The sequence below is a fragment of the Sorangium sp. So ce295 genome (genome assembly GCF_051527405.1).
Classification (GTDB): domain Bacteria; phylum Myxococcota_A; class Polyangia; order Polyangiales; family Polyangiaceae; genus Sorangium; species Sorangium cellulosum_B.
Genome location: NZ_CP150324.1, coordinates 6,301,371 through 6,416,713, shown reverse-complemented (window position 1 = coordinate 6,416,713; position 115,343 = coordinate 6,301,371). Strand labels below are relative to the sequence as shown.

87 protein-coding genes (2 of these 87 cut by a window edge) are annotated in these 115,343 nt (G+C 72.1%); 36 read left to right on the top strand and 51 right to left on the bottom strand.

The window, feature by feature from the left end:
• The 4 genes from WMF11_RS24200 to WMF11_RS24185 all read left to right on the top strand — a co-directional run.
• Nucleotides 1-202, top strand: the final stretch of a protein-coding gene (locus WMF11_RS24200) for a 2,3-dihydro-2,3-dihydroxybenzoate dehydrogenase (protein WP_437979073.1). The gene continues 578 nt to the left of window position 1, outside the view; the window shows 202 of its 780 coding nt (coding positions 579-780); the start codon falls outside the window, past its left edge; it ends in the stop codon at nt 200-202.
• 28 nt (nt 203-230) lie between these two features.
• Nucleotides 231-1,385 carry a 3-deoxy-7-phosphoheptulonate synthase gene (locus tag WMF11_RS24195; RefSeq protein WP_437979072.1) on the top strand — a complete coding sequence of 385 codons (1,155 nt, stop codon included), beginning with the start codon at nt 231-233 and terminating at the stop codon, nt 1,383-1,385.
• Complete coding sequence (locus WMF11_RS24190; RefSeq protein WP_437979071.1) at nt 1,382-2,794, top strand: chorismate-binding protein; 1,413 nt, start codon at nt 1,382-1,384, stop codon at nt 2,792-2,794. The genes WMF11_RS24195 and WMF11_RS24190 overlap by 4 nt, the downstream gene beginning before the upstream one ends.
• A gap of 136 nt (nt 2,795-2,930) precedes the next feature.
• Nucleotides 2,931-4,193, top strand: coding sequence for an MFS transporter (locus WMF11_RS24185; protein WP_437979070.1), 1,263 nt, complete (start codon nt 2,931-2,933; stop codon nt 4,191-4,193).
• Nucleotides 4,194-4,240: 47 nt separating this feature from the next.
• Here the strand turns inward: WMF11_RS24185 and thrS are convergent, their stop codons facing one another.
• A complete protein-coding gene (gene thrS / locus WMF11_RS24180) occupies nt 4,241-6,505 on the bottom strand; it encodes a threonine--tRNA ligase (RefSeq protein WP_437979069.1) in 2,265 nt (754 codons plus the stop codon).
• 340 nt (nt 6,506-6,845) lie between these two features.
• Nucleotides 6,846-7,937 (bottom strand): glucokinase, encoded by a 1,092-nt coding sequence (locus WMF11_RS24175; RefSeq protein WP_437979068.1) that lies wholly within the window; start codon nt 7,935-7,937, stop codon nt 6,846-6,848.
• Nucleotides 7,938-8,436: 499 nt separating this feature from the next.
• On the opposite strand from WMF11_RS24175, the gene WMF11_RS24170 reads away from it, so the two are divergent.
• Genes WMF11_RS24170 through WMF11_RS24160 form a run of 3 tightly spaced genes read left to right on the top strand, consistent with a single transcriptional unit; the run spans nt 8,437 to nt 12,976 of the window.
• Nucleotides 8,437-10,164, top strand: coding sequence for a mechanosensitive ion channel domain-containing protein (locus WMF11_RS24170; RefSeq protein ID WP_437979067.1), 1,728 nt, complete (start codon nt 8,437-8,439; stop codon nt 10,162-10,164).
• Nucleotides 10,161-11,498: a cation:proton antiporter gene (locus tag WMF11_RS24165; protein ID WP_437979066.1), complete on the top strand. Its 1,338-nt coding sequence runs from the start codon at nt 10,161-10,163 to the stop codon at nt 11,496-11,498. The genes WMF11_RS24170 and WMF11_RS24165 overlap by 4 nt, the downstream gene beginning before the upstream one ends.
• Nucleotides 11,495-12,976: a cation:proton antiporter gene (locus WMF11_RS24160; protein ID WP_437979065.1), complete on the top strand. Its 1,482-nt coding sequence runs from the start codon at nt 11,495-11,497 to the stop codon at nt 12,974-12,976. The genes WMF11_RS24165 and WMF11_RS24160 overlap by 4 nt, the downstream gene beginning before the upstream one ends.
• A 12-nt stretch (nt 12,977-12,988) precedes the next feature.
• Here WMF11_RS24160 and WMF11_RS24155 read toward each other — a convergent pair whose 3' ends face one another.
• From WMF11_RS24155 to WMF11_RS24125, 7 genes are all read right to left on the bottom strand, one after another.
• Nucleotides 12,989-13,651: a hypothetical protein gene (locus WMF11_RS24155; RefSeq protein WP_437979064.1), complete on the bottom strand. Its 663-nt coding sequence runs from the start codon at nt 13,649-13,651 to the stop codon at nt 12,989-12,991.
• A 207-nt stretch (nt 13,652-13,858) separates the two neighbouring features.
• Nucleotides 13,859-15,127: an endolytic transglycosylase MltG gene (gene mltG / locus WMF11_RS24150; RefSeq protein WP_437979063.1), complete on the bottom strand. Its 1,269-nt coding sequence runs from the start codon at nt 15,125-15,127 to the stop codon at nt 13,859-13,861.
• A 106-nt stretch (nt 15,128-15,233) separates the two neighbouring features.
• Nucleotides 15,234-16,811, bottom strand: coding sequence for a vWA domain-containing protein (locus WMF11_RS24145; protein ID WP_437979062.1), 1,578 nt, complete (start codon nt 16,809-16,811; stop codon nt 15,234-15,236).
• A gap of 45 nt (nt 16,812-16,856) precedes the next feature.
• Complete coding sequence (locus WMF11_RS24140) at nt 16,857-19,310, bottom strand: NAD(P)-binding domain-containing protein (RefSeq protein WP_437979061.1); 2,454 nt, start codon at nt 19,308-19,310, stop codon at nt 16,857-16,859.
• On the bottom strand, nt 19,294-21,027 hold the full coding sequence (locus tag WMF11_RS24135; RefSeq protein WP_437979060.1) for a DVUA0089 family protein: 1,734 nt from the start codon (nt 21,025-21,027) through the stop codon (nt 19,294-19,296). Before WMF11_RS24135 ends, WMF11_RS24140 begins: the two co-directional genes overlap by 17 nt.
• Nucleotides 21,009-24,086, bottom strand: coding sequence for a VWA domain-containing protein (locus tag WMF11_RS24130; RefSeq protein WP_437979059.1), 3,078 nt, complete (start codon nt 24,084-24,086; stop codon nt 21,009-21,011). The genes WMF11_RS24135 and WMF11_RS24130 overlap by 19 nt, the downstream gene beginning before the upstream one ends.
• A gap of 293 nt (nt 24,087-24,379) precedes the next feature.
• The gene (locus tag WMF11_RS24125; RefSeq protein ID WP_437979058.1) at nt 24,380-26,737 is read right to left on the bottom strand and encodes a cyclic nucleotide-binding domain-containing protein; all 2,358 of its coding nucleotides are present in this window, start codon (nt 26,735-26,737) and stop codon (nt 24,380-24,382) included.
• A gap of 497 nt (nt 26,738-27,234) precedes the next feature.
• On the opposite strand from WMF11_RS24125, the gene WMF11_RS24120 reads away from it, so the two are divergent.
• The gene (locus tag WMF11_RS24120; protein WP_437555042.1) at nt 27,235-28,035 is read left to right on the top strand and encodes a hypothetical protein; all 801 of its coding nucleotides are present in this window, start codon (nt 27,235-27,237) and stop codon (nt 28,033-28,035) included.
• Between the two features lie 204 nt (nt 28,036-28,239).
• On the opposite strand, the gene WMF11_RS24115 is transcribed toward WMF11_RS24120, so the two are convergent.
• Entirely contained in the window at nt 28,240-31,455 is a 3,216-nt protein-coding gene (locus WMF11_RS24115) for a serine/threonine protein kinase (RefSeq protein WP_437979057.1), read from the bottom strand.
• Nucleotides 31,452-32,750 (bottom strand): serine/threonine protein kinase, encoded by a 1,299-nt coding sequence (locus WMF11_RS24110; RefSeq protein ID WP_437979056.1) that lies wholly within the window; start codon nt 32,748-32,750, stop codon nt 31,452-31,454. The genes WMF11_RS24115 and WMF11_RS24110 overlap by 4 nt, the downstream gene beginning before the upstream one ends.
• Before the next feature lie 228 nt (nt 32,751-32,978).
• Here WMF11_RS24110 and WMF11_RS24105 point away from each other — a divergent pair, with 228 nt between their 5' ends.
• From WMF11_RS24105 to WMF11_RS24085, 5 genes are all read left to right on the top strand, one after another.
• Nucleotides 32,979-33,572, top strand: a complete 594-nt coding sequence (locus WMF11_RS24105) for a hypothetical protein (protein ID WP_437979055.1) — start codon at nt 32,979-32,981, stop codon at nt 33,570-33,572.
• A 71-nt stretch (nt 33,573-33,643) separates the two neighbouring features.
• Nucleotides 33,644-33,877 (top strand): hypothetical protein, encoded by a 234-nt coding sequence (locus WMF11_RS24100; RefSeq protein WP_012236968.1) that lies wholly within the window; start codon nt 33,644-33,646, stop codon nt 33,875-33,877.
• 277 nt (nt 33,878-34,154) lie between these two features.
• A complete protein-coding gene (locus WMF11_RS24095; RefSeq protein ID WP_437555037.1) occupies nt 34,155-34,349 on the top strand; it encodes a hypothetical protein in 195 nt (64 codons plus the stop codon).
• Between the two features lie 275 nt (nt 34,350-34,624).
• A complete protein-coding gene (locus tag WMF11_RS24090) occupies nt 34,625-35,320 on the top strand; it encodes a DUF2914 domain-containing protein (protein ID WP_437979054.1) in 696 nt (231 codons plus the stop codon).
• An 18-nt stretch (nt 35,321-35,338) separates the two neighbouring features.
• A complete protein-coding gene (locus tag WMF11_RS24085) occupies nt 35,339-36,127 on the top strand; it encodes a hypothetical protein (protein WP_437979337.1) in 789 nt (262 codons plus the stop codon).
• A 55-nt stretch (nt 36,128-36,182) separates the two neighbouring features.
• Here WMF11_RS24085 and WMF11_RS24080 read toward each other — a convergent pair whose 3' ends face one another.
• From WMF11_RS24080 to WMF11_RS24055, 6 genes are all read right to left on the bottom strand, one after another.
• Entirely contained in the window at nt 36,183-37,226 is a 1,044-nt protein-coding gene (locus WMF11_RS24080; RefSeq protein ID WP_437979053.1) for a hypothetical protein, read from the bottom strand.
• Complete coding sequence (locus WMF11_RS24075) at nt 37,226-38,257, bottom strand: hypothetical protein (protein ID WP_437979052.1); 1,032 nt, start codon at nt 38,255-38,257, stop codon at nt 37,226-37,228. The genes WMF11_RS24080 and WMF11_RS24075 overlap by 1 nt, the downstream gene beginning before the upstream one ends.
• The gene (locus tag WMF11_RS24070) at nt 38,254-39,681 is read right to left on the bottom strand and encodes a serine/threonine-protein kinase (protein WP_437979051.1); all 1,428 of its coding nucleotides are present in this window, start codon (nt 39,679-39,681) and stop codon (nt 38,254-38,256) included. The genes WMF11_RS24075 and WMF11_RS24070 overlap by 4 nt, the downstream gene beginning before the upstream one ends.
• Nucleotides 39,682-39,905: 224 nt before the next feature.
• Nucleotides 39,906-40,763: a 1-acyl-sn-glycerol-3-phosphate acyltransferase gene (locus WMF11_RS24065; RefSeq protein WP_437910754.1), complete on the bottom strand. Its 858-nt coding sequence runs from the start codon at nt 40,761-40,763 to the stop codon at nt 39,906-39,908.
• Between the two features lie 197 nt (nt 40,764-40,960).
• Nucleotides 40,961-41,809, bottom strand: a complete 849-nt coding sequence (locus WMF11_RS24060) for a formylglycine-generating enzyme family protein (protein WP_437910753.1) — start codon at nt 41,807-41,809, stop codon at nt 40,961-40,963.
• Nucleotides 41,810-42,181: 372 nt separating this feature from the next.
• Nucleotides 42,182-43,570, bottom strand: a complete 1,389-nt coding sequence (locus tag WMF11_RS24055) for a hypothetical protein (RefSeq protein ID WP_437910752.1) — start codon at nt 43,568-43,570, stop codon at nt 42,182-42,184.
• Nucleotides 43,571-43,700: 130 nt separating this feature from the next.
• Between WMF11_RS24055 and WMF11_RS24050 the strand changes: the two genes are divergently transcribed.
• Entirely contained in the window at nt 43,701-44,552 is an 852-nt protein-coding gene (locus WMF11_RS24050; protein ID WP_437910751.1) for an MBL fold metallo-hydrolase, read from the top strand.
• A 39-nt stretch (nt 44,553-44,591) separates the two neighbouring features.
• On the opposite strand, the gene WMF11_RS24045 is transcribed toward WMF11_RS24050, so the two are convergent.
• Complete coding sequence (locus WMF11_RS24045) at nt 44,592-45,329, bottom strand: DUF192 domain-containing protein (protein WP_437979050.1); 738 nt, start codon at nt 45,327-45,329, stop codon at nt 44,592-44,594.
• Nucleotides 45,330-45,395: 66 nt separating this feature from the next.
• On the opposite strand from WMF11_RS24045, the gene WMF11_RS24040 reads away from it, so the two are divergent.
• On the top strand, nt 45,396-46,193 hold the full coding sequence (locus WMF11_RS24040; RefSeq protein ID WP_437910749.1) for a peptidylprolyl isomerase: 798 nt from the start codon (nt 45,396-45,398) through the stop codon (nt 46,191-46,193).
• Nucleotides 46,194-46,269: 76 nt separating this feature from the next.
• Here WMF11_RS24040 and WMF11_RS24035 read toward each other — a convergent pair whose 3' ends face one another.
• Nucleotides 46,270-47,250 carry a lamin tail domain-containing protein gene (locus tag WMF11_RS24035; RefSeq protein WP_437910748.1) on the bottom strand — a complete coding sequence of 327 codons (981 nt, stop codon included), beginning with the start codon at nt 47,248-47,250 and terminating at the stop codon, nt 46,270-46,272.
• A 235-nt stretch (nt 47,251-47,485) separates the two neighbouring features.
• On the opposite strand from WMF11_RS24035, the gene WMF11_RS24030 reads away from it, so the two are divergent.
• On the top strand, nt 47,486-47,947 hold the full coding sequence (locus WMF11_RS24030) for a hypothetical protein (RefSeq protein WP_437555026.1): 462 nt from the start codon (nt 47,486-47,488) through the stop codon (nt 47,945-47,947).
• On the top strand, nt 47,938-49,605 hold the full coding sequence (locus WMF11_RS24025) for a putative metal-binding motif-containing protein (protein WP_437979049.1): 1,668 nt from the start codon (nt 47,938-47,940) through the stop codon (nt 49,603-49,605). The genes WMF11_RS24030 and WMF11_RS24025 overlap by 10 nt, the downstream gene beginning before the upstream one ends.
• Before the next feature lie 38 nt (nt 49,606-49,643).
• Here WMF11_RS24025 and WMF11_RS24020 read toward each other — a convergent pair whose 3' ends face one another.
• The 8 genes from WMF11_RS24020 to truD all read right to left on the bottom strand — a co-directional run bounded on the left by WMF11_RS24020 (nt 49,644) and on the right by truD (nt 57,329).
• A complete protein-coding gene (locus WMF11_RS24020) occupies nt 49,644-50,630 on the bottom strand; it encodes a hydroxymethylglutaryl-CoA lyase (protein WP_437555024.1) in 987 nt (328 codons plus the stop codon).
• Between the two features lie 32 nt (nt 50,631-50,662).
• Nucleotides 50,663-52,102 (bottom strand): amidophosphoribosyltransferase, encoded by a 1,440-nt coding sequence (gene purF, locus WMF11_RS24015; RefSeq protein WP_437910746.1) that lies wholly within the window; start codon nt 52,100-52,102, stop codon nt 50,663-50,665.
• 257 nt (nt 52,103-52,359) lie between these two features.
• Entirely contained in the window at nt 52,360-53,040 is a 681-nt protein-coding gene (locus WMF11_RS24010; RefSeq protein ID WP_437555022.1) for a hypothetical protein, read from the bottom strand.
• Between the two features lie 116 nt (nt 53,041-53,156).
• The gene (locus tag WMF11_RS24005; protein ID WP_012236950.1) at nt 53,157-53,630 is read right to left on the bottom strand and encodes a cyclic nucleotide-binding domain-containing protein; all 474 of its coding nucleotides are present in this window, start codon (nt 53,628-53,630) and stop codon (nt 53,157-53,159) included.
• Nucleotides 53,631-53,698: 68 nt separating this feature from the next.
• The gene (locus tag WMF11_RS24000) at nt 53,699-54,718 is read right to left on the bottom strand and encodes an energy transducer TonB (protein ID WP_437979048.1); all 1,020 of its coding nucleotides are present in this window, start codon (nt 54,716-54,718) and stop codon (nt 53,699-53,701) included.
• A 19-nt stretch (nt 54,719-54,737) separates the two neighbouring features.
• The gene (locus tag WMF11_RS23995) at nt 54,738-55,241 is read right to left on the bottom strand and encodes an ExbD/TolR family protein (protein ID WP_437555020.1); all 504 of its coding nucleotides are present in this window, start codon (nt 55,239-55,241) and stop codon (nt 54,738-54,740) included.
• Nucleotides 55,241-56,008, bottom strand: coding sequence for a MotA/TolQ/ExbB proton channel family protein (locus WMF11_RS23990; RefSeq protein ID WP_437979047.1), 768 nt, complete (start codon nt 56,006-56,008; stop codon nt 55,241-55,243). The genes WMF11_RS23995 and WMF11_RS23990 overlap by 1 nt, the downstream gene beginning before the upstream one ends.
• Before the next feature lie 58 nt (nt 56,009-56,066).
• Nucleotides 56,067-57,329 (bottom strand): tRNA pseudouridine(13) synthase TruD, encoded by a 1,263-nt coding sequence (gene truD / locus WMF11_RS23985; protein WP_437910744.1) that lies wholly within the window; start codon nt 57,327-57,329, stop codon nt 56,067-56,069.
• 148 nt (nt 57,330-57,477) lie between these two features.
• Here truD and WMF11_RS23980 point away from each other — a divergent pair, with 148 nt between their 5' ends.
• A complete protein-coding gene (locus WMF11_RS23980) occupies nt 57,478-58,269 on the top strand; it encodes a formylglycine-generating enzyme family protein (RefSeq protein ID WP_437555018.1) in 792 nt (263 codons plus the stop codon).
• A 31-nt stretch (nt 58,270-58,300) separates the two neighbouring features.
• Here the strand turns inward: WMF11_RS23980 and WMF11_RS23975 are convergent, their stop codons facing one another.
• Nucleotides 58,301-58,627: a hypothetical protein gene (locus tag WMF11_RS23975; RefSeq protein ID WP_437555017.1), complete on the bottom strand. Its 327-nt coding sequence runs from the start codon at nt 58,625-58,627 to the stop codon at nt 58,301-58,303.
• A gap of 49 nt (nt 58,628-58,676) precedes the next feature.
• Nucleotides 58,677-60,236 (bottom strand): HAD-IG family 5'-nucleotidase, encoded by a 1,560-nt coding sequence (locus tag WMF11_RS23970; RefSeq protein WP_437555016.1) that lies wholly within the window; start codon nt 60,234-60,236, stop codon nt 58,677-58,679.
• A gap of 378 nt (nt 60,237-60,614) precedes the next feature.
• Here WMF11_RS23970 and WMF11_RS23965 point away from each other — a divergent pair, with 378 nt between their 5' ends.
• Both WMF11_RS23965 and WMF11_RS23960 read left to right on the top strand, forming a co-directional pair.
• Nucleotides 60,615-61,613 (top strand): ferritin-like domain-containing protein, encoded by a 999-nt coding sequence (locus WMF11_RS23965; protein ID WP_437555015.1) that lies wholly within the window; start codon nt 60,615-60,617, stop codon nt 61,611-61,613.
• 203 nt (nt 61,614-61,816) lie between these two features.
• Nucleotides 61,817-63,673 (top strand): response regulator, encoded by a 1,857-nt coding sequence (locus WMF11_RS23960; protein ID WP_437979046.1) that lies wholly within the window; start codon nt 61,817-61,819, stop codon nt 63,671-63,673.
• Between the two features lie 17 nt (nt 63,674-63,690).
• On the opposite strand, the gene WMF11_RS23955 is transcribed toward WMF11_RS23960, so the two are convergent.
• Together WMF11_RS23955 and WMF11_RS23950 are read right to left on the bottom strand one after the other, a co-directional pair.
• Nucleotides 63,691-64,551, bottom strand: a complete 861-nt coding sequence (locus WMF11_RS23955) for an SDR family NAD(P)-dependent oxidoreductase (protein ID WP_437910740.1) — start codon at nt 64,549-64,551, stop codon at nt 63,691-63,693.
• 299 nt (nt 64,552-64,850) lie between these two features.
• Nucleotides 64,851-65,165, bottom strand: coding sequence for an Mpo1-like protein (locus WMF11_RS23950; RefSeq protein ID WP_437555011.1), 315 nt, complete (start codon nt 65,163-65,165; stop codon nt 64,851-64,853).
• Between the two features lie 105 nt (nt 65,166-65,270).
• Here WMF11_RS23950 and WMF11_RS23945 point away from each other — a divergent pair, with 105 nt between their 5' ends.
• Nucleotides 65,271-67,283 (top strand): sigma 54-interacting transcriptional regulator, encoded by a 2,013-nt coding sequence (locus tag WMF11_RS23945; RefSeq protein ID WP_437979045.1) that lies wholly within the window; start codon nt 65,271-65,273, stop codon nt 67,281-67,283.
• A 75-nt stretch (nt 67,284-67,358) separates the two neighbouring features.
• On the opposite strand, the gene WMF11_RS23940 is transcribed toward WMF11_RS23945, so the two are convergent.
• Nucleotides 67,359-68,900 (bottom strand): Glu/Leu/Phe/Val family dehydrogenase, encoded by a 1,542-nt coding sequence (locus WMF11_RS23940; protein ID WP_437910738.1) that lies wholly within the window; start codon nt 68,898-68,900, stop codon nt 67,359-67,361.
• 212 nt (nt 68,901-69,112) lie between these two features.
• Complete coding sequence (locus WMF11_RS23935; protein WP_437979044.1) at nt 69,113-69,982, bottom strand: hypothetical protein; 870 nt, start codon at nt 69,980-69,982, stop codon at nt 69,113-69,115.
• Between the two features lie 1,202 nt (nt 69,983-71,184).
• On the opposite strand from WMF11_RS23935, the gene WMF11_RS23930 reads away from it, so the two are divergent.
• The 7 genes from WMF11_RS23930 (at nt 71,185) to WMF11_RS23900 (ending at nt 81,696) form a co-directional block, all read left to right on the top strand.
• Nucleotides 71,185-73,623: a right-handed parallel beta-helix repeat-containing protein gene (locus tag WMF11_RS23930; RefSeq protein ID WP_437979043.1), complete on the top strand. Its 2,439-nt coding sequence runs from the start codon at nt 71,185-71,187 to the stop codon at nt 73,621-73,623.
• Nucleotides 73,624-74,387: 764 nt separating this feature from the next.
• The gene (locus WMF11_RS23925) at nt 74,388-76,109 is read left to right on the top strand and encodes an ABC transporter substrate-binding protein (protein ID WP_437555006.1); all 1,722 of its coding nucleotides are present in this window, start codon (nt 74,388-74,390) and stop codon (nt 76,107-76,109) included.
• A gap of 48 nt (nt 76,110-76,157) precedes the next feature.
• Nucleotides 76,158-77,135 carry an ABC transporter permease gene (locus WMF11_RS23920; RefSeq protein ID WP_437555005.1) on the top strand — a complete coding sequence of 326 codons (978 nt, stop codon included), beginning with the start codon at nt 76,158-76,160 and terminating at the stop codon, nt 77,133-77,135.
• A gap of 21 nt (nt 77,136-77,156) precedes the next feature.
• Complete coding sequence (locus WMF11_RS23915; RefSeq protein ID WP_437555004.1) at nt 77,157-78,113, top strand: ABC transporter permease; 957 nt, start codon at nt 77,157-77,159, stop codon at nt 78,111-78,113.
• Nucleotides 78,103-79,062, top strand: coding sequence for an ABC transporter ATP-binding protein (locus tag WMF11_RS23910; protein ID WP_437910735.1), 960 nt, complete (start codon nt 78,103-78,105; stop codon nt 79,060-79,062). Before WMF11_RS23915 ends, WMF11_RS23910 begins: the two co-directional genes overlap by 11 nt.
• Before the next feature lie 2 nt (nt 79,063-79,064).
• Nucleotides 79,065-80,123: an ABC transporter ATP-binding protein gene (locus tag WMF11_RS23905; protein ID WP_437910734.1), complete on the top strand. Its 1,059-nt coding sequence runs from the start codon at nt 79,065-79,067 to the stop codon at nt 80,121-80,123.
• A 181-nt stretch (nt 80,124-80,304) separates the two neighbouring features.
• A complete protein-coding gene (locus WMF11_RS23900) occupies nt 80,305-81,696 on the top strand; it encodes a GH1 family beta-glucosidase (RefSeq protein ID WP_437555001.1) in 1,392 nt (463 codons plus the stop codon).
• 84 nt (nt 81,697-81,780) lie between these two features.
• Here the strand turns inward: WMF11_RS23900 and WMF11_RS23895 are convergent, their stop codons facing one another.
• Nucleotides 81,781-82,965: a GspE/PulE family protein gene (locus tag WMF11_RS23895; RefSeq protein WP_437979042.1), complete on the bottom strand. Its 1,185-nt coding sequence runs from the start codon at nt 82,963-82,965 to the stop codon at nt 81,781-81,783.
• Nucleotides 82,962-84,035, bottom strand: coding sequence for a CAP domain-containing protein (locus tag WMF11_RS23890; protein WP_437979041.1), 1,074 nt, complete (start codon nt 84,033-84,035; stop codon nt 82,962-82,964). Before WMF11_RS23890 ends, WMF11_RS23895 begins: the two co-directional genes overlap by 4 nt.
• A 146-nt stretch (nt 84,036-84,181) precedes the next feature.
• Between WMF11_RS23890 and WMF11_RS23885 the strand changes: the two genes are divergently transcribed.
• From WMF11_RS23885 to WMF11_RS23865, 5 genes are all read left to right on the top strand, one after another.
• Complete coding sequence (locus tag WMF11_RS23885) at nt 84,182-85,165, top strand: DMT family transporter (RefSeq protein ID WP_437910731.1); 984 nt, start codon at nt 84,182-84,184, stop codon at nt 85,163-85,165.
• Nucleotides 85,166-85,216: 51 nt separating this feature from the next.
• Entirely contained in the window at nt 85,217-86,230 is a 1,014-nt protein-coding gene (locus WMF11_RS23880) for a zinc-dependent alcohol dehydrogenase family protein (protein ID WP_437554997.1), read from the top strand.
• 164 nt (nt 86,231-86,394) lie between these two features.
• Entirely contained in the window at nt 86,395-87,501 is a 1,107-nt protein-coding gene (gene nagZ / locus WMF11_RS23875; protein WP_437910730.1) for a beta-N-acetylhexosaminidase, read from the top strand.
• Nucleotides 87,498-88,781, top strand: coding sequence for an imidazolonepropionase (hutI, locus tag WMF11_RS23870; protein ID WP_437979040.1), 1,284 nt, complete (start codon nt 87,498-87,500; stop codon nt 88,779-88,781). The genes nagZ and hutI overlap by 4 nt, the downstream gene beginning before the upstream one ends.
• 55 nt (nt 88,782-88,836) lie before the next feature.
• Nucleotides 88,837-91,206: a Tex family protein gene (locus WMF11_RS23865; RefSeq protein ID WP_437554994.1), complete on the top strand. Its 2,370-nt coding sequence runs from the start codon at nt 88,837-88,839 to the stop codon at nt 91,204-91,206.
• Between the two features lie 38 nt (nt 91,207-91,244).
• Here WMF11_RS23865 and WMF11_RS23860 read toward each other — a convergent pair whose 3' ends face one another.
• Nucleotides 91,245-92,120 carry an alpha/beta fold hydrolase gene (locus WMF11_RS23860; RefSeq protein WP_437979039.1) on the bottom strand — a complete coding sequence of 292 codons (876 nt, stop codon included), beginning with the start codon at nt 92,118-92,120 and terminating at the stop codon, nt 91,245-91,247.
• Between the two features lie 817 nt (nt 92,121-92,937).
• On the opposite strand from WMF11_RS23860, the gene WMF11_RS23855 reads away from it, so the two are divergent.
• Complete coding sequence (locus tag WMF11_RS23855; protein ID WP_437554992.1) at nt 92,938-94,008, top strand: formin; 1,071 nt, start codon at nt 92,938-92,940, stop codon at nt 94,006-94,008.
• A gap of 396 nt (nt 94,009-94,404) precedes the next feature.
• Here WMF11_RS23855 and WMF11_RS23850 read toward each other — a convergent pair whose 3' ends face one another.
• The 7 genes from WMF11_RS23850 to gatC all read right to left on the bottom strand — a co-directional run bounded on the left by WMF11_RS23850 (nt 94,405) and on the right by gatC (nt 102,128).
• Nucleotides 94,405-95,697 (bottom strand): hemolysin family protein, encoded by a 1,293-nt coding sequence (locus tag WMF11_RS23850; protein ID WP_437979038.1) that lies wholly within the window; start codon nt 95,695-95,697, stop codon nt 94,405-94,407.
• Between the two features lie 215 nt (nt 95,698-95,912).
• Entirely contained in the window at nt 95,913-97,085 is a 1,173-nt protein-coding gene (locus tag WMF11_RS23845; protein ID WP_437979037.1) for a tRNA pseudouridine synthase B, read from the bottom strand.
• 29 nt (nt 97,086-97,114) lie between these two features.
• A complete protein-coding gene (locus tag WMF11_RS23840) occupies nt 97,115-98,380 on the bottom strand; it encodes a lysophospholipid acyltransferase family protein (protein WP_437979036.1) in 1,266 nt (421 codons plus the stop codon).
• 20 nt (nt 98,381-98,400) lie between these two features.
• Nucleotides 98,401-99,573, bottom strand: coding sequence for an NAD-dependent epimerase/dehydratase family protein (locus WMF11_RS23835; protein WP_437979035.1), 1,173 nt, complete (start codon nt 99,571-99,573; stop codon nt 98,401-98,403).
• Between the two features lie 77 nt (nt 99,574-99,650).
• Entirely contained in the window at nt 99,651-100,247 is a 597-nt protein-coding gene (locus WMF11_RS23830; protein ID WP_437979034.1) for a GNAT family N-acetyltransferase, read from the bottom strand.
• 16 nt (nt 100,248-100,263) lie between these two features.
• Nucleotides 100,264-101,811 carry an Asp-tRNA(Asn)/Glu-tRNA(Gln) amidotransferase subunit GatA gene (gatA, locus tag WMF11_RS23825; protein ID WP_437554986.1) on the bottom strand — a complete coding sequence of 516 codons (1,548 nt, stop codon included), beginning with the start codon at nt 101,809-101,811 and terminating at the stop codon, nt 100,264-100,266.
• 5 nt (nt 101,812-101,816) lie between these two features.
• Nucleotides 101,817-102,128 (bottom strand): Asp-tRNA(Asn)/Glu-tRNA(Gln) amidotransferase subunit GatC, encoded by a 312-nt coding sequence (gene gatC, locus WMF11_RS23820; protein ID WP_012236913.1) that lies wholly within the window; start codon nt 102,126-102,128, stop codon nt 101,817-101,819.
• 160 nt (nt 102,129-102,288) lie between these two features.
• Between gatC and WMF11_RS23815 the strand changes: the two genes are divergently transcribed.
• Both WMF11_RS23815 and WMF11_RS23810 read left to right on the top strand, forming a co-directional pair.
• Nucleotides 102,289-105,114, top strand: a complete 2,826-nt coding sequence (locus tag WMF11_RS23815; protein WP_437979033.1) for a hypothetical protein — start codon at nt 102,289-102,291, stop codon at nt 105,112-105,114.
• A gap of 329 nt (nt 105,115-105,443) precedes the next feature.
• Complete coding sequence (locus tag WMF11_RS23810) at nt 105,444-107,816, top strand: PEGA domain-containing protein (RefSeq protein WP_437979032.1); 2,373 nt, start codon at nt 105,444-105,446, stop codon at nt 107,814-107,816.
• Between the two features lie 197 nt (nt 107,817-108,013).
• Here the strand turns inward: WMF11_RS23810 and WMF11_RS23805 are convergent, their stop codons facing one another.
• From WMF11_RS23805 to rimO, 8 genes are all read right to left on the bottom strand, one after another.
• A complete protein-coding gene (locus tag WMF11_RS23805) occupies nt 108,014-109,003 on the bottom strand; it encodes a hypothetical protein (protein ID WP_437979031.1) in 990 nt (329 codons plus the stop codon).
• A complete protein-coding gene (locus WMF11_RS23800) occupies nt 109,000-109,497 on the bottom strand; it encodes a hypothetical protein (RefSeq protein WP_272093088.1) in 498 nt (165 codons plus the stop codon). Before WMF11_RS23800 ends, WMF11_RS23805 begins: the two co-directional genes overlap by 4 nt.
• A 59-nt stretch (nt 109,498-109,556) precedes the next feature.
• Nucleotides 109,557-110,168, bottom strand: coding sequence for a type IV pilin protein (locus tag WMF11_RS23795; protein ID WP_437979030.1), 612 nt, complete (start codon nt 110,166-110,168; stop codon nt 109,557-109,559).
• A 79-nt stretch (nt 110,169-110,247) separates the two neighbouring features.
• Entirely contained in the window at nt 110,248-110,856 is a 609-nt protein-coding gene (locus WMF11_RS23790; RefSeq protein WP_437979029.1) for a pilin, read from the bottom strand.
• 156 nt (nt 110,857-111,012) lie between these two features.
• Nucleotides 111,013-111,672, bottom strand: coding sequence for a type IV pilin protein (locus WMF11_RS23785; RefSeq protein WP_437979028.1), 660 nt, complete (start codon nt 111,670-111,672; stop codon nt 111,013-111,015).
• A gap of 85 nt (nt 111,673-111,757) precedes the next feature.
• Nucleotides 111,758-113,239 (bottom strand): sigma-54-dependent transcriptional regulator, encoded by a 1,482-nt coding sequence (locus tag WMF11_RS23780; RefSeq protein WP_437555478.1) that lies wholly within the window; start codon nt 113,237-113,239, stop codon nt 111,758-111,760.
• Nucleotides 113,240-113,381: 142 nt separating this feature from the next.
• Complete coding sequence (locus tag WMF11_RS23775) at nt 113,382-113,774, bottom strand: hypothetical protein (RefSeq protein WP_437979336.1); 393 nt, start codon at nt 113,772-113,774, stop codon at nt 113,382-113,384.
• Between the two features lie 109 nt (nt 113,775-113,883).
• Nucleotides 113,884-115,343, bottom strand: partial view of a 30S ribosomal protein S12 methylthiotransferase RimO gene (rimO, locus tag WMF11_RS23770; RefSeq protein WP_437910714.1) — the 3' portion only. The gene runs 7 nt beyond the window's last position; 1,460 of the gene's 1,467 nt are visible here — the last part of the coding sequence; the start codon falls outside the window, past its right edge; the stop codon is at nt 113,884-113,886.

The following is a 115,343-nucleotide window of genomic DNA, read 5'->3' as shown; positions in this document are numbered from 1 at the left end:
CCGCGCGCTCACCGGGGACTCCGCGGAGTCGCACCGAAGGCTCATCGAGGGCGATCCGGGCCGCTATCGCGTCGGCATCCCGCTGGGCCGCGTCGCCGAGCCAGACGACATCGCGCGAGGGGTCGCGTTTCTCCTCTCGGACGAGGCGCGCCACATCACGATGCACGATCTCGTCGTGGACGGCGGCGCCACCCTTGGTTGAGAACACCGTAGAGAGGGCACAAGTGGAAATGAACAATCTTCAGCGCCACGAGCAACAGTATTGGCGACCGCAGGGTTGGCGAACCATGGAACAGCGCTGCGTGCCGCCCTACGCCGGTCAGGAGGTCGCCGCGGTGACAGGGCGGCTCTCGGAGCTCCCGGGCCTCGTGGACGCCGAGGAGGTGCGCCGCCTCAAGGCAGAGCTCGGGGCCGTGGCCGAAGGACGAGCGTTCGTCCTGCAGATGGGCGACACCGACGAGCGGTTCAGGGAGTCGAGCCCGCGTCACGTCCGCGCGCGCATGGCGACGCTCGGCTCGATGAGCAACTACGTCGGCTTCATGCTCGACAAGCCGGTGATCTCCGTCGCGCTCGCGGCGGGGAGCTACGCGCAAACGCCGCTCCGCGCGACGGAGGTCGTCGATGGCGTGACAATCACGAGCTACTACGGGGAGATGGTGAACGATCCGTCGCCACACCCGTGGGGCCGGACGCCCGACGCGAGGCGGATGCTCTGGGCCTACGAGGCCGCGCAGGCGACGCTGGCGACGATGCGCCAGTGCGGGCTCCGGGTCTTCACCTCGCATCAGGTGGCCAATCTGCTCTTCGAGGAGGCCCTCGTGCGGAGGTGCTCGTCGACGGGCAGCTATCACGCCGCGAGCGCGCACCTCCTATGGCTCGCGGCCGAGCACCTCGGCGCCGGGAGCGCTTATCTTGAGTTCCTTCGCGGCGTGGACAATCCGATCGGCGTCCGCGTCGGGCCGGAGCTCTCCGCGTCGGAGCTGCTCTCCATCTACATGGCCCTCAACCCGAGGAAGGAGGCGGGGAAGATCGTCGTGATGACCAGCCTCGGGAGCCAGCTCGGACCCTTGCGGGAGTACGTCCATGCGTTTCAGGGCGCTCACGCCCCCGTCGTCTGGATGTCGGCGCCGGTGCACGCGGGCTCGATGGCGCAGCCGCTCGACGCGGCGATGGCGGAGGTGGGCGCGGAGGTCGAGAGGACCGCATCCGCGCACCTGACCGAAGGGAGCCGGCTCGGGGGGCTGCACATCGAGTCCTCGCGCAGGGCCCTCGCAGAAGGGGAGGTTGACGAGCGCGACCCCGCGCCCGCCGAGCGCGGGCGGCTATTCGAGAAGACGCTCCAGGTTTGCAGCAAGGTCGCCCACGTCTGCGCGAGGACCCAATGAAGACGACCCGTGTCATCACGTTCGACAACCCGCACCCGGAGGTGACGGTCGACGTCTACGCGTCCGCGGTGGCGCAAGCGCTGGAGGCGCGCTATCCGGCCTTCGCCGACGAGTTCCTCGGGCTCTTCAGCCACACGTCCGAGGAGGGGACCACGTCGATCGTAGCCGTCGGGAGCGAGCTCTCGATCGAATGCCACAACGCAGGCGATGCCCTCGAGCTGCGGCTGGTGAACGGAGAGGCGGTCGAACGCGAGTGCTCGTGCAAGCTCGACCCTGAGGCCGATTTCCACGAGCAGCTGTTCAGGGCCGTCGCGGCGTTCGTCGACGAGATCAGGCCTTTCCTTGCGCGCCACCACGGGCTGCCGCCGTCGACCCTCTTGCTCGGCGGATGGCGGTGCGGCATCGATCCCAAGAGGCCCGGCGAGGCGCTCGTCTTCACGATCCCGCGCGTCGCGTGCCGGCTGGCCGCGCGCGAGTGCAGCTTCACGCACTTCGAGAGCGGCGATCTGCGCGACGTCGGGGCGCGGCTCGTGACCTTCCCTTACGAGTTCAGCCTGTCCGCCAACCCGCGCGTGACGAAGCGCCAGCTGATCCCCGAGTGCCGCGAGTACGTCGACGCCCTCGTCGGCCTGATCCGCGAGCTCTCGGGTGAAGCCGAGGACAAGGTCGTCATCGGGCGTGAGGTTCGTCTCACGCTCCAGACGAAGATCTCGCCGATCCTGCTGCTCCGGTTGACCGCCCCCGCGCGAGGCAAGAAGTATGAATACGTCTTCCGCTGGCGAGGCGGGGACTCGTGGGTCGGTGTATCGCCGGAGACGCTCCTCATAAAGCAGGGCGCCGACATCGTCGTCGAGCCTCTGGCAGGCACGCGAAAGGGCTCCGACGCGAGGGAGAAGAGCAGCCGGTACCGCGAGGAGCTCCTCCGCGACGCGAAGGAGACGGAGGAGCACGAGACGGCCGCCAGGATGTTCCATGAGAACCTGAGCGCGGTTTGCGTGCCCGGGTCGATCCAGCGCGTCGAGTCTCGCAACGTCATCGATCTCGGCTACGTCCAGCACCTCAAGAGCACCATCACCGGGACGGTCAAGCCGGGCATGAACGTGTTCGGCACCCTCTCCGCGGTATATCCCCCGGCGACGATCTGGGGTAAGCCCATCGCGTTGAGCGGGCAGCGCATTCGCGCTTACGAGAAGATTGATCGCGGCTTCTATACGGGAGCCTTCGGTTACTTCACCTTGGACGATAGTGCAAAATTCGCGCTCGCGATCCGCACAGCGAAGATGAGCGGCAACGATATTCACGTATACGCTGGCAGTGGGATCGTGAAGGGGAGCGATCCGTACCGGGAATGGCTCGAGACGTCTCTCAAGATGAGCCCGTTCCTCGCGAGCGAGTTTCTCGTCGGCTGATGCCGGTGACTCCGGTGTGAAAAGAAGGAAAGCAGGTTTTTTTTTGATGAGCGCATCGTCTCGTACTCTCACAACCGTCGGTCTGGCACTCGGGCTATTCCTTGCCGCCCTCGAGTCGACCGTCGTGGCTACCGCGATGCCGACCGTCATCGGCGAGCTGGGCGGCCATGCCTTGTACGCACTTCCGTTCGCCGTCTACATGCTGTCGATGACCGTGACGAGCCCCCTGTGGGGACGGGCCTCGGACCGGCTCGGACGGCGTAGGCTCTACCTGTTCGGGGTGTTCCTCTTCCTCGCCGGCTCCGCGCTCTCCGGCGCGGCGGGCTCGATGCTGACGCTCATCGCGGGGCGCGCGGTGCAAGGCCTCGGCGCGGGGGCGCTCGGCACGTTGACCTTCGCCATCGTCGGTGAGCTCTATCCGCTGAAGGAGCGCTCGCGGATCCAGGGCATGTTGAGCGGTGTCTGGGGCTTGTCAGGGCTCATCGGCCCTCTCGTGGGGGGCTTGCTCGTCGATCATGCGAGCTGGCGGTGGGTCTTCTACCTCAACATGCCCTTCGGCCTGATCGGCGCGGCCTTCGTGGGGCGATTCCTCGAAGAGTCGCCGATCGCCGAGAAGGCGGTCCCCATCGATCTCGCGGGGGCCGCTCTGTTCACCGCGGGCAGCGGCGCGCTCGTATGGGGCCTCGAGGCGCGCAGCTGGCCTTTCCTGGTCGCCAGCGTCGTCGTGCTCGCCTGGGCGCTGCGCATCGAGAGCCGGCACCCCGCGCCGCTGCTGCCGTTGCGCCTCTTGCAGGCGCGACTCCCGCGGGTCGCCGTGATCGGCAATTTCCTGGCCGGCGCAGCCTTCTTTGGAACGGTGTCTTATCTCCCGCTCTATGCTCAAGGCGTTGCTCGCACAGGGGCGACCGCGGCCGGTCTGCTGCTCACCCCGATGGTGCTCGGGTGGACCCTTGCGTCGATGAGCCTCGGCACGGTCCTGCCGCGGCTCGGCGTACCGCGGCTCGCGCGGCTCGGCGCCGTGCTCCTCGTCGCGGCGTTCGCCGGGTTTGTCGCGCTCACCGGAGCGCCCCTCCCCCTGATCGGCGCGTGCGGCTTCGTCGCCGGGACAGGGATGGGCGCCATCATCTTGAGTCTGCTCGTGGGCGCTCAGGAGTGCACGCCCCGGCAGGAGCTCGGCGCGCTCACGGCGGTCCTCATGTTCGCGCGCAGCCTCGGCGGTGGCCTCGGCGTCACGCTCATGGGCGCGCTCATCGGCGACACGGAGGGCGTCGATCCCACGGATCTCGCGCGAGGTCTCCGCTTCGCCTTCGTCCTCGGGCTGGCGTTCGTGGCGCTCGGCCTGGCGTTCGTTGCGCAGCTCCGAGCGGCGGATCTCAAGCGGGCAGCTGAGCCCGCCTGACGCCGGGGGCCCTGGAGAAGGGCCCCACCCGGCGCCGCGGGGGAACGTCACGTCACGACGGGGATCGCGCACTGCTCGCGCAAGAACTCGGCGAGCGCCTCGGTCTTCATGAAGCCGCGGTCGCTCCCGTCACGCAGCCGGACGGTGGCGCCCTTCGCCTCCACCTCCTTGTCGCCGATGACGAGCATATGCGGGATCTTCTCGACCTGCGCTTCGCGGATCTTCGCGCCGAGCTTCTCCGAGCTCCGGACGAAGCTCGCCCGGATGCCGTGAGCGCGCAGCGCCTGGGTGACCTGCTCGGCGTGGTCGTTGTGTTTGTCCGACACCGTGACGACGCGCGCCTGCTCCGGCGAGAGCCACGCCGGCAGGGCGCCCGCGTGGTGCTCCAGGAGCACGCCGATGAACCGCTCGATCGAGCCGAGGAGCGCCCGGTGGAGCATGATCGGCTGCTCGAGCTCTCCCTTGGCGTTCACGAACCCGAGCGTGAAGCGCTCGGGGTTGTTGAAGTCGTACTGGAGCGTCGAGCACTGCCACCTACGCTCGAGCGCGTCGACCAGCTTGATATCGATCTTCGGCCCGTAGAACGCTCCGCCGCCCGGGTCCACCGTGTACTCGAGGTCGAGGGCCTTGAGGGCCCCCGCGAGGGTGCTTTCGGCCTTGGCCCAGTCATCGAGGCCGCCGACGTACTTCTCCGGCCGCGTCGAGAGGTTGATGTCGAACTGCTCGAACCCGAACGTGCGGAGCATCTTCAGGATGAAGCGAAGCACGCGGTGGATCTCCTGCTCGACCTGGTCCGCGCGGCAGAACAGGTGCGCGTCGTCCTGGGTGAACCCGCGCACGCGCATCAGGCCGTGCATGACGCCCGCGGCCTCGTACCGGTACACGGTCCCGAGCTCCGCGAGGCGCATCGGGAACTCGCGGTAGCTCCGCGTCCGGCTCTTGACCATGAGGATGTGAAACGGGCAATTCATCGGCTTGCAGCAGTAGTCGTGGCCGTCCACCGACATGGGGGAGAACATCCCCTCCCGGTAGAAGTCCCAGTGGCCCGAGGTCTTCCACAGGTCCGCCTTGGCGATGTGCGGCGAGTAGACGATGTCGTAGCCCTCCTCGAGGTGCATCTTGCGCCACTGGTCCTCGATGATGGTGCGCAGGAGCCCGCCCTTCGGGAGCCACATGACGAGGCCGGCCCCGATCTCCTCGACGAAGTGCGGCTCGAAGTGCACCTCGACGTCGGCGTCCTTCCGGGCGCTCACCGCGGCCCTGAAGGCGCTCTTCGACTCCTGCGCCGCCGCGCCGCGGAGCCGGACGTGCAGGCGCGGGCGCGCCTCGTCGCCGCCGCAGCCGCCGCCCGCCGCCGCCTTCGGCGCCTCGCCGAACTTCACCGTTCGCCGGAGGGTCCGCCCGGGGAACGCCGAGGCCGCGGCGCCGAGGGCGTGCTCCACGAGCGCGCGGTCGAGGGGCGCCTCCGCGTCCACGCCGACGTAGAGGTCGATCTCGTCCTTCTCGGAGTAAGCGTGGGAGTCGTAGCGCTCGGAGACGAGGTAGAGCTCGAGATCCCGCCCGAGCGTCCTGTGGTCGCGCTTCTTCGCCTCTTCCAGGCGGCGCACGTACTTGTCGAGGTCGTCCTTGTTGGGGAACGCCACGCCGCGCACGCGCTGGAGCGACTGCTTCGTGGCGTCGGCGCGCCAGTAGGCCGCCGAGGACGAGGTGATCTTGAACCCCTTGATGAACCCCGCGTGGGGCAGGTGCGGGCCGCGGCAGATATCCATGAACTCGCCGCAGCGATAGATCGATATGCTGTCCTCGGGGATCCAGGAGAGGATCTCCTCCTTGTATTCGTTCTTCTGCCCGAAACTCTCGAAATAGCTCAGCGCGTTCTTCTTGAGGACGGAATGCAGCTCGAACTTGACCTTCTGCTCGATGAGCTTCTTCACCTCGGCCTCGATCATCTCGAGGTCGGAAGGGGTGAAGGTCCGACCGGCAACGTCGAAGTCGTAATAGAACTCGTCACCATGGCTCTTCGGGCCCATCGTGACCTTGGCGCCCGGGAACAGCCGGAGCACGGCCGTCGCCATGAGGTGCTCGGCGGAGTGGTTGATCGTGTCCCTGCCCTCGGCCGTGTCCGGCTTCAGCAACTCCAGCTTCGCGCCGTCCCGGAGGGGCACGCGGAGGTCCTGGACCACCCCGTCGACGCGCGCGACGACGACGGCCTCGGCGAGCCTCGGCGAGATGGCCCGGGCGGCGTCGAACGCCGTGCCGCCATCCTCGAGCGCGAGGACCTTCCCATCAGGTAGAACGACCGAAGTTGCCATGACGTGACCTTCTTTTCTCTTTCCCCCGACTGTACGAGCGTCAGGTGTGTCGGTCTTAAAGCACCGTGCCACCAGCGTGTCAACGCCGCGAGGCCGCGCGCGGCCGCTCGATTCGAACGTGAGGGGGAGCGTGCGGCCGCGCGCGAGGAGCTCGTCCGCTCCTGCTCGGATCCTGCTCGGATCGTGCCCGGCGCGAGGCGGCGCCGCGCGATATGGCCTCTCGGCACCCCGGGGCGAACTCGCGCTCATCCGCCTCGGACCGACAGCGCTGCTCGATTCGGAGGCATGGAGTTGCGCGCGCGACTCCATGCCTCCGTCGTGGGCACGAGGACACGGGGCGTCAGGGCCTCCGGGCCGCCGCGCGGGCCCGGGGCTGCTCCGCGGCGGCGAGCTCTCTGGCGACGGCGAGCGCGCCCCGCACGCCGACCAGGGGATCGGTGACCACCGCGACGGGCACCTCCTCGAGGAGCGGCCTGAGGCGCCCCTTCTTCACGAAGGACTTCATGAACAGCTCGCGCCGCTGGGGGACGAGGTTCCTCGCGATGTTCCCGAGGACGAAGACCCCGCCGAGCGCGAGCTCGCGCAGGGCGAGGTTGCCGGCCTCGGCGCCGTAGATCTCGACGAACAGGTCGACCGCGCGCGCGGCGGGCCGGAACGCGCGGGCGAGCCCGAGCTCGGCGATCGCCGCGTTGCGGTCGCCCTCGGCGAGGCGGCGCTCGATCGCGCGCGGCACGCGGGCGGCGCGGGCGAAGAAGTCGAAGAGGGCGCCGAGCCCGTCGCCCGAGAGGACCCGCTCGTAGCTCACGTGGTCCGGGTGGCGCTCGGCGAGGAACTGCCACAGCTCGACCTCGACCGCGGAGCGCGGGGCAAAGTCGGCGTGCCCTCCCTCGGTCGGGAGCGTGACGTGGCGGGCGCCATTCCAGAGGAGCCGGGCCTCGCCGAGCCCCGTGCCGGCGGCGATGACGGCCACGTTGTTCCCCTTCGGCCGCGGCCTGCGCTCCGTGAGCGGCTCGATGGACGCGCGGGCGACGTGCAGGCAGCCCGTGGCGCCGACGACGAGGTCGTTGACCAGGAGCACGCGCGCGATCTTGAGCCGGCGCGACAGCTCGCGCTCCGCGAGGCGCCAGGGCAGGTTCGTGACGGTGGCGACCTGGTCCTTGACGGGGCCCGCGACGCCGAGCACGGCGACGGCGGGGTGAGGGGCGTCGCTGCGCACGAGGAACGGGAGGGCGATCTCCTCGAAGCTCGCGTGGTCGCGGCTGCGGAAGACGGCCTCGGAGAGGGGGCGGCCGCCGGAGCCACCGTAGAGCGCGAGCCGGGTGTTGGTGCCTCCGATGTCGCCGACGAGCAGCGACGGGGCGACCGATCTGTTGGTCCTTGCCACGCGGGCGCCCTGCCAGCGCCGTGCCTCGGCGGCAAGGCGATCGATCATCGAGCGAGCCCGGGGATCGAGGATTCCGGGCGAACTCGAGCGCGCGTGATCGCCTGGAGGCGACGGCGCCTGGCTCGCGGGCTGCCTGCCGAGGCCGTTTCATGTCCTGCGCCGCTTGACCGGCGGCCTGCCTCCGGCCGAGAGTGCCTGCGTGCAGCGGCTGTTCCCCGCGCTCCTGGTCGCGCTTGCCGGCCTCATTGCTCCCGCCGGCGCTGCGTTCGCCGGGCCGGTGCAGGCCGCGTCTGCGCCCTCGCAGGCCGCGCCCGCCCTCTCGCAGGCTGCGCGTGCCCCCTCGCAGGCCGCGCCCGCCCCCTCGCAGGCTGCGCGTGCCCCCTCGCAGGCCGCGCCCGCCCCCTCGCAGACCGCGTCCGCGCCCTCGCGGGCCGCATCTGCGCCCTTGCAGGCTGTGCCCGCGCCCTCGCAGGCCACGCCCGCCTCCTCGCAGGCTGCGCGTGCCCCCTCGCAGGCTGCGCCCTCTCCCTCGCAGCTCGCGCCCCCGTTGGCCTCGTTCGAGCCCACGCAGCTCGCGCCCCCGCCGGATTCTTCGGTCCAGCCGCCGCTCGTGCAGGTCTTGCCACCGCCCGCGGAGGCCCCGTCGGCGTCCGCGCAGGTCGTGCTGGCGCCCGCTCCGGTCGCTCGGCCTCCCGCGCCGCCGCCTGCGCCGGTCGCGCCGACGTCCGCGCCGGTGGCGCCGCCGGCCCCGGCCGTTGACCAGGGCGAGCCGGTGGCTCCCGACCCCCAGCCTTCACCTCCCGTGGTCGAGCAGCCCGAGGCGCGCGTCGAGCTGCTCGGCAGGACGGTCTTCGCCCTCCGCGTGCACCGGGGCAGCCTCTCTCCCCCGGAGCGCGCCCGTGAGGCGGCGCGCGTGCTGGAGCGCGCCGCCCAGGAGAAGGCGGTCCCCGAGGTCCGCGTCGACGAGCAGGACGGCGTGGCGGTCGTCTACGTCGGCGACCGCCCGCTCGTCCACCTCGGCCCCGAGGACGCGGCGGCGGCGGGCCACACAACGGTCGCGGGCCACGCCGCCGCGGTCGCCGGCACGGTGCGCGACGTCCTCGCCAAGGAGCAGAGCCGGAGCCGCCTCGCGACGAGCGTCTTCTCGTTCTCGCTGCTCGTCTTCTCCGGGCTGATCGCGCTGCTCCTGCTCCGCAAGGTCGGCGAGCTCGTCGAGCGAGGGCGCGCCTGGGTCGCCGAGCACCCGGAGCGGCTCCCGGCGCTGCACGTCCGCGGCATCGAGATGCTCCGGCCCGCCGCGTCGCAGGGCGCGCTCTCGGTCGCGCTCGGCGCCGCCGGCGTCCTCGTCCGGCTGGGCATCGCCTACATCTGGATCCTCTTCGCCCTCTCCCTGTTCGCCTCCACGCGCGGCACCAGCGAGAAGCTCACCGGCTTCGTGCTCGCGCCCATGTCGGAGCTCATGGGGCGCATCGCGCGGAGCGTCCCGGTGCTCGTGCTCGCGATCCTCGCGACGCTCGCGGTCATCGTCCTCATCCGCTTCGTGGGGCTGTTCTTCGGGAGCGTGAGCCGGGGTGAGACGTCGCTGGGGTGGCTCCCGTCCGATCTCGCGGTCGCCACCGGCGTCCTTGTCCGCTTCGGCATCCTCGTGGCCGCGCTGCTCCTCGCGGCCCCGCTCATCACCGGCACCGACGAGGGCGCGTTCACGCGGATCGGCTTCGTCGTGCTCGCGGCGGCCGGGCTCGCCAGCACGCCGCTCATCGCGTCGGCGGCCGTCGGCCTCTCGGTCATCTACGGGCGGCGCCTGCGCGTCGGCGACATCGCCGACGTGGGCGGCCGCGCCGGGCGGGTCCGCGAGCTGACGCTGTTCGAGGCGCGCCTCGAGGACGAGGACGGCTGCGTCGTGCGCGTGCCGCACCTGCTCAGCCTGTTCCACCCGACGCGCATCCGCGGCCGCCCTCCGGTCGTGTCCGTCGAGATCAGCGTCGACCCCGCCGCCGATCTCGATCGGGTGCGCGAGCTGCTCCTGAAGACGGGCTCGGGCCTCGGCAGCCGCGCCCGCGCCGCGCTCGTCGCGATCGACGAGGGGGGCGCTCATTTCCGGGCCACGATGGCCTGCGACGGCGACGACGTGCGCAGCCGCTGGCTCACCGCGGTCGCGCAGGCCCTCGTCGCCGCGGACATTCCGCTCGGGCGCGCGCCGGCGTCCTCCGGCGGCGCGCGGCGCGCCGCGCCCGCGCCCGCACCCGCGCCGGCCGACCGGAGCGCCGCCTCGTGAACGCCGTCTGGCTCCTGATGGGGCTCCTCGTGCTGTCGTACCTCGGCAGCTCGCTCGTCAGCGGCCGCGTGCTCCGGGGCATCGGCCTCCCTTCCGGCGCCGAGTACGTCGTGCTCGGCTTCGTGCTCGGGCCCTCGGCGCTCGGGCTGCTCGAGCCCTCGTCGCTCGCCGCGTTCGAGCCCGTGGCGGGCGTCGCGCTCGGCTGGCTCGCGCTGGTCGTCGGCCTCGACTTCGGCTTCGTCGGCAGCCGCCGCGTGCGGCCGTCCCGGATGGCGCTCTGCGTGCTCATGAGCCTCCTGACCGGCGGCGCGGTGGCCGCCGCCGTCTGGTTCGCGGCGGCCCACGGCGCTCCCTCGCTCGATCGCGGCGACCGCGCGCTGCTCGCGGCGGGCGTGGGCGCCGTCTCCGCCGAGACGACGCGGCACGCCGTGCTGTGGGTCACGCAGCGCTACAGCGCGAGCGGCAAGCTCTCGGACCTCATCGCCGACATCGCCGACTGCGACGATCTCGGCCCGCTGCTCATGATGGGCGGCGCGTTCGCGCTCGTCCCGCAGGCGACGGCCCAGTGGCCGATCCCGTTCTGGGGGTGGACGGTCGTGACGGCGCTCATCGGCGTGGTGCTCGGGCTCATCGCGGTCGTGCTCCTCGGGAGCGATTTCCGCCTGATCCAGAGCTGGGGCGTGCTGCTCGGGGCCTCGCTGCTGACGATGGGCACGAGCGCCCGGGTCGGCCTGTCGCCGCTGTTCGCGGCGTTCGCGATGGGCGTGACGATCGCCGCCTTGTCGCGGCACCGCGACGAGATCGTCGCCATGGTCGCGCCGACCGAGCGGCCGGTCATCCTGCCGTCGCTCCTGCTCGCGGGCGCGCACGTGAACCCGAAGGCGGCGCCGTTCCTGCCCTGGATCGTGGCGATCGCGCTCGGGGCGAGGCTCGTGGGCAAGCTCGCGACCGGGCTCGTCTTCCGCGTCGTGTCGCCCGACGCGCGCGAGACGTCGCCGTGGCTCGGCCTCGGGCTGCTCTCGTCCGGCGCGGTGGCGATGAGCGTCGGCCTCGCCTTCGCGCTGCGCTTTCCGGGCCCGGTCGGGCACACCGTCCTCTTCGCCGCGACGGCCGCGGCCGTGTTCGGCGAGCTCGTCGGGCCGCAGGCGCTTCGCGCCACGCTCCGCAAGGCCGGTGAGCTCGCCGCGCCCGAGCGGGAGTCTCTCTACTTCGGCCGCGGCCTGGCCCGCGCCGGGCGCGGCGCCGCGCCGGGCGACGGAGGCGAGAGGGGCGGCCCGCCGTCGCCCGCGGCGCAGCGCGGGGGAGGGGTGAGGAACGAAGAGGTGTCACCGTGAGCGCCGCAGCACTCCCTGACGTCGAGCCCGCCTCGCCCGCCTCGCCCGCCTCGCCCGCCGGCCCGGCCGCGCCGGCCGATCCGGGCGCGCCCGCCGAGCAGCAGGGCGCGCCCTCCGCGCGGCACCACGGGTCGGCCCCGAAGGGGCCGCTGAACCACCTCACGCACGCCGTCGCGCTCGTGATCCTGTTCGGGCTGCTCTACGCCACGACGCGCGCGGTCCCTCACGAGCACGGGCCCGCGGGGGCGGTCGCTTCGATCGGCTTCCTCCTGCTCGCGGGCACGCTCGCGAGCGAGCTCGTCGAGCCGCTCCGCCTGCCGCACATCTCGGGCTACATCTTCGCGGGCATCGTCGCCGGCCCGCACGTCTTGAAGCTCGTCGACCACCACGCCGTGGAGGAGATCTCGCGGGTCAACGCGCTGGCGCTGGCGCTCATCGCGCTCGCGGGCGGCGCCGAGCTGCGGATCGACGCCGTCAAGAAGAGCCTGAAGAGCATCCTCCTGCACAACCTCGTCCAGACGGTGCTCGTCTTCGTGGCGATGACGGGCGTCTTCTACGCGGCGCGCTCGCTGGTGCCGTTCGCGGCCGAGCTCTCGACCACGGCGGCGCTCGGCGTGGCCGTCCTGTGGGGCGTCATCGCGGTCACCCGCAGCCCCTCGGCCGTGCTCGGGATCCTCTCCCAGACGCGCGCGACCGGCCCCGTCGCGATGCACACGCTCGCGTTCGTGATGACGTCGGACATCATCGTCATCATCGTGACGGCGGTCGCGCTCTCCACGGTGCGGCCGCTCCTCGAGCCGGGCGCGACGATGTCGATGCACGAGATCGAGCTGCTCGGCCGCGAGATCCTGGGGAGCATCTCGATCGGCACGACGCTCGGGCTCGCGCTCGCGGCCTACATGCGGCTGATCGGCCGCCAGCTCATCCTCGTGTTCGTGGCGCTCGGCTTCGGCGCGACGGAGGTGCTGCGGTACCTCCGCTTCGACGCGCTGCTCGTGTTCGTGGTGGCCGGCTTCGTCGTCGCGAACCTGTCGAAGCAGGGCGAGAAGCTGGTGCACGCGGTCGAGGACGCCGCGAGCGTGGTGTTCGTGCTGTTCTTCGCGACGGCCGGCGCGCACCTCGACCTGCCCCTCTTGCGGCAGATGTGGCCTGTCGCGCTGCTCTTCGGCGTCTCGCGCGCCCTGGTGACGTGGGTCGCGAACCGCATCGGCAACCGGCTGGCGGACGATCCGCCGCTCTTGCGGCGGTGGTCGTGGTGCGGGCTGGTCTCGCAGGCCGGGCTGACGCTCGGGATCAGCCTGACCATCGAGCGCGCGTTCCCGAGCCTCGGCGCCGGCTTCCGCGCGCTCGTCGTCGGCTGCGTGGCGCTGAACGAGGTGTTCGGCCCGATCCTCTTCAAGTACGCGCTCGACCGCGCCGGCGAGACGGCGGTCGAGGCCTCGCGCGGGTCGCTGCCGAACCTCGGGCGCCACGGGTGAACCGGGGCCCTGTCACGGGGTGAACCGGAGCGAGTAGCTCACCACGGTGGGGCCTTTCCTGGGCTTGAGGAAGTCGATCTGCTCGAAGACGCCGACCACGCACTTCGTGAACGCCTGGCCCTTGAGCGCCGTCCGCGGCTTGCGCACCTCGGCTTTGCCGCCGTCCTTCTCGATGCGGAGATCGATGCCGAAGTCGCCGCCCTTGGTCGGGTCCTCGGCGAGCGCGAAGCAGCGGCGGAACTCGTCGAAGTGGGGCGCGACCGAGCGCTTGATCGGCTCCTTGGTGAAGTCGTCGTGCGGGCCGCCGCCGATGTGCATGCCGATGTTGGCGACCTTGACCTTCGGGAGCGGCCCGGCGTCGGCTGGCGCCGCCGCATCGGGCGCGGCGCTGGCGGCTGGCGCGGCGCTGGCGGCGGGCGCGGCGCTGGCGGCGGCGACCGTCGTCTCGGCGGCGGGCGCAGCGCTGGCGGCGGGGGCAGCGCTGGTGGCTGGCGCGGCGCTGGCGATGGGGGCAGCGCTCGAGGCCGAGTCGGGGGGAGCGGACGGAGCGGCGGTCGCGGAAGCGGCCTGCGTCACTTCGGCCGGGGGCGCGGTGCGCGGCGAGCAGCTGGCGACAGCGGCAGCGAAGGCGAGGGGAGCGGAGAGCGCGAGGAGGAGCGGAGCGGGACGGCGCATGATGGCGCGCGAATCTACACCGCGGCGCGCGCAGATCCAGGAAGCGGGGGCGGCGCGAGCGCGGCCGAGGCAACGCGAGGAATGACGATCCGATCGCTGCGCGTGGAGAGCCGCCGTGATGCGCGTGAGGGACTCCGTGCCGGAGGGAAGGGGTCCGTCGCGCCCGAAGGCGCAGTTTGTGCGCTGGATTGCGTTCGTGTCCCGCGCCTAGGGCGCCGTCGCGTCCCGGCGCTTCTGCACGGCGTCGTTGTGGTCGTCCAGGCTCTCGCTGAACCGGTGGCGGCCGCCGCCCGCGGCCACGAAATAGAGGTACTTCGTCGCCGCGGGCGCCAGCACGGCCGCGATCGACGGCGCCCCAGGGTTGGCGATCGGCCCGGGCGGCAGCCCCGGGTGCGCGTAGGTGCTGTAGCGGTTCTTGGGATCCCGCACCACGGCGGGCGTCGGCTTGCCGCTCCAATCTGCGCACGACGGCGCCTCGTCGGGCCAGGCGACGCAGCCGTAGAGCGCCGTCGCGTCGGACTGCAGCTTGCGAGAGCGGAAGCTCGGATCGAGGAGCCGGTTCAGGAACACGCTCGCGATGAGCGGCCGCTCCTCCTCGACGACCGCCTCCTTCTCGATGATGGAGGCCAGCGTGAGCACCTCGCGGCGACCCCAGCCGAGCGTCGCCTGGAGCGCCGCGAGCCCGTCCTTGCCCTGCGCCGCGAGCGCGCTCCACCGCCGGTCGGACTCGGCGACGAGGCGCCGCGCCACGTCGCGCGCGTCGGAGTCCAGCGCGAGCTCGTACGTCGCCGGGAAGAGGTACCCCTCCGCGCTCTCCGCGCCCACGGCGCCGCCGCGCTCGATGCCGAGCGCGTCGAGGAACGCGCCGTCGGCGGTGGCCGCGAGGAACGTCTTCCGGCCGGCGATGCGCAGCTTCTCCAGCCGGGCGGCGATGTCGAAGCGGCTGAAACCCTCGGGGATCGTGAGCTTCGCCGTGGGGCGCCCCTCCGCGCGCGCGAGCAGCTGCCGCAGCTCCCGCGGCGTCGCGCCCTCGAAGAGCAGGTGAGGGCCCGGCACGAACGCCTCGGTGCCGCCGGTCGCGCCGAGGTAGAGCGCCATGGCGCGCTCGCTCTCGACGAGCCCCTCGGCCGCGAGCAGCGCGGCCGCCTCGCCCGCGTCGAGCCCGCCCGGCCAGTTGATCTCCACGACGCGCCCCCGGTCCGGCGCCCTCGCGCGCCCGAAGCCGAACACCAGCGCGAGGAGCGCGGCGCACGCCGCCATGACCACGCCCGCGAGCCCGAGGAGCAGCGCGCGCCCGCGCCCGGCCCGGGGCTGGGCAGGGCGCCGCGACGCCGGCGAGCGCTGCCCCGCGCCGCGCGAGCGCCGCGCGGGGGTCGCCTTCCGGGTCGACGGCGGCTCGCGCGGCGGCGAGCCCTGCGCGCCGTCGCCACCCGTCCGGCGGTTTCCCGGCCGGCTCGCCCTAGGTCGAACGCCCACCGCCGGGAGTCAAAACCCGAAAGCCCGACGCGTGTCAACGCCCCGCGTGGCCGCGGGGCAGGGGCCGGAGCGCGCCGTCCGCGCCGCCCGCGCCGGGCGCCGCGCGTCAGCGCGCCAGATCGAAGGCCTCCGCCTCGTTGCGGCGGACGGCGCTCTTGCCCTGGCGGGACTGCGCCGGGGCGGGCCGCGGCGGCGCCGCCGCCGGCGCCTGCGCGAAGCCGCCCGGCCCCGCGGCGGCGGCCGGCGGCGGCGTGGCGAACGCCGGCGGTGTGGCGAAGTCCGTGCCCGCGCGCTCCAGCGCGGCGAGCTGGCCCTCGAAATCGGACGCCACGTCCTTCGCGCGGTTCGCCGGGGCGCTGGCCTTCGCTTTGTCGGCCGCCTTCTTGAGCGACGCCTGCTGCGCGTCGAGCTTGCTGCGCGCCTCGTCGAGCCGCCCCTGCTCGAACAGGAAGTTGGCCTGCTTCAGCGTCGCCGCCGTCTCGCTGCGCTGCACGCGCCCCGCGACGAGCGCGTCGAGCTCGCTCGCGTCGGCGTCGCTGTCCGCGATCGCGACGCCGAGCTTGCCCACGCACCGGGCGTCGGTCCTGGCGACGAGGTCCCGGTAGGTGAGGCCCACGTCGGCGACGGGGGACTCGCCGCGCGCGTCGCCGGCGGGGCCGCCGAGGCCGCCGAGGCGCACCTTGAGCAGGACCGTCTTCACCTCCCCCGCCGCGAACGCGCCGAGCGGCACGATGACCTGATCGCCGGCCCGCCGGAACGAGCGATCGAAGACCCGGTCGAGCTCCACGCCGGGCGCCAGGTCGATCGCGAGCTCCGCGCCGCTCGCGACCGACGCCGTGAGCTGCTCGGCCTCCGCCTCGAAGATGCGCGCGAGCGCGGCGTCGTTCTCGACGAAGTAGTGCCGGCCGTTCGAGTCGAGCGCGATCGCCGACAGGATCTTCTCGTTGTAGTCGACGTCGACCCCGATGGTCGTGATGGCGACGCCGCGATCGCGCGCCCGCTGCGCCATCGCGCGGAAGCCGGGGACGTCGCGGACCCCGTGGTTGGCGTCGCCGTCGCTGAGGACGAGCATCCGGCTCACGCCGGCGCTCGACTGACCGAGCAGCGAGAGGCCCTCCTCGATGCCGCACGAGATGCACGTGTCGCCGCCGAGCGAGATGCCGCGGACGCTCGCGAGGATGCGGCCGCGCGTGTCCGGCCCGACCGTGGTGGGCGGCACGACCACGCTGGTCCTCGTGTCGAAGGTGACCACCGACACGACGTCGCCGTCGTTCAGGCGGCTCACGGCCGTCGTCGCCGCCTGCACGGCGTTCGTGAGGCGGGTGCCCTTCATCGAGCCGGAGCGATCGATGACCAGCGAGAGGTTCGCCTGCGCCTGCGATCTCGCGGGCGCCCCGTCGCCGCGGACCTCGAACATCAGGAACGTCTCCTGCGCCGAGCGAGGCAGGCGCGCGTGACCGACGCGCCCCTCCAGCATCAGCCTCGATCCGGTGGTGAAGCGGCTCGGATCGAGCGCGGCCACGGCGCCGCCCGTCGCCTCCGGGATCTGGCGGGGCGGCTCGGTGATCACCTCCGGGACCGCCGTGACGGAGCTCCCGCCCCCGGACGGGGCCAGGGAGTAGACGGAGAGGCTCGTGAACATCATGCCGAGGGCGGAGAACAGGGCGACGTGGGTCGGCTTCATGGCTCCTCCAGAGAACGGCCTGGGCCCCCCGAGCTTACGATGGACTCACGGCGCGGGGACCGCGGGCGTGGTCCCTTGTACGTCGCCGAGCTCGGAACGATCTGACGGCTCCGCGGTCGGCCGGACACCGGCGGCGCGGAGGGCGCTCCACGGGGGGATGCTCCCGATCAGGACGAGCACGGCGTCGCAGGGGTGCGGCCGGGCCCCCGAAGGCGACGCGAGGGTCGCCACGAGCGCGCCGCGCGGATCTGCGGCGAGGGCGGAGACGTCGGTCTCGAACAGGAGCGAGAGGCGAGACGCCGCCGCAAGCCTGCGTAACTCCTCGATATTTCTGGTTTTCCCGCGGCGGAACCCGGCGCCCCGGTAGACGACGGTGACGTCGGTGGCCGGCTGGCGCGACAGCGCGATCGCGGCTTCCATGGCGACATCGCCGAGGCCGACGATCAGCACGCGGCTTCCGGCGAGGCTCCGGGCGTCGGCGAGGTGGTAGTACACCCGACCTTCCACCTCGGCGGGTAGCTCGAACGGAAGCCGGCGCGGCGAGCCGCGCTGGCCGATGGCGAGCAGCACGCGCCGCGCATGGCGCTCGGTGCGCTGTCCGCCCTCGCGCGGCTCGGTGACGACGACGAAGCCGGCCGTCGCGTCGACCGCGTCGACAGCGGGCGCGCCTCTGCCGGCCGCCGCGCCGACGGCGGGCGCGCCGGCAGAGGCCGCGCGGGCGACCGACACCATGCGGGTGTCCTGCAGGATCGGCAGCCGCTCCTTGCGCACGATGCGGAGCCAGTGGGAGAGCAGCTCCTCCTTTGTCGACTCCTTCAGCCACAGCTTCCCGGTCATCGGCAGGTCGAGCGGCTGATCGAAGACCAGCTTGCCGCGCGGGAAGCTCTGGATGCTCTGCGCCACGCTGCCCTGCTCGATCACCTCGAACGAGAGGCCGAGCTCCTTCGCGCGCAGCGCGGCGCTGATCCCGGCGGGCCCCGCGCCCACGATGATCAGATCGAGCTCCTGACCGCCCGCGCCGCGCGGGCCGGCCTGCCGCAGGTCCTCCGCGATGCGCGTCGCGGCGTGCGCGCCCTGGTGGATGGCGTTCTTGATGAGCGGGAGCCCGGTGACGTCGCCGGCGAGGTGCAGGCCCGGCACGTCGAGGCTGCCGAGGTCGTCGCCGAGGCGCGGGCGATCGGCGATCGGCGCGCCGCCCTCGATGGTGAGCGACCCGTTGGGGCAGCGCTGCTCGCACAGGGTGAGGCCGCAGCACGCCTCGGGGCGGGCCACGACCGCGACGTACTTCTCGATGGCGAGTACGTCGTACGGGCACGCATCGACGCACGCGTAGCAGCCGAGGCAGGTGGTCGTGTCGATCCGGGGCAGGCGCACGCGCGCCGCGGGGCGGAGCATCGCGTCCTCGCCCCCGGCGTCGCTCGCCGCTCGCCGCGCGCGGCGCGCGCGCAGCGCCTGGCCGCCGCGGGCGCCCGCGAACGCGAGGGCGGCGGCGGCGAGGCCTGCGCCCATCCAGAGCAGGGCGGGCGCGCCGGGCGTGGCGCCGGCCTTCACGACGGGCAAGGCCGCCGCGGCGTCGCGCGCCGCGTCCCAGGCGAGGGCGCGGTCCTCGGTGTGCTGCCCGCTGCAGACGCCGGCGGGGCGTGTGTCGCCGCCTGCGCGACCCGCGTTGCGGCCGGCGGCGCGTGGGTCGCCGCCTGCGCGGCCGGTCGCGGCGTCCTCGGGGAGGGCAGGGCGGTGCTCGTCGAAGCAGGTGATCGGACGGGCGTCGCCGAGCGGCGCCTGCGCCGCGACGAGGCAGCGCGCGATGGGATCTCGCGGCGCCGCGAGGTCGTGGCACGGCGCGCAGCTCCCGGCCGTGACGATCGCCACGGTGGCCGGCTGGCCCGGGCGGAAGGCCGACCTCGGGAGCTCGACCTCGGCGCCCGGCGCGAAGCGCACAGGTGGCCTCGCTGGATCGAACACGACGCCCTGATCGCCGCGGTGGATGGGGTGGCAGGTGGCGCAGCTCAGCGCGCCGCTCGCGAGCAGCTGCCCGTGGCTCCTGCGGGTGGAGCCGTGGGCGCCGTGGCACCCGACGCAGGCCTGATCGATGCGCGCGCCTGCCGCGGCTCCGCGCGAGGGCGCGGCTTCCCGGGCCGCGGCGGCCTCCCGCGGCGCGCCGGGCGCCTGCTCGGCGTGGCACGACGCGCACGCGAGCTGCGCGCGCGCGTGGGGCAGCGAGAGCGGCCCCGGCGCCGCGTGCCCCCCCGGCGGCGGGAAGAGCAGCGCCGCCGCGCCCGTCGCGACGGCGCCCGCGAGCGTGGCCGGCAGCACGCCCCGGAAGCGCGTGACGTCGGAGGTCGCCTCGGCGCGGCGCGCGGCGCGCCCCCGCACGACTTCCCGCGGCTGGGCGGCGCGCTGGCGCGGATCGGAGAGATCGGCGCGGTAGAGCGTCCGCGTGGGATCGGGCAGGCCCGCCGCGTCGTCGGCGCCGCCGTCCGGGCTAGAGGAGCGTGACATTCAATCGATAGAAGAAGGTCGCGTCGGGGACGAGCGACGCGGCGCGGACCCTCACATAGTACGTGCCCGCGGCGAGGTCGGTCAGCGAGGCGTAGGAGCAATTGCCGACCCCTGAATCGTCGTCGGATGCGAGCACGGTGGTCCCGTCCTCCCCGAGGATCTCGATGTAGCTGTCGATCTGCCCCTGCTGGCAAGCGTTGGTGCCGTTGTCGATGACGTTCGCGTGCAGCGTCGAGCGCGGCCCTGGCACGGTCACGGCGATCACGTCGACGTCGCCTGCAGGCGCGATCTCCGCGAGCCACGGGTCCGCATACGCATTGGCCTGCGCTGGGGCGCCGTTGGGCTCCGCCTCGTCCAGCTCGAAGCGGCAGGTGGCGCTGCATCCATCGAGGGGATCCGTGTTTCCGTCGTCGCACTGCTCGCCGGCGCTCATCGTGCCGTCCCCGCAGACCTCGGGGACGAGCGTCACGTCGAGGCGGTACGGGAACGTCTCCGCCACGGAGCCGAGCACGGACGTGACGCGAACGTAGTAGTCGCCCGCGGCGAGCCCCGGCGCGACGGCGCGGGCGCAAAGGCCGTTGTCCCCGCGGTCGCGTCGCACGATCAAGTTGCCGCTTCCATCGAGGATCTCGATGACGCTGTCGAGCCGGCCGGTCAGGCAGTCGGAGCTCGTGACAGCCGCGGTCTCCGCGGTGAGGACCGTCGGCCCGCTCGGCACGGTGACGCGCACGACATCGACGTCCGGGACATCATCGACCGGGGCGCCGATCGCGGCGAAGAACGGATTCTCATAGGTGTTGGCGGAGGCGATGTCCTCGTTGGGCTCCACCTCGGTCGGCTCGAGCTCGCAGCTATCGCTGCAGCCGTCGCCCGGCTGATCGAGGGCGTTGTCGCACTGCTCCGTCGGATCCTGGATGTTGTCCCCGCAGACGGTCTGTCGGCTTCGCACGCCGAGGTCGAACGCCCCTGCCTGGCTCGCGTCGGCTCCCGTGATGATCACGTAAAACGCATCGCCCTCTCGGACGGGCACGGTCAGCCGGTTCTCGATCCCCGCGCCGACGCTGGGCCTGCCGCAGTCGCCCACGATCGTCGAGGGGTCGGCGCAGGCGCTGCGCAGCTCGGCGACGAGCTGCGCGTCCGTGCGTGGGGTCACCACCACGTCGAGGAACCCGGTGATCGTCGCCGTGAACGTGTAGGCGACGCCCGGGCTCCCCGGCCAGCATTCGCCCTCGACAGCCGCGTGGCCGAAGGTATCGCCGGTCGCGGTCCCGGGATCCGGGAGCGCCACGGGCGCGGCGCACATGTCCGCGCAGGCCGCCTCACACTCCGGATCGCCGCAGTCGATGCTGTCGTCTCCGTCGTTGTCCCGCCCGTCCTGGCACGCCTCGACGCCCGAGCAGCTCGACGCGTCGAGGGTGCACTCGGGGCTGCACCGGACCTCGCCGCTATCGAACCCGACGCTCTGGCAGGTCGCGCCCCTGAGATCGGGTCCGTCGCACGCCTCGTCCTGCTCGGCGACGTCGTTCCCGCAGTCGCCCGGGGGGCCGCCCCCGCTGCCCGCGCCCCCGTCGCCGCCTCCGGCCGCGCCGGCGCCGCTCGAGGCCGACGGGGCCCTGGGCCGCGACGCGTCGTCATCTCCGCTGCACGCCGCGACCACCCCCGCAGCGCAGAGGAGCGCGGTCACCATGGTGCTTCGGCTCACTCGGTATCTGGACATGAATACGTGATCTCCCAGTCCTGCACCTGAACGCCGCCCCCTCCGCTGCTCGTCGGATTGAGCCTCATCCGGACCTCCAGGTACTCTGTTCGAGCGTCCGGCAGCTCTTGCAGCACGTCGAAGAGATCGATCGCGCACGGCGGCATCGAGCCCTCATCGCAGATCCGGGTGTCGGTCGGCGTGGCGTGGGCGGTCGCGGCGAGCCTGACCGTCGCCGAGGCGAGGTCGGCGGGATCATCCGCCGCTCTCACGAAGAACTCGACGCTCGAGTCGCCAGGGGTCGTCGTCCTGTACCTGAGGTATCCCCACTGGGTCTTGGTCCCCGGCGGGCAGACGCCGTGGTACTGCTCCCACGCCGTGTTCATCGCCGTGACGCTCGTCGTCGTGCAGGGCACGACGGCCCGGACCTTCCCGCCCGGGTTCTCGCGGACGGTGGAGCAGGTCGTCGGACAGAGCTTCACGTTCGTGTTCCCGGAATCGAAGTACCAGCCCCCCGCGCCACAGCTGCCGACCCCTGCCCGGGGCGTGAGCGTCGTCTCCACGCCGGCCGCGTTCTCGTAGACGACGGACACCGACGCTGGATCCGAGACACCCGCGATGGGGACGGTGACGTCACAGGGCAGCGCCTCTCCGCGGATCGAGACCAGCGCATTGAGGAGGGTGCCTTCCAGGCTGGAGCCAGCGCTGAGGTTGAACGCCTGTCCTCCGCCCTGGTCCGCGATGAGGTTGATGATCTCCGCGTTCGAGTTGCCGAAGCCCACCGCGTGCACGCGGACGCCGTGGTTTACGAAGGCGTTTCGCGCCAGGTTTCCGATCGCGTTGGGGACGGTGTTGCAGCTCGACGGGATGCCGTCGGTGACGAACACGACCGCGACCTCCTCCTCGGGATGGGCGTCCTTGTAGTTGTTCGCCCAGGTGGTGGCGCCGTCCAGCGCCGGGTGCATCGGCGTTTCGCCGCTGGGCGTCGGGAAGTTGATGAAGGCCTGCATGAGCTTGATCTCCTGCTGGTCCCCCATCGCCGCGGACTCCTCGGTCAACCTGTCGGCCGCGGCGCCGTTGAACGGGACGAGCGGCAGCGCGCAGCCGCCGCCGCCGGCAGGCGGACAGGAAGGGGTCTCGTTGCACGGGCCCGGGTTGTCGAGCGGCCAGAACCGGAACGCGACACCGAGCCCCGCCGACGCCGGATCCTGGAAGAAGGACTTGAGCGCGTTCGTCGCCGGAATCCATCGATCCCCGCTCACGTCCATCCCCGACAGCGTCTGCCGCATCGAGGTGGATCGATCGAGCGCCACGAACAGGGTGACCGGCCTGACCAGCGACACGCTCGCCGTGGCGATGCAGGCGGGCGACTCGCACATGGCCGATTGATAGATGCTCCCGTTGTTGCCGCACCGGCACTCGGGGATGTGCATGGCGCCAGGGGGATTGACGATGAGCTCCACGCCGTCGGTGACACCGGTGCAGCCGGCCACGCTGATGCACTCACCCGGGGCGATCGGCTGCGCCGTCGTGCAGGCGAGGGTGCCGCCGGTCGGGTTGCACGCGTTCAGGACCCGGCTCGGGGCGGAGGACGGCAGCTGGTTTGCGGTGGAAGCATACCGGTGGATGGCGATTCCCGCCGGGGCCGGGGTGGTGCCGCGGTTGCAGACCGGGATCGTCCCGCCGCAGGGCACGCCGATCGTGAGGTCCGGCTGCGTGCACGTGGAGTCCGTCTCGTTCGGCTGGTACGACTTGCAGAGGCCCTTTTGCGGGCAGGTCTGGCCGCAGACGCTCTCCACGAGGTCGACGCAGCTCTGTGTCCAGGCGCCTCCCGGCGCGCAGCAGCTCGGCGACACATCGCAGATCTGCGTCACGCACGAGTTGCACCCTGAAAGGAGTCGTTCGCCGGTGTAACACTTGTCGTGCGCGCAGCCGGGATCGGTGTCGCACGTGGAGCCGCACAGCGACTCGGCCAGGGTGACGCAGCTCGCGTCCCATTTCGGCACGGGCGCGGTGCACGTCTTGGGGGCGCACTCCGCGGCGACATAACCCACGCATGTCGCGCTCCACGTCCCGGTGCAGCGGCCGCCCGACAGCACGGTTCCCGGGGGACATACGCCGCTGGGCGCGGTGCAGCGGCCTGGGAAGGCGCAGGTGCTGCCCGTGCCGATGAGCGCAGTGCACTGCGCCGTCGTGGTGCACGTGATATCGCAGCAGCGCGGATGGTTCGCGCAGATGGTCGCGATGCACGCGTCGCCGCAGGTCGTGGTCATGTTGCTCGCGGCGCCGGGAGCGTCCACGCAGGCATCGTGACCGCAGTCGGCCGGTATGGTCGTGAAGGTGCAGCAGTTCGGGTTCGCGTTGCAGACCTTCGTGGCGCAGCCGCTGCAGTTCGACAGCAGCGACACGCCTGTCGCGCACGGGTCGTGATCGCACGCGCCCCTCGCGGGGTCGTCGCAGTACTGGTCGAACTGGCAGTCCTCGCTGGTCGTGCACGGCTGGTGCGTGCCCTCCCGCGCGACGGCCTCGGGCAGCTCGTTGATGTCGCCGACCGACCACGTGTACGTCGGGCCGGTCCCTGCGAGGCTGATGGGCCCCCCGTCCGGCGTCTCCTCGAACGACTGGCACGTCGGGTCGCACGGGTTGGTCGCGCACAGGCCGCCGTCGGAGGCATCGGAGTTGGCCAGCGGGCGCGGATACCCGCCCTCACCGCTCCCCGGCGGCGCCGAGCCGAACGGCGACCTCCGCATCGTCATCGTCCCGTCGCAGCTGCCGTAACGCCCGTCCTCGCAGCGCCGGATGCCGTCGAGGCAGGTCAGCACACCTTCGTGCTCGCCGACGGTGACGTGACACTCCACCTCTTCGCCGTCGACGCACGGGTCGCCCGTTCCCGGCCCGGCGTCGGGCCAGTCCGTCCCCGGCTTCGGCGGCTCACCGGCGTTGTTGCCTCCACGGCACGATCCGGCGATGAGGGCCGACGCGGTGAGCAGCGTCACGAGCAGCAGCGCTCTCGGCGCCCACGCGCTGGGGGAGCCTGATCGGGAGAGCGCTCCCATCCACTTGGTCGAAGGACCAGCCATCGGCTTCTCTACCTTCCACTAGGGTGCTGTCGGGAAAATTGTACCTGGGCGCAGAAGGCAAAGTCCAGGCCTCTCGCCTGCGCGCCGCCTGCAGCGCGTCTTCGCCGACGCGGCGCTCGCGTGCGCGCGTCGATGCGCGCGTCGCGACGCCGGCGGAGGCGCGCGCGGCGCACAAAGAAATGCCGTGCCTCGCAACCATTTCATAGCGAGTCCAGGGCGTCCCGGTGCGCTGTCCCGCGCCGCGCCAGCGGCCGTGTGGGGCGGCGTGCGCGCGCTCCCGGCCCGGCGCGCGCTCATCGAGGCACGCTCGCCGCCGTCATCGCGTGGAGCACGAGCAGCGCCGCAGCGACGCCGAAGGTGATGATGTGCGCCGGCAGCCCTCCGCGGAGCGCGGCGAGGAGCGCGCGCTGGGCCGGGAGCGCGCGCAGCTCCACGGCGAGGCGGATGAGCTCCGAAAGGCCGGCGAGCCGCTCGGCCCCGCGCCCTTCGAGGACCGCGTCGATGCGGGCGCGCAGCGCGCGCTCCTCCTCGCGCAGGCCGCGCCCCGAGGCGAGCAGCGCGAGCGGGCCGAGGGGGCTTTGCAGGTAGGGCACGAGGATCTTCTCGACGATCTTCTTGACCAGGTCGCTGCGCCCGCTCACCTCGCGGTAGAAGCGGTCGAGCAGCTCGCGCCGGGCGGCGCTGAAATCCTCGGGCAGCGCGGCGGTGCGCTCGATCCGGGCGAGGCGCCGCGGCGCGAGCCGGTACGCGATGGCGGTGAAGGCGCCGGCCGCCGCGGTGGCCCAGAACACGAGGTGAAGCGCCGCGCCCAGCGTCGGGCGGCCGGACCGCGGCCACGGCGCGTGCGCGAGCGCGAGGCCGGCCGTGACGAGGCCGATCGCGAGGTGCCCGGTCAGGTGCGGGCGCAGCCGGCTCTTCACGGGCGCGGCATCGCCGCCCTCCACGGCCGTGTCGCCGCGCCGCCTGGGCCGCATCCACGCCCATCGCCCGGCGCGCTTGGGGACCGCGTAGAGCAGGAGCAGCGCCATGCCGACCGCGGCGGCGACGCCCGCCGAGAAGGCGGCGCCCTCGCCCGGGCGCGCGCCGCCGCGCGCGTGCGCCGACAGCCCCGCCGCGCCGAGCCCGGCCGCCGCGAGCGCGCTGCCTGCGACGACCGCAGCGCCGCTCCGTGGCGCGGCGGCGCGCTCCTGCTCGCGCCGCGCCCCGCCGAGCAGGTCGCGCACGTCGGCGATCTCCTCCGCCGGGTTGACGCGGAAGATCGAGCCCGTGGGGCAGGCCTTCACGCACGCGGGGCCGTCGTGATCGCGGCAGAGATCGCACTTCACGGCGATGTCCGCGAAGCCCGCGCCTCCCGGGCGCGGCGCGGCCGCGGGGCGCGGCGCCATCGCGATGTTCTCCCACGGGCACGCCTTCGCGCAGGCGCCGCAGCCGGTGCAGAGCGCGTCCCGGATGAACACCTCTCCCCCGGTGTCCTTGCCGATGGCGCCGGTGGGGCACTCGATCATGCAGGCGGGGCTCTCGCAGTGCTGGCAGGAGTTCGGCAAGAGCAGGCTGCGCGGCGCCTCCTTCTGCGCGCCCTGCTCCGCGTCGTCCACCCGCGCGCGCACCTTGTCTCCGCGCCGCACGAGCCGTGAGACCCCGTGCACGTCGGCGCACGACCACGCGCAGTGTCCGCAGCGCGCGCACGTCTCGAGATCGATGACCAGGAGCGACCGCGCGACCTGAAGGCGATAGAGGTCCCTGAAGATGTGCGCTGTGTGATTGCGCGCATGGCCGGCGATGACCGCCTCCTGCCTTTCGTGGTGCTCGCCGGTGATGCGCCGGAGTCGGGGGATCAGATCAGGGTGCTTCCGCGCGAGCGCGGCGAAGGTCTTCGACGGTACGGCCAGGAGCGCCGTGGCGCCGCTGGCCACGGCGCTCGCCGCCCGGCAGCGGCCCTCGTCGAGCTCGACGTCTCCAAAGAAATCACCCCGGGTGAGGTACGCGCGCACATGAATCCGATCTCCGTCCTCGGTCTGAATTTGCACCATCCCTTCAGCGATGAGCCAGAGCTCGGCGGCCGGATCGCCTGTGCGATAGATGGCCTGACCGCGCTCGAAGCGCCTATGACTCACTGCGTCAAGAAGAATTTCGACGTCGTCTGAATCCAGGTCACGCGTGAAGGCGAGGGTGCTGAGGAGGTCGCGTGTCGCGCTCCTCCGCAGCGCGCGCTCGAGCTTCTCGGCGATCTCGGCCTTGCCGGAGCGACCGGCGGCGCGCCGGAACAGGTGGACCGGGATCTCGGCGAGCACGCTGGGGGCGAGCGCGACTGCGGTGGTCCTGCGCGACATCCCCACGACCGCCTCCTCGCCGATGACGTCGCCCGCGGCGGCTGTGCGCACCTCGGTATCGCGATCGTCTCCGCGGCGCGTCGCGCGGAGGGCGATGCGGCCGGACGCGACCACGAAGAAGGCGTCGCCGGCGTCGCCCGCGCGATAGGCGACCTCGTCCGGCGACAGGGAGCGGAGCCGCCCCGCCCCGGCGATCTCACGCCGGGCGCGCTCGTCGAGCCCTCGCAGCAAGGGGGCGTCGAACACCGCCGGCGGCCATGCCTTGGGGCGGTCAGACCCTGCGTCGCGCGCGCCGCCGTGGGTGTGGTCCGATGAGGGCATCAGCAGGTCTCCTGGTCGAAGGACGCAGGCCGCCGCTCCTCCCGACCCGCCCTCGCCGCGCGAACACGGCCCGAGCCGCCCCCCGGAGCGAGGTCGACAGGAGCGGGGCAAGCTGGGGAAGGCGCGGCGCAAGACGCGCAAGGCGCACAGTCGGCGCGAAGAACGTGGACGTGGACGCGGACGTGGACGCTGAGCAGACGAGGCCGGCGTGTCATGGCGTCGGATACCGTCGCTCCACACCGTCGCGCATCCGCTGTCTTAAGGGACGACATGGTCTTACTTCACGTTCACGAACGTGCAGAAAAAGGACGAGCGCCCCGAAAATACCTTGACACCCAAGCCGATTACAGTGAATATCCATCCTGCTAGACTCGGCATCTTCGGCGCCAGGGTTCGTTTGAGGGTTCGGCATGAAATGACTAGCATCTGTTCTTGAGTGCACATGCAATGTCATTCCAAATCAACGAGGTAGAAGTATGAGTAGGCGCACGACGAGTTTGGCTGTTGCTTCCCTGGCTGCCGCGTCTTTCATCACGCTCGCTTCGGCTTCCGCGAGCGCGAAGGGCCCCGAGGATTGGGCGCTCGAGTTCATCGACAACTCCGTCAGCAACGAGTGGGGCACTGAACCCGAGTGCTTCATGAACTGGGACGACGCTGACCAGTCGAAGGCGTGGACCGGGATGACCAAGGCCGCGTGCTTCTTCACGCTGGCGCTGCAGAAGTCGATGGGGTACGCGCAGCAGGACATCTATGCGATGTGGGGCAAGAACAGCCCGACGTCCGATTATTATTTCGATATCGTCAACGCGAGCCCGAAGGTCGGCGCGACCCCTCCCGGGTTCGAGACGTACTTCCGCCGTGTCGAACGGGCGGTCGACATCCAGAAGGGTGATGTCTTCACCATCGGCGCCACGGCCACCTTCGCCGGCCACACGATGATCATCACCGGCGCGCCGGAGAGGATCCTCCCGCAGATCAACCCCCGCTACTCGGGGACGGAGCAGTTCGCGGTGCCGATCGCGGACTCGACAAGCTCGTCGCACGGGTGCGCCGAGGGCAAGTACAAGGACAGCCGGTGGAGCGGGCAGTGCACCGGCGGCTACATGACGCCGGGCGCCGGGACGGGCTACGTGCGTGTGTACACCGACTCGCTCACGGGCATCCTGCTCGGCTTCACGTGGAGCGTCACGTCGTCGCAGACGAGCTACTACTCGCCCTCCACGCGCCCCTACCGGATCGGCAGGCTGTTCAAGCTGCCCGATCCGCTCCCGACCGAGCCGCCCCCGCCCCCTCCCTGATCGACGGCGACGCTCTTCATGACCACGGCGCGCTGAGCTCGTCAGCGCCTGACCAGCGAAGCCCTTACCCCGCAGGCCGGGGTAGGGGCTCGCCCCTTTTTGTCGGCCGGCGCGTCGAGGGGCCTGCCTCGTCCGTCGCGTGGTTGGCGTCCGTTGCGTCAGTTGCGTCTGTTGCTTCGGTTGCTCCATCGCGGCGACCTCGGTTCAGGGGATCTCGACATCGACCCGCGCGAGCTCGACGATCTCGAGGCGCTCGAGCATCGCGTCGGTGACCAGCGGGCCGGTCGGCCGCAGGCCGCGCCGCGCCTGCTCCCGCTCGTACGCGGCGAAGGCACGGATCAGGAACGGGGGAAACGCCCGGAAGAGCAGCCTCGCCTCGGCCCGGAGCGGGCCGCGCCGCTGGCCGGTGCGAAGATCGTAGACGTACCGGATCGGCACGCCGGGCGGCACGGAGCGCGTATCGATGATCGCGTCCGGCCCTTTGACGACGCCCCGGCTCGCGTCCAGCGCGCCGACCGGAAAGTAGATCTCGAGAAAGGCGTTCTGCCCCGACAGGTTCGAGCCGCAAGCGCCGGTGTCCAGGTCGTAATCGCCGTCCGTGAACCGATCGGCGTGGTGCAGCCCCTGGCCGGGCCCGGCCTGGCAGGTGCCGTCTGCGGCCACGACGCCGATGCATCGGACACAGCGCAGAAAGCCGTTCTGAAAGTTGATGAGCCCCCGCCCCCGGAACGAGGTGCCGCCGAGCCGTGGGGGTGGGGTCCAGAGGGGGACATCAGGCCCGTCGCGCACGTCCGCGCCGAACAGCCCGCCTTGAGCGCCCGCGGGCGCGAAGGGGCTGTTCGCGTCTGGATCGGTGGTCACCCGGGTGAACACCTTGTCTCTCAGATCCTCGTCGGCGCGGTCGATCCGGCCGACCTCGTAGATCACCCGCCCCTCTCCATCCCTCACCACGAGGTGAACCCAGAACTCGCGCTCCTGGCTGAAGCCGGCTGGCACCTTGTGCCCGGCGCCGGTGTTCTCGATCTCGACCGGGATCTCGACGCGATCCCCTGCCGCGCCTGCGCGGCGCGCGGCGCCGAGCTCGAAGCGGAACGTGTGGCGGAGCAAGAGATCGCGGCGGCGGCGCGCGCCCGCCGGAATGCCGTGCACGTCGAGCGACGGCTCATCGATGAGCGCGTCGGGGAACTCGTCCGACAGCGGCACATCCACGCCGGAGAAGTAATGGGTCGCGACGTCCGCCGGAGCGGTGGAGTGATCCGCGATCCGGCCCCGCGGGCGCGCGCCGGGCCTCCGCGGGGCGAAGCGCGTGCCGGGCGGGCACTCGGGATCTCCCGGCGACGCCTGCGCGGCGCCCGCCGCCGGGGCCGCCTCGCAGACGCCCGGATAGGTGCTCATGTGGCAGTCCTGGCAGGTCGCCGCCGGGCGGCCCGCGCGCTCCTCGGACCTCGCCCAGTCCGACCACTCGGTGTAGGCGTTGCGCAGCCGCTTGAAGTGCTCGCCCCGCGCCGCGGCGAGGCTGTCGCTGCCGAAGAGGCGCACGTCGTGGCAAGCCCCGCAGAACTCGCTGGAGCGCAGGTACGCCCTCGCGCTCGCCGACGGGCGACCGTGCACCACGGGCTCGACAGCGCCCGCCGCTCCCGCCGGCTGGAGCCCGGCGCGCGCGGCCGCGTCCTGACCCGAGGGGAGCAGCAGCTCCTCGGGGCGGAGGTCGTAGCCGCTGTTCGCGATCCCGAACAGGCCGCGGTCGTCCTCGGGACGCGCAGCGAAGACGGCGCCCGTCACGAAGGATGTCCATGTCGGGTTGCCCTGGTACCCGGCGCGCCCGCGCGGGCTGACCGGGCCGTGCACCTGATGGCAAAAGCTGCAGGAGATCCCCTCCAGGCCGCGCCGGGTGAGCAGGTCGCGCACGGGGAGGCGCGCGCGGGGATCGCCGCCGGCGCGGCCGTCCCACGCGGGCATCGCGGCGTCGAGGTTCTCCGCCGGGCTGTGGCAGTTCACGCACCAGTGCTCGCCGCCCGAGCCGGTGACGGTGACGCCGCTCCGCCCGTCGCGGCAGGCGCGCGCGGGATCGGCCTTGCGCAGGATGCCCGCCCCGTTCGGGCAGTCGGCGGTGCGCCCGACCTGCTCCTCGATGAGGCTCTCCAGCGCGTTGAAGAGGGGGCTCTTCACCGAGTGCGCCATCACCGAGCGGCGCCACTCCGCGGCCTGGCGGCCGTGGCACGCCGCGCAGTCCTCCGCGGCCGTCCGCGTTTGCGCGAGCGGCGCGACAGGCGCGACGGCGACCGCGCGCGGCGCCGCTGGATCGGGCTCACCCCGCGAGAGCGCGAGCGCGGCCGACGCGATCAGCGCGCCGGCGCCGAGCGGCGCGATCCGCCACAGCCGCGCCGCGGCGCCGGCTGGGCCGCGCGGCGGGCGGTGGTCGCCCGCGTCGCCCGCGCGCGCGCGCTCGCGCGGCGCGGGGCCGGTCCTCGCCAAGGTGGCCGCGCCAGCGCGACGGGAGGTCCGGGCGGCGGGCACCGGAGGCGCCGGCGGGCGCTCGTCGAGGTACCGGCTCAGCGCATCGGCGATCTGCTCGGCGCGCTGCGGCCGCTCCGACGGATCCGGATGGAGCAGCCGCAGCACGTAGCCCTGCAGGCCCGCGGGGAGCGAGGTCGCGACGCCCTCGATGAACGGCGGCGGCTCCGCGCGGGCGGCCTCGCCGAGCGCGTGCCGCAGACCGGCGCCCGCGAACGGGTGCTCTCCCGCGAGCAGGCGGTAGAGCACGAGCCCGAGCGCGTACCGGTTCGCGGCGCTGTCCCAGATCGCGCCGTCGGCCTGCGCGGGCGGCGTCCAGAGCGGCGGGATCTCCGAGGACACCCGCGCGCCCTCGCCGCGGGGCGCCGTGGCGGCGCCGCGGCTCGCCGACGCGCCGACGAGGGCGGCGACGAGCGCGCTCGCGGGCAGCGTCACGCGGCCCGCGTCGTCCACGAGGACCGCGTCGGGCGAGAGCGGACCGGGGAACAGGCTGGCGCGCTCGCACGCGGCGAGCGCGCGGGCGACCTGGATGGCGAGCCCGAGCGCCTCCTGGAAGGGGACGGGCCCGCGCCGCCCGCGCATCCAGTCCGAGAGGGGCGCGCCCGCGAGCCGCCGCGCGAGCCAGACGCGCGCGCCGTCCGGGCTCGCCGCGGCGGCGCGCTCGCCCTCGGCCGGCGAGGCGACGCCGCCGTCGATGAAGCCGCCGACGCCGGCGCTCCCGAGCGACAGGAGGCGCGCCGCGACGGCCTGGTGCTCGGGCCCTGCCGGAGCGTCCTGGTCCGCTGCGCCGAGCCGCCACAGCTCTTCTCCGGAGCCCGCGCCGCAGCGCCATCGCGCGGCGCAGCCCACGGCCGGGAGGGGCGCGCCCTCCGTGTAGCCTGCCTGCTCCGGCGACGCTCGCCTCACCGCGCCCTCTCCGGGGCGGCCGGCGCCGCGGTGCTGGCGGGCGGCTCCGGCGCGCCGCTCGTCGAGCGCAGCGCGCAGGTCCCGAGGCCCGCCAGCGCCGACAGCGTCGCGATGATCGCGATCGCGAGCCGGATCGGGACGTCGCGCGGCCGGTCGATCTGCTCGACGAGCGCGATCGTGTCGGCGCGAGGCGCGTCCGCTCCGCCGGTGACACGCGCGGCGCCCGGCGAGCTCGTGCGGTCGTGGCCGTCGCTGCGGTGCGGCACGCTCGCGCTGTCGCGATCGCCGGTGCGCTGCGGCGAGCTCGCGCTGTCGCCGGCGCGCTGCGGCGAGCTCGCCCGGTCGCGGTCGCCAGTGCGGTGCGGTGAGCTTGCGCGCTCGCGGTCACCGGCGCGGAGCGGCGTGCTCTCGCGGTCGTGATCGATGGCGCGCTGCGGCGCGCTCGCGCGGACGCGGTCACCGGCGCGGAGCGGCGCGCTCACCGCGGTCTGGAACGGCTCCAGCCGATCCACGATGTCCTGAGCGAGGTACGGCCGATCCTCGGGCGCCTTCTCGAGCAGCTGGAAGAGCAGCTGCTCGACGCCGCGGGGCAACCCGCTCCGCACGTCGTCGCTGAGCGGCGGCGGCTCTGCCGTGCATTGCAGGTTGAGCAGCTCCCGGGGAGACGCCGACTGGAACGGCGGGCTGCCGGACAGCGCCTCGTACAGGATGAGCCCCAGGCAGTAGAGATCCGAGCGGTGATCGATGGATCGCGCGTCGATCTGCTCCGGGCTCATGTACTGCAGGGTGCCGACGCTCTGCGTGTTGGTCTGGTTCATCGCCTCCACGACCTTGGCGATGCCGAAGTCCATCACCTTCACGCCGCCATCCCGCTGCACCATGATGTTCTCGGGCTTGAGATCGCGGTGGATCACGGGCGGCTGCTGCCCGTGGGCCGCCGCGAGGGCGCTCGCCACGCTGGCCGCGATCCGCACCGCTTCCTGCCAGGGAAGGCGGCCCGCGGCGCCAAGGACGGAGCGCAGCGTCTGGCCGTCCAGGTACTCGAGCACCATCACGAGCTCGCCGGAGGCCTCGACGCTGGCGAGGCTCCGGACGATGTTCGGGTGCTCGAGGTGCGCGAGGATCTGCATCTCGTTCAGGAAGAGCCGGCGTCCCTGCTCGCTCCGGGCGAGCTCGGGGCGGAGCACCTTCAGCGCGACGCGCCGGCGCGACAGGCGCTCCTCGCCCTCGTAGACCTTGCCCATCCCGCCCTCGCCGACGAGGCGTCGAACGAGGTACTCGCCGATCTGATCCATGCGCGCCGTCTCCTCTCCCTCTCCCTCGCCGGGGCGTCTCTTCTACGTGCGAGCAGGGCCGATGGCTTACACCCGAGCCCGCGCCCGGATCGCGGCCGGGCCCCTCCAGCGAGCGCGACGTCCCCCGCTCGGGCGGCTCGTCGCTCGAGGAGAGGATCGCGGTTCCCTGCCGCGCGGGGTATCGAAATCCTGCGCCTCGATGGAGGGCGCGGTGGTAGAACCGCCCCCATGCTCCCACGCCGGGTGTCGTTCGCTCGAGCGGCGGTGACGGCGCTCGCGGTCTCGGCCTGCTCGAGGACCCCGGCGGAACCGGAGCCGCCGCCGGCCGTCTCCAGCGCGCCATCCGCCGCGTGGCTCGCGTGGGACGTTCCGGGGAGCTGGGCTGCGCTCGACGTGCCGCGCGCCGGACCGCGCAAGGCCCTCTACAAGGTGCCGAGGGCGGCGAACGACAAGGAGGACGCCGAGGTGCAGGTCCTCTCGTTCGGTCTGGGGAGCAAGGGAGACGTCGACGCGCGCTTCGACGAGTGGTTCGCGCAGTTCGATGGCGACGTCGGGGCGAAGGCCAGGCGCGCGTCGTTCGATGTGCGCGGCATGCCGGTCGACCTGGTCGAGGTGGCCGGCACCTACAAGATCGCGCTCGCGCCGCAGTCCGGCGCCCGCAAGCGATCGCCCGTGGAGATGGTGAAGGACGACTACCGGCTCGTCGGCGCGGCGGTGAGGACGCCGGATCGCGGAAACTGGTTCTTCAGGATCGTCGGGCCTGACGAGACCGTGCAGTCGGCGCGGTCAGCGTTCCGGAGCATGATCGAGTCCGCGCGGTGAGCGAGCGAGAGCCGAGCGGCCGCGAGCGCGGCGCTCGCAGCGCGCGCCGAGCACATGATACGTTGCGCGCCATGGACGACCGAAAGCGAGAGGCGCGCACGCCGGCCGAGATCTTCCGTGTCGAGGCGGAGGCCGAGGCGGAGCAGAGCCGGCTCTGCGAGGAGAGCAAGCACCAGCTCGCCAACCGCTGCCCGGAGTGCGGCAGCCTCGGTAGCATGGAGCTCGTCGACGGGCTCATGCGCTGTATCGATTGCGACGAGGTGGTGGCCGCAACCCGCCAGCTGCCCGGCTTCGGCCGCCGCTGAATCCCTGTCGCGCCGCCGCGCGACCTCCCGCGGAAATCCCGATGAAATCCCAGTAGATCCCCGTTGAAACGAAACCCGACGCTTGAGCTCCTGCCGGAAAGAACCCACCGGGCGTGGCGCTTTCCAGGTGATTTTCAGTAGGATTCGTGACTATTCTGCGAACATTGGCGTTCTCGCGCCCGGTTCAGTTTTCGCCCCAGACGCGGTGCACGGAAGTCCACGCAGGTCAGCCGGCCGGGGCGTGAACAGCAGGACTGAAGTCTTGAAGGAGTTGGAGATGAAGCGGATCTCAGCGGAGAGCTCGGACCATCCGTCGCGGGAGACAAGCCAGGGATCCAGGGCGAAGACGGCACGAGGCGCGAGCGGGGGCCTGCTCATCCTGATGATCGAAGACAGCGCGATCACCAGCTTCGCTACGACGCCAGAGGGCGAGTCGACCAGCGGTCCGCGCCGGTCCCGCCCGAAGCACTGACCCGGAGCGCCGCGGGGCGCCTTGCGGACGTGCGCTCCTGCCGGAGCGCCGGCACATCGCGACGCGGTGCTGTCACACCTCAGGGATCCCTGATGAGATCTCGGGACCTCGGGATGGCTGCGCCCCGGACCCCACGTCCAGCGCGCGGGGACGAGCCCTCGTGAGCCGGGCGCGAGCCGCTGGGTCGCTGGCCGTCGGGTTGCCGTTTTTTCGCCCCCTCCGCTGAATCGTGGCACCTCGTCGGTGTGGACACCCGGGGAACGACACGGAAAACCATGGTCCTGGCGCTCGCCGCCGCCGTTCTCGGCGGGGCGGGGCTCGGTTGCAGCGATCCGAGCGAGGCGATCGCGCGGATCTCCCGGGAGGAGCTCCCCGCGCTGAGCCGCGCGGCGGAGGGGAGGCCAGGCGGCGGGTCCGAGGGGCAGGCGAGCGCGGCGGCGGCGCCGGTCCGGGCCGCCGCGAGCGGCGCTGCCGCGGACGAGGGCCGCAGCGACGCAGACCGCCTCGACACGGCGGACGCGTCACCCGCCCGCGGCCCGGCGCGGGAGCGTCGCCGCAGGTCGGGGTCGGCTCAGGAGGCGCGCACCGCCGCGGGCGCGGCGCAGGGGGGCGTGGGAGAGGGCGCCGCTCGGGCGCCCGAGCTCCAGGTGACGCGGCTCGTCGTCTCGAAGGGCATCGCCGGCCGCGAGCCGATCGAGCCGGCGACCTCGTTCGCGAGCGCGGAGATCGACCGCCTCTACGCCTTCGTCGAGCTCTCGAACAAGGACCGGGCCACCTCGGAGATCAGCGTCGCCTTCACGCCGCCCGATGGCGGCCCGCCGCTGCGCATCCCCCTCGCGGTCGGCGCGCAGCGGCGCTTCCGTACGTGGGCCGCCACGCGGAAGGCGCGCGCGGCGGGGCTCTGGTCGGTGACGGTCAGCGACGCCGCGGGCAAGGAGCTCGCGCGCGCCTCGTTCACGATCACGAAGTAGGAGGCGCCCGTGGCTCGCATGTTGTGCTCGCGCTCCTCCGCTCTCCAGGGCGCTCGCCGCGCCGCCGTCATCGCCCTCGCGCTCGCTGCGGGCGGCTGCGTCTCCCGGGCCGCGCCGGCGCCCGAGCCTGTCGGGACGCCGCGCCCGCCTGCGACCGCCCCCGCCCTCGGCGCGCGGGCAGGGTGGTTCGGCTTCTGGGTCCCCGACGGTCCCGCGGCCCGGGTGCTCTCGCTGCGAGTCCAGGAGAGCGACGAGGTCGAGCCCCCCGACGACGAGCCGCCCGCGCGCGCTCCTTCGCCCGGCGCGACGCCGGCGGAGGCCGACGAGGAGCGCCGCTACGTGGTCCTGCCCGGCGTCGAGCTCGCGCCCCCCGTGGAGCAGAAGGTCGCGGAGATCGCGTCCGCCTACTTCCGGCGGACCGGAAAGGAGCTCGTGGTCACGAGCGGCACGCGGGATCCCGCGCGACAGGCCGAGGCGATGCACGAGCTCTTCCAGCACGGCGCCGATGTCCTCGGCCTCTACAAGGACAAGACGGCGGCGCGCGAGATCAAGAGCGCCTACGAGGAGGGGCGCTCGGCCGAGCATCCGCCGGAGGCCATGATCGCCGCCCTCGAGCGGGTGATCCGCGCCCAGATCGATCGCGGCGTGTTCATCTCGGCGCACCTCCGGGAGGGCGCCGTCGACATCCGGAACCGGGACATGACACCCGCGGAGAAGCGCGCCTTCCTCGAGGGCGTCGACGAGGTCGGGGGCGTGTTCGCGCTCGAGGAGTCGCGCCCGCCCCACTATCACCTGCAGATCGATTGAGCCCAGGAGGGCCCAGCGGTCCGCGCAAGGCGGCCGCCGGGCCGGCGGCTGCGCGTCACTCGTCGTTGAAGCGGACGATCTGTCCCGAAACGGAGTTCGTCCAGTAGACGCCCGTCTCGTCCGCGGCGATGCCCGTCGGGCCACCTTGATTCGCCGCGATCACCTCCGGAGCGCCGGCAGCGCCGTCCTTGCGGAGCCGGTAGACGCTCTCTGCCTCCTTGACGGTGACGTAAAGGTAGTCCCCATACGTCGCGATCCCGGTAGGAGGGCTCGGTAGTCCATCCTTGAGGAGGGGCACCTCGACGTCTCCGGCCGCGCCGTTCCGCGCATACCGCATGACGTTGTTTCCGGTGAGCCAGTAGAGGTTGGCTTCATCCAACACGAGCAGTCCCGGATCCGTGAGGTTCGAGAGGAGCTCCTCCTCAGGCGCATCGCTGCTCATGTCGATGACGGAGAGCGTGTTCTCCGCCGGATCAGTCCAGTAGACGAGGGGGCCGTCGGTCGCGACGCCGCGCGGCTCGCCGCCCGCCGCCGTCAGGTCCTTTCGCGTGCCGCCTCGCTTGGGCACCCACGTGATGCGGTAGGCGTTCGGCCGAGCGCTGTAGACGTTGTCGGCGCTCAGCGCGATCGCCTCTGCCGCGCCGCAGCTACCCCACAGCAATTCCCCGCCAGCCGCGGGAACCGGCGCCGCTTTCGGTAGCTTCCACAGCTTGTCCCGTTCATCCCCGTCGGCGCTGACGCATTCGCCTTCGAAGGCGACGTCGGTGCTCGACCAGTAGATGTGCGTCGCGTCCACCGCGATGGCCTCGGGCGCCTCGCTGGAAGGCTCGAGCAGATCGACGACCTCCCAGTCATCCTTGATCTGACGCCGGAGCGCGCCGCCCGTGGAGCTCCCCTGCGCCCCGTCACTCCGCCCGTTGGTCCAGTAGATCGCCTCCTCGTCGAGCGCGATGGCGCGAGGTTCTGCCTGGTTCTGGGCGAGCACGAGCAGCCGGATCACCTGGCGATCCTCGAGCCCCGCGATCTCCGCGCAACCGTTGAGGCCCAGTGCGAGCGCGGCGAGCGCCAGCGTCACGGCAGAGCCCTTCGAGCTTTGCATCACCAATGGCCTCCGAGCACCACGCGCCCCCCGTCCGATGCGACGCTGGGCGCGACCCACACGCGATCTACCGTGGCAGCCCGCTCCGGCGAACGAGGGGACATCAGCACCATCGCGACGCCGGCCCCGAGGCACACCAGCCCGGCGCCGAGCGCGATGTTCGAGACCATCGCGGTCGTCCGGGCGCTCTCGTTCGCCTCGACGTCCGCGCGGCTGCAGCGGAAGCTGCCGCTGCACCCCTCCTCGACATCCCCCGCTTTCTGTATCGTCAGCACCCCGAACACCGCCCCCACGCCGAGCCCGGCGATCCCGACGCCGCCGGCGACGAAGCCGAGCGCGCGCATCGGGTTGCCGGTCGCCTCGGGCTTCGCGGCCTCCGGACGGGCAGGCGGCGGGGCAGGGGGAGCCGCCTTCGCCTCCTGAACGACGACGTCCGCGAGCGGCGGGATGGTCACCCGCGTCGTGCTGGGCCCGGGGTCGAGCGTCACCCGCTGCGACCAGGGCTGCTTGCCCGGCGCCTTGGCCTCGATCGCCGCCGTGCCCGGATCCACGGGGATGCCCGAGCCCGTGGCCGCGGCGGCGCTCAGCTCCTTGCCGTTCAGCGTGATCGTCATCGCAGGAGCCGCCTGCGTCGCCTGCGCCGCGTCCAGGACGAGACGCGTCAGCCTGGCCTCCAGCTCGGACGCGCGCTTGGCCGCGAACTGGGCGCGATCCTGCTGCCCGGCGCTCGCCGCGAGCGAGGACGCCTCCGTGAACTCGGCCCATGCGCTGGCCGTCTTGCCCTCCTTCTCGTGGCAGACCGCCAGGTTCAGCAGCGTCCCGACCGTGGGGTCCACGCGCTGGCTCTCTGCGAGCTTCGGGCAGGCCTCCTGGAGCTTGCCCTCGTCCATGAGCTTCTTGCCGTCCTGGAACAGCCCCTCGGCGAGCGCCTTGTCCGCCGCGGTCGGCTGCGCCAGGAGCGGTGAGGTCAGGCTGGTCCCACAGAGCAGCGCGAGCCATGCGCCCGCGTGTCGCGCTCGTAACGATCTCAATGGCGGCTCCTCAGCATCTCGTCTTCGCTGGTCGACCTCGGCGGTCTCGGCGGGTGGCCCGGCTTGATCGGGGCTCCGGAGGCGGCCGCCTTCGGGCGCGCGTCGGCCGCGGCGCTGCCCGTGGGAGCCGCGCTCGGCGCAGGGACCGGCGGCGCCGCCGGGCTCGACGCCTCGGTCGTGGCGCTGGCGGTCGCGGCCGGAGCGCCCGGCGCTGCAGCGGGGGACTCGGGCCCGGGCGCGTCGACCGCGGCGCGCTCGGGCTGGTGGGACACGGCGGCGCCCGGCGCCTGCGACGCCACGCGCACGCTCGCGACCAGCCACACGCCCGCCCCGGCCGCGCTGGCCACCAACGCGGCCACGCCGGCGGCGACGAGCAGCCTGCGCCGCGAGCGGCGCCGGTTGCTCGTGTGCGACCATGACGCGCCGGACAGCCTGTCGCTGTCCTCGGCCGCCCGCGAGTTGAGCAATGTCTGTCCGGCCGGCGACGCCGCGCCGATCGCGCTCTGGATGCGCGAGGTCGAGAGCTTCGCGAAGCTCGACCCGAGCGGCTCGAGGGCCTGCGCGAGCTTGCCGACGTTGGCGTACCGCTCGCTCACGTCGCGCTCCAGGCAGCGCGAGACGATCCGCTCCAGCGTGGCCGGCGCGTCGCTGCGCTTGTCGCGGAGCCGCGGCACCGGCTGGTGCAGGATGTTCGCCATCACCGCGGCGACCGTCTCGCCCTGGAAGGGCGGCTCGCCCGTCACCAGCGTGTAGAGCAGCACACCGAACGACCAGACGTCGGCGCGCCCGTCGACGGTCCTCGGCGCCATCATCTGCTCGGGCGACATGTACCCGGGCGAGCCCATCACCTGCTTCGTCGACGTGAGCCCCGGCTCCGCGGGCGAGTCGAGGCCTTGCCCCTTCGAGATGCCGAAATCGAGGACCTTGATGTGCCGTGTGCCGTCCGCGTGCTCGGCGAGGAACAGATTCGAAGGCTTGATGTCCCGGTGGACGACGCCGGCCGCGTGGGCCTCGGCCACGGCCTCGAGCGCCTGCAGTACGTAGTCGACAGCGTCCTGGATGGACAGCGGACCGTGGGTATCGATGACCTGCTGGAGATCGAGCCCGGTCAAGAACTCCATCACCATGAAGGGCACGCCGGACTCGGTGGTGCCGACGTCGAACACGCGCGCGACGTGCTCGCCCGACAGGCGCGCCGCCGTCCGCGCCTCCCGCAGGAAGCGGGTGACGGCCTCCTGGTTCGCGAGGGCGTCCTGGCGCAGGATCTTGATGGCGACCTTCTGGTCGAGATCCTCGTTGCGCGCCGCCAGCACGACGCCCATTCCGCCGATGGCCACGACCCGCTCGACGCGGTACTTGGCTGCGATGAGCTCTCCCGGCTGGGCCAGCGGTGCGAGGAGCTGCGCGGTGCGGTCGGGGGTCACGGCTGGCGTTCAAGCCTACATGAACGGACTCGGTTTTCCGAGCGCCGCGCGAGGCCCAGCGCCCTTTGTCGCGCGCCCGCTGGTTTTGGAGCGCCGCGCGCCGCCCGCTCGGGCCATGGGCGCGCGCCGGACGTCACCGCACGCCACCGCGCCGCCATTCTCCTGCGGTTCTCTCGTCAACCGCGCGGCCCATCAACCGCGCGATCCATCAACCACGCGGCCCATCAACCCCGGGGGAAGAGACCGTGCCTGCCCGCCGCGCGGAGCTCGTCCAGCCCGGCCTCCATGCGCGCGACGATCCGCGCGAATGCGCGCTCGACCTCGTCCGGGTCGCTCGCGGCCTCTCTCGGGAGCCCGAGGTGCAGCGGGCGGAGCACCCTCGTGTGGATCTTCACCGGCAGGGGCACATGGGGGATCGGGATGCCGACGATGAGCCCCCACGGCAAGGCGAAGCCGAGCGGCGCGACGTTCGAGCGCGCGAGCTCGGGGAGGCGGAGCCACCTGGCCAGCCTGCTCCCGTCCGTGGCGATGTAGAGGGATTGGTGCGCGCCCACGCTCACGATCGGCACGATCGGCACGCCCTCGCGGATGGCGAGCCGGACGAAGCCGCGGCGCCGGCCGAAGCGGATCGTGTACTGCGCCGAGGTGGGCTTGCACGCGTCGAGATCGCCGCCGGGGAAGACCAGGACCGCCGCGCCGCGGGCGAGCGCTCGCCGCCCGTTCTCCGGGCTCGCGGCGATGGCGCCGCAGGCGTTGAGCCAGGCGCCGGCCTTCGGGACGTTGAACGGGAGATCGTGCATCAGCCCGTAGGACAGCCGCGATGGCCCATAAAGGCGCCAGAACGCCGTCATGTGGCAGTACATATCGGGCATTCCCGTCATCGCGTTGTGGTTGCTCACGGCGAGGAAGGGGCCGTCGGGCAGCTGCTCTTCGAGCTCTGTCTCGCAGCGGAAGTAGTCGTCGTAGAGGAGGCCGAGCAGCGGGAGCACCCGGGCGATGAACGCCGGGTCGCGCGCGTCGAGATCGTCCGGGCGGGCGCGCCCGCGGCCCTTGAGCGCGAACGCCGCGATCGCGTCCTTCACGAGGTCAAGGCTGGGGCGAGGCTCTCTCGGTAAGGTCAGCACCGTTCACGGTGCCCTAGCGTGCGGCCGAACCGAGGGGAAGCGGTTCGTTCAGGACGCCTGTCGCGCGGCCTCGGCGCGGGATCGCGTCCGTCATCCGCTGCGCGCCGCGCCCTCGATCCGCTCCGGTGGACGCCGGAGCGTCGCCGCCGGCTCGTTCACTCGACGTCGCGGCAGCACCGGAAGCCGGTCTCGTAGTAGCGGAACCCGTCCCCGTGCGCCGGGTTCGTGGAGCCGCACCGCGGCTTCGCGCCGCCGAAGCAGCCGGACCAGTAACAGCCCTTGAGGACGTGAGGATACTCGTTGACGTGGTATCGGGTGCGCACCACCCACTCCTCGACGTTCCCCGTCATGTCGTGGACGCCGAACGCGCTCGCGCACCCGGGCCGCGCGCCGCTCGGCTCGGCCTGGTACAGCGCCTGGACCTCGGCCAGCGCCTCGTCGGAAGGCCAGGAGCCGAGCGCGCCCTCGTCGGGCGCTCTCCACGTCTTGTTGTCGTTGCAGCGCTCCGCTTCGTGGGTGTTCCCGTACGGATAGACGGACGCCTCGGGGCCCTGGCACGCCGCGTCCCACTCGTCCTCGGTGCAGAGGCGCTTTCCGCGCTCCTCGCACCAGGCGCGCGCCGAGACGGCGCTCTCCATGACGAGCGGCAGGGCGCCTTCCACGTTCGGCGCCTCGAAGCGATCGATGCAGTATCCCTGGACCTCCACCATGTCGGGCGGGCAGGGCGCCGGGGGCGTCGTGTCGAGGGGGAAGTCCTGCTCGTCGGTACCGCCGTTGCCTCCCCCGACACCGCCTTCTCCAGGCCCCCCGCCGTCTCCCGCGCCGCTGCCTCCGCCCGATGTCACGGAGGCCGACGAGGCCGACGAGGACGATGCCGCGCCCCCGCCGCCCGGGGTGTCGTCCATGCCGGTGCCGAGACCGCCGTCGCAGGCAGCGCTGAAGATCGCCACGAGCCCGAGCAGCGAGGTGAGCCGAGCGGCGAGGGGGAGAGCTCCAGAGCGCATTGCGGGCTCCTCATCGAACAACGTGTCAGAGCGACCGTCGCGCGTCGAGGGCGCGCCGCGCTTCGCGCCGTGGTTCATCGCGTCAGAGCGTCCTCGACATCGACCTTCGTCCTCCGCCTTCCTCTCTCATCGATCCTCGTGGCGCTCGGACGGAGTCCACCCGCAAAGGGCGGCAGCGCGCGACAGCGGCGCTCGGACGCGACAGCGCCGAGAAAAAGCAGTTCAACCGTTGAACCGCGACCGGGGTACCTTGAATGCCAGGAAGAGAAACTTCCACGTAGTATTCGCTTCGTTGGTGCCGTACCGATCTCTCCTCCCGGGATTCGGGTTCTCGGTTCCGGGTTGCGTGACCCGGCGCGGCCGAGCGATCCGCTAGAAGCGGAGCTTACAGCGGAGGATCGCGCTCGGCGTGACACGCGCGGCGGTCAGCCGGCTCGCGCGCGCGTCGACGCGGACCTGGACCGCCACCGAGCCCGCGAGCGTGCGGCTCACCAGGTCACGCGCGAGCAGCCCTACGGCGCCGGTCAGGTGCGACATCGCGGCAGAGCCAGCAAGGAGCGAGCATGGGATGGATCCAGACAGATCCATCGCGATCGCGGCGTCCGCGCCGTTGCGCTCGACGGTGCCCGTCCCTTTGAGCTTCAGCGCGCCGGCGGCGACCTCCACGCCGCTCAGCGCGACGCGCTGGCGGTCCGCGGAGAGGCGCGCGTCCGCCTTGACGGTCGTGGTGTTGCCGAAGAGGAGCCCGTCGAGCTCCCTGGGGTGGGGCAGGGTGAAGCCCTTCACCGTGAGCGCGATCGGCCCTTCGAGCGGCGCCTTGGACAGGGCGGTCCGGTCCGCCCCATCCGCGAGCCGCAGCTCGAGCGTTCCGGCGACGACCATCGTCGAGGCGCCGACGTCGACGCCGAGGAGCGCGCCCACGGCGGAGAGCGGCGTCGGCGCGAGCTCGATCGAGGCGCTCGGCGAGGGGCGCGGCCGGAGCTCGGCCCTGAGCGGCGCGGAGACGAGGTCCTCGCCGCCGAGGCCCAGGGAGATCGACGCTGCGCCGATGGACCAGGCGATGTCGGTCCGCGCGATCTCCTTGCCGGCGACGAGCACGCGAGCCTGCTTCAGGACGCCGAGCTCCGGCCGCGGCGCGCCGGGCGGCGCGGCGGCGCCCTCGACCGGAGCGGCCGCGCGCCGCTCGAGGGCGCCGTCGGCCAGCGCGAGCACCTCCGGTCCGCCTTCGTGATCCCGGAGACCCAGGCGGACGCGGCCCGTGGTGAGCGGCAGCGCCGCCGCGCGCGGGCCGTACTGCGCGACCCACGCCGGCAGATCCTCCAGGGCGTCGGTCCCCACGAGGGTGAGCTCGACGCCTTCCGTCGCGATCCGCGCCGGCGAGAGGCCGCGCAGCTCGATGGTGGCGCGCGCCACCGTGCCCGAGATCCCGCGCACCCCGAGGAGGGAGAAGCGGCCGTCGCGCAGGCGGATCGAGCGGAGATCGACGTCGATCTTCCCGGGATCGAGCGCGACGCCGCGCGCGCGGGCCTCGGCGATGATGCGCCGGCGGAGCGCGGGAGGACCGAGCACGACGAGCGCGGCTATGGCGGCCGCGACGACGGTGACGACCACGAGCGCCGCGATCAGGGCGCGGCGGCGCCGCTTGCCGCGCGCGCCTCGCGGCGCTCCGCCGCTCTCGCCAGGGGCGCGCGGCGCGGCGAGCGGCACCTCGGCGTCGGTGTCGGGGGAAGAGGCGGAAGCGGGGCGAGGGGAGGGCGCCACGAAGTGAGATCCCTGTAGCGTCGTTCGAGCGCCGTCGCGAGCGCTTCGCGCGGCTCGGCGCGCTTGCAGCCGAGCCCTCGCCTGCGCTACGGGTCACAGAGCCGCCTGTAGTCCGGTCCCGGAGCCCGGTATGAAGATCACCATCATCGCGAGCGGGAGCGGAGGCAACGCCACGCTGTTCGCTTCCCGCGGCACGCGGGTCCTCGTGGACGCGGGCGTCGGGCCGCGGGTGCTCGAGCAGTGCCTCTCGGCGGCGGCCGCGGGCGGCGCGGACGGCAGGCTCCTGCCCGACGCGATCGTCATCACGCACGCGCACGCCGACCACGTCGGCGTGGCCGCCAGGTACAACAAGAAGCACAAGATCCCGATCTACGCCTCGGAGGCGACCGTGCGCGCGGCGGAGCTCGGCGATCCAGAGCGCGTCCGGGGCTTCTCGTCGCGCGAGCCGTTCGCGGTGGGCGCGCTCACGTTCTCGCCGAGGCCGCTGCCGCACGACGCGGCGCAGGTCGCGCTCGTCGTCGACGACGGCGCGCGGCGGGCCGCGCTCGTGACGGATCTCGGCGAGGTCCCTCCGGGGCTCCTGGAGCACGTCGCCGGCTGCGATGTGGTGATGCTCGAGTCGAACTACGACGCGGGGTTGCTCGAGGCCGGCCCGTACCCGCAGCACCTCAAGCGCAGGATCCGCTCGGCGCGGGGCCACCTGTCGAACGCGCAGGCGTGCGAGCTGCTCGCGGCGCTGCCCGGCGGCACGCACACGGTCGCGCTGATGCACCTCTCCGAGGTCAACAACCGCCCGGAGCTCGCGCTCGACGCCGCCCGTGACGCGCTCGTCGGCCGGCGCACGCGCCTCGTCGCCGCGCCGCCTCGGGGGCCGCTGGTCCTCGACGCGGCGGCGCCGCCGGCCCCTCCGCCCGGCGCGGCGCGCTCGTCGCTCGGGCCGCCGGCTCCCCCGCGCCAGCTCGGTCTGTTCACGGGGATATGAAACGACGCTCCGGCCGAGGAGCCGCCGCTCGGGCGCGCGTCAGATCCCCTCGAGCCGCACCTTCTGGCCCGCGACGACGCCGTGGCGCCGCGCCCAGCCGGCGTTCAGCTCGAGGACGTACGTCGACGGACATCCGACGTCGAAGGTCGAGTCGGTGAGCGTCGGGGTGTTCTCCTCGATACCGACGATCGTACCGTCGCTGTCGATGAACAGCATGTCGAGCGGGATGCACGTGTTGTGCATCCAGAACGAGTGATTGTTCCGCTGCTGGAAGACGAAGATCATCCCGCGGTTCTCCGCCATGCTCGTCCTGTACATGAGGCCGCGGGCGCGCTCTTGCTCTCGCCTGGCGATCTCGACGGTGACATCGGGGGCCTTGGCCTCGAGGAAGGTCACCTTGCCGGTCGCGAGCTGGAACGGGCCGGTCGGGTCCTCGGGGCACGCCGGATCCGGGCCGGTGAGCTTCGGAGACGGCCGCTCGGGCATCGACGGCGTCGGCTGGATGCAGCGGCCGGCGTCCCGCTCCACGGTCGAGGCGGGCGGCGTCCCGGTCGAGGCGGGCGGCGCAACGTCGCCCAAGTTGCTGCTGGGCGTGAGCGGAAGCGGCTCGTCGACGCGGCGCTCGCACGCGCCAAGGGCGATCGCGAGCAGCAGCGCGCCCAGGGCGGGAACGAGCGAGGCGAGCGCGGCGGGAATGGCCAGCGAGGCGGACGTGGCGGACGTGGCGGACGTGGCGGACGTGAACGGACGGGTCGCGAGGGCGCAGCGCGAGCTCATGCCGCTTCCTACCACGGCGACGCTCGTCCTTGACCGCTGGACCGCGACGCGGGAAATCGTCGCACGATGAACGCTCGAACCCTCGCCATTCAGTCCCTCGCCACCCTCGCCACGCTCTCGGCCCTCGCGGGATGTTCGAAGACCCCGGAGCCCACGGCCGAAGAAGCGCCGAAGCCGAAGACCACGCCCGCGTCGACGGGGCTGGCCGGAGGCAAGGCGGAGACGGCAGAGAAGGAGCGCCCTCAGCCGCAGAAGCGCAAGGTCGCAGCGAAGCCGGTCGCCGAGGTCAAGCCCAGCGAGGACGACCCGGTCAAGGGCAAGTGGACGCTCGACGACGCCACCAAGGGGCTCCCGCCGGGCAAGACGTTGACGGCGTCGATCGAGACCGATCTCGGCACGCTGTCCTGCAAGCTGCTGGACGACAAGGCGCCCATCACCGTCGCCAATTTCGTCGGCCTGGCGCGAGGGATCAGGCCCTGGAAGACGCCGGAGGGGACATGGGAGAAGAAGCCCGCTTACGACGGCACCATCTTCCACCGCATCATCAAGGGATTCATGATCCAGGGCGGGGACGCGAAGAAGAACGGCACCGGCGAGGCCGGTTACGTCATCCCCGACGAGGTCTGGGAGGACGGCAGCCACGATCGCGCAGGGCTCCTGTGCATGGCGAACCGCGGCAAGAACACGAACTCCGCGCAGTTCTTCATCACCGACGCGGCGGCGTTCCACCTCGACAACGGCTACACCATCTTCGGTGAGTGCGGGCCCGAGGAGCTCGTCCACAAGCTGGCCGGCGTCGAGGTGAAGGGCGAGCGCCCGGTCACCCCGCCGGTCATCAAGAAGGTGACGATCACCCGGCAGTGATCGGTCCGAGGTGCCCCGCGCCGAGCCCGGGCTCCCGCCGCCCCGCGGCGAGGAGCCGAGCTCGCAGCGGGCGCGCTCACGGGCAGTCGTTCTCTTCGCCGGGCGTCGGCGTGGACGCCACGGTGAAGCTGATGTCGAGCCACTCGCTCGTCTCGTCGTGCCCGCTGATGCCGTTGCCTTCGGTCAAGAGCTCGCCGACCTCGAGATCGCTACAGCGGACCATGCTCGACCCGCTGGCGGCGGCCGCCGCTGGCCGCTGGCTGCCGCGCGCGGTGTCATCGGCATAACCGGTCTTGCCTGTCTTGTACACCATCGCCGAGTTCCCCAGCTCCTCGCCCCAGATGACGTAATCGACGTCCTTGAGCGGGCTGCGCTCCGTGCCGTCCCACTCGAAGAGGATCACCATCTCCGCGCCGTCGGTGAGCAGCGCGCCGGATTGCGCCCCGAGGGCGCCGTTCGTGGGCGCGATCATGGGCGGCACGTCCGCCCCCTCGCAGGGGATGGGCGTCTCGTCCAGGGCGAAGTCGGCGCACCGCTGGTACTGGAGCTCGAAGCCGTCATCGCTCGCCAGCACGAGGCGCGCGCCCGCCGCGATCATGGTCCCGGGGGGGAACTGGACGAGGAAGTCCGTCCCTGCGCTGCCTGTCGGCGCGAAGGCGGTACCCGTGGTGATGGCATAATAAACGCTGTTGTCCGAAAGGTAGTAGTTGGTGAGGTCGATCTCGGCCTCGGTCGGGTTCCAGATCTCGATGAACTCGCCCGCTCCAGGTTTGACGGCCACCTCCGAGATCAGCAGGTGGCCGGCGGGCTCACCGGGGACCACGCCGCCGCCGCCGCCGTCTCCACCGCCAGCGCCGCCCGCGCCGCCCGCGCCGCCTTCACCGCCGCCGCCGGCCTCACCGCCGCCGCCGCCTTCGCCGGAGCTGCTCGAGGTGGTGCTGGAGGAGCTCGCTCCACCTCCTCCCGTCTCGTCATCGCCGCCGCACGCCATGAGGGGGGCGAGCGCCAGAGGGGGAGCTGCGAGGAGTGCGATGGTGAGCAGGTTGCGCGTGTGCATTGTTGAGAGATACATCAGAGCGCCGGCCAACAGGCAAGTGGGATTGCAGCCTGGGGGAAACGATCCACCGCTCGTCGTGGCGTCAGGACACTGCCATCGCTGCCAAATGCATGGCGGGCGCGCGAGGAATCGATAGCATGGCGACATGCGACGGTGCTCCTCGCTCCTCCTGACACTCCTCTGCGTACCGCTCCCTGGGCTCGCTCTCGCTGTCGGTTGCGGCCAGACAGTCATCGTGGACGATCCGTCCGCAGACGGCGGAGGTGGCGGCGAAGCCGGCGCTCCGCCCGTCCCGACCGGCGGGGGAGGCGGCTCGGACCCGGGGAGGGATCCGCTCGAAGAGTACGAAGACCCCGGCTGTCCCGACACCGGGCCGCCGATCACCGATTTCGCGTGCGATCCGTACGATCAGTCGAGCGACTTTTGCGCCCCGGGAGAGGGGTGCTTCATCTATGTGCAGTATCCGGACGAGCCGTGCGGGCAGGAGATCTACGGCGCGTACTGCGCGCCGGCCGGTCCAGGCCGACAGGGCGATCCGTGCAGCGGCGGCAGCCAGTGCGGCGCCGGGTTCGCCTGCGTGGTGACCGGCTCGGGCACCCAGTGCGTCGAGCTCTGCGCGCTCAGCGGCGACGACAACTGCGATCCGGGGTTCGTGTGCGAGCCGATCGACGTCGCGGGGATGGGCGGATGTCTGTGACGACGTACGCCCTGGGTCGGCGCGCGCGCCGGAAGGCGGCGCTGGCGGCGGCCCTCCTCGGGACGGTTCTTGGCGGCGGGTCGCTCTCGGGAGGGTGCGGGGCGCGGACGGGGCTGAACATCCCGCCGCCCGCGCCGGAGTGCGAGGTGGACGCCGACTGTCCCGGCATCGAGGATCTCTGCAAGCCTGTGTTCTGCCAGCTCTTCGAGGCGGGGCAGCCCGACGGCGGCGCGGCGCCCTCGCCCGAGGGCGCGGCCCCGCGGCGCGGCGGGGAGTGCGTCGCGCTGGAGCCGGTGGAGTGTGACGACAGCGATCCCTGCACCAAGGACACGTGCGAGAGCGCGACGGGAGCGTGCGTCTACGGGCCGTCGACGCTCGACATCGACGGCGACGGCTTCCGCGCGGCCCTGCCCGGCACGATCCCTGGCGAGCCGCTGGCGTGCGGCGACGACTGCGACGACGCGAGCGCCGCGGCCTTCCCTGGGGGGATCGAGATCTGCGACGGCGTCGACAACGACTGCGACGGCACGGTCGACAACGGGGCGCGCTTCGTGCCGCTCGACACCGACGCGACCCGCATCTCGGGCGACATCGCGCCGGCCGGCTCTGGCGGGCTCGCCTGGAGCGGGGCGTCGTACGCGTCGCTCTACACCGGGACCACGCAGGGCTTCAACCTGTACCGCTCGATGATCAGCGTCGACGGGCAGCCGCTCGCGCCGGGCGAGGAGATCATCACGCCGAAGAACGGCGACGCCTCCGGCGGGCCGATCGTGTGGGTCGGCGATCGGTACGGCGCCGCCTGGCAGGACCGGCGCGACGGCGACTACGAGGTGTACTTCTCCCTCCTCGACGAGGACGGGCAGAAGGTGGAGGGCGGCGATCGGCGGCTCTCGAAGGCGCCCGGCTTCTCCGTCAACGTGACGCTCACCTGGAACGACACGGAGTTCATCCCCGTCTGGCAGGACGAGCGCAACGGCCTCTTCGATCTGTTCGCGCAGCGCATCGACATCGACGGCAACCTGATCGGCGACAACATCCAGCTCACGGAGGCGTCGAACGGCTTCGGCAACGAGGCGCCCTCCGCGGCGGCCGGCCAGGGCGGCATCGGCGTCGCGTGGTCCACGGGCGACGCGGCCACGCACTTCATCCAGTTCCGGACGTTCACCGCCGAGCTCGATCCGCGCTCGGAGGTCGTCACGCTGACGACCGGCGAGACCGACGCGGTCTATCCGACGGTGGTCTGGAACCGTGATCGCTACGTCATCGCGTGGTTCGACAAGTCGGCGAGCCTCAAGGCCATCTACGCGGCGGCGGTCTCGGAGGACGGCGAGATCCTCACGCCGCCCACGCCCATCTCGGACCCTGGGCCCTTCCGCTCCAGGTACCCGTTCCTGCGCCCGCTCGGCGATCGGCTGCTGGCGATCTACTCGGACGACCGCGATCAGAACGACGGCTACGAGCTCTACGCGGTCACGGTCAACGCGGATCTCGCGCCGATCAGCGCGGAGCAGCGGCTCACCTTCGCGCCCCGCGACAGCATCAGCCCGGTCGCGACGTTCGGGCCGGAGGGCGACGTGGGCATCCTCTTCCGCGACGATCGCGAGGGCGGCGAGCACCACGTCTTCTTCACGCGCCTCGGGTGCATCGCGGGCGACTGACGGCGGCCTCGCGGTCCGGGCGCGGCGCTGGGCCGCGCTCAGTCCCGGGTCGGCTGACGGCGCAGCCGGAACGGGCCGGCGCGGTGGACCTTGCCCGGGAGCGGGCGGCCGATGACCTGCTCGGCGACGTTCCCCGCCTCGATCACCTTGTCGAGATCGACGCCGGTCCGGACGCCCATCCCGTGGAGCATGAACACGAGGTCCTCCGTCGCCATGTTGCCCGCCGCGCCCGGCGCGTAGGGGCAGCCGCCGACGCCCGCCACCGACGCGTCGAAGTCGCGCACCCCGAGCTCCAGGCCGACCAGGATGTTCGCGAGCGCCGTGCCGCGCGTGTCGTGCAGGTGCAGCGCGAACCGCTCGGGCGGCATCGCGTCGAGGAAGCGGCGGACGATGTCGTGCGTCTGCCGCGGGGTGCCCACGCCGATCGTGTCGCCGAGGGAGACCTGGTAGCAGCCGAGGTCGATGAGCCGCTCCGCGATGCGCACGACCCGGGCAGGGTCGACGTCGCCCTCGTACGGGCAGCCCCACACGGTCGAGACGTAGGCGCGCACGGCGAGGCCCGCCTCGCGCGCCGGAGGGACGATCTCCGAGAACACCGAGAGCGTGTCGTCGATCGACTTGTTGATGTTGGCGCGGTTGTGCGCCTCGCTCGCGCTCAGGAAGACGGCGATCTCGCGCAGGCCCACCGCCAGCGCGCGCTCGAGGCCGCGCGCGTTCGGGCACAGGGCGCTGAAGGTCACGCCCCGCTCCGCCGGGAGCGTCCGCGCGAGCTCCTCGGCGTCGGCGAGCTGCGGCACCCACTTCGGCGAGACGAAGCTCGTGATCTCGATCCTGCGGAGACCGGCGCCGACGAGCGCCGCGATGAGCCGCCGCTTGCCCTCGATCGGGATCATCGCCGCCTCGTTCTGGAGCCCGTCCCGCGGGCTCACCTCGTAGATCGAGACCTCGTCGGCGACGCGGGCGAAGAGCGGCGCCGAGGCGGCGGCGCGATCCGCGCTCTCGTGATCGGCGGTCCCCTCGGCCATCGGAGGACCCTCGGCGCCGGAGCGGGGCAGCGTCAACCGCTCACCATCCGTAGCTGCCGGTTCGGCGCGGCCGGCGTGAAGGCGATCGGGTAGGTCCCGGAGAAGCACGCGTGGCAGTAGCTCTCCGCCGACGGCCGCGCGCCCGAGGCGTCCCCGGCGCGCGCCTCGAGGGACCGCACGCTCTCGACCAGGCCCTCCAGCGAGAGGTACCCGACGCTGTCGGCCGTCAGGTAGCTGGAGATCTCGTCCACCGAGTGGCTCGAGGCGATGAGCTCCGACCGCGTGGGCGTGTCGATCCCGTAGTAGCAGGGCCATCGCGTGGGCGGGCTCGAGATGCGGACGTGCACCTCGCGCGCGCCGGCGTCGCGGATCATCTTGACGATCTTCCGGCTCGTCGTCCCGCGGACGATCGAGTCGTCGATGACGACGACCCGCTTGCCCTCGATCACCGCCCGGTTCGGGTTGAGCTTGAGCCGGACGCCGAAGTGCCGGATCGACTGCTGCGGCTCGATGAACGTGCGGCCGACGTAGTGGCTGCGGATGAGCCCCATCTCGAAGGGGGCGCGCGCGCGGTCGGCGAAGCCGATCGCCGCCGGCACGCCCGAGTCGGGCACGGGGATCACGACCAGATCGTCGCCGGGCTCGACCGGCTGCTCGGCGGCGAGGCGCCGGCCGAACGCCTTGCGGACCTCGTAGACGCTCACGCCCTGGATGGTCGAGTCGGGCCGGGCGAAGTAGACGTGCTCGAAGATGCAGAGCTTGCGCGGCTCCTGCGCGAAGGGGAACTCGGAGCGCACGCCGTCGGCGCTGATGATCAGCATCTCGCCCGGCGCGATGTCGCGCACCTTGCGCGCGCCGATGAGGTCGAACGCCGTCGACTCGCTCGCGACCACGTGGGTGACGCCGCTGCCGCTCGCCATCTCGCCCAGGCAGAGCGGCCGGATCGCGCGCGGATCGCGCACGGCGATGAGCTCGCGCTCGGTCAGGAAGAGCAGGGAGTACGCGCCCTCCACCTGCGTGAGCGCCTCCGCGATGCGGTCGCGCAGCTCTTCCTTCTTGCTCATCGCGATGAGGTGGACGATCGACTCGGTGTCGCTCGCGGTCTGGTAGATCGAGCCGCGCGCCTCGAGCCGATCGCGCAGGGCCTCATGGTTCGTGAGGTTGCCGTTGTGCGCGACCGCCAGCGAGCCGCGCGCGTAGTCGACCCCGAGCGGCTGCGCGTTCTTCAGGTGCGAGCCGCCCGCGGTGGAGTAGCGGACGTGGCCGATGGCGCGATCGCCGGGCAGCGTCGCGAGATCGGTCGGAGAGAAGCCGGACTGCACCCGCCCCATGGCGCGGTGACCGAAGAGGCGCTCCCCGTCGCTGCTGACGATCCCCGCGGATTCCTGCCCTCGATGCTGGAGCGCGTGCAATCCGAGGTAGGCCATGTTGGCCGCCTCGGGGTGGCCAAAGATTCCGAACACACCGCACATGCCGCCTATCTAGTACGAAAACGGTGCATGACCCACCGTCATGGCGATCTGTCGTCGAGGATGAGGCGGCCGAGCGCCGGCGCAGGCTGGAAGTGGACGCTGGTGCGAGATCGGAGCGCAGGCAGGCCTCGGAGCCGCTCCTGCTGAAAGGTAAGGCCTCTAACGAATGACCGACGAAGATGGCGAGGAGGCTTCGCCGGATTCCGTCGTGTCCCGCTGCTGGACGAGCGCCTCGCGCGTCGTCCAAGCGGCTCCCGTCATTTCGGGATATTCCAGAGTTTCTCGATGATCTTGGTCTCCATGGCGTCGCCGTGACACGTGCCGCACTCCATGTCCTCCTTGTTCGCCCGGGCGACCTTGTTTTGGTACTCCTCCTCCATGAACGCCTGCAGGGCCTTCTTGTCCTTGCGGTTCAGGACGTGCTCGTTCCCGGCGTGGCAGCTGTCGCAGAAGAGGGTTCCGCCGCTCTCGCTGCGGAGCGGCACCACGAAGTTGCGCCACATCTCGCGGGCGATCTTCATGTCCCGCGTCTCTTTCTTGAAGTCGCCCTCGACGTGGCAGCCCTCGCAGGTGTCGTAGCCGAGCGCCTTCTGGAGCAGCGGCATCACCTTCTTCTTCTGCCCCGCCGGGAGCTTCTCGAGCTCCGGGATCTTCTTGAGGTTGATCCCGATCTTCTTCAGATCCGCCTCGAACTTGGTCGCCTGGAGCGGCGTCGACTTGGCGGGAGCCTCGTGCTCCTCCTCGTGCGCCTCCGCGGCCTTCTCGGGCTTCGCCGGCTTCGCCCCCTCGGCGTCGGCGGTCGCCTTGCCCTCGTCCGGGCTCGACTCGCCGTCGAAGTCGTTCTTGTCGGCCGCCGTCTCGGGCGGCGGCGTGCTGGAGCCGCAGGCTCCTGCGAAGGCGCCCATCCAGAGCGCGAGGGCGAGCGCTGCGTGCTTCATTCTGGCTGCCATAGTCCTCCAAGGAACGTTGAGTTCGAGCCGAACGCCGCCCCCCGTGCGGCAGGCAGCGCCGCGATGGCGCGCGCCCACGGTCACCGGGCGATCTGGCCGGCACTCTACTCGAATTTGCCTGAGACGGAGAGGAACGTGAGCTTGTTGTTCGTCTCGCGGAGCCGCTGGACGAGCATCCGGACGACGTTCCAGAGGACCTCGTACGCGAGCTCCTTGTGCAGGAAGAGCAGGTCCTCGAACGCGTCCTTCGACACGGTGAGCAACCGGCAGCGCTCGTGGACGCGCGCGTCGGCGGAGCGGGGTGCCTCGTCGAGCAGCGCCATCTCGCCGAACACGGCGCCTGGGCCGAGCACCGCGAGCGCCTCCTCGCCGATCCCGGCGATCTCTCGGCTGATCCGGACCTTGCCTTCGAGCAGGATGTAGAGCTTGTCGCCCGGATCCCCGTGCTGAAAGATCTTGGTGCCGAGGGCGTGCGTCTCTTCGCTCGCGACGCGCGAGATGAGCTCCAGCGCGGCCGGGGTGAGGCCCTTGAAGAGAGGGACCTTCGAGAGCTGCTCGATCCGTTCGGGGACGATCACAAGCCGCCGACGAGGATAACCGAGGCGAAGGGCGCGGAGCGAATTTAAAGGGAGCTCGAGGCGGGGAGCTAGCGCGTGAACGTCACCGTGATGGGCGGCGTCGTGGCGGCGATCGAAGCGCCCGAGCGATCTTTGCCGGGGTTGTAGCGGCGGCCGAGCGCGCACATGCGCGCGGAGCGACCAAAGCCGTGTCCAGGATCACTGACGACCTTGACCGAGAGCGGGCTGCCGTCGGGGCGCACCGTGACCATGAGGACGACCTTCGCCTGGTCGATCTGGTCGACGTCGGCCTCCGGAGGGAAAGGACAGTTCCAGTTGCTGCTGCCGATCAGCCCGGGCGGCGCGGAGCGGTCCGGCCCTGCGGGGGGCGGGGGCGGGACGGGGGCGCCCGTGCCCTTGCCGCCGACGACGCCTCCGACCTTCGCGTTCGGGTTGAACGTGGGGGTCTTCGCCGTGCCCGCGCCGGCCACCTGGCCGTAGCCGACGCCCTGCCCCTCGCCGCTCGCGATCCCCTGATCGGTCATGTCGAGGACCTCGTCCGGATCCGGCTCTTTCGTCAGGACCTTCGAGGCCTCGGCGGCGGCCGGGGGTGGATCGTACGGGTCGTCCTTGGGCGGCGGGGTGTTCGCCTGCGGAGGCGGCGCGACCTTGGGGACGGGCTCGGGCTCGGGCGCCGGCGGCGGCGGCTCGGGCTCCGGGGGCTTGGGCGCCTCGACCTTCGGCGGCGGGATGTCGACCTCGTAGATCGCCCAGAGGTAGTCGTGGATGCCTGTGCGCATCTCCTCGACCACGTGCCGCATGTCGCGCAGCGACCCCGAGACGATGGCCCGGGCCGAGGCCGCGCCGTGGCTCGTGACCGCCAGCGTGACCCCGAGAACGGCGCCCACGCGCGACGCGCGGTCGCCGAGGGCGAGCACCGCGGCGAGCGGATCCGCGCCGCGCCGGCGATCGCCGGCGCGGGCAGGCGCCGGCGAGGCGAGGGGGGCCGAGGGCTCGAGGGCGCCCCCGGGCTCGGCGCCGCTGCGCTTGCCTCGGCGGCGCCCGTCGTGGACCGCCCCCGCGGCGCGATCGCTCGTGACCTGGCTCATAAGGTCTCGCTCGGCGCGCTCACGGCGCGGGGCTCGGGGTTGCGGGCGCGGGGGCCGCCGGGGGAGGCGCGGCGGGGGAACCCGGCGCCGCGCCCGGGACCGCGCCGGCCTCGGGCGCGATCGGCGTCACGCCGAACGCGATCTTGGAGACGCCGGCCTGCTTCAGCAGATCGAGCGCGCGGATCACCCGGCCGTGCGGGACCGTCGTGTCGGCGCGGATCACGGCGCGGAGCTCCGGGTTCTTCGCCTGGGCCTCGCGCGCGATCGGCAGGATGGCGTCCTCGCCCGCGAGCTTCTTGCCGTCGGCGAGCGTGTCGCCGTTCGCGTGCAGCTCGAGCCCGAAGATGAGCTGCACCTCCTGCCCCTGCGCGGCCTTCGGCAGGTCGAGGGGGAGCGACTGCGAGACGATGATCTTCGCCGTCACCATGAAGATGATGAGGAGGACGAGGGTGATGTCGACGAGCGGCGTGACGTTGATGCCGCTGATCATCTCGTCATCGTCGTTGCGGCTCGTGGCGGCCATCAGCGCTCCTCCTCGCCCGCGCCGCCCTTCTTGTGCTCGTCCTGCCGCGCCGCCCTCGCGGCCTTGCCGCGCGGCTGCTCGACGGCGGCGGCGGGGGCGGCCCCGGCGAACGCCGGATCGATCTTGAGGTGCGCGAGCAGGACGCGCGTCAGCGCCTCGGTGTTGGCGAGCGTCGACTTGATCATGCGCTGGAAGAAGTTGTTCGCGGCGACCGCCGGGATGGCGACCGCGAGGCCGACCGCGGTCGCGACGAGCGCCTCGGCGATGCTCGACATGACCGCCTGCGGCGCCATGGCCTGCGACGTGGCCTGCGCCACCGGCGTCTTCGCCGCCTGGCCGAGCGCGTCGAAGGCGCCGACGACGCCGATGACGGTGCCGAACAGCCCGATGAACGGCGCGTTGTTGCCGAGCGTGCCCAGGTAGGCGAGGCGCCGCTCGAGCTTCATGCGCTGGAGCGCCGCGGCGCCGGCCATGGCCTCCTCGGCCGCCTCGGGCCCCTGGTGCGCCACCGCGAGGCCGGCCGCGACGACCGCCGCCTCGGCCGAGGGAGAGGCGTCCATCCGCCGCCGCGCCGCCTCGATCGAGTCGTCGAGGGACGTCTTGAGGTCCCGCGCGAGGACGGTGAGATCGTCGCGGAGCGACCAGAAGAACCAGGCGCGCTCCAGGATGATGGCGACCGAGACGACGCTGAGGGCGATCATCAACCACATGACCCAGGCGGCCCCGAATCCGACCATGATGCGCTGCAGCCACTCGACGAGGTTCATCTTGTTCCTTGGTGCCTTTCCGATGGGGGGTGGGGGGGAGCCGCGCTTCGAAGAGCCTCTACGGGTCGACGGCGGGCTGCCCTTCCTCGACTTCGTCCCCCTCCGGAGGAGGGGCGCTGCCCGCCCCCGGCCTGCCGATGGAGGGCCGGGGGGCGGAGGCGTCGACGAGCTGGAAGACTCGCCCAAGGACGGTCGTCGCGTAGCCGCCCTTCGGTAGCACAAACGAGACGACGATTCCGTGCCGTACATCCGGATCGTCCGCGGCTCCTGGCGTGGCGGCGCTCACCGCCGCCTCCCGGGCGGCCGCCTCCAAGGTGGATACCTCGAGGCCGTCCACCTCCAGGCGCAGCGGGCGCCGCGTGCCTTCTCCGGCGTGGGCGAACGCGTCGAGCTTGCGAGGGTCGCCGATCGCCGCGGTGAGCACCTCGCGCTCCAGCGCGCCCGGGGCGCCCTCGGGCCAGCGCATCTTCCGGCCGAACATCGGGCCCGTCGCCGAGATCGCGAGCGCGGCGGCGCGCGCCTCGGCGTCCGCGAGCTCCGGGCCCTCGAGCGGCACGAGGAACAGCCCGCCGCTGTCGCGCTTCTTGGCGAGATCGCCGGGGAGCACGGCGCTCCAGGTGCCGTCCGCCTCGCGGCGCGCGAGCACCTCGTTGAACCAGAGCGACTGGAGCGCCGAGAAGAGCAGCCGCTGCTCGCGCTTGTCGCGGGGCCCGCGCTCCCGGCCCGCGATCCACGCGAGCGCGCGCTCGGGGTTGTCGCCGTTCCTTCCGAACCGCTGGGGCCCGAACGCGTTCGGCACGCCGGCGCGGCCGATCTCGGCAAGGCGGCGCTCGGCGAGCGGGAGCGCCGCGGGAGCGATGCCCCGGAGCGCGATCCGGAACCGGTTGCCCAGGAGGTGCCCCGGCTTGAGCTTGTTGTCGTGCCGGGCGACCGTGAGGACCTCGATCCCGGGCAGCTCGGCCTTCTCGAGCAGGGGCGCCGGATCCTGCGCGAGGGGGAGCTGGAACGATGCGGTCTGCGTGGTGATCGCGTGACGGTCCTTCATGCCGGCGAAGCCGGCGCCGCCCGGGTCGGCCCCGAGCGCGAGCGCGATGGCCCGGACCGCGTCGAGCGTGGTGCGCCCCGTCTTGCGGAAGGTCACGAACACATGCTCGCCGCGGCCGCTCGGCGCGTAAGCGGGGAGCTCCTCGACGATGAAGTCGGCGGGGGAGCTCCGGAGCAGGGCCGCGGGAAGATCGCCGGGCGAGCCCGCGGGCGCGGGGAGGTCGCCGCGCGAGCCCGCGGCCGTGGCGCCGGCGGCGGGCGGGACGGTGGCTGTCATGGGAGCGCCAGCGTGACCGAAATCGCCCGCTCGTCCAGCGCCAGCAGCGCGCGCGTCCGGGCCCGTCTCCGCCAGCTGCGGCGATTTGCCCGCCGCGCCGGGGATCGGCTATGGCCAGGAGCTCGCCCCGGGCCTGGGCCTCTCCGCGATGCGACCCCCTTTCCCGTCTCACCCCCTCGCGCGCCGGCCCGCCCTGTCCCTCGCGCGCTCGCCGGTCTTCGCCGCGGGCGTCGCGGCGCTCGGCCTCGCGGCCCTCGGGCTACCGAGCCCCAGGACGGCCGCCGCCGCGCGCGCCGCGTGCCCCGCGGGGATGGCCTCGGTGCGTGGGACGTTCTGCATCGATCGCTTCGAGGCGAGCACCGTCGAGCTGCTCTCCGGCGGCGGGAAGCGCCGGCACTCGCCGTTCGAGCCGGTCGGCAAGCTGAAGGTGAAGGCGGTGAGCCGGCGCGGCGTGAAGCCGCAGGCGTACATCAGCCGGGATCAGGCCGAGGCGGCCTGCCAGAGCGCCGGCAAGCGGCTCTGCACGGACGACGAGTGGGTCACCGCGTGCAGGGGCAAGCGCGCCACGGTGTTCCCTTACGGACGCGAGCGGGAGCGCGGCGCCTGCAACGACAGCGGCGTCTCGTCGTTCAACCGCTACTTCGGCCAGGGGGGCGAGGCCCCGCAGTCGGCGTTCACGTGGGCCAACATGAACGACGCCCGCCTGAACCAGCTCCCGGGCACGCTGGCGTCCTCGGGCGCGTTCCGCCGCTGCAAGAGCAGCTTCGGCGTCCACGACATGGTGGGCAACCTGCACGAGTGGACGAGCGCGCCGCGCGGCACCTTCCGCGGCGGCTACTACCTCGACAGCGCCAAGCACGGCGACGGCTGCGAGTACAAGACCACCGCGCACTCGCGCGGGTACCACGACTACTCGACCGGCTTCCGCTGCTGCAAGTGACGCGGCGCAGGCCGCGCGCCGCGCCCCCAGGCTACTTGGGGATGGGGGGGCGTCCGCCGCCGGCGCTGCCGGACATGGGCCCCTGCACCGTCGTGCACTCCTCGTCGCCGGTGTCGACCGTGGTGACGTCGTAACAGCAGAGCTCGCCGTCGAAATCCCCCTCGCTGTCGATGGACTCGATGGAGCTCACGCAGCCTGGGTTCTCGAAGAACACGCGCGCCTCGCCGCTCGACGGGCACGCCCCTTCGAGCTCGGTCCAGTGAAAGCAGGCCCGCTTGCCGCAGCCGGCGGAGCCGGCGACGAAGAGGGCGGGGGCGACGAGCGCGACGAACAGCGGGCGGGGGCGGGCGATGCTCATGGCGATCTCCTCATGCGGCGCCCGCGCACCGGCGCGGAGGCCTCGGCGATCAGAGCTCGTGCGGCATCAGGTCGCGCGGGCTCCGGTAGTACTGCAGCGGCGAGTAGGCGAGCAGGTTCGAGACGCGCGACGTGTAGATGCAGGCGTACTCCTCGACCTGATCGCCGAAGCTGGACGTCTCGTTCGCCTCCTTGAGCAGCGAGCCCCAGTAGGGGTGGAAGCGGCGGGCGATCTCGCGCTCCAGCTTGCCGACCTCCGCGTCGACGGCCCGGAGCTGGCCGCGGATGCGCTCGACCGCGCGCTTGGTGCGGCCCCGCTCGGCCTCGTAGAACGATGTCGCGTAGTCGATCTGGACGTGCTCGCCGTTCGCCTCCGCGAGCAGCGTCGCTCCGCCCCCGTTGGTCGCGCCGTTCTTCTTCTGCTGCTCCTCTTCGATCTTGCGGGTCAGATCCTTGTAGCGCTGCTGGTAGAAGCGCAGCTGGTCCTCGAGCTCCTCGCGGCGCCCCTCGAGCAGGGCGCTCTCCATGTGCTCGCGCCGGCACGACTCGTGGGCGGCGACCTCCGCCTCCATCTCCTGGATGATCATCGCCGTGCGCCACGCGCTCTCCTTCTTGGAGCGGAGGATGTCGCCGTAGATGTGATCGCCGACGTAGAGGACCCGGTCGCCGGAGATGTTCAGGAACTTCTCGAAGTCGTTGAGGTTGCCGCCCTCGTAGATGGCCCCGCGCTCGAGCGGGGCCGTGGCGGGGCGGGGCTCGGCGCCGTCGCGGATGAGGAGCGGGCGGCGCTCCTGGAAGAACGCCGGCTTCTGCGCGGCGACGACGATGACGTCGAAGTAGTGCCGGAAGCTCGGGTACTCCGGCATCGCGTCCCCGAGCAGGTACGTCATCATCTTCTCGGTGAACGGCCAGCGCGAGTTCGTGAGCAGGAAGAGCTTCTTGCCCGCCGAGCGGAACTTGTGGAGCGTCTGCGCCAGGTTCGGATCGCGCTCGACGAAGCGCGGCAGGTCGGACAGGACGACGTCGAGGATGGTGCCGTCCCGGTGCGCCTCGTCGATGCACTCGCGGATGTCGGTGAACAGCCGCGCGTAGTCGAGCGCGACGCCGCGCTCCTCGAGGGCGTCGACGATGCCGGCGTAGAGCGTGGCCTCGCTCAGCGCGTAGAGCGTGTCGATCCAGTGGTAGCGGGCGGTGTTCGGCCGGATCTTGCGGTGCTGGTAGAGCGACCGGAGCTCGTCCTTCGTGAGCTCCCGGAGGCCGTGGTACCCGCGCTGGACCACCTTGAACCGGTCCATCTTGAGCACGTGGCCGAAGCGCTTGTCGATCAGCAAGCCGCGGATCGGGAAGTGGATCGGATAGCGGAGGCGCCGCAGGAGCTCCTCGGGGTAGCCTCGCGCGGCGAGCTTCGTGACGGTCCCCTGGATCGAGAGGTTGTCCATCTCGGTCTGGTTGTAGATCGCCAGGGTGTAGTCCATGTCGAAGCCGACCCAGTCGATCCCCGCCAGCTTGAGGTTGCGGTTGACGAAGACGCGCCGGGTCCGTGGGATGCGCGTGGGCTCGGTCTGGGGATAGAGCCCTCCGAGGGGGAGCTCGAGCTGCTCGAAGAACACAGTGGGTCGACTATGGTATCCCACCCGGAGGGGCGTACAAAGCGCGCCACGGCGACGAACGCGCGCCTCGGCCTGCGCGGGGGTCTCGCGCGGCGCTGCGTAGCGTCGCGTACGGTCGCACGGCGTGCGTGTGACCCCCGAGCGCCATGCCCCTGCCCCCCGGGTCGTCCGCCCGGCGCCGCCCGTCGCCGTCCATCGGCCCGTCGATCGACCGCGCAGGGATCCGTCGCGCCCGAGCAGCCTTCCGCCCGCGGCGCGCCCGGGCGCGCCGCGCTCCCGGCTGCGCCGCGCCGAACAACTGCGCTATGGTGCCGCCCGTCCCGTCGTGCGCGATCGAGGAGACGGCTCCTCATCCGTCATCGACGGGGTCCTTGCCCGATGCTTCTTGCAGCGTCCCAGCCGATCTCCCGCAAGCCCCCCGTCCAGCGCGCCACCTCGTGGTGGCTCAGCATGCTGCGCCGCCGCGCGGAGCGGATGTACGAGGAAGAGCTCGACCTCTCCCGGCCGATCCCGTGGGAGAGCGAGGGAGAGCGCCAGGCCGCGATCGCCTTCTTCAACGCCGCGTTCCGCGCCGAGGAGTCCGGCCTCATGCAGGCGCATGCGCTGGCCGACGAGGTGAGCGTCTGGGACCCCGAGCTCGGCGAGTGCCTGCGGCTCTACGGCGACGAGGAGGGGTGGCACCGCGAGCTGCTCACGAAGTTCCTCGCGTACATCGGCGGCGAGGTCCGGCCCATGGGCCGCGTCACCGGCACCTTTTATCGCCTGTACGGCCGCGCGAAGCGGGTGGAGACGATCGTGCTCACGAACCTCATGTTCGAGACCATCGGCTCGACGACCTACCGCCTCGCGCTGCGGGAAGCCCGGTACCCGGCGGTGCGCCAGATGCTGACGATCCTGACGCGCGACGAGTCGTTCCACGTCCCGCTCAACGTCCACTTCCTGCGCGAGGCCCTGAAGCGCAGCCCGGCCTCGATGCGGATCAGGCTCCGCGCCATCTATACGACCCTCTTCGCGGCGCTGCTCGGGTCGGCGGCCGCGAGCCGCCGGCGCGCGCTCGCCTTCGACAGGATCCCTTTCCAGGTGCTCGCCAGCGCCTACGCCGAGCACCTCGGGCGGCTCTTCGTCCACGAGAGCGATCTCGACTTCGCCCCGCCGGAGCTGCTCCTGCGCCTGTTCGGGCACAGCCGGCGCGCGCTCGCGTCGTCCGAGGACCCGTCGGCCGTCAGCGTGCTCTCGGCAGAAGCGGCGGTCGATCGCGAGCGCGTCGTCGTGACGGCGCTCGGGGACGCGCGTCGCCCCCATGGGCCTCGCGAACCGTGGGAGACGCCGCCGAGCGCCCTTGCCGCGGCGCGGGGCGCGGGAGCTGACGGACGCTGACATCGCGTGAATGGCGCGTAAAAGGCATGTAAAAGCCGCCTAAAAGGCGTGTAAAGCACGCGCAAATGGCGCGCGCACGGCGCGGCGCGGTCGTCGCGGCGCGCACGGCGAGCTTCTCTCCGGGGCATTGTAAGCAGTACACTTGAAGCTCCGGCGTCGTGGGGCCTGCGTGGGGCGGGCGACCGAGGCGTGGCGGGGCGTCGATGGCAGGCAAAGAGCAGCGCCGGAGCGGTCCAGAGAGCAGCCCCGGCACGAGGAGCAGCGAGTCCGCGGAGCGCGCGCTCGCGCCGCAGGAGCCGGCCGCGCGGCCATGGGCGCTCGCCCATGAGGAGGGGGAGGCGAGCGCGGTCGCGCAGATGCGGCACGAGATCCGGACGTTGCTCGGCGGGATCGTCGGGTTCAGCAGCCTCTTGCTCGACAGCGAGCTCGACCCGGAGCAGCGCGCCTGGGCGCGGCGCATCCGGAGCAGCGGCGACGCGGTGCTCTCGATGGTCGACGATCTCATCTCGCTCGGCCAGCCGGACGGCCGCGGGCTGCCCGTCGATCACGCCGACTTCGATCTGCGCCGGGCGATCGAGGACGCCGCGGAGCTGCTCGGCGATCGCGCTCATGACGAGGGGACCGAGCTCGTGCTCGACGTCGAGCCGGACGTGCCGGCGGCGGTGCGCGGCGACGCCGCGCGGCTGCGGCAGATCCTGCTGAACGTCGTGGCGACCGCGATCGGCGCGGCGCCCCGAGGCGAGGTGCTGGTGCGCGCCGCGCTGGACGCGGCCCGCAACGACGAGGCGAAAGGCAGGCTCGACGGTGCGCCCGAGCGAGCGCGCGCGCGGGTGCGCTTCGATGTGCGCCTAGCGGGCGCAGGGCGGGCGGACGGCGCGGCGGCGCTGGGGGCAGCGGGCGCGCCGGGCGGGGGAGCGCGGCTCGCGTCCGGGCGAGACCTCGGCGTGGCGTCCGGCATGGCCGTCGCGAAGCGCCTGGTCGTCGCGATGGGCGGCGAGCTCTGCGAGCCCGCGGACATCGACGCGCGCCGGCATGGGATCTCGTTCGCGCTGCCGTTCGAGCGGCGCGCGCGCGGCGCGGAGCGCGCGCTCATCCCGCGCATCGACCTGCCCGGGAAGCGGGTGCTCGTTGTCGACGACAGCGGCTCGGTGCGTCAGGTGGTGCGAAAGCTGAGCGAGGAGCTCGGGCTCGCGTGCCGCACCTCGGGCAGCGGCGCCGCCGCCCTGGCCGCGCTGCGCGAGGCGGCGGACGCCGGCGCCGCCTACGACATGGTGCTGATCGACCTCGAGCTGGCCGATCTCGACGGCCTGATGCTGCTCCAGCGCATCAAGGCGGACCCGGCGATCGCGCCCGTTCGCGTCGGCCTCATGACCTACGCCGGCCGGGAGGCGCCCAGCCGCGCCGAGGTCGACTCCGTGCTCATCAAGCCGATCCGGCGCGCGCAGCTGCACTCGAGCCTGCGGCTGCTCGCAGGGCTGCCGCCGGAGCACATGTCCGCCGGGGCGCGCGCGCACCCGCCGAAGTCGGCGCGGGCGACGGCCTCATCGAAGCCGCCGAGGCAGGACGAGGCGGACCGCGGGCGGCGGCCTCCCGGCGCGGCGTCGCGGTCCGGCGCGTACGAGGCCGCCCACCCCGACGGCGCGCCACCGAGCGTGGAGCTCGCTCCGCCGACCCTGGTCACGCCCTCGCCCCCGTCGACGTCGAGGCGCGGCCAGCCCGCCTCCTCGCGGCCGCGGGGCGGGCTGCGCGCCGTCGAGCCCGACGTCGTCACCGAGGTGATCGAGCTCTTCCTCACGGAGGCCCCGACCCGGGTGGCCTCGATGCGCGAGGCCGCGGCGCAGGGCGCGCTCGGCGAGCTCGAGCGGCTCGCCTGGGCGCTCTACGAGAGCGCCGACGCGCTCGCGGCCTCGAGCTTGAAGGAGCTCTGCGCCCGGCTCGATCGCGAGGCGCGCGCGGGGACGCTCGAGAGCGCGACGGAGGCGGTGCGGGCCATCGGCCGGGAGGTCGAGCGCGTGCAGTCGTCGCTCGCCGCGGAGCTCAAGAAGCGGGGGTTCCGGTGAGCCGGGGGCCCTTCCGTTCAGGTGAAGCCGACGAGCCTCGAGCTCATCTCCCAGAGCCGCGAGGCCGCCTCTGCGTCGGTCGCCATTCCCTTGAGAGGCCTCGCCCTGGTCCGCTCGAAGAAGGCGGGGCTCCCGGCGGGCGCCGTCTCGGCCAGGATCGCGAGGAGGTTCGCGGCCGCCTGCGCCGGCGTCGCGCCCACGACGTCGATCAGCGCCTTGAGGACGCGCGAGGTCCCCTCGAACAGCCCTGAGCGCACGAGGCCAGGGTAGTAGCAGAGCACCTGGGCTCCTGTGCCCGAGAGCCTCTCCGCGAGGCGGCGCGCCGCGAGCACGAGCGCGAGCTTCGACCGCGCGGAGGCGGAGAGGAACGAATACGAGCGCTTCGACATGAGATCATCGAAGTCGAGCCGGATGCTGTCCACCGGCGCGACCATGTTGACCACGCGCGCGTCGCGCGCGGCCTTGAGCCGGTCGAGCAGCAGGTTCGACAGCAGGAAATGCGACAGGTAGTTCACCTGGAACGTCATCTCGAGGCCGTCGGCCGACTCCGCGCGTTCGCGCAGGAACACGCCCGCGTTGTTCACGAGCAGGTGAACGACCCCGCACCGGTCGGCCACCTGGCGGGCCGCCGCGCGCACGGACGCGAGCCGGCCGAGGTCACACTCGACGAGGTTGACCTCGCCGAGCACCTTCAGCGCGGCGAGCTTCCTCGCGCCGTCGGAGCCGGTACGGCGACAGAGCACGGTCACCCGGGCGCCCTGCCGCGCCAGCGCGGATGCCGTCGCGAGCCCGATCCCCGAGGTGCCCCCCGTGATCACGGCGACCTTCCCCCTCATGCTCCCCGCACTCCCCATCCCCGTCTCCTCGTCCTCGTCCATCTCATCGCCTGCGGCGGGCCGGTCCCGAAGCTCCGGGAGCTCGTCGGGACAGAGGCACGGCGGACGGACGTCGATGCGCCGGCGGGCGCGGTGCCTGCCGAGGACCCGGAATAGGAAGAGTCATCGCCCCCGCCCGCGACACAGGTACGACCGTGCGTGCATCACGTCAAGAAAGCTTTGCGCAATGCAGCACAGTGGCAAAGAAAACCATGTTCCAGGTTTTCTGATGCAGGAAGCCGATCTGTCCGCGTCACAGCCGTGCCCGTGGACGGCGCCCGGGAAGCGCCTGGCGAGGAGCGTCAGGGGGCGGGCGTCTCCTCGAAGACGCGCAGGCCGTACTTCTCGAGACACCAGAGCACGCCGATGATCAGGCTCCGCTTGTCGTCCACGAACGACGGCTTCTTCCCCTCGAAGCAGTGGCCCGCGAACTGGAAGCCCCAGCCGGTCGCGAACATCGCGGCCGCGAGCGGGAGGCCGATGAGCGTCGCGCCCACGGGGAAGCTCGCGACGATGAGCGGTATGCCGACCTGGTGACACGCCTGGTTGCGTGGATCCTGGTGGTCTTCCTTGTACCGGCGGAGCACCTGTGTCCATTCGGCGTTGAGACGCAGCATCCGACCTCCTTACCATGCGGACGCCCCGCGCGCGCTTTCGTCGAAGACCGGGGGCGCCGCCGCTTCCCGGTTGCCGTTGGGAGGAATGAGGCGTAGTTGGGCAGTGTGAGCGGTTACAGGACCGGCCCCATGGCGACGACCGCGCCGCTGTCCATCAAGACAGGGGAGCTCCTCCAGGACGCGCGCTCGGAGAAGCGGCGTGTGCTCCTGCTCGTCTATCATCATGACGGCGTCGAGATGGCCCCGATGAGCCCCGGCGTCGGCGTCGTCGTCGGCAGGGAGGCCCCGGCCGACGTGGTGATCCGGGACAGGAGCATCTCGCGGCGGCACGCGCGCTTCACGCTCGTGGGCGGCGAGGTCGTGGTGGAGGACCTCGGCTCGCGCAACGGGACGCGCATTTCAGGGCAGCGGGTCGAGAGCGGCGTGGTCAAGGCCGGGGACGAGGTGCTGCTCGGCGGCATCGTCGCGTCGGTCCATGTGCTCTCCGGGGGCGAGATGCCCCCGTTCGGCCTGGAGGGCTCCGACGCGCTCCGCTTCGCGCTCCAGGCCGAGATCGTGCGGTCCAGGTTCTTCGGCCGCAAGTTCGCGCTCGTCGTGGTCCGCTCGCTCGGCGCGCAGGCGAGCCACCTCCGCCACTGGGGGCTCCGCGTGCGCGAGGCGCTGAGGCCCGTCGATCGCGTCGCCTTCTACAGCGCCGACACCCTCGAGATCCTGCTCCCCGAGGTCACCCCCGAGCTCGCCGAGGAGCTCGCGAAGGCGATCGTCGCGCGCCGCGAGGGCGAGCCCTTGCTGGTCGCGGGGGTCGCCGTGTCCCCCGACGCCGCGACGTCCATCGACAAGCTCATCGAGGTCAGCCACGAGGCGTCGCGGAGCGCCACCCCCGCCGAGCCCGTGCGCCTCGCGTCCCCGGAGGGCGCGCTGGTCTACGTCACGCCGAAGGTCGACAGCACCCGGCCGCCCGACGAGGCGGGCCCGCCGGGCGCGCCGCCGGAGAGCCAGTGGGAGGCCGACGGCCACCTCCTCGCGACCAAGAGCCCGCTCATGCGATCGCTCGTCGAGGTGGCGCTGCGGGCCGCGCGCTCCTCCATCCCCGTGCTCCTGCGCGGCGAGACCGGGACGGGCAAAGAGGTGCTCGCGAGGTTCATCCACGACGGCAGCCCGCGCCGCGGCGAGCCGCTCATCTGCGTGAATTGCGGGGCGATCCCGGCGCTGCTGGTCGAGAGCACCCTCTTCGGCCACGAGCGCGGCGCCTTCACCGGGGCGAGCCAGCAGCACAAGGGCGTGTTCGAGGCGGCCGCCGGCGGCACGGTCCTGCTCGACGAGATCGGCGAGCTGCCCGCGGCAGCGCAGGCCGCGCTCCTGCGCGTGCTCGAGACCAAGCGGGTGACGCGCGTCGGCGCGACCAAGGAGCTGGAGGTCGACGTCCGCGTGATCGCGGCGACGCACCGCGACCTCGACGCCATGTGCGACGCGGGCACGTTCCGGCTCGATCTGCTCTACCGGCTGAACGCGATGACGCTGAACATCCCGCCGCTCCGCGCGCGCCGCGACGACATCGCGACGCTCGCGGCGGGCTTCCTGGCGCAGGCGAACTCGGCGAACCTCAGCAGGGTCCAGTCGCTCGCGCCCGAGGCGCTGGCCCTCCTGAAGTGCTACTCGTGGCCCGGCAACGTGCGTGAGCTCCGGAACGCGATCGAGCGGGCCGTGGTGATCGCGGAGGGCGACGCGATCATGGCGCGCGATCTCCCGGAGCGCATCCGCCTGGCGGTGACCTCTCCCAGCTCGCCGCCCACGCCCTCTCGCGCCGTCGACGTCTCGCGCTCGTCCGAGCCCGGCGTCGCGCCGGCCCTCTCCCTGCGCGCGTCCGAGCCGCTGCCCTCGCGCCCGTCCGAGCCGCTCCCCCCGCGCGCGTCCGATCCGGGGCAGGGGGCGGCCCCCGCGGTCGGCCTCAAGACGCGCCTGGAGCAGATCGAGGCCGAGCTCCTGCTCGAGGCGCTGCGCGCGTCCGACTGGAACCAGACGGAGGCGGCGCGTCGCCTCGAGCTGCCGCTGCGAACGCTCCAGCACAAGATCAAGGTCTACGGCATCAAGAAGCTCGGGTACGGCGTCGCTCGCTAGGTCCGCCGCCGCCCGCCCGGAACCCGGCCAGAGGGACGGCCGGACTCCGGCGCCGCGCTCGTCGTTTTGCCGAGATCACTGAGAGAACCCTTCCAGCATGTAGTGCGCCTCGATCCGCTTGAGCGCGAGCACCATCGCGGCGAGCCGCATCGGCAGGCGCTTGCCCACGGCGAGCCCGGTCGAGTCGTGATCTTCCGAGCGGCGCGGCCGGTCCTCCGCGATGTCGCAGATCAGGCGGTAGTTGCTCTTGATGGCGCGCTCTAGCCGCGCGTTCACCTCGCCCTCGGTCCAGTGCTCCATGCGCTTGTTCTGGATCCACTCGTAATAGGAGACGGTCACGCCGCCCGCGTTGCCGATGATGTCGGGGATGACGCTGATGCCGCGCTCCGCGAGCACCTTGTCGCCCTCGGTCGTGGTCGGGCGGTTGGCGCCCTCGGCCACGAGCTTCGCCTTCAGCCGCTCGGCCACCTCGCCGGTGATGGCGTCGCCGAGCGCGGCCGGGATGCAGATGTCCGCGTCCACGCTCCAGAAATCGTCCCGCGCGATCGCCTGGGCGCCGCTGTAGCCGGCGACCGACCGCCGGAGGTTCTGCGGGTTCTCGTTGACGTGCGCCATCAGCGCGCCGACGTCGACGCCGTTCGGGTCGTAGATCGCGCCGTCGGCGTCCTGCACGGCCACGCACCGCGCGCCCATCCGGCACAGGATCTCGGCGGCGGCGGAGCCGACGTTGCCGAAGCCCTGCACGATGAAGCGCGCCCCCGCGAGGGGGGCGCCGCGCTGCGCGTACCACTCCTCGATGCAGTACGCGAGCCCCTGCCCGGTCGCCTTGACGCGCCCCTCGGAGCCGCCGATGCGCACGTCCTTGCCCGTGACGACGCCGCGGTGGTTCACCCGCTCGCGCTCGCCGTCGCTGTACTGGCGCAGGAGCCACGCCATCACCTCGGCGTTCGTGCCCACGTCCGGCGCGGGGATGTCCACGTTGGGCCCGATGAGCTGCTTCAGCCGGTACATGTACCGGAGCGAGATCGCCTCGAGCTCCTCCTTGCTGTGCTCGCGCGGGTCCATGCGAATACCCCCCTTGCCGCCGCCGAACGGGACATCGGCGATGGCCGTCTTCCAGGTCATCTCGGCGGCGAGCGCGTTGAACAGGTCGAGCGACACGGCCTTGTGGAAGCGCAGCCCGCCCTTGTAAGGCCCTCGCGCCTGGTTGTGCTGGACCCGATAGGCCTTGAAGCGCACGAACGCGCCGGGCTGGATGCGGTAAAGGCCCTGATCGGCGAGGCGGATCGTCCCGTCCTGCACGTGGATCGAGCCGCTCCGGAGCGCCTCGGGGCGGAGGATGAGCTTGCCGTTGAAGAGCGGGGTGATCGCGGCCCGGTTCGGGATCACCGACGCAGGGAGCCGCTCGTAGGCCGCGGCCGCCTCTCCGCGGAAGGGGACGAGGCGGTCCTGGAGCTGCGTGGTGATGTAGAAGATGTGCTCGTAGTCGGGCTGCTCGAGCTCCAGCCGGATGCGGGGAGCCAGGCCGATGAGGTCCGCGGCGGTGTGAAACACCACCATGGATTCGCCGAAGATGTTGGTCTCCGGCTCGCGCTCTAGGAGGGGGGCGTCTTCCATCGCCGTATGCTGCCTCGACCGCGCGGCAGGGGTCCAACGTTTCGCGGGCCCCGCGCTCGACGAGGGCGGCCGCTCTCCAGAGGCCGGTCGACGGACGGGCCGCCCGCCTCGCGGAGAGCTCGGGTGACTCTCCCCGCAGGTTCGGGCGGACCCTCGTACCGATTCACCACGGCGCGCGGCGGCAGCGTGGCCGTCGCGCCCGGGGAACGACGTCAGGGAAAGAGCGATCCAGGGAAACCACCCCCGCCGCAGCACCCAGCGCCGCCGAAGCCGCCGAGCGGCACGCCGAACCCGCCGGGGAAGCCGAAGCCGCCGTACGGATAGCCGCCCATGCCGAGCGGCCACCCGAAGCCGCCCATGCCCGGCAAGCCGCCGAGGCCGGGGATCCCGCCCATCTGCCCGACCGGGCCGCCGGGCATCTGCCCGACCTGGCCGACGGGGCCGCCGGGGCCCTGGAGCGGGCCGCCGCCCTTGATGGGGCCCTGTCCGATGTCGCCGGGGCCCTGGAGCGGGCCACCGGGGCCCTGGAGCGGGCCACCGGGGCCGCCGATGCCGCCCTTGATGGGACCCTGTCCGACGCCGCCGGGGCCCTGGAGCGGGCCGCCGCCCTTGATGGGGCCCTGTCCGATGTCGCCGGGGCCCTGGAGCGGGCCACCGGGGCCGCCGATGCCGCCCTTGAAGGGGCCCTGTCCGACGCCGCCGGGGCCCTGGAGCGGGCCACCGGGGCCGCCGATGCCGCCCTTGATGGGGCCCTGTCCGACGCCGCCGGGGCCCTGGAGCGGGCCACCGGGGCCGCCGATGCCGCCCTTGAAGGGGCCCTGTCCGATGTCGCCGGGGCCCTGGAGCGGGCCACCGGGGCCGCCGAGGCCACCCTTGAAGGGGCCCTGTCCGACGCCGCCGGGGCCCTGGAGCGGGCCACCGGGGCCGCCGAGGCCGCCCTTGATGGGGCCCTGGCCGATATCGGTCTTGCCCGGCGCCCCGGGCGCGCCGATCAGGCCGCCGCCCCGCGTCTCCTCGTCCGTCGCTTCCTCGTCCTCCAACGCCTGCTCACTCGACGCCACGTCGACGTCAGCCTGGTCCAACTCGGCCTCTTGCGGAGCCACCGCGTCGACTGCGCACCCGGTCATCAACACAGAAAAGAGCATCGCCGCGTGCGCCATCTTCATATCGATTGAGCGAACCATCCGTCCTCCTTCCATGCCCTGCTACGGCCCTCGGGCCCGCGCCGGCATGTTGAACGGCGTGGAGAGCAGGCTGCGTGCCTGACTCCTCGTGTGCAGAGCCTGCCGCGTCGGCGACGGCGAAAGTGCATTGTCTGAATCCGCGCCGGGTGAGCGTTCTGCCCCGTTTCATCGCGCCGGGGAGCCGCCGCGCCGGCGCGCGCCGGCGCCGCCTCGCAGCGCCGATGTGGGAGCCTTTCGAGCGCTGGAGAAAGGCAAATGTCGACGTCCATCGCAGGGCGCCCCCCGCGCGTCGCGCGCGGCGGGACGGCATGAGACGGGGGAGGACGACCCGACTTGCGGCTTTATCGCGCTCGGCAAGCCGCATTTCCGAAGACCTGGTGGATCCCCGCAATCAGGGGCTGCAGCGACTCGACATCTGCGCTCGTCGGCGGCGATGTTCTCATCGCTTGCGGCCATCTGGTCACGCCGTGCGCAGCCCACTTGGGCCGACAAGGGCCCTGTGCGGCGCTCCTCCTGCGGCAACCTCGCCGTCGTCGCGTGAGTGTGCCGCGCTCTGCGCCGCGCCGCGCGTCACCCCGTCGTCCGGAACGACGGCGCGGCCGCCGGCTTCAGCCGCGGACGGCGGGCTCGCGATGCAGCGGGAGCGGCCGCCTGCGCGGGGCGTCCCCGCGCCGCGTTCGCCCGGTTCAACGTGGTTGACAGAAGACGTCTGACCCACACGCTCGGCCGCGCGCGAGCCTCGTTGTCAGCGAGGTTCGCGCGCCCACGCCCGGGAGACCCGGCGCGGCGCAGCCGTCCGTGGCGCTGCAGCGAAGGGAAAGTCGGCGCGATCACGGCTCCTTTGCCTGGCAGGAGCGCATCTCCCGTTGTAGGATTCATTACGCTAAAGGAGCTCGCGCAGCGCCGCACAGGCGCACAGGCGCACAGGCGGCGTCCTCGTCACCCTGGCGCGGGCTCCTCGACGATCTCGGGCGCTCGGAGCGCCTGTTCATGGAGGCTACGCGCGGTCTCCGCGCTGCTGCGGGAGCTCTGGAGAGCTGTTCGCCCGAGGAGCGGGAGCCCGCGGCGCGCGAGGCAGCGCTTTCCAAGGAGGGGATTGCATGCGCTTCTGCGCGACGCGCGCGGGTTCATCTTGCCTGGCCGCCTGCATCGCGGCCCTCTTGCCGCTCGTCGCGGCGTGCAGCGACGCCTCGGGGAGCTCCGGCGCCCCGCTCGTATGCGAGGGCGTCGCGCCGCGCGCGCCGAGCTGCGCGCCTGGGCACGTCCTCGGCCCCGCGGACGCGTGCATGCCGGTGGGCATCCAGGGGTGCGCCGAGCTCTTCGTGGAGGACGACGGGCTCTGCCATCCATCGATGGAGAAGTGCCCTGCGGGGACGATCCCGAAGTTCGATGAGGGCTGTATTCCCGCTGGCATCCCCCGTTGCGCTCCGGAGCTCGCGGGCGACGACGGGCTCTGCAGGCCGGCCATGGCGAGGTGCCCGACAGGCACGTTCGCGACGCCGGAAGCGGGGTGTGTGCCGGTCGACGGCCCCGCCGGCTGCGGGCGCGGGCCGTGGGGGAGCGTCCCGCGCGTGTCCGGGAACGTCTATGTGGATCCGAGCTACTCCGGCGCGGACGGCGACGGATCCGAGGCGAGGCCGGTCACCACGATCGAGGCGGCGCTGGGGCTCGTCGACGACGGCGGGACGATCGCGCTCGCGGCGGGGACCTACGACGAGCCGGTCGTCATCACGAAGCCGCTCGAGATCGCCGGCCCGTGCGCCTCGCGCGTGCGGATCCGCGGGGTCAGCTCGGCCGTGCGTCCTCCCGCGATCGTGGCCGTGCTCGACGCAGGGGAGGTGACGCTCCGGGGGATCGAGATCGGCGGAGACGGCGCCGGCGTCGTGGCGACGGGCGCGAGCGCCGTGACGCTCGAGCGCGTTCACATCAAGGACGCCATGCATGCCGGCGTCCTGTCGGGCGATGGCGCCCGCCTCTCGGTCGCGCAGAGCTGGATCGAGGGGACGCGCGACGGCAGCGCAGGGACCGGCATCGGCGCCTTTGCGGATGCCGGCGGCGCGCTCCTCGTGAAGGAGAGCGCCGTGACGGGCAACCGCGCGGCGGGCGTGGCGGCGCTCCAGGCGGGCGCCACGGCGTCTGTGGTGGGCAGCCTCGTCGAGGGAACCGTGTCTTCTGGGCGCTACCCGGCGGACGGCCAGGGGATCGTCGTGCAGGACGGCGCCGAGGCGTCGATCGAGAGCACGGCTGTCGTTGGAAACCAGCTGTCCGGGATCCTCGTGGCGTCCAGCGCGTCCGCGACCCTCTCCGGCGTGCTCGTCGAGGGGACGGGCCCCGGGACCTCCGACCCGCCTTACGGCGTCGGCGTGTATGCGGCGAGGCAAGCGCGCGTCGCCATCGACTCGAGCGTGGTCCTCGGCAACACGGAGATCGGCGTCGCCGTCATCGGCGAGGGCAGCGCGGCGACGATGACGCGGAGCCTGGTGCAGGGCACGGTGGCGGCCCCGACCGGGTCGTTGCTCGGCGGATTCGGGGTCGCCGTCGCCCGCGGCGCGGCGATGCGCCTCCACGACAGCGCGGTCGTCCGGAACCGCGGCACCGGGGTTCACGTCGGCGACTCTTCCGCCGAGCTGATCGCCGGCGGCAACCTCATCGAAGGCACCATCGCCGAAGGCAGCTGGGGGGACGGCGCCGGGCTGACCGTGGCGGAGGGCCGGGTGACGCTCGTGTCGAACGCCATTCGCAGCAACGAGGGCACCGGCCTGCTCGTGGGATATGACGGGTCCGAGGCGACCGTGACAGGCAACCTCGTCGAGGGGCATGTCGCGCCGGACCGCCGCGCGCCGGTGGGGCAGGGGATCGTCATCTACAGAGGCGCCACCGCCGTGCTCGCGGGCAATGTCGTGAGCGGCAACCGCTCCGTCGGCGTCTTCGCCGGCACCGAGGTCCTCGGCAGCAAGGTCGAGATCATCGGGAACCTGATCGACGGCACCTCGGGCGGCGAATCAGACGACGATGACGACGATGACGACGATGACGACGATGACGACGATGACGACGATGACGACGACGGCGGCGACGACGACAGCACGGGCATCGGCGTCGCTGCGGCGGGGTACGAGATCCGGCTCGCTTCGTCCATCGTCCGCGGGAGCCGCACGGCCGGCGTTGTGCTGTTCGGCTCGGAGGCGGAGATCTCGCAGACGGTCGTCGACGGGGTGACGGGTGATCCCCGCGCCGCACAGGGCAGGCGGCGCGACGAGCTCGTCGCCGACGGCGTCCTCGCGCTCGCCGGATCCACCGTCGCGCTCGATGACGTGCGGGTGGAAGGCTGTGCGCGCGCCGGCATCCTGTACGACCGGAGCACGGGTCGCCTCTCCCGCGTTCGCGCCCTGGACAACCGCTTCGGGCTGGTCGTGCAGGGCTCGCCCGAGCCTCAGCTGAAGCTGGGTGAGGAGAGCGCGTTCCTCGACAGCTGCACCGCCGACGAGCTCTTCGGCAGCGAGCTCCGCGTGCCAGCGTCCGCTCCCCCGCTTCCATGAAACGCGCTCGCGGCCGCTCGTCTGGACCGCACCCGCGCCCGCGCCTGTGCGCGAAACATTGATGACATCGAAGGGAGCCTTTCCTGATACGTGGTACTCACGGCCACGGCGGAGAGGACCAGCCCATCAGGCGTCGAATAGCGGCCCGCACACCAACGCTGAGCGCACCCGGCGCTCCGCCCGCGTCCGCCCCTGATGCGGCCTTCCTTACTCTGCCCGCCCAGGGGGGTGTCCGCGCTCGCCCTGGGAGCGCACCCCCCTGTCCACCGGCGCGAAGTTGGAAATTTCTGGTCTTGTAATCGCCCGCGGACGTCTGTATAGACCTGCCCCGGACGCGCGTGGACGGCGGCGTACCTCAGGTGCCCGAACCGACGCAGTCTGTGACTGCTTACTTTCTTTCTGCGACCAAAGAAAATAACAGTGCAAGTGCTTAAGCCATCATTCCTCATGACGCGTGATGACACCATGAGCACCACATGAGACGGAGTTGCTGCTGCGAGACATGACGCACCACGACATCTCCCTTGGAAACGCGCCTGAGTAAGCGGCGCGAGAACTTGACAGCGACCTCGAATCCCCGTTGACACTGCTGTGCGAAAACGGCTACAGTGCCGACGCCTGGATGCTGGTATGGCGCACTGCGTCGCGGTGTCGAATTCCGGCGAGCCGCTCTGCTGCGTGGTGGCTTCCAGGGAGATTGAGGAGTGGGAGAGGGACGGTGGGCGCTCGGGCGTATCCACGAGGGCCCCGCGAGGAGCATTCTCATGAGGAACTGGTTGTTGCCGCGTCGGACGTTCGTGTTGTCGACGTTGCTGCTTTCGGTCGGTGTCACAGCGGGGTGCGGGAAGACCGAACCGACCAAGGAGTCCGCGGGCGGCGCGAGCACCGCGCCGGGTGCGGGCAAGCCCTCTCCGGCCGCCGACACCTTCCTGACCGTCTCGATCGAGCAGCAAGCGTCATGGGTGCGGAACTTCAATCCTCTGCTCGCATCAGGCAACGTTCGCTGGCCAACCGTCGCTGGCATCTACGAGCCGCTCCTCGTTTACAACACGATGAAGGGCGAGTTCACCCCCTGGCTCGCATCCAAGTACGAGTGGGGTAACGGGAACAAGACGCTCACCGTCACGACGCGGTCCGGCGTCAAGTGGTCCGATGGCCAGCCGTTCACGGCGAAGGACGTGGCCTTCACCTTCGGGCTCCTGAAGAAGCACGTCGCCCTCGACCTGCAAGGCGTCTGGAAGTGGCTGACCTCGGTCGAGGCCAAGAGCGACTCCACGGTCGAGTTCACGCTCACGCGGCCGTATGTCCCCGGGCTCGTCTTCCTCGGTCACCAGCCGATCGTGCCGGAGCACAAGTGGAAGGACGTGGCGGATCCGGTCACGTACACGAACGAGAACCCGGTCGCAACGGGGCCCTTCACCGAGGTGAAGACCTTCCAGAACCAGATCTACGAGCTCGGCCGGAACCCGAACTACTGGCAGCCGGGCAAGCCGGCGATCAAGGGGCTCCGCTTCCCGGCGTACCCGGGCAACGACCAGGCGAACCTGGCGCTCCTGAACGGCGAGGTCGACTGGGCCGGCAACTTCGTCCCGGAGATCGAGAAGGTCTACGTCGGCAAGGACCCGGCGAATCACCACTACTGGTTCCCGCTCGTCGGCAGCACGGTGTTCGTCTACACGAACACGACGAAGAAGCCCCTCGACGACGCGCGGGTGCGCAAGGCGATCAGCATGTCGCTCGACCGCGAGCAGATCGTCAAGGTCGCCATGAACAACTACACGCGGCCGGCGGACGCGACGGCGCTGAGCGACGCGCACGAGCGCTGGCGCAGCCAGAAGACGGTCGAGGCGGGCGACTGGGTCAAGTTCAACGTGGCCAAGGCGAACCAGATCCTCGACGAGGCGGGTTATGCCAAGGGGGCCGACGGCATCCGCGTGAAGGACGGGAAGCCGCTGCGCTTCGATCTCAACGTCGTCACGGGCTGGTCCGACTGGGTGCGCGCGGCGCAGATCGTCACGCAGCAGGTGAAGCAGATCGGCGTCGAGGCCACGCTGAAGACGTACGACTTCAGCGCGTTCTTCGAGGCGCTCCAGAAGGGCACGTTCGACCTGTCGATGGGCTGGTCGAACGAGGAGCCGACCCCCTACAATTTCTACCGAGACCTCCTCGGCACCGCGACCGCGAAGCCGGTCGGCGAGACGTCGGCGCGCAACTGGCACCGCTTCGGCGCCAAGCAGGCCGACAGCCTCTTCGAGGCGTTCGAGGCCGCGACCGAGCCGGCGGAGCAGAAGAAGATCATCGAGCAGCTCCAGGAGATCTTCTCCGAGGCGGCGCCCTCGATCCCGCTGTTCCCCGGGCCGTCCTGGGGCGAGTACAACACACGCCGCTTCACCGGGTTCCCCAGCAAGGAGAACCCGTACGCGAAGCTGTCGCCCAACAACCCGCCCGAGTACCTCCTGGTCCTCACCGAGCTCAAGCCGAAGTGAAGTTGGGCGTGACCTGATCCGGAGCGCAGGTTAAAAGAGAGAGCTTCTGTGCGTTACCTTCTGCGACAGCTGGGCTTGTACTTCATCGCGGCGTGGGCCTCGCTCACCCTCAACTTCCTCATTCCGCGCGCCATGCCGGGCGATCCAGCCTCGGCCATGTTCGTGCGCTTCCGGGGGCAGCTGCAGCCGGAGGCGATCGAGGCGCTGCGGAAGGCGTTCGGGTTCACGGATGAGCCGCTCTACAAGCAGTACTTCACCTACCTGAGCCACATCCTGGTCGGCGATTTCGGCACATCGATCGCGCACTTCCCGGCGAAGGTGACGGAGGTCATCGCGACGGGGCTCGGCTGGACGCTGCTCCTGTCGGGCGCCGCCGTGATCGTCAGCTTCGGCCTGGGGACGCTGCTCGGGATCGTCGCGACGTGGAAGCGGGGCGGCTGGCTCGACTCGATCATGCCGCCGGTCCTGATGTTCCTCGGCGCGTTCCCCTACTTCTGGCTCGCGATGGTGTCGCTCTACCTCCTCGGGTTCGTGCTCGGGGCCTTCCCGCTGCGGCACGCCTACAGCGACACGCTCTCGCCCGATTGGAGCCTGGAGTTCATCGGGAGCGTGCTCTCGCACATGATCCTGCCCGCCCTGTCGATCGTCATCGCCACCATCGGCGGCTGGATGCTCGGCATGCGCAGCGCGATGGTCACCGTGCTGTCCGAGGAGTACATCACGATGGCCCAGGCCAAGGGGCTCTCGCAGTGGCGGGTCATGTTCACCTACGCCGCGAGGAACGCGCTCCTGCCCAATGTCACCGGCTTCGGCATGGCGCTCGGCTTCGTCCTCGCCGGCTCGCTGCTCACCGAGATCGTCTTCTCGTATCCGGGGCAAGGCTATCTGCTCATCCAGGCGGTTCGAAACCAGGATTACCCGCTCATGCAGGGGATCTTCCTTACCATCACGTTCGCCGTGCTGGGGGCGAACTTCCTGGTCGACGTGATCTACGTGTTTCTTGATCCCCGCGCCCGCGGGCGCTGACGGCTGGGTCCAGGAGAAGCGATGGCTGCGCAACAAGGCAACAGCGGGGGCGGCGGCTCCCGTGCGGCGGGGTGGCTCCGCCTGCTCCTCTCGAATCGCAAGGCGATGGTGGGCACGCTCATCGTGCTCTTCTTCCTGCTCCTCTCGCTGCTGGGCCCCTCGATCGTGGGGCAAGATCCGCACGCGTTCGTGGGCATGCCGCACGAGGCTCCCTCCGCCGAGCACCTGTTCGGCACGAACGGCCAGGGGCAGGACGTGCTCGCGCAGACGATCGTCGGCGCGCGGACCTCGCTGGCCGTCGGCTTCGCCACGGGCTTCGCGGTGATCGCGATCGGCGCGGCGATCGGCATGGCCGGGGGCTACTTCGGCGGCTGGATCGACAGCGTCCTCTCGCTGCTCACGAACGTGTTCCTGATCATCCCTGGCCTGCCGATGGCCGTCGTCATCGCGGCCTACCTGCCGGCCGGGCCGATGACGATCCTGTTCGTCCTCGTCCTCACGGGCTGGGCGTGGAACGCGCGTGTGCTCCGCTCGCAGGTGCTCGCGCTGCGCGACAAGGACTTCGTGTCCGCGGCCCTCGTGAGCGGCGAGAGCAGCGCGCGCATCATCTTCGTGGAGATCCTGCCGAACATGACGTCGCTCCTCATGTCCGGCTTCATCGGCGCGACGGTTTACGCCATCGGCGCCCAGGTCGGCCTCGAGTTCCTCGGGCTCGGCGACCTGAGCGCCATCACCTGGGGCACGAACCTCTACTGGGCGAGCAACAACGCCGCGCTCCTCACGGGCGCCTGGTGGACCATTGTCCCCACCGGCGTGTGCGTCGCGCTGGTCGGGTTCGCGCTCACGCTCATCAATTACGCGATCGACGAGATCTCGAATCCGCGGCTCCGCTCGGAGGGAGCCTGGTCGCGTCTCCTCAGGAGCCGCAAGGTCACGGCGGGTTCGTCAACGCCGGTGGTGAGGACTCATGGCGCCTAGTCCGCTTCTCTCGGTTCAGGATCTCCGGGTCGAGTTCATCACCCCGACGGGTCCGGTGTGTGCGGTCGACAACGTCTCCTTCGACATCGCCCCGGGCGAGGTGCTCGGCCTCGCGGGCGAGTCGGGGAGCGGCAAGTCGACGGTGGCGATGGCCATCATGCGGCTTCTCCGCCCGCCGGCGGTCATCACGGGCGGGCACGTGTACTTCGCCGGGCAGGACGTGCTGGCGATGAACGAGGAGCAGCTCCGCGCCTTCCGCTGGCGGAAGATGGCGCTGGTGTTCCAGAGCGCGATGACCGCGCTCAACCCGGTGCTGACGATCGGCGAGCAGATCGCGGATCCGATCATCGCGCACGACGGCGTGACGCCCGCTCAGGCGATGGAGCGCGCGGCCGCGCTGCTCAAGCTCGTGAACATCGACTCGTCGCGCCTGAACAGCTACCCGCACCAGCTGTCGGGCGGCATGCGGCAGCGCGTGGTGATCGCGATCGCGATGGCGCTCAAGCCGCCGTTCCTCATCATGGATGAGCCGACGACGGCGCTCGACGTGGTCGTGCAGCGGGAGATCCTGCAGCAGATCGCCGAGCTCAAGGAGCGCCTCGGCTTCTCGATCCTCTTCATCACGCACGACCTCTCGCTCATCGCCGAGTTCTCGACGCGCATCGCCATCCTCTACGCGGGCAAGCTCGCGGAGACCGCCCGCGCCAAGGACCTCTTCAGCGATCCGAAGCACCCGTACACGCAGGGGCTCCTCGGGTCGTTCCCCTCGGTCCGTGGGCCGCGCCGCAAGCTGCAGGGCATCCCGGGCTCGCCGCCCGACATGCGCAACCCGCCGGCCGGCTGCCGCTTTCACCCCCGGTGTCCGCAGGCCTTCGCGACCTGCCAGAACGAGCTGCCCGTCCTTCGTGAAATCGCGCCCGAGCACCGCGGCGCTTGCCACCTCTACTGACGATGACGATGACGCAACCTTCTGTCTCGCCTGTCCTCGACGTGGTGCGCCTGGGGAAGTACTTCCCCGTCGGCGGCGGGCTGCGATCGCAGCAGCTCCGGGCGCTGCACGACGCATCGTTCTCGCTGGCGGAGCGTGAGGTCATCGCGCTGGTCGGCGAGTCGGGCAGCGGCAAGAGCACGATCGCACGGCTCCTCGCGCGGCTGATGCCGCCGAGCAGCGGGCAGATCGTGTTCAAGGGTCGCGACGTGCTGAAGGAGGAGCCGACCCGCGCCTCGCTCGCTTACCGCGGGCAGGTGCAGATGATCTTCCAGGATCCGTTCGGCTCGCTCAACCCGGTGCACACCATCGGCTACCACCTCGAGCGGCCGCTCCTGCTCCACAACAAGGCGCCCACCCCGGCGATCCTCCGGGAGAAGGTGCACGCGCTCCTCAAGACGGTCGATCTGAACCCGCCCGCGGAGGTCGCGCTCAAGTTCCCGTACCAGCTGTCGGGCGGTCAGCGGCAGCGCGTCGCGATCGCCCGCGCCCTCGCGGTGGATCCCAGCGTGATCCTCGCGGACGAGCCGATCTCGATGCTCGACGTCTCGATCCGCATGGGCGTCCTGAACCTGATGGAGAAGCTCAAGGAGGAGCGCGGCATCTCCTACCTCTACATCACGCACGACATCGCGAGCGCGCGCTACGTCGCGGATCGCACGATGGTGATGTACGCAGGCCACATCGTGGAGGGCGCGCCGAGCGAGGAGCTGATGCAGCAGCCGGCGCACCCGTACACGAAGCTCCTGCTCTCGGCGGTCCCGGATCCGAACGGCTCGATCCGCGGCGATCTCCCCGCCCGCTCCGGGGCGCCGAAGCTCATCGACCCGCCGCCGGGCTGCCCCTTCGCGGACCGCTGCCCGAGCGTGATGAACACGTGCCGGGAGCAGACGCCGGGGCCTGTCGACGTCGGATCGGGGCACTGGGTCCGCTGCCATCTCTACGCGCCCGGCTCCGTCATCGCGCCCTCCGCGCTCTACGATCGCAAGGTGCCCGCCTCCGTCGAGGCCGGACCTCTCTAGAGCGGAGGTCACCCGCTTCGGGTACGGGCCCATCTCGACGTTTTCGGTGCTCAGCGCACCGGAGTGATCTTCCGCGCCGAAAACGCCGATCTGGACCCGTCTCCTGTGCGGGTGACCTCCGCTCTGTGACGTTCGTACCAGGCTCCGCTGAAAACCGCTCTGAGGAGAACCACAGATCGACATGCCGTCTCTGAGATTTCCCGACAATTTCGTCTGGGGGACCGCGACGTCCTCCTATCAGATCGAGGGGGCTACGAACGAGGACGGCCGCAGCGAGTCCATCTGGGATCGCTTCGCGAAGACGCCCGGTCAGATCGTCGACGGGACCAACGGCGACGTCGCGTGCGACCACTACCACCGGTGGCCCGAGGACATCGCGCTGATGAAGAGCCTGGGCATGATGGCCTACAGGTTCTCGATCGCGTGGCCGCGCATCCTCCCGAACGGCCGGGGCGCGGTGAACCAGAAGGGGCTCGACTTCTACAGCCGGCTCGTGGACGGCCTGCTCGCGGCCGGGATCGAGCCGTACGCGACGCTCTTCCACTGGGACCTGCCGCAGGTGCTCCAGGACCAGGTCGGAGGCTGGCAGCACCGCTCGACGGCGGACGCGTTCGTGGAGTTCACCGACGCCATCTCGCGGAAGCTCGGCGATCGCGTGAAGAAGTGGATCACGCACAACGAGCCGTGGTGCACGGCGTTCCTCAGCTACGAGAAGGGGATCCACGCGCCGGGCGGGCGCGATTTCAAGAAGGCGCTGGCGGTGAGCCACCACCTCTTGCTCTCGCACGGCCTCGCGGTGCCCGTGGTGCGCCAGAACTGTCCCGGCGCCGAGGTGGGCATCACGCTGAACATGAACTACGCGATGCCCGCGTCCCCCAGCGCCGCCGACTACGACGCGTGCCGCCACTACGACGGGTATTTCAACCGCTGGTTCCTCGATCCGCTGTACGGCCGGCGTTATCCGGCGGACATGATCGAGGACTACATCGCGCTGGGCTACCTCCCGCCGGAGGGGCTGACCGTGTGCAAGCCGGGCGATCTCGAGATCATCGCCACGCAGTGCGACTTCCTCGGCCTCAACTACTACTCGCGGGCGGTCCTGCGGAGCAGCAAGGTGCCCGAGGAGCAGAACCTGCCGAGGACGGTGCACGTCGCCCCCCTGTCCGAGCAGACGGAGATGAACTGGGAGGTCTACCCGGAAGGGCTGCGGCGGCTGCTCCTCCGGCTGCACGTGGAGTACGGCGTGCCGAAGCTCTACGTGACGGAGAACGGCGCGGCCTACTCGACCGAGCCCGATAAGGACGGCCGCATCCCGGACACGCGGCGGCTCGAGTTCCTGCGCGATCACTTCGTCGCCGCGCGGCGCGCGATGGACGCGGGGGCGCCGCTGGCGGGGTACTTCGTGTGGTCGCTGATGGACAACTACGAGTGGGATCGCGGCTATTCGCAGCGGTTCGGCATCGTCTGGGTGGACTACGAGACGCAGCGGCGCATCCCGAAGGACAGCGCGCTCTGGTACAAGGGCGTCATCGCCGCCAACGCGGTCGACGACGGCTCCTCGCCGGCGACCTGACCGGCGGCGCGCCGCGGATCGCAGGGCGAACCGCGGCGCGTCTGGCAGAGACGCTCGGCAAGACCTCCTCCAGAGCGGGGAGCGTCACGTCACGCGGAGCACCTCGTCCAGGGAGGTGAGCCCCTCCTTCACCTTGGCGAGCCCGGCCTCGCGGAGCGGCACGAGCCCTACCTGGCGTGCGGCGTCCCGGTACGCGCGCTTCCCCGCCCGCGCCTTCACGAGATCCCGCAGGTCGTCGTCGAGCTCCAGCATCTCGAACAGGCCCATGCGACCCCGGTAGCCCGTCAAGTGGCATGTCTGGCACCCGACGCTGCGCTTCAGCTCGGCGCCCTTCTCGATGAGGACCTTGTCCTCCTCGCCCGTCACGGCGGCCTCGAGCTCGTACGCCTCCGCGCACTCCTCGCAGAGCTTGCGGACGAGCCGCTGCGCGACCACGGCGAGCAGGGCGTTCGCGACGATCCACGACTCCGCGCCGAGGTCCACGAGGCGCGCGACCGTGTCCACCGCGTCGGAGGTGTGCAGCGTCGACAGCACGAGGTGCCCCGTGAGGCTCGCCTGCAGCGCGATCTGCGCCGTCTCGGGATCGCGCATCTCGCCCACCATGATCACGTCCGGGTCCTGCCGGAGGATCGCGCGCAGGCCCGTCGCGAACGTGAAGCCCTGCCTCGGGTTGGTCTGCCCCTGCGTGATGTCGGCGAACTCGACCTCGATCGGATCTTCCAGCGTGACGATGCTCAGCTCGCTCGTCTTCATGACCTTGATCAGCGAGTAGAGCGTCGAGGTCTTGCCGGATCCGGTCGGCCCGCACACGACGATCAGCCCCGAGGGCCGGTCGGCGAGCCGCTCGAGCCGCGGCAGGTCGCCCTCGGCGAGCCCGAGCTTGTCGAGCGGGATCAGCTGGTGGCTCAGCAGCACGCGCAGCACGAGCGTCTCGCCGTGGATCGCGGGGAACGTCGAGGCGCGCAGGTGGATGAGCGGGTGGCCGTGGAGCTCCAGGCTGAACTGGCCGTCCTGCGGCAGGCGCCGCTCGGTCATGTCCATCCGCGCGAGCACCTTCACGCGCGAGGTGAGCGACGGCGCGATCTCGATCGGGATCTGCCCTTGCGCCACCATCACGCCGTCGACGCGGTAGCGCACGCGGATGCCGTCGCGCTTCGGCTCGACGTGGATGTCGCTCGCGCCCATCGAGACCGCGCGGCGGACCAGGTGATCGAGCACCTTGACCGCGTCGAGCTCCTCGGACGCCGTGGGGGGGCGGCTCTGGCTCATCGCGCGCCTCCCTTGCCGACGACGTCGATCGTGCGGAGCGAGACCATCTTCAGCTCGTCCGAGGGGGGGAACGTCGCCCAGACGCTGACGCCGTAGAGCCCGGGCCGCCCGCGGTCGTCCAGCGGGACCTGGATGTCGAATCGATTGCCGGTCACCTGGAGAGGAATAGGCGTCTTGAAGCCCTTCGGGAAGAACGTCGCGTAGGGGGGCGGGATCGGGTATCCGCCCATCTTGAGCAGCTTCTCCGGCTTGATCGGCTTCGCCGGCTCGACCCGCGAGATCCCGACGCCCGCGATCTTCGCCGGCGCGGCGAGCTCGCCGCTCACCCGGATCCGCTCGCCGATCTTCGCCCGCCTGGGCAGCGGCTGGTACGTCCCGTAGTCGTCGACGAACTCCTGCGCCAGGCAGGCGATGTCGAACCCCTTCGCCTTGGCCAGCCCGACCCCGAGCGACGTGTGCGACGCTGTGAGCACGTTGCGCCGGTGTCCGTCGGCCGGGGGCTTCTCGTTCATGAAGGCCTGGTGCACGCGCTCGAGGCTCTCCGCGGAGAAGCGCGGATCCGGATCGAGCTCGCGGGGGGTCGCGTCGGCGAAGCAGCCGGCGTTCTCCATCGGGAACCCGTCGCCGCCCGCGGCCGTGTAGCGCTCCTCCGGGACCGAGCCGTCGCTGCCCCAGTGGCCGGTGAAGCCGATCCGGACCATGTCCTCGGCGTGCCGCCGCCCTGCGCGCGCCGCGGTCTCGTCCCACCGGACGGGAGGCAGCTTGTGCGCCGCGCGATCGCGGTTCACGAGGCCGAGCACGTACCGCGCTGCCTCCGCGCGGGTCATCTGCTGGCCCGGCGCGGGCGGGGCCTGGGTGCCCTGGGCCTCGCCGCCGGCCTCCACGCCGGCGGGCTTGCCCTCCGAGGGGCGCGCGCTCTCCTCCGCCGCTCCCTCCCAGGCCGCCTTGCCCCCGGAGGGCCCCTCCGCCGGCTCGTTCGCGGCGCTCGCGCCGCACCCGAGCGCGTGGGCGCTCGCGGCGACGAGCCCGAGCCAGAGCGCCCCGGATCGGCGCTCCCGCTGACCATCCATCGCTCCTGTCCTGCTTCTCCTCGTGACTCCGATGATCGCGCGCATCGTTGCGACCGTAGCGCTTCGATGTCGCGCACGCACCCGGGAGCGCCGACGCCTCCGGGCGCACGGCGGCGTGTACGGCGGCGAGGTCGAGGTGGTAATCGATGCGCTACGTGAGCACGTCGTCATCGTCGCAGGGCGCGGTCGCCGCGCACCCGCCCGGGGCCTCCGCGATCGTCCTCGCCGCGGAGCGCGAGGAGCGCGCGGCGCACCCGACAGCGGGCGTCCTGTGGATGCTCCTGGCCCAATCGCTCTTCGCCGCGATGAACGTCCTCGCGCGGCTCTCTTCGGAGCACGCCCCGTGGCCCGAGGTGGCCGCGTCGCGAACGCTGGTGGGCGCGGCCACCGCGCTCGGCGTCGCGCTCGTCCGCCGTGCGCCGCTCTCCGTGGGTCGAGGCGACCGGCGGCTCGCGTGGGCGCGCTCGCTCTGCGGCACCGGGGCGATGCTCTGCGGCTTCTACACGCTCGGCACGCCGCAGATCGCGCTCGGCGACGCGGTCACGCTCGGCGCGACGAGCCCGATCTTCGTCGCGCTCCTCGCGCCGCGCCTGCTCGGCGAGCGGACGAGCCCGCGCCTCTGGCTCGCGACCCTGCTCGCCTTCGCGGGCGTCGGGCTGGTCGCCGCGCCGAGGCTCGCGATCGCGGGCGAGATCGCGCTCATCGCCACGCTCGGCGCCGTCTTCTCGGCGTTCGCGATGATCTGGCTGCGCAGGATCGGCGCAGGCGGGGAGCGCGCGAGCCCCGAGGCGATCGCGCTGCATTTCTCGCTCGTGGCGAGCGCCGCGATGGTCGCGCTCTCGATCCCGGTCTGGCGGACGCCCGACGCCTTCGGCGCGCTCCTCCTGATCGGGACGGGGCTCGCCGGCGGCCTCGCGCAGCTCGCGATGACGCGCGCCTACGCGCTCGACAGCGCGGCGCGCATCGGCGCGATCGGTTACGTCGGGGTCGTCCTGTCGCACGTGCTCGCCGCCGCCTGGCTCGGCGAGAGCCCGTCGGCGGACCAGCTGCTCGGGGCGGCGCTCGTGACGGCGGCCGGCCTGTGGCTCGCTGCCCAGGCGCTCCGCGACGCGCGGCGGCCAGCGCGTTGACCGGCCTCCACCCCGCGTGGGATAGCGGATCTCCGCTCAAGGAGGATCTGCATGAAAGCGTTCGCCATCCAGGGTTCGTTCGGTCTCGACGCGCTCCGCCCGATCGATCTTCCGGATCCTGAGCCGGGGCCTGGGCAGATCGTCCTCCAGATGAAGGCGGCGTCGCTCAACTTCCGCGACCTGCTCGTGGCGAAGGGGCTCTACAACCCGAAGTTCTCGCTGCCTCTCATCCCGCTCTCCGACGGGGTAGGGGAGGTCGTCGCCGTGGGGGACGGGGTGACGCGGGTGAAGGTCGGCGATCGCGTGAGCCCCATCTTCCACCAGCGATGGATCGACGGGGAGCTCTCCGCGGACAAGGCGCGGGGGGCGCTCGGCGGGGAGCTGCCGGGCGTGGCCGCGGAGCGGGTGCTGCTCGATGAGGAGGGGGTCGTCGCGGTCCCGCAGCACCTCACGGACGAGGAGGCCGCGTCGCTGCCGTGCGCCGCCGTGACCGCCTGGAACGCGCTCTTCGTGGCGAGCCACCTCAAGGCGGGCGACACGGTCCTCGTGCAGGGCACGGGCGGCGTCTCGATCTTCGCGCTGCAGTTCGCCCGGCTCGCGGGCGCCCGCGTCATCGTCACCTCGAGCAGCGACGAGAAGCTCGAGCGCGCGAGGTCGCTCGGGGCGTCCGAGACCATCAACTACCGCGCGAACCCCGACTGGGACGCGCCCGCGCGCTCGTTCACCCGCGGCGCGGGGGTGGATCACGTGATCGAGGTGGGCGGCGCGGGCACGCTCGCCCGTTCGCTCCGCGCGGTCCGGTTCGGCGGCCGCGTGAGCCTCATCGGCGTGCTCACGGGCGGCGCGCTGGGGGATGTCGGCCTGTTCCCCATCCTGATGAAGCAGATCACCGCGCAGGGCATCTTCGTCGGGTCGCGGGCGATGTTCGAGGACATGAACCGCGCGATCGCGGCGAGCGGGCTCCGGCCTGTCGTCGACCGCGTGGTCCCCTTCGCCGAGGTGCGCCAGGCGATCGAGTCCATGGCGAGCGGCGCGCACTTCGGGAAGATCGCGATCCGGTTCTGAGGGAGCCGGCCGCGGCGCGTCGCGTCCCTCCGGCGCCGCGGCCTCCCCTCCGGCGCACCGGCATCCCTCGGAAGTGGCCTCGTCGGCCCAAGTCGTTTACGAATCGTCTACGAACGGATTCCGCGGCCGGCCACCCGCCTGCGCCGCGCGAGAGGTGGTGGACGATGCGGCTCGATCTGGAGCTCGAGGTCCTGTGTGGTCAGCTCATCGTGGGCGGCTTCGACGGCGCGGAGCCGCCGGCCCGGTACCTGAAGGCCCTCGCCGAGGGGCGGCGGGGCGGCGCGATCCTGTTCCGGCGCAACGTCCCTGACGTGGCCGCCACGGCGCGGCTCTGCCAGGCGCTCGCCGCGGCGGGCGGCCCCGATCGGCCCCCCTTCATCGGCATCGATCAGGAGGGGGGCCGCGTCACCCGCTTGCCCGCGCCGTTCCTGACGCTGCCGTCGATGCGCTCGCTCGGCGAGCTCGCGGACCTCCCGCTGCTGCGCCGCGCGGCGCGCGCCGTCGCGTCCGAGCTCCGGGCCGTCGGCATCAACCTGAACTTCGCCCCGGTGCTCGACGTCGACTCGAACCCCGCGAACCCGATCATCGGCGATCGCGCGTTCGGCCGCGACCCCGGCGCGGTCGCGCGGGGCGCCGTCGCGTTCCTGGAGGGGCTCCAGGAGGAGGGCGTGCTCGCCTGCGGCAAGCACTTCCCGGGGCACGGCGACACGGCGCTCGACAGCCACCTCGCGCTCCCCACCCTCTCGCACGCGCGCGGCCGCCTCGACGAGATCGAGCTGCCGCCGTTCCGCGCCGCCTGCCGGGCCGGGGTCGCGTCGCTCATGACGGCGCACATCGTCGTCGAGGCGCTGGATCCCGGCGTCCCGGCGACGCTGTCGCGCGCCATCTGCACGGACCTCCTGCGCGGCGAGATCGGCTTCGAGGGGGTGCTCTTCTCGGACGATCTCGAGATGGCCGCGATCGCGGCGCACCACGCCGTCGAGGAGGCCGCCGCCGCGGCCGTCTGGGCGGGCTGCGACGCGCTGCTCGTCTGCCACAGCGAGGACCTGCAGGACCGCGTGCACGAGGCGCTCGTGCGCAAGGCCGAGCGCGAGCCCCGCTTCCGCGAGCGCTGCGTCGAGGCGGCCGCGCGGTGCCTGGGCCTGCGCCGGCGGTGCCCGCCGCGGCCGGTCTCCTCGCCCGCGGCGTTCGCCGAGATCGCCGGCGGGCCTGCGTCCCGGGCGGTGATCGAGGACATCGAGCGGGCGCGCGCCGCGGGGGCGGCGACGTGACGGCGCCGCCGGGGGCCGCGCGAGCGGAGGCCGCGCAGCACCCTGAGCGCCCGTTCGCCATCACCGCGCGCCGGCTGGTCACCTGCGACGCGTCGCGCGCCTCGGCCGGCGATCCCCTCGGCGTCATCGAGGACGCCGCGATCGTCGTGCGAGGCGGCGCGATCGACGCGGTCGGCCCGCGGCGCGAGGTCCTGCGGCCCGAGGCCGGCGTGCCGATCGCGATCGAGGCCGCGGGGGTCGTCACGCCGGGGCTCGTCGACTGCCACACGCACGCGCCCTGGATCGGCTCGCGGGACGCCGAGTACGCGATCCGCATGGCCGGCGGCGACTACGAGGCGATCGCCGCGGCCGGCGGCGGCATCGCCGCGAGCATGCGCGCGGCGCGCGCCGCGACCGCCGGCGACCTCGCGGACACGCTCCGCGCCCGCCTCCGCCGGATGGCCGCGCTCGGCGTGACCGCCGTCGAGGCCAAGAGCGGCTACGGCCTCGACGAGGCGACGGAGCGCAAGCAGCTCGAGGCGGTCGCCGAGGCGGGGAGGGACGCGCGCCTGCCCCGCGTCGTTCCGACGTACCTCGCGCTGCACGCGTTGCCCCCGGAGGCCGGGGGCGACCGCGCGGCCTACGCGGGGACCGTCGCGCGATCCTGGCTGCCCGCGATCGCCGCGGCCGGCCTCGCGCGCTACGTCGACGCGTACATCGACCGGAGCGCGTTCTCGGTGGACGAGGCGCGGCCGGTGCTCGAGCGGGCGCGCGCGCTGGGGCTCGGCGTGCGCGTGCACGTCGGGCAGTTCGCGGACGTTGGCGGCGCCGAGCTCGCGGCCGCGCTCGGCGCCGCGTCGGCCGACCACCTCGAGCACGTCGCGCCGGCGGGCATCGCGGCGCTCGCCCAGGCGGGCGTCGCCGCCGCGCTGCTGCCCGTGGCGAGCTTCACGCTGCGGCAGGAGCCGCCGCCCGTCGCCGCGCTCCGGGCCGCGGGCGTCCCGCTGATCGTGGGCAGCGACGCGAACCCCGGAACGGCGCCGACCGAGAGCCTTCCGCTCGCGCTCGCGCTCGCGGTGCGGCTCTACGGGCTCACGGTCGCCGAGGCCATCCTGGGCGCGACGCGCGAGGCGGCGGCCGCGCTCGGCCTCGGCGGCGTGTGCGGCGCCGTCCGTCCGGGGCTGCGCGCCGATCTCGCCCTGTGGGACCTGCCCCACGAGAACGCGATCGTGCAGCCCTGGGGCGCGCCGCGCGCGCGGGCCGTGCTGCGCGACGGCGAGGTCATCGCGGCGGCGGGCTGAGGCAGACAGCAAGTCAAGCCTGGACGCGCGTGCACCCTGCGCGTATGCCGCGCCCATGACTGAGACGCAGAGCCCTGTCGCTGTCCCGAGCCGCGCGGACAGCTCGTTCGATCCGGTCCCGCTCCTGGCCGAGGAGCTGAGCCTCCCGCGCCAGGGGGTCTCGGCGGTGGCCAAGCTGCTCGCCGAGGGGGCGACGGTGCCGTTCATCGCCCGTTACCGCAAGGAAGCGACCGGCGGGCTCGACGAGGTGCAGATCCGCGCCATCGAGGAGCGCCGCGCCTACCTCATCGAGCTCGAGGAGCGCCGCGCCACGGTGCTCACGGAGATCCAGAAGCAGGGCAAGCTCACCGACGCGCTCGCCTCGAAGATCCGCGCCTGCAGCACCAAGGCCGAGCTCGAGGACCTCTACCTCCCCTTCAAGCCGAAGCGCCGCACGCGCGCCATCATCGCGAAGGAGCGGGGCCTCGAGCCGCTCGCGGATCGCATGTGGTCGCAGCCGGGCGACGGCAGCCCCGAGGAGGAGGCCCGCGCGTTCGTCAGCGCCGAGAAGGAGGTCCCCGACGCGGCGGCCGCCCTCGCCGGCGCGCGCGACATCTGCGCCGAGCGCATCGCCGAGCACGCCGACGTGCGCAAGCTCGTCCGCGAGGCCTACGCCAAGGAAGGCGTCATCAAGGTCCAGAAGAACGAGGAGCACGCGGCCAAGCAGACGAAGTTCGACATGTACGGGAGCTTCGAGGAGCCCGTCGCGAACATCCCGTCGCACCGCTACCTCGCGATCCGCCGCGGCGAGGCCGAGGGCGTGCTCCGCGCGTCGATCGAGCTCGCGCCCGAGCCGCTCGTCCCGCCGATCCACGCCGCGGTGGGCCTGAAGCCGAAATCGCCGTGGGCCGGCGAGCTCACGAAGGCCGCGGACGACGCCGTGAAGCGGCTCCTGCTCCCCGCGGTCCAGAGCGACGTGCGCGTCGACCTCAAGATGCAGGCCGATCGCGCCGCGGTCGAGGTCTTCGCCCAGAACCTCCGCGAGCTCCTCCTCGCGGCGCCCTTCGGCACGCAGGCGGTGCTCGGCATCGACCCGGGCCAGCGCACCGGCTGCAAGTGCGCCGTCGTCGACGAGACGGGCAAGCTCCTCGAGCACACGACGATCTACCTGGTCGGGAGCAGCGACTCGCTCGAGCGCGCGCGCCAGGACCTGCGCCGCATTTGCCGCAAGTACCCGCTCCGCGCCGTCGCCGTGGGCAACGGCACGCACGGCCGCGAGACCGAGGCGTTCGTGAAGGACGTGCTCGCGTCGGAGGGCCTGAAGGAGCTGTTCTGCGTCCCGGTGAGCGAGGCGGGCGCGAGCGTGTACTCGGCGAGCGAGGTCGCGCGCGAGGAGTTCCCGGACCTCGACCTCACGGTGCGCGGCGCGATCAGCATCGCCCGCAGGCTGCAGGACCCGCTCGCGGAGCTCGTGAAGGTCGACCCGAAGAGCATCGGCGTCGGCCAGTACCAGCACGACGTCTACCAGGGCCTGCTCGCGAGGAAGCTCGACGAGGTGATCGAGAGCTGCGTCAACCTGGTCGGCGTCGAGCTCAACACCGCGAGCGCCCCGCTGCTCGCCCGCGTCGCCGGCATCGGCCCGAGCCTCGCGAAGAAGATCGTCGCCCACCGCGACCTGAACGGCGCGTTCAAGAGCCGCAAGGCGCTGCTCGACGTGCCCGGCGTCGGCCCGCGGACGTTCGAGCAGGCGGCGGGCTTCGTGCGGGTCCGGGGCGGGGAGCACCCGCTCGACGCGAGCGCCGTGCACCCGGAGCGCTACGGCCTCGTCGAGCGCATCGCGGCGGATCTCGGCGTGCCGGTCGGGTCGCTCATCGGCGACACGGCGGCGATCGCGCGGATCAATGCGAAGAAGTACGAGGCCGGCGACGTCGGCTCGTTCACGCTGAACGACATCCTGAGCGAGCTGAAGAAGCCGGGCCGCGACCCGCGCGCCACGTTCGAGCCGCCGAAGTTCCGCGACGACGTGCGGACCATGGAGGATCTCAAGGAGGGCATGGAGCTCGAGGGCGTTGTGACCAACGTCACGGCGTTCGGCGCCTTCGTCGACATCGGCGTCCACCAGGACGGCCTCGTGCACGTCTCGCAGCTGGCGGACAGGTTCGTGAAGGACCCGAACGAGGTCGCGAAGGTGGGCGAGAAGATCAAGGTGCGGGTGCTCGAGGTCGACCTCGTGCGCAAGCGCATCTCGCTCACCGCGAAGAAGGGCGGCGCTCCCGCCGGCGCGCGTCCCCAGGCGGGCGGCCCGTCCGCCGGCGCGCACGCCGCGCGCGACCGCAACGATCGCGGCGACGGCCGCCGGCCGGCCCAGGGGCAGCAAGGGAAGGGGCAGGGGAGCTCGTCGGGCGGCTTCCGCAACAACCCGTTCGCCGATCTGCTCCGAAAATGAGCGGCGCGCCCGCCTGGCCCCGGGCCAGGCGGGCCGCGCTAGAACCCGTGGTCGGCGAAGAAGCGCTCGATCCGGAGCGACACGAGCTCGGGGAACTCGACCGCGGTGGTGTGCGTCCCGCCGCGGACCACGAGGATCTCCGCCATCGGGATGCGGCGCGCCATCGACTGCGCCAGCGCCCGCGGGGTGAACGCATCGCGGTCGCCGGTGATGAGCAGCGTCGGGACGTCGATCTGCTCGAGCACGTGCTCGGCGTCGTGGGCGTTCAGCGCGCAAAGGTTGCTGAAGAGCGCGTGCATGTCGAGCTGGCCGAACGGCTGCACGAGCTCGGCGAACGCCTCGCTGTCGAGCGTCTTGCCGAGCAGCCCCATTCGCTTCAGCCAGAGCACCGCGTCCGGCGGGCCGATGGTGCTGCCCGTCATCCGGGCCGCCAGCGTGTGAGCGCGCGCCGCGAACGCCACGAACGGCGGAAACAGCCGCCCGAGCCCCGGAAGCGGCCCCATCGTCTCCAGCGGCCGGCGGTAGGTGCCGTTCAGCAGGACCAGGTTCGCGGCGAACCCCGGGAGCCTGCGGAACGCCTCCAGCGCCACCTGGACGCCCATGCTCCATCCCATCAGCGCGCCGTGCCGGATCCCCTCGACGGCGAGGATCGCCTCCAGGTCGCGGACATGGTTCGCGACCGCATAGGCGCCCGGAACGTCCGGTGACGGGCGCTTCGACGCGTACATCCCGCGGTAATCCCACGTGATGAACCGGTACTGGTCGGAGAGGTACTCGACCTGCGCCCGCCAGGCGAGGTACGGCCCGCCCAGCCCGTTGACCAGGACCACCGTCTTCGCCCCCTCGAACGGGGGCGGCGTCACGCGGTAAGTGATGTCGGTTCCATCGAAGCTCGTGACCCGCCGGGCCTCCATCCGGAGCGATGGCCGCCGCGGGGGCGACCCGCGCCGGCCCCCGCTGGAGGCAGGAGGGGGCGGCGCCTGCCGCCCGCCGCTGGAAGGCGGGGGGGACGCCTGCCGCCCGTCGCCAGAGGAAGCCGCGGGCGGCGCCTGCGGTCTGTTGCCGGTGGATGAAGCTGGCGGCGCCTGCGGTCCTTTGCCGGAAGGAGAGCGGAGCCGCGGCGGCCGACTCCCGCCGAACTTGAACGAGACCATGAACCCCCTGCTTCCTACCCGGTCCCTTCGCCGAGGGCCAGGCTGCCGGCGGTCGCCCGCAGGATGGGCACGGAGCCGCCGGCGCAGACCCGGCGAGGGCGCAGCTGCAGGCCGGCGGAGGCTGCCGTGGGGCCGGGTGGCCCGTGTGGCCTGCCGATCGCCTGTCGAAACACATCCTGCGCTGCGATCGCCATCGCGTTGACATTCCAGGCGGCGCGCCGCTAACGTGCCCGGCGGGTTGTCCGCTCGCCCGGCGCTCCCGTCGTGTTGCTGATCTTTCCCTCCCCGCTCCCATGTCGGTCTGTTGGAGGCCGGCCCGTGTCGTCTTCTGTTGCCGCTCGCGCAGGGGCAGCTCCGGTTCGGGCCGTGGTGGGTCGATTCCCTCGGGCGAGCTGGAGTTTTCAGCGCGAAGTGGTGCAGCGATCCCGTCCTCGAGGAGCCGATGGCTGAAGAAAAGAAGAAGAGCAAAATCGATCTGAAGGCTCGGCTTGGCAAAACGGCGATAGGCGGGGCGCCAGGAGCGGCCGTCCCCCTTCCCGTGCCTGGTTCGCAGCCCGGATCGGGGCCGCCTCCCGACATGAACGCGGGCCCGATCGGCATGCCCTCGCCGCATCCGAGCGCGCGGCCGCCGATGCCCTCCGTGGGGGGCATCGCGCCCCCGCCCGGGATCTCGCCAGGCATCCCGCTGCCTCCGTTCGCGCCGGCGCCGCGCCCTGTGATCCAGACGCCTCCGCCCAAGCCGACGGCCGCCGCGCAGACCATCAAGGTCGAGGTCGGCGAGGAGGTCGAGCAGGAGCGGCGGAAGGCCTCGAAGAAGACGGCGCTCTACGCCGGCCTCGCGGCGATCGTCGGCATCGGCGTGGGCTTCGCCATCGGCGGCGCGAAGGAGCGCGGCGATCGCGGCAAGCTCGCGGTCGAAGGCGCCGCGGCGCTCGCGAAGGACGTGAAGGCCGCGAACGAGAAGATGGTCGAGCTGAAGGAGAAGCTCGATGCGGGCCGGACGGCGCTCGAGGGGAAGAAGTTCCCCGCGCAGCTCGTGGCCGAGCTGGGCGGCATCAACGTCCCGTTCGATGCCACCAACCTGGAGGGCAAGCAGATCGGCGGCCTCCCGGGGCGGGTGATGCGCCAGGTCCTCGCCTACACCACGGCGGTCCAGGATCTCAACAAGACCAAGGACAGCCTCAAGAACGTCCTCTCGGCCGCGCAGGCGCCCGTCGAGAAATCGTGGAAGGAGCAGGAGGAGCCGGTCGTGAACTTCTCGGTGGTCTTCCGCCGGGACGGCGACAAGACGCTGGCCGAGCTCGTTCCCAACAAGGCGCCGTTCCCGTTCGGCAAGGACTGGCCGGCGAAGTACACGGTGAACCGCCTCGAGCGCACGCAGCAGGGCATGAAGGCTGCCGAGAAGGAGGCCACCCGCTGGACGAAGGGCGACATCGCCGGCGGCGATCTGCAGGCCCTCCCGGTCGATCCTCAGTCCGTCGCTGGCCTCACGAGCGAGCAGATGGTCTTCAGGCTCGCCAGCGCGATGGCGGACATCCGCAAGCTGCTCGAGGGCAACAAGGACAACCCCGTCGAAGAGACGCCCGGCCTCATCAAAGAGGGCGACGATCTCGCGAACGAGCTCCGCAAACTCTCCCTCGCCCGCTGAGCGGCACGCGCCCGCTTCGGTGCGGCACGCGCCCGCTTCGGATACGGGCCCATCTCGACGTTTTCGGTGCTCAGCGCACCGGAGTGCGCCTGCGCGCCGAAAACGCCGATCTGGGCCCGTCTCCTGTGCGGGCGCGCGCCGCTCGGCCGGCGCAGATCTGAGGCACCGCGGCGCGTGAGGTGGCCCTGCGAATGACGTTAGGCCCGGAGCGAGGGGGGGCGTCGCGCGGCACGGCGCGGGGATGGGCCGATGTCTGAGCCCAAATGACAAAGCTCCTCCGGCGAAGCCGGAGGAGCTTTGTCATTTGGGCGAGTTCGGCGGGGCCCCGCGCCGTGCCGCGCGACGCCCCCCCTCGCTCCGGGCCGGGCAGCTCGGCACCGCCTCCGGCCCGCCGCTTCAGGCCGCGCCGCCGGCGCCCATGGCGCGGGGGCGGACGATCTCGACCTTGCCGATGTGGCGCTCGTCGCTGTCGCGCACGATGAAGCGGAGGCCGAACTTGCTCACGGCCGTGCCGACCTCGGGCACCTTGCCCACGTGCTGCGTGAGCATCCCGCCGAGAGATTCGTACTTCCCCTCACGGTCGAGCTCGGCGCCAAGATAGGCCGAGAGATCACTCATCGATACGGCCGCGTCGGCGACCAGACGGCCGTCGCCCAGATCCTGGATGGCGGCACTGTCGTCCGTCTCGTCGTGCTCGTCCCGGATGTCTCCGACGATCTCCTCGAGCACATCCTCCAGGGTGACAATCCCCGACATCCCGCCAAACTCGTCGACCACGATGGCGAGGTGCTGTCTCCGGCTCTTCATCTCCCGGAGCAGCGAAGAGAGAGGCTGCGACTCGGCGACGAAATTGGCAGGGCTCCGCGTGATCTCCCGGAGCGTCGTGTTCTTGAGCCGACGCTCCTCGAGGACCTTGAACAGGTCCTTCGCGTAGAGGAGACCAGCGATGTTGTCGGTCTGATCCTTGTAGACCGGATAACGCGAGTGCCCGCTCTCGGTGACGATCTCCAGCACCTTCTCCAGCGGAGTGGAGATCTCGATGGCCTCGACCTTGGATCGCGGCACCATCACGTCCCGCGCCGTGAGATCGGCGAACTCGAGCACATTGCGGATCATCTCCGCCGGCTCTCGCCCGAAGAGACCAGAACGCTCGACCTCATCGACCAGGATCTCGACCTCCGCCTCGGCAACCCTCGGGTCCGACGGCTGCTCACCATCCCGCGGCCCCAGCTTGGAGCCGATCCAGCCGAGCGGTACGGCGAGCGGCAGCATCGCGATTTCGAGAGGGCGCAAGAAGCGGACCGCCAACGATGCGGCCCGATCGGCGTGCTTGCGGCCCAGCGTGGAGCTGACCTCGTAAAGGGCTCCGCTGAGGACGATGGTGGTCGCCAGCCCGAGATAGAGCGCAGCGCCTGGGGCAATCCGCCGGAAGAAGAGGTCGAAGCAGGCGGCCGTCAGGCTGGTCGATACCACCCAGCCGAGCAGGTAGCGGGAACGGAGCTTGGCGTCTTCCTGACGAATCCGCTCGTAGGCGGCCTTCGTGGGGCCCGTCGCCTGCTCTATCAGCGCGCCGAGCCTCGTCGCGCTCAACGTCGTCAGTGCGGTGTCGGCGCCGACGAACAGCGAGCCAAGTACAGCGGAGAGAACTGCAGCGCCGAGCGCTGGCAATGGAACGAAATCGGGACTCAAACAGAGGCTCCTAACGGACGAATCGTAACGGAACAGGCGAGGGGAGCGCAACCGGACCGGGACGCGAAATCTCAGGAGATGACGGAACCACGCGTTCTTGCCGCTCTCGCCCGAAGGCGGACTCCCCAGCTCGACCGATCCTGCCGAGCGTTGCCAAGGACATGCGCCGTAGATCTGCCGAAGTCCAGGGAATTGCCGTGTGCTGTGGGTTTCTCTTATCTAGCAGCATTCCCACGCATGTCTGGCGCTTCGGAAAAACCGCGCAGGACGGAAAACCGCATCGGCGACGGTGCTGGATGGCCCTCACCGGCGTCCACATCGGCGACCTCCGAGGCGCCGAGCGCCACGACAACCCCGTCCGGATCGAGCCATACAGCGGCGCCTGGGTGCGCAGGAGCCATGGAGAAGTCGGATTCGGTGAGCGCTTGTCCCATGCGCGCGCGCCGGGCGCCGTGCTCGGTCAGGCGGGCGACCGGGAGGCTCGCGGCGGCTGCGTCGGCGAGCGGGCGCAGCGATGCGCGCAACACCTCGGCGCCGGCGTCGAGGGACACGGCCTGCTCCACGGTGAAGCTGCCGCTCGCCGTGCGGCGGAGCGCGGACAGGTGCGCGGGGACGTCGAGGTGCGCGCCCAGGTCGCGCGCCAGCGAGCGCACGTAGTAGCCCTTGCTCACCCCGAGATCGAGATCGAGGGTGGCCGGCGCAGCGCCCGCGGCCGGCGCAGCGCCCGCGGCCGGCGCAGCGCCCGCGGCCGGCGCAGCGCCCGCGGCAGGTGCACCAGGCTCGCCGCGCGAGGCGCCGGTCACCTCGAGCGACCGGACCTCGACGGCCCGCGCCGACAGTTCCACCGCCTGGCCGGCGCGCGCCAGGGCGTAGCTGCGCTGCCCGGCGACCTTGATGGCCGAGTACGCCGGCGGCGCCTGCTCCCGCCGCGCCCGCTCCGCGTCGATCGCGGCGGCGATGCGCGGGGCCGCGCGCGCGAGCGCCTCGGCGCCGGGAGGCCCGCCGGGCCCGGCGAGGGCGCCGAGCTCCGCGTCGAGCCACGGCGGCAGGGGCTGCGTCGCGGTGATCTCCCCGTCCGCGTCGAGGGTGTCCGTCCCCACACCGAGGACGACGCACGCCGTGTAGCGCTTGTCCTGCGCGGTCAGGTACGGGGCGAGCTTGGTGGCCTCGCCGACGAGCACCACGAGGACGCCGGACGCCATCGGGTCGAGCGTCCCCGCGTGCCCGATGCGCTTCACGCCCAGGGCGCGGCGCAGGCGGGCCACGACGTCGTGGCTCGTCGGCCCGCGCGGCTTGTCGATCACCAGCACGCCCTCCGGCCGCGCGCCCCTGCTCGTCGCTCGCCCGGGCTCGGCGGGCGGATCCCCTTCGTTTCTAATTTCAGGCATGGAGTGAGGATTCGCCTCGGCAGATCGCTTCATCCGAACCAGATCGACTTCCGGGTGGCCAGGGTCTCGTCGATGAGGCCCTGGATCGTCGCGCGCACGCGCTCCGCGAGTCGCCGCACCAGGATCTGATCGTCCGCCGCCTCCGGGCCGTACGCGTCGAACCGCACCGGATCGGCCAGGCGGATCTTCCACTTGGTGGGCGCCGGAACGAGGCCCAGCGGCCCGAGCGCGGGGAAGGTCGGCGTGATGGGCAGGTACGGGATGCCGAGCGCGCGCGTGAGGTGCTCGACCCGATAGAACAGCGGGTTCGTCTCCTCGGCCCCCACGATGGCGCACGGGACGAGCGGCGTGCGCGTGCGCAGGCAGAGCCGGATGAAGCCGCCGCGACCGAACCGCTGGAGCTGGTAGCGGTCCTTGTAGAGCTTCCCGCTGCCCTTGACGCCCTCCGGGAAGACCGCGATGAGCCGCTCGCCCGCGAGCAGCCGCTCGGCGTTCTCCTGGCAGGCCCGCACGGCCCCGAGCCGGTTCAGGATCGTGCCGGCGAACGGCAGGTAGTACACGAAATCGTCGGCCAGCCAGCGGAGCTCCCGCCGCGCCGGGTGCTCCCGCCGCACCGCGGCCCGCAGCATGAGCCCGTCATAGGGGATGGGCCCGCCCGAATGGTTGGACACCACGAGGCACCGCCCCTCGGCGGGAATGCGCTCGATGCCCTCGATATCTATCCTGAAATAAACCCTGTGCAGGAAGTCGAAGAGCGACCTGTACCGGGCCTCGTACTTGGGATCGAAGCCGAACTCGTCGACCTCCTCCGAGCGGCGGCGCAGGCCGGCGCGGCCCCACTGCCGCAGGTAGAAGTCGGTCGACAGGACGTCGCGCGCCGTCCCGGGCTCGGACAGCGGCGGCTCGCTGGCGAAGCCGGCCGACGCGGCGGGCGCTCCGCCCAGGCGCGGGCTCCGCTCGGTCTCGGGCATGCCTCCCACCGCGCCGCTCGCGTCGGGCGATGGCCCCCCGGCGAGCATCCGCTTGAGCCGCGCCTCGAGCTCCCTGATCTGGCGCTGGAGCTCCTCGGCCGTCACAGGCACGACCGGGGCGTGCACCTCGGACGACTGCGTCTTCCGCGCGTCCGAGGGCTCCGTCGGGCCGATCGGCGCCAGGTACCGGGCCTCCTCATCCTCGACGTCGATGCTCGGCACGACCTGCCTGGGCCCCGTCCGATCGGGGCGCCCGCGCGTCGACGGCGGCGATCCATTCCCTGCCCCTGCTTCCTCGAGCTCTCGATCGTGCTCCGTGCCCATCGCTCACCCCCCGAACCGCATCACGCAGGCGTCTCTTGCAGCAGGCGCACGTCCCGCAGCCGCTGCGCGCTCGTGTAATCGAGCAACGCCTCGCGCGTCGTGTAGACCGGCCGGAACCCCATCACCTGCGCCGCCTTCTCGCCGTCCGCCACGCAGAGATAGCGCAGGTACCGCAGGAAGCTGGGCGGGGCGATCGCCGCATGCGCAGCCCAGAGCGCAGAGGCGAGCGGCCCGGCGGCGCTGTGCAGCACCGGGACCGCCGTCCGGCCCGCGAGGCGCACGATCGTGGAGAGCGGCAGCACGCCGTCGCCCACGATGTTGAAGGTCCCGGGGAAATCGCTGTCGATGGCCAGCTTGAAGGCGGCGATGGCGTCGACCTCGTGGATGAACTGCCACAGCGGATCGAAGCCGAGCATCGTCATGACCAGGCGCCGCGCCAGGAACCGGGTGACGTAGTTCTGGACGGTCGGGCCGAGGATCGGCGCGGTCCGCAGGATGGTGACGGTCGTGCCCTTGGCCTTCGCGCCGAAGGCGTTGAGCTCCCGCTCGGCGGCCATCTTGTCCGCGAAGAAGCGCTCGTCCGGGTCCGCCCGGAGCGGGTGCTTCTCCGTGAGGAAATTGGGGTTGGTGGGGTGCGCGCCGTAGAGGATCGTCTGGCTCCAGAGGATCAGCTTGCGCAGGCTCGCCTGGCGCGCCCCGTGGAGCAGGTGCATCGTGCCGACCGACTCGAGCTCGTGGGCCCAGGCGGTCGCCGGGGTGGGCGACGACAGGAAGCAGAGGTGGACGAGCGTGTCCACCTGCTCCGCCGCGAGCACCTCGGCGACGCGCTCCTCGGACGCGGGCTCCGTCAGGTCGACCGTGTGCATGCGCAGCTTGGAGCCGCCCGTGTCCGGCCGCTTGATGTCGATGGCCACGACGCGCGCGATGCGCGGGTCCTCCTCGAGGATCCCGATCAGGTTGCGCCCGAGGAAGGACGCTGCGCCGGTGAGCGCGATGACCCGGCCCCTCGGGCTGGACGACGCGCGCCGGCTGGTCGGCGAGGACTCCGCCGCTGCGGACGCCGGGGGCTCGCTCGCGCCGGCCGTGGCCGCGCCCGCGGAGGACGCAGGCGCGGCGTGATCTGCGCCGGCGGCGGAGCTCCGCTCGGCGACGTCGTGGGCCGCGGCTTCAGGGTGCTCGGAGGTGGGAGCCATGCGCCGGGCGCGACACTACCTGGTCGGCCGGCGCGCGCAAGCGAAGCGCGACCCCGCCGGGGCTCGCCGCGGCGCTGTCACAACATCCGGCGCAGGACCGGATACGGCTCGAACGTGTGCACCTCGGCGAATCCGTTCCTCGTGAACGCGGAGACCGGGCCGGTCCACAGCTCCTCGTCGCTCACCGGCTCCTTCGGGCGGCGCGGCAGGGCCTCGAGGGCGCGCGCGCCCCAGGAGGGCGCGAGCTCCACCGCGCCCGCGACGAGCGCTGTCGCGACGCCTCGCCGCCGGTGGCCCGGGTGCACGACGGCGCAGCCGATCAGGAAGACGCCGGCGCGATCGCCCGCGAAGCACGGCAGCCCGCGGTACAGGCGGCGCTCGTACGCCTTCGCCACGGCCGCCGCGGGCGCGACCTTGAGCCACCCGACGACGCGCGGCGCCTCCGGCGCGAGCGCCACGACGCCGCGCGCCTCGTCGCTGCCCGAGGCGAGCGCCTCGGCGAACTCCCGGCGGTTCTCGCCCTGGCCGTCCGAGCACCGCGCGAGCCACTCGTTGTTGGTGCCGCCGAAGTGGTAGTACCGGCAGTAGCAGGGCGTGCCGGCGGCCTCGAAGAGCGCCTCGAGCCCCGGGAGGTGCTCGGGGCCGGCCGCCGCCACGGTGATCGCGGAGCTCATCGGCGCGCTCCGCTCGTCATGCGATCGACGCGCGCAGCCCGCGCACCGGCGAGATCTGCTCCCACGCGTAGGCCGCCTGGCAGAGCCGCGCCTCCTCCAGCGCAGGGCCGATGAGCTGCAGGCCGACCGGCAGCGGAGGCCCGCCGTCCGGCGCCTGCGCGGTCGCGCACGGGACGCTGATCGCGGGCAGCCCCGCCATGCTGGCGGGCAGCGTGTAGACGTCGGCCAGGTACATCGACAGCGGATCGTCCACCCGCTCCCCCAGCCGGAACGCGACCGTCGGCGAGACCGGCGCCGCGATGAGGTCCACCTCGCGGAAGGCCTCGTCGAAATCGCGCCGGATCAGCGTCCTGACCTTCTGCGCGCGCAGGTAATACGCGTCGTAGTAGCCCGCGGACAGCACGTACGTGCCGAGCAGGATCCGGCGCTTCACCTCCCGGCCGAACCCCTCGCCGCGCGTCCGGCCGTAGAGGGCCTGGAGGTCCGCCTTCCCGCCGCGGTCGCCCTCCACGCGCAGCCCGAAGCGCACCCCGTCGAAGCGCGCCAGGTTGGACGACGCCTCGGCCGTCGCGACGATGTAGTAGGCCGCCACGGCGTACCGCGTGTGCGGCAGGCGCACGGGCTTGATCTCGCAGCCGAGCCCGCGCAGGCCCTCGATGGCCTCCCGCACCTTCGCCTCGACCCGCGCGTCGATGCCCTTCGCGAAGTACTCCTCGGGCACCCCGATGCGCAGCCCCGCGACGTCGCGGCCGCACGCGGCCTCGCAGGCGCCCACCGGGGCGTCGAGGCTCGTCGCGTCGCGCGGATCGCGGCCCGAGATCACCTCGAGCAGGCGCGCCGCGCCCTTCACGTCCTGCGCGAACGGCCCGATCTGGTCGAGGCTCGAGGCGAACGCGATGAGGCCATAGCGAGAGACGCGGCCGTACGTCGGCTTGATGCCGACGACGCCGGTGAGGCTCGCTGGCTGGCGGATGGATCCCCCCGTGTCCGACCCGAGCGAGCCGGGCGTCATCCCCGCCGCCACGGCGACCGCGCTTCCGCCGGACGAGCCGCCGGGGATGCGCGACGGGTCCCACGGGTTCTTCACCGGGCCGAAGGCGCTGTTCTCGTTCGACGAGCCCATCGCGAACTCGTCCATGTTGCATTTGCCCGGCAGGATCGCGCCGGCCTCGCGCAGGCGGGCGACGACCGTCGCGTCGAACTGCGGGCGGAACCCGCGCGCCGGGTCGGGCGCCCTGGACGCGCCGTCCCCGCCCGCCGCCGCCCGCGTGAGGATCTTCGAGCCGGCGGTCGTCGGGGCGCCCTCGGTGCAGAGCGCGTCCTTGAGGCCGATCGGCACGCCGGCGAGCGGGCCGAGCGCCTCGCCCCGCGCGCGCCGCGCGTCGAGCGCGCGCGCCGCCGCGACGGCCTGCTCCCCCTGCACGGTGAGGAAGGCGCCGAGCGCGCCGTCGCGCTGCTCGATGCGCGAGAGCGCGGCCCTGGCCACCTCCTCTGCGCTCACCTCGCCGCGCTGCACGAGCGCCGCGAGCTCCGGGATGGATCGATCGAGGATCGCTGTGTCCATCGGCGTCACCCCTCGTCCACGAACGCCGGAACGGCGAACCCGTCGTCCTCGACCCGCGGCGCCTCCCGCAGGGCCACCTCGCGCGGCAGGCTCGGCGCCTCCTCGTCGGCGCGGAGCGGCAGCCGCTCGATCTGCACGTGCGCGGTCGGCGGCACCGCCGAGACGTCGAGCTCCTCGAGCTGCCGGACGTAGCTGAGGATGTTGCCGAGATCACCGGTGAGGCGCTCGATTTCCTCGGCGGAGAGGTCGAGGTGAGCGAGGCGCGCTATCGTCAGCGCCTCGTCGCGGCGGAGAGGGGGCGAGTCAGCGTTCGACATGGGCGCGCCCGATGTAGCACCGCCGGTTCGGCGGACGCTAGCGCCGCGCGCCCCCGAACCTGGCCGCGGTACAAAAACGGTGATAACGGCTGCCGCGCGCGCGTCCGGTCGTCCTCGACCGCCCGGGCAGGAGCCCCGCCCCTCCGCGCGTTGTCCGCGAATGCAGTCCCCGAAAACGCCCTCCCTGCGCCGCGAGCGCATCGGCATCCTCGTCCTCTGCGCGTCCGCGGCCGTGGCGATGTCGCCCTCCGTCGGCGGAGGCGCTCGCGACCGCTCGACCGCGCTCGCCACGGAGCTCGCGGAGCGGGGCATCGCCGCGGCGGCCGGCGACGTGGTGTGGGTGGATCCGCCGCGCGGGGGCCTCCGCCCGTTCGGCGTCGACTCGCGCGCGGTCGCGCGCGGCATGCGCGCCGGCGGCGAGCGCGGGGAGCCCACCGACCTGTACCTCGTCGACGCGAGGCTCTCGCCGGAGGGCGTCCTGCTCGACGTCTCGGCGATCCACAACCTCACCGAGACGAGCGGCGCGGACGAGTCGAAGCCCGTGCTCCGCGGCGAGGCCCTCGCCTACGTCTCGCGCCCGCTGATCGAGGCCGCGTCGCCCACGGTGCACGTGCTCGATCTGGACGGGCTGGACGGGCAAGAGCTCTCGGGCGGCGCGGACTGGTCCCTCGTCGAGCGGCTCCAGCACGCCGTCACGAGCTGGCAGGCGACAGGCCGGCTGCGCGGGATCGGCCGGCGGACCTTCGCGATCGACCTCGCCCGGAGCGAGGAGAACGGCGCCGAGGAGCCGCACCCCGAGGAGCAGGGCGCCGAAGAGCCGCGCGCCGAGGAGCCGCGGAGCCGCCGCGGCCCGGACGCGGGCGACGTCGCCGTCGCGCTGGAGGACGACAGCGCGGTCGTCGTCCGCGCGGGCGACCGCGAGGCCCGCCTGCCGGTGCGCGGCGTGGACGACGCGGCGCTGCCCGCGTGGATTCGCGCCGAGGCGTCCGAGGTCGCGCGGCCAGGGAACCTCGTCACCTGGGCGGTCGACCGGGTGCGCCTCGTGATCGGCGACGCCGCGATGCAGACGGTCAAGGCCGTGGCGTTCACGGCGCTGGATTTCGTCCTCCGCAACAAGGAGGCGGTGACGGGCGACACCGGCGCGGAGGACATCGCCTCGGACCTCGGCAAGAGCGCGCTCGATCCGCCCGTCCGCCAGACCCCGATCGATCCCGAGATCGGCTGGCCGCCGGCGCCGCTCAATCCCTGGGTGACGCCGCCGCTGCCGGGCGAGGGGCAGTGGAACCCTCAGGGGGGCGACGCCTTCGTGCGCCAGCTCGACGGGCTCCCGCCGGCGTTCATGACCACGTTCCTCCGGACGGATCGCTCGCGCAAGGCGACGCGCGTCTACATTGCGCTCTGGGACCCGCGCCAGGTGGAGCTCCACATGATGGCGGGCACGGTGGAGCCCAAGGGCGCGACGGGCGAGGCCGGGCCGGGGCTCATCCCGCGCACGCCCGAGGTCATGAAGCGCGTGGTCGCCGCGTCGAACGCCGGCTTCCAGGCGATGCACGGCGAGTTCGGCATGATGGCCGACGGGGTGATGTACCTGCCGCCGAAGCCCTACGCCGCGACGGTGGCCGTCCGGCGCGACGGCAGCACCGTCTTCGGGAGCTGGTCGGAGGACGAGACCGTCCCCGAATGGATGCTGTCGTTCCGCCAGAACATGACGGTCATGGTCGAGGACGAGAAATGGAATCCCTTCGGCCGGACGTGGTGGGGAGGCACGCCGCCCGGGTGGGCCGACAAGACGCACACGGTCAGGACCGGCATCTGCCTGACCCGGGAGCGCTTCGTCGCCTATTTCTATGGCGCCGACGTGAGCCCCGAGGCCCTGGCCCAGGCGATGATCCAGGCCCGCTGCTCCTACGGGATCGCGCTCGACATGAACGCGGGCCACAGCGGGCTCGAGTTCTATCGTGTGGCGCCGAGCGGCGAGCTGCCGCCGCTCGGGCGCCCGCTCCAGGGGGAATGGGAGACCGAGGGCGACGTCTCGGGGCTCTCGGGTTACCGGTTCCGCGGCCGCAGGCTCATCCGCGGCATGGGCCTGATGAACTTCCCCCGCTATATCCGGCGGGAGGCGCGCGACTTTTTCTACATGACGCTGCGGCACCTGTTGCCGGGGCCGGCCTTGGCGCCCCGCGCGGCGCCGGCCGAGGCGGGGGAGGGCGCCTGGCGCACCCAGGGGCTCCCGCAGCACGGCTTCCCCTACGCGCTCGCGATCACCGAGATCCGCCCCGATCCCGCGCGGCCCGATGTCCGGCTGCGGGTGCTCAAGGTGGACCCGCGGACCGTCACGGCCGCGCCGCTGGGCGAGCCCGGGGCGTCCCCGCCGGCCGGGGCGGGAGCGACCGTGGCGGTCTTCAGCGACGGCGCCGCGACGCCCGGCGCGGGGCAGGGCGAGGGGTCGAGCATCTGGCACTCGGCCGGGTCCTTCTCCGCCTCGCCGGCCTCCCCGGTGCGCGGCGCGGTCCGGATCGCGACGGGGGCGCTCGGCAGCGCGAGGGCCGTGGCCGCGCTGGGCGTCAACGACGAGGATGGGATGCTGATCTACGTCGAACGGGCCGCGGCCGGGCCGTCCAGCGCCCCGGACGCCGCGCTGGCGCCGGACGCGTCGGCGCCGCCTCCGGCGCTCGTCGACCCGCACCCGCGCGACGCCAAGCTGCTCCAGGATTTCCTGTCGGGGCTCGGCTGCTCCTCGCGGATCTACCTCTCTCGGCCGCTCTCGGTGGCCCTCGGCGGCGATACCGATCTCTCCGGCGCCGCCGTCCATCCGCCGTCAGGCCCGCGCGCCGTCCGGCTCACGCGCGCCGAGGCGCCTGGCGCTGGCCGGATGTTCGAATCCACACCGATCGTTCCGCACAGCGTCTGGTACCCGCTGCAGCAGAAGCGCGTTCGGTACTTCAAAAAGCCGAAGAAAGAGGAAACGGCAGGCGGCGATCACTGAGCGTCACGGCGCCTTGGCCCTTCCCTGACGTGCAGTAGGCGCTTGTGCGCTGGCGGCCCGACGGACTAATACACGTCGGCCGGTGCATCGATTGCGATCCTTCGGAGCTTGCGACATCTCGGCGCGGATCTGCGTGGGCTCGCCGGGCGGGGGCGCGCGCGCGATGTGCGGGTGGTGGAACGCGCGCAGCGTCGCATTGCGGAGCGCGGCGGACGTCGCGCGCGCAGCGGACGTCGCGCGCGTCGCGCGTCGCATCGCCGGCGGTGGAGCGCTGGATCCGCGCGAGATCGCGGCGCGCGCGGCGCCTCGCTGCCGCCGAGATCCTCCCGATGGCGCTCGCGAAGTCACCGGACCAGCGGTACGCTGCAGCGGATCAGGGGATTCTAGCGCGCTCCGAGCTCGCCCGCGACGAGCGCTTGTACATCGAGCTCACGCTCGTCGCGCGGACCATGCGCGATCGTTTCCGTTTCCGGGACGCCGCGGCGAACGGCGCCGCATATCCTGAGGAGTTCTCGACCATGGCGGACAACAAGGGCGGCAGCGATCTGGACGTATTCGAGGGGCTCGCGAAGAAGAAGTCGCCCGCCACGAGCACCGCCCTCGTACCTCCCTCGCCGCCTGCGCGGTCGCGCACCCTCGTCGGCGCGGCGGTGCCGCCGCCGCCGAACCACGCGGCCACGCTCCCCAGCGGCGTGCCGTCTCCGCTTCCGCCGCCCGTGACGCAGAAGGGGGCCGGCCCGTCGTCGCTCCCGCCGCCCGTGCTGTCGAAGGGGACGAGCCCGGGGTCGCTTCCGCTGCCGGTGCCGCCGAAGGGGACCGGTCCGGTGTCGCTCCCACCGCCGTCGCTTCCGCCGCCGTCGCTCCCGCCGCCGTCGCTCCCGCCGCCGTCGCTCCCGCCGCCGGCCGTGACGCAGAAGGGGACCGGTCCGGCGTCGCTTCCGCCGCCCCTGTTGGCGAAGGGGACGAGCCCGGGGTCGCTTCCGCCGCCGATGCCTCCTTCGGTCAAGACGGGCTCCCTGCCGCCCGTGGTGCCGCCTCGGTCGCGCCAGCCGTCCCTGCCGGCGATCAGCGCCCCGGCCCTGCCGTCGAAGAGCCCGCTGCCGCCGCCGCCGGTCAGCGGGGCCTCGGGCTCGCTGCCTCCGGTGGTCCCTCCGCCGGTGCGCCTGCCGTCGGTGAAGCCGCCGCCGAAGGCGGGCGACGACGCGAAGCCTCGCTCGGCCAAGGGCACCGCGGTCGACATGAACTGGGACGACGACGAGGAGTCGACCCACGTCTACGACAAGCAGGGGAACGACTACAATCCTGGGCGCTCGAGCGCGCTGCCGGCGGCGGGCTCGCCGTCGATCCCGAAGGCGGCCGCAGCGCTGGTCGCGAGCTCTGGCGGCGCGGCGTCGGCCTCGCGGGTGCGCACCCCCGTCCCGGCGCCGCCGCCGATCCCGAGCGCCCCGCCCGCGCCGGCGATGCCGCCGGACCTCGGGCTCCGCGCGCTGTCGCGCAAGGACGAGCCGACGGAGATCCGCCCGCGCCACGTGGTGCAGCAGGGCGCCGGCAAGGCGGGCGTGCTCCTCGGCGGGCTCGCGCTGGTCGCCGTGCTCATCCTGGCGGTGGTCATGCTGGTCCCGAAGAAGGGCGCGCTGACGATCGACCTGAAGACCCCGAGCGGCGGCGCCGTCGACCGGGCCGAGATCTTCCTCGACGGCCAGAAGCGCTGCGACACCGTGCCTTGCGTCGTGCGCGATCTCGAGCCCGGCTCGAAGGTGGTCAAGATCCTCGCCCCCGACTTCCCGCCGCGCGACGCCGTCGAGATCGTCGAGGGCGGCAAGGACAAGGTCGTCGTGATCACGCTCGACGCGGCCGGCGCCGAGCGGTCTTCCACCAGCGCGTCGACCACGACCGGCGTGAAGGCGTCGGGCGCGCCCGGCGTGAAGGTCTTCATCGACGGCGAGGAGAAGGGCGTGCTCCCCGTCGAGGTCAGCGTGCCGCCGGGGGAGCACAAGCTCCGCTTCGACGGCGGCGAGCGCTTCGAGCCCCTGGAGCAGACGGTGGAGGTCGGTCAGGGCGAGATGAAGGACCTCGGCGCGGTCGCGCTCAAGGTGCTGAAGGGGCAGGTGACGCTGGAGCTCGCCACGTCGGGCGCCTCGGTCAAGCTGGTGAGCGCCAAGGGCACGGAGAAGAAGCTGCCCGATTCGGCCTGGAAGAAGCCGCCGGTCAAGGTGGATATCACCGCGTCCGAGCGCTGGAAGATCGTGGCGACGAAGAAGGGGCACCAGGACTTCTCTCAGGCGATCTCGTTCGAGGACGGGCAGGCCGAGAAGACGATCCGGATCGCGCTCGAGGAGGCGCGCAAGTCCGAGCCGGCCGCCGCCGCGCCAGCGCCTGCGCCCGCGCCCGCGCCCGCGCCTGCTCCGGAGCCGGCCGCGCCGAGGTCGGAGCCCGTGGCCGCCGCGCCGAAGGCGGAAGCGCCGGCGGAAGCGCCTGCGCCCGCGGCCGCCGCTGGCGGTGCGACGCTGAACATCAACTCGATCCCGGTCTCGAAGGTGGTCCTCGACGGGCGGCCGCTGGGGAGCACGCCCAAGGTGGGCGTCAGCGTCCCTGCGGGGTCGCACACGGTGATGTTCATCCATCCGGATCTCGGGAAGAAGTCGGTCACCGTCACGGTGAAGGCAGGCGAGACCAAGACCGCGGCCGTCAAGTTCGAATGAACACCTAGCCGCCAGGAACGCCTGAGGACCCGCCAGGGACGCCTGGAGAGCCGCCAGGGACGCCTGGACGAGCTCCAGCGAGTCCGGGCGCTGCCGGACGCTGGCCCTGCTGCTCTGGCGGTTCGTTCGGCTCGCTCCGGGGACGCCCTGGCGTCGTGCCGGCGTCCGGCGCGCGCCGCTTCAGGGCCCGAGGCAGCTCACCGCTCGCCCTCGACCCGCTCCGCCCAGGCCCGCCAGGTGGTCGCGCAGCGCGGCTCGTCCGCGTGCGCGCCGCCAGCGCAGTACGCCGGGTCGCGCGGGGGGCCCAGCACGAGGATCGCGGTGTTGCTGACGAACGGCAGATCGCGCCGCCAGAGCTCGCGGAACCCGTCGAGGCGCCGGCGGTATTTCTCTGCGTCGCGCGCGTCGAGGAGCTTGTCGAGCTGCGCGCGGATCTTCTGCTTGAGCTCCTCGTCGTCGGTGACGGCGAGCGTGCGCTGGAGGAACCGGATCTGCGCTTCTCGCTCGCCGGCGCGGCCCAGGATGCCCGCACCGCCGAGCGCCTGCCAGCTGATGTTCGCGTCGCCGCCGCCGAGCTCCGCGGCGCGCGCGAGCATCCTGGCCCCATCGAGGCGCCACTGCGCCTTCTCCTCGGGATCGGTCAGGTACGTGGCCGGCGCGATGAAGGCGACGAACTGGCCGAGCGCGAGCCAGATCTCGCCGTCGAGGGGGCGGTTCTGGACCCCGCGCTCCATGATCTCACGCGCCTTGACGACCTCGTGGCGCGGGGTCGTGCTCATCTGGAACGTGATGAGCGCGTCCGCGAACAGGTAGGGGTCGCGGAAGGTCGGATCGAGCGCGTTGATGGCGTCGAGCAGCAGGGTGAGGTTCTCGAACCGGCGCCGCTCCATGGTGTGCAGGCCCTGCGAGACGAGCACGTGCGACCAGAGCAGATCGGCCAGCGCAGCGCGGTAGCCGAGCGACAGCGTGACCACCTCGTCCGGAGGCGGCAGGACGTACACGTCGGAGGTCTCGGCGACGCGCCGCTCCAGGTCCGCGGCCGGTGCGCGCACGCTCCCGATGGCGACGGCGGCGGCGGCCGAGAGCGCGACCGTGGCCAGCGCATCGCGCGCGCCGGCGAGGCGGGCGAGGAGCGAGGGGGCCGCCGGAGGGGTCCCTGGCCCGAGCGCCGGGGGGTCGCCCATCATTCCACCTCGCGGTCCACGAACATGCCCGGCAGCACGCGGGCCGGCTCCCCGGGGATCCGCTCGCCGCGCACCTCGAACGTGGACAGCACGCCGTCGCCATCGAGGTCGCCGTGCGCGGTCGCGGTGAAGCGCATGGCCTTCGACGCGTCGAGCTCGCTCGTGAACTGGAAGGAGAACGCGTGGGGCCCCTCGAAGCGGAAGTCGAGCGACCGCCACGTGAGGTGCTCCCACGACTCCGGCGGATCGACCGCGCGCACGCCGCGCGGCACCTGGGCCGGGGTCAGCGGGGCGGACGGGGGGAAGCTGATCTCCTGCGGCCGCGACTCGGCGTAGGCGACCGCGCTCGTCACCAGCCGGTCGAGCCCCTCGATGGGCTCGCTCAGCTTGGACGCGCTGAGGTTTCGGAAGAACGCGGGGACGGCGACGGCGAGGACGCTGCCGCCGACCGCGAAGGCCGCGCTGAGCTCCAGCGCGCTCCAGGAGCGCCAGGTCATGGGCTCTCTCTACCTCACCCCTCCACGATCGAACAAGCGCGAGCGACGTGCGGCCTGCGTCAGTCGGAGTCGATGTTCGTGTAGATCGCGGTGCTGGTCGCGATCTCGCCGTCGCGCACCTCGCCGGTGCGGACGATCGTGTATCTCTGCCCGTCGCCCTTCAGGTCCCCGACCGCGCCCACCTCGAACCCATCCCCTGCGGGGAGGGGGGCGTCAGCCAGGCCCTGGCTGACGTAGTCGCCGCCGACCTGGTACGAGTACTGGAAGTAGATGGGCTGGCTGATCGCGAAGCCGAGGCACTGCCAGCCCGCGAGCGTCGAGCCCGAGTTGAAATCGACGCCGGGCGCAGCGCGTGGCTGGTACTTCCTTCCCTCGACGGAGGCGAAGTCGAACGGGACCGGCAACGCCGAGGTGCAGAGGAGGTGGGTGTTCGCCGAGACGACGCCCGTGGCGTTGAGGATGTCCGCGATGTCGCGCTCGCGCTCGTACTGGGTGATCGCGGTGCGGGTGATGACACCGACGGTGTGCTTGGCTTCCGCGGTCTTCGCCGTGGCGAGGTAGTTGCGCACGCCGACGATCGCCAGGGCGGCGAGCACGCCCACGATCGCGACAACGATCATGACCTCGATGAGCGTGAAGCCTCGTCCACGGATCGATGTCGTGCTCGACATGACACGCCCCTTCCGCTCGCAGACGACGCCCGTGAACCAGGGCTGCCCGGCTCACGCGAGCCGGGCAGCCCGGAGAGGCTCACTCGAACTCGTTGGTGATGTAGACCTGCGTGGCCAGCACCAGCTCTCCGCCGACGACGTTGCCGCCGCGCGAGAAGCCGCTGAGATCAGCGTCGTTGTCGATGTTGCCCACGGCGGTCGCATCGAAGCCGTCGGCAGCGATCGCGGGGGGCGCGGGCGTGCCCGTGACGTCGGGATCGTTCTCGCCGAAGTGGTAGTCGTACTGATAATAGATCGGCTGCGACATCGAGAACTTGAGGCACTGCCAGCCCGCGATGGGCGAGCCGGCGTTGAAGTCACCCACCGTCGGGTTCGGCTGGTACTTCCTGCCGGCAGGGGGGTCCCCGTTTGGAACCTCGGTCGCGGTGCCGCAGAGCCGGTGGCTCGCGAGCCCCGAGCTCCCGCCGCCGGCCAGGATGGCCGCGTCGGCGTTCTCCCGCTCGTACGCGGCGGCGGCGGCGCGGGAGATCGCGCCCACGGTGTTCTTGGCCTCCGAGGTCTTCGCGGTCGCGAGGTACCGGCGCACGCCGTAGATCGCCAGCGCGGCGAGGACGCCGATGATGGCGACGACGATCATGAGCTCGACGAGCGTGAAGCCTCTCCTGTCATATCGCTTGATTGCACGCATGGGTGTCGATCCTCCGTGATACTTTCTTTAATTGGATGCTTTGCCGAGACTGACCATGATGTCGCCTGGTGCGGGCTCGGCCGGCCCGCAGCGCGAAAACCTCTCCCACGGACAGGCGCTCTCTGCGCCTCGCAGGGGCAAAACTCCTCTACTCCGTCACTCCGCGTCGTTCTCCCAGTAGATCCCTGACATCGTGGATGCCGTCAGGAGCAAGGCCAACGTCCCATCCGAGTCGCGATCCCCCGCCGCCTGGACGACATACCAGGGCCCGTTGGGCGCAAACTGCGGATCCTGCAGCGGCGACATCGGCAAACCTGCCCACGTGTACGTTGTGCCGGTGGTCTGCTCGAGCCCGCCGGTCTCGCCCGCCACGGTCGCGTACCCGAACCGGACCGCGCCGTCCGTCGTCACGTTGAGCAGCCGCCAGTTCGCGAAATCGCCGTGGCTCGGGTTGCTCCACGCGGTCTTGTGATCGCCGAGCGTTGCCGAGGGATACCAGTCGTTGAGCGCGCCAGAGACATTCAGGTACACGAGCATCTCGGCCTTGTAGGACTCCTGCGCACCGCGGATGCCTTGAATGACCGCCTTCGGCTCGGCGATGCCCGCCGCGTTCATGTACCTGCGGTACCCGACCATGGCGAGCGCCGCGAGGACACCCACCATCGCGACGACGACGAGGAGCTCGACGAGCGTGAACGCTCGGCTCGCTGCGCTTCGCTGTCGCCGCCTGCTCCGCATGCGCCCTGACGCTTCAGCAGGTGACGTGCCAAGGAGCGCGCGGCGCGGCGTCGTCTTCGAGTTGCGCGAGAAGCTCATGAGTTGCCTCGGTTTTCCTTGAGGTGAGGAGGGCAGGGTGCCGGAGGTGTGGGGTTGTGTTCTTTTGCGGCGGTGACGAAAACCGTCACTGCAGGGCGCCCGGCGGTGACGATTCTCGTCGGGATCCTCCCTCCGGGTCGTCATCGCCCTCCCCATCGGCGGCAAGGGCGTGCTTGGCGAGGCGGTAGCGCAGCGACCGGAACGAGACGCCGAGCAGCTTCGCGGCCGCCTTGCGGACGCCGCCGGTGCGCTCGAGCGCCTGGAGGATGAGCCGGCGCTCGACCTCGCCGATCACCTCGTCGAGCGCGCACCCCTCGGGCGGGAGCTGCGCGAGCAGCGGCGCCGGGCTCGCGCTGAGGCCGGCGACGGCGCTCGGGAGGTCGCCGAGGCCGATCGTGGGCCCTCCGGCGAGCGCCACCGCGCGCTCCATCATGTTCTCGAGCTCGCGCACGTTGCCGGGGAAGCTGTAGGCGTCGAGCGCGCGCACCGCGTCCGTCGTCAGGCCGCGCACGTCCTTGCCGAGCTCGGCGGCGAAGCGGCGGAGGAAGCGCTCGGCGAGCCGCGAGATGTCCCCGGGGCGCTCGCGCAGCGGCGGCAGCTCGATGCGGATGACGTTCAGCCGATAATAGAGATCCTGCCGGAACCGGCCCTGGCGGACCTCGGCCTCCACGTCGCGGTTGGTCGCGGCCAGGACCCGGACGTCCACCGAGATCTCCGCGGCGGCGCCGACCGGGCGGACCTTCCGCTCCTGGAGCACGCGGAGGAGCTTCACCTGAAGCGCGGCCGGCAGCTCCCCGATCTCGTCGAGGAGCAGCGTCCCGCCGTCCGCCTCCCGGAACAGGCCCATCGAGCGCGCGCCGGCGCCCGTGAACGAGCCCTTCTCGTGGCCGAACAGCTCGCTCTCCATGAGCGCCTCCGGGAGCGCCCCGCAGTTGACGACCATGAACGGCCTGGCCGCGCGATCGCTCTGATCGTGGATCGCGCGGGCGACCCGCTCCTTGCCGGTCCCGCTCTCGCCCGTGAGCAGCACGGTGGTGCGCGTCGGCGCGATCTTGGCGATCAGCTCGGAGATCCGCTGCATCGCGGCGCTCGTGCCGAGCGGCTCGCGCGACGGGAGATCGAGCCGCTCGAGCTGCGCGCGCAGGCGCTGGTTCTCCGCGACGATCGAGCTCTTCTCGAGCGCCTTCGCGGCGAGCGCGGTGAGCTCCGCCGGCGAGAACGGCTTGGTCACGAAGTCGTACGCGCCGTGGCGCATCGCGTCGAGCGCGCTCTCCACCGTGGAGTGCGCGGTCATCACGATCACCTCGGTCGCGTTGCTCCGCGCCTTCGCGGCCGTGAGCACCTCGATCCCCGAGCCGTCGGGCATCACGAGGTCGGTGAGGACGAGCGGGAACGGCTGCGGGTTCTGGCGGATGGCCTCGATGGCGGCGCGCGCTCCGGGCGCGACAACGACCTCGTAGCCCTGGCGGTGGAAGGCAATGTGGAGCACCTGGCGGAGGCCCGGCTCGTCATCGACGACCAGCACCCGGGTGGCGTTCTGCGGGATGCTCGGCGGGATCGACGCCATCACGCCAACACCCTATCACGATGCTCCGCTCACGCGTCGAGAGCGGCCATCGGGCGCGGCGCGCCGCGTCGTCACGTCACCGCGTCGTCACGTTGTCGTGTCGTCCCTATCCCACTTCGGCGCATGGAGCTTCGTCGCGCGCTCAGGGGCAGACGTCGTTCACGACGCCGAGCGGTGTGCGCTCCTCGACGACAAACGATTGCGCCTCGCTCTCCTCACCTCCGTTGCCCTCCAGCTCCTGCCATACGAGCAGGGTGTCGCAGACCTGGGCCTCGATCTCGAGGAAGTAACGGCCGTTCCCGTCGGTGTCGTCCTCGATCACGCCCCGCTGCGTCCGCTCGTTGAAGAGGCTGACGCGCGCGCCAGGGCTGCAGTTGCCCGAGATCTGCCACACCCCCTCGCGATCTGCGGCGGGCCGCATCGTGTCGGCTGGCTCGGGCGGGGGGAGCGGCAGCGTCGGGCTCAGGCACGCCGCACCGGCGAGCAGCGAGATCGCGAGGGCTACGGCGAGGTGAAGCGCAGCGCGGCGGAGCATCGGCACGGCTCGGCGTCATAGCACACCGTGTGCCGCGCCCCCTCCGCCGCGGAGCGCCCTGATGCAGCGGGATTTTCAGCGATCGCGCCGCGACCCGATCGCCGGACCGTCAATTCTGTTGGCGCTCGCGTCCATCGGTTTGCAGCACGCGCAGGGCGACGCGCCGCTTCGCCGTGACGGCGCCGAGATCCGCGGCCGGGGGGAGCCCGGCGCCGCGCCCGCTCTCCTCGTCGTCGAGCAGCTCGCCGACGAGATCGTAGTCGCTCGCCTGCGTGATCCGGACGCGGCACATCTCGCCGGGGCGGACCTCGCCGCCGGAGAGGTAGACCTGTCCGTCGATCTCGGGCGCCTGACCGGCGTGGCGGCCCATGAGCACGTACTCGTGCTCGTCGCTCGTCCCCTCGACGAGCACCTCGAGCTCGCGGCCGATCATGGCGGCGCTCTTCTTGTGCGCGATGCGGCGCTGCAGCGTCATGAGGCGGCGGTAGCGGCTCGCGGCCGTGCGCGCGGGGACCTTGCCCTCGAGCTCGTAGCTGCGGCTCGCCTCCTCGTCGGAGTAGCGGAACACGCCGACGCGCTCGAACTCGGCCCAGCGCACGAAGTCGCAGAGCTCCTCGAACTCGGCGTCGGTCTCGCCGGGGTGGCCGACGATGAACGCGGTGCGGAACGTGAGGTCGGGGACGCGCTCGCGCAGCGTGGAGACGACCCGGCGGAGGCGATCGCCGCCGTGGCCGCGCCGCATCCGCCGCAGCATCGCGTCGGCGGCGTGCTGGAGCGGCATGTCGACGTAGGGCACGACCCGCGGGTGGCCGGCGAGCAGCTCGACGAGGTCGTCGGTCATCGTCTCGGGGTACAGGTAGAACAGCCGCACCCAGCGCACGCCGGGCACGTCGGCGACCCGCTCGACGAGCTGCGCGAGCGTCGCGCGCGCGCCGTCCTCGGCGCGGCCCGCCGCGTCGCGGCCGTAGGCGATCGTGTCCTGCGAGATGAGGTTGATCTCGCGGACGCCCGCCGCCGCGAGCTGCTCCACCTCGCGCACCACGTCCGGGATGGGCCTGGAGCGCTGCGCGCCGCGCAGGTCCGGGATCACGCAGAACGAGCAGGTGCGGTTGCAGCCCTCGGCGATCTTGACGTAAGCGCTGCCGCCGGGGGTCGAGAGGGTGCGCGGATCACCGGCCTGGATCAGCCACTCCGCCGGGTTGCCGACGAGCATCCGCTCCGCGTCGCCCGCGAGCACCCGGCCGAGCTTGAGCATGTCGCTCGACCCGAGGAAGTGATCGACCTCGGGCATCTCGCTGGCGAGCTCCTCGGGGTGGCGCTGCGACAGGCAGCCGGCCACGACCAGGCGCTTGCAGCTGCCGTGCTCCTTGTGCTGCGCCATCTCGAAGATGGCGTCGATCGACTCCTTCTTCGCCTCGCCGATGAAGCCGCAGGTGTTGACGACGATCACCTCGGCCTCGGAGGCGTCGTCGACGTGCGCGTAGCCGGCCGCGCGGGCGACGCCGAGCATCACCTCGGAGTCGACGCGGTTCTTGGGGCAGCCGAGGCTGACGAAATGGACCTTGCGCG

Excerpts from the sequence above, each read along its gene's own strand:
- WMF11_RS24195 (WP_437979072.1), top strand. The coding sequence starts at position 231 with ATGAACAATCTTCAGCGCCACGAGCAACAGTATTGGCGACCGCAGGGT.
- WMF11_RS24190 (WP_437979071.1), top strand. The coding sequence starts at position 1,382 with ATGAAGACGACCCGTGTCATCACGTTCGACAACCCGCACCCGGAGGTG.
- WMF11_RS24185 (WP_437979070.1), top strand. The coding sequence starts at position 2,931 with ATGCCGACCGTCATCGGCGAGCTGGGCGGCCATGCCTTGTACGCACTT.
- thrS (WP_437979069.1), bottom strand. The coding sequence starts at position 6,505 with ATGGCAACTTCGGTCGTTCTACCTGATGGGAAGGTCCTCGCGCTCGAG.
- WMF11_RS24175 (WP_437979068.1), bottom strand. The coding sequence starts at position 7,937 with ATGATCGATCGCCTTGCCGCCGAGGCACGGCGCTGGCAGGGCGCCCGC.
- WMF11_RS24155 (WP_437979064.1), bottom strand. The coding sequence starts at position 13,651 with ATGCGCCGTCCCGCTCCGCTCCTCCTCGCGCTCTCCGCTCCCCTCGCC.
- WMF11_RS24145 (WP_437979062.1), bottom strand. The coding sequence starts at position 16,811 with ATGAAGCCGACCCACGTCGCCCTGTTCTCCGCCCTCGGCATGATGTTC.
- WMF11_RS24140 (WP_437979061.1), bottom strand. The coding sequence starts at position 19,310 with ATGTCACGCTCCTCTAGCCCGGACGGCGGCGCCGACGACGCGGCGGGC.
- WMF11_RS24135 (WP_437979060.1), bottom strand. The coding sequence starts at position 21,027 with ATGTCCAGATACCGAGTGAGCCGAAGCACCATGGTGACCGCGCTCCTC.
- WMF11_RS24130 (WP_437979059.1), bottom strand. The coding sequence starts at position 24,086 with ATGGCTGGTCCTTCGACCAAGTGGATGGGAGCGCTCTCCCGATCAGGC.
- WMF11_RS24125 (WP_437979058.1), bottom strand. The coding sequence starts at position 26,737 with ATGCCCTCATCGGACCACACCCACGGCGGCGCGCGCGACGCAGGGTCT.
- WMF11_RS24110 (WP_437979056.1), bottom strand. The coding sequence starts at position 32,750 with ATGGATCAGATCGGCGAGTACCTCGTTCGACGCCTCGTCGGCGAGGGC.
- WMF11_RS24105 (WP_437979055.1), top strand. The coding sequence starts at position 32,979 with ATGCTCCCACGCCGGGTGTCGTTCGCTCGAGCGGCGGTGACGGCGCTC.
- WMF11_RS24100 (WP_012236968.1), top strand. The coding sequence starts at position 33,644 with ATGGACGACCGAAAGCGAGAGGCGCGCACGCCGGCCGAGATCTTCCGT.
- WMF11_RS24095 (WP_437555037.1), top strand. The coding sequence starts at position 34,155 with ATGAAGCGGATCTCAGCGGAGAGCTCGGACCATCCGTCGCGGGAGACA.
- WMF11_RS24090 (WP_437979054.1), top strand. The coding sequence starts at position 34,625 with ATGGTCCTGGCGCTCGCCGCCGCCGTTCTCGGCGGGGCGGGGCTCGGT.
- WMF11_RS24085 (WP_437979337.1), top strand. The coding sequence starts at position 35,339 with ATGTTGTGCTCGCGCTCCTCCGCTCTCCAGGGCGCTCGCCGCGCCGCC.
- WMF11_RS24080 (WP_437979053.1), bottom strand. The coding sequence starts at position 37,226 with ATGCAAAGCTCGAAGGGCTCTGCCGTGACGCTGGCGCTCGCCGCGCTC.
- WMF11_RS24060 (WP_437910753.1), bottom strand. The coding sequence starts at position 41,809 with ATGCGCTCTGGAGCTCTCCCCCTCGCCGCTCGGCTCACCTCGCTGCTC.
- WMF11_RS24050 (WP_437910751.1), top strand. The coding sequence starts at position 43,701 with ATGAAGATCACCATCATCGCGAGCGGGAGCGGAGGCAACGCCACGCTG.
- WMF11_RS24045 (WP_437979050.1), bottom strand. The coding sequence starts at position 45,329 with ATGAGCTCGCGCTGCGCCCTCGCGACCCGTCCGTTCACGTCCGCCACG.
- WMF11_RS24040 (WP_437910749.1), top strand. The coding sequence starts at position 45,396 with ATGAACGCTCGAACCCTCGCCATTCAGTCCCTCGCCACCCTCGCCACG.
- WMF11_RS24035 (WP_437910748.1), bottom strand. The coding sequence starts at position 47,250 with ATGCACACGCGCAACCTGCTCACCATCGCACTCCTCGCAGCTCCCCCT.
- WMF11_RS24025 (WP_437979049.1), top strand. The coding sequence starts at position 47,938 with ATGTCTGTGACGACGTACGCCCTGGGTCGGCGCGCGCGCCGGAAGGCG.
- WMF11_RS24020 (WP_437555024.1), bottom strand. The coding sequence starts at position 50,630 with ATGGCCGAGGGGACCGCCGATCACGAGAGCGCGGATCGCGCCGCCGCC.
- purF (WP_437910746.1), bottom strand. The coding sequence starts at position 52,102 with ATGTGCGGTGTGTTCGGAATCTTTGGCCACCCCGAGGCGGCCAACATG.
- WMF11_RS24010 (WP_437555022.1), bottom strand. The coding sequence starts at position 53,040 with ATGAAGCACGCAGCGCTCGCCCTCGCGCTCTGGATGGGCGCCTTCGCA.
- WMF11_RS24000 (WP_437979048.1), bottom strand. The coding sequence starts at position 54,718 with ATGAGCCAGGTCACGAGCGATCGCGCCGCGGGGGCGGTCCACGACGGG.
- WMF11_RS23995 (WP_437555020.1), bottom strand. The coding sequence starts at position 55,241 with ATGGCCGCCACGAGCCGCAACGACGATGACGAGATGATCAGCGGCATC.
- WMF11_RS23990 (WP_437979047.1), bottom strand. The coding sequence starts at position 56,008 with ATGAACCTCGTCGAGTGGCTGCAGCGCATCATGGTCGGATTCGGGGCC.
- truD (WP_437910744.1), bottom strand. The coding sequence starts at position 57,329 with ATGACAGCCACCGTCCCGCCCGCCGCCGGCGCCACGGCCGCGGGCTCG.
- WMF11_RS23980 (WP_437555018.1), top strand. The coding sequence starts at position 57,478 with ATGCGACCCCCTTTCCCGTCTCACCCCCTCGCGCGCCGGCCCGCCCTG.
- WMF11_RS23975 (WP_437555017.1), bottom strand. The coding sequence starts at position 58,627 with ATGAGCATCGCCCGCCCCCGCCCGCTGTTCGTCGCGCTCGTCGCCCCC.
- WMF11_RS23965 (WP_437555015.1), top strand. The coding sequence starts at position 60,615 with ATGCTTCTTGCAGCGTCCCAGCCGATCTCCCGCAAGCCCCCCGTCCAG.
- WMF11_RS23960 (WP_437979046.1), top strand. The coding sequence starts at position 61,817 with ATGGCAGGCAAAGAGCAGCGCCGGAGCGGTCCAGAGAGCAGCCCCGGC.
- WMF11_RS23955 (WP_437910740.1), bottom strand. The coding sequence starts at position 64,551 with ATGGACGAGGACGAGGAGACGGGGATGGGGAGTGCGGGGAGCATGAGG.
- WMF11_RS23950 (WP_437555011.1), bottom strand. The coding sequence starts at position 65,165 with ATGCTGCGTCTCAACGCCGAATGGACACAGGTGCTCCGCCGGTACAAG.
- WMF11_RS23940 (WP_437910738.1), bottom strand. The coding sequence starts at position 68,900 with ATGGAAGACGCCCCCCTCCTAGAGCGCGAGCCGGAGACCAACATCTTC.
- WMF11_RS23930 (WP_437979043.1), top strand. The coding sequence starts at position 71,185 with ATGCGCTTCTGCGCGACGCGCGCGGGTTCATCTTGCCTGGCCGCCTGC.
- WMF11_RS23925 (WP_437555006.1), top strand. The coding sequence starts at position 74,388 with ATGAGGAACTGGTTGTTGCCGCGTCGGACGTTCGTGTTGTCGACGTTG.
- WMF11_RS23915 (WP_437555004.1), top strand. The coding sequence starts at position 77,157 with ATGGCTGCGCAACAAGGCAACAGCGGGGGCGGCGGCTCCCGTGCGGCG.
- WMF11_RS23910 (WP_437910735.1), top strand. The coding sequence starts at position 78,103 with ATGGCGCCTAGTCCGCTTCTCTCGGTTCAGGATCTCCGGGTCGAGTTC.
- WMF11_RS23905 (WP_437910734.1), top strand. The coding sequence starts at position 79,065 with ATGACGATGACGCAACCTTCTGTCTCGCCTGTCCTCGACGTGGTGCGC.
- WMF11_RS23900 (WP_437555001.1), top strand. The coding sequence starts at position 80,305 with ATGCCGTCTCTGAGATTTCCCGACAATTTCGTCTGGGGGACCGCGACG.
- WMF11_RS23895 (WP_437979042.1), bottom strand. The coding sequence starts at position 82,965 with ATGAGCCAGAGCCGCCCCCCCACGGCGTCCGAGGAGCTCGACGCGGTC.
- WMF11_RS23890 (WP_437979041.1), bottom strand. The coding sequence starts at position 84,035 with ATGGATGGTCAGCGGGAGCGCCGATCCGGGGCGCTCTGGCTCGGGCTC.
- WMF11_RS23885 (WP_437910731.1), top strand. The coding sequence starts at position 84,182 with ATGCGCTACGTGAGCACGTCGTCATCGTCGCAGGGCGCGGTCGCCGCG.
- WMF11_RS23880 (WP_437554997.1), top strand. The coding sequence starts at position 85,217 with ATGAAAGCGTTCGCCATCCAGGGTTCGTTCGGTCTCGACGCGCTCCGC.
- nagZ (WP_437910730.1), top strand. The coding sequence starts at position 86,395 with ATGCGGCTCGATCTGGAGCTCGAGGTCCTGTGTGGTCAGCTCATCGTG.
- WMF11_RS23865 (WP_437554994.1), top strand. The coding sequence starts at position 88,837 with ATGACTGAGACGCAGAGCCCTGTCGCTGTCCCGAGCCGCGCGGACAGC.
- WMF11_RS23860 (WP_437979039.1), bottom strand. The coding sequence starts at position 92,120 with ATGGAGGCCCGGCGGGTCACGAGCTTCGATGGAACCGACATCACTTAC.
- WMF11_RS23855 (WP_437554992.1), top strand. The coding sequence starts at position 92,938 with ATGAACGCGGGCCCGATCGGCATGCCCTCGCCGCATCCGAGCGCGCGG.
- WMF11_RS23845 (WP_437979037.1), bottom strand. The coding sequence starts at position 97,085 with ATGCCTGAAATTAGAAACGAAGGGGATCCGCCCGCCGAGCCCGGGCGA.
- WMF11_RS23840 (WP_437979036.1), bottom strand. The coding sequence starts at position 98,380 with ATGGGCACGGAGCACGATCGAGAGCTCGAGGAAGCAGGGGCAGGGAAT.
- WMF11_RS23835 (WP_437979035.1), bottom strand. The coding sequence starts at position 99,573 with ATGGCTCCCACCTCCGAGCACCCTGAAGCCGCGGCCCACGACGTCGCC.
- WMF11_RS23830 (WP_437979034.1), bottom strand. The coding sequence starts at position 100,247 with ATGAGCTCCGCGATCACCGTGGCGGCGGCCGGCCCCGAGCACCTCCCG.
- gatA (WP_437554986.1), bottom strand. The coding sequence starts at position 101,811 with ATGGACACAGCGATCCTCGATCGATCCATCCCGGAGCTCGCGGCGCTC.
- gatC (WP_012236913.1), bottom strand. The coding sequence starts at position 102,128 with ATGTCGAACGCTGACTCGCCCCCTCTCCGCCGCGACGAGGCGCTGACG.
- WMF11_RS23815 (WP_437979033.1), top strand. The coding sequence starts at position 102,289 with ATGCAGTCCCCGAAAACGCCCTCCCTGCGCCGCGAGCGCATCGGCATC.
- WMF11_RS23810 (WP_437979032.1), top strand. The coding sequence starts at position 105,444 with ATGGCGCTCGCGAAGTCACCGGACCAGCGGTACGCTGCAGCGGATCAG.
- WMF11_RS23805 (WP_437979031.1), bottom strand. The coding sequence starts at position 109,003 with ATGATGGGCGACCCCCCGGCGCTCGGGCCAGGGACCCCTCCGGCGGCC.
- WMF11_RS23800 (WP_272093088.1), bottom strand. The coding sequence starts at position 109,497 with ATGACCTGGCGCTCCTGGAGCGCGCTGGAGCTCAGCGCGGCCTTCGCG.
- WMF11_RS23795 (WP_437979030.1), bottom strand. The coding sequence starts at position 110,168 with ATGTCGAGCACGACATCGATCCGTGGACGAGGCTTCACGCTCATCGAG.
- WMF11_RS23790 (WP_437979029.1), bottom strand. The coding sequence starts at position 110,856 with ATGCGTGCAATCAAGCGATATGACAGGAGAGGCTTCACGCTCGTCGAG.
- WMF11_RS23785 (WP_437979028.1), bottom strand. The coding sequence starts at position 111,672 with ATGAGCTTCTCGCGCAACTCGAAGACGACGCCGCGCCGCGCGCTCCTT.
- WMF11_RS23780 (WP_437555478.1), bottom strand. The coding sequence starts at position 113,239 with ATGGCGTCGATCCCGCCGAGCATCCCGCAGAACGCCACCCGGGTGCTG.
- WMF11_RS23775 (WP_437979336.1), bottom strand. The coding sequence starts at position 113,774 with ATGCTCCGCCGCGCTGCGCTTCACCTCGCCGTAGCCCTCGCGATCTCG.